Here is a 110,146-nt window from a genome sequence, read left to right on the forward strand (position 1 = left end):
TCGCGGACCTCAACCCGCGAAGACCAGCCCGTCCGGCGCTTCTAGATCGAGCCCACGACCTTGCGGGGAGCGATCCGTACGACCACCCGCTCCGCGTCCTCCGCCGACGCCGGGTTGAAGTCCGTGTAATCCTTCCCGGTGTATTTCCGGGACAGCGTGTTGATCAGCTCCTGGCCGCCCTCGGTGGTGAGCGTCGCGGACCCCCGCACCTCCGCGTAGGTGTAGGGCGCGTTGTGCGGGTTGATCAGCACGGTCACCCGCGGGTCCCGCCGCAGGTTCTGTTCCTTGCGGCGGCCGACGGTCGTGGAGATCAGCAGGTCGTTCCCGTCGCGCGCGATCCAGGTGACGGAGAGCTGGGGGCTGCCGTCGGGCTGGACGGTCGCCACGGCGGCGAAGACGGGGGCGTCGTCGAGGAGCTTCTTCAGGTCGTCGGAGAGTTCGGCTGACACGGTGCGGATCCTTCCCTCGGGTGACGGCTGAGGCGGGCCTCACGCACGGCGACCGCAGGATCACCGTGCGTCGATCCACCGTATGCCCCCGAGGGCGGGTCCGGTCAGACCCTGGGGAAGACCAGCGCCGTGGCGACGGCCGCGAGGCCCTCCGCGCGGCCCGTGAGGCCCAGACCGTCGCTCGTGGTGCCCGAGACCGACACCGGGGCCCCGATCGCCTCGGAGAGGGCCTTCTGGGCCTCCGCGCGCCGCTTGCCGATCTTCGGGCGCACGCCGATCACCTGGACCGAGACATTGCCGATCTCGAAGCCCTCGGAGCGGACGATCCGCGCCGCTTCGGCCAGCAGGGTGACGCCGGAGGCGCCGGACCACTCGGGGCGGTCCGTGCCGAAGTGCTCGCCGAGGTCGCCGACGCCCGCGGCGGAGAACAGCGCGTCGCAGGCCGCGTGCGCGGCGACGTCGCCGTCGGAGTGGCCCGCGAGGCCGTGCGTGGCGTCCTCCCAGAGCAGGCCCGCGCACCACAGCTCGCGGCCCTCCTCGAAGGCGTGCACGTCCGTACCGATGCCCACGAGCGGGATGATCTGGGCGGAGTAGCTAGTACCGATCATTGGCCCTCCTGCGGGCGAGTACGGTCTCGGCCAGGACGAGGTCCAGCGGCCTGGTCACCTTGAACGCCTCTTCGTGGCCGGGCACGACCACGACGGGCCTGCCGAGCCGCTCCACGAGCCCGGCGTCGTCCGTGGCGCCCTCGCCCTCCGTGGCGACCTGCTCGTGCGCCTCGTCGAGGGTGCGCCGGTCGAAGCCCTGCGGGGTCTGCACGGCCCGCAGCAGCGCCCGCTCGGGCGTTCCGACGACACGCTCGGGCTCGCCCGCGGCGTCACCCGTGCGGGGCTCGACCTGCTTGACGGTGTCGGCCAGCGGCAGCGCCGGCACGACGGCGGGGGCGCCGTCGCGTACGGCGGAGATCACGGCGTCGACGGTGTCGACGGGCACCAGGGGGCGCGCGGCGTCGTGCACGAGGACGGTGTCGATGTCGCCGGGGAGGGCCTTGAGGCCGAGGCGGACGGACTCCTGCCGGGTCTCACCGCCGGGGACGACCAGGATCTCGGCCGGGTCGTGGCCGGTCAGCGGATGGGCGTCGAGGAGGTTGCGGACCTCGGGGGCGCCGTCCGGCGGGGCGACCACGACGACGAGACCCACGGCCCGGGAGGCGGCCATCGCGCGTACGGCGTGGACCAGCATCGGGGTGCCGTTGAGCGTGCGCAGGGCCTTGGGGGCACCCGGGCCGAGGCGGACGCCGCGGCCGGCCGCGGGGATCACCGCGGCGGTGCGCGAAGGAGTGACGGCGGGGGCTCGATCAGACATTGCGTTGGCGTTCAGGTTTGCTTCCTCGGCCGAATTGGGTATGGCCTCAGCGTGCCGGGCACGACGCCCCGACCAGCCCCTTCCGTGACACTGGTCGGGTCGACTGCCCGGGCCCGGCACACCAAGCAGAGCGTGAACTTCGGCGCCTGAGCAGAGATGCCGCAGCGCCCGGCGGATGACTGTCGTCATCGCACGGGCACCGCGGCACTTCTTTCGTCCGGCACCTGCTGCGTTGTGCGCAGCGCTGCTGTGCTCCCTCAATGACGAGTGGAGCGCTGCTTCAGGACGCGAGAACCTCGTCGAGCAGGGCCTCGGCCTTGTCCTCGTTGGTGTTCTCCGCGAGGGCGAGCTCACTGACCAGGATCTGGCGCGCCTTCGCGAGCATGCGCTTCTCACCGGCGGAGAGACCGCGCTCGCGCTCACGACGCCACAGGTCGCGCACGACCTCGGCGACCTTGATCACGTCGCCGGACGCGAGCTTCTCGAGATTTGCCTTGTAGCGACGGGACCAGTTCGTCGGCTCTTCCGCATACGGTGCGCGGAGCACCTCGAAGACCCGGTCCAGCCCATCCTGGCCGACCACATCGCGCACACCGACGAACTCCGCATTGTCCGCCGGCACCCGAACCGTCAGGTCACCCTGGGCGACCTTCAGCACCAAGTAGGTCTTGTCCACGCCTTTGATCTGGCGAGTTTCGATGGCCTCGATCAGCGCGGCCCCGTGATGGGGATAGACCACGGTGTCGCCAACCTTGAACGTCATGTGACAGGTACCCCTTCCGTGGCTATCCAGTCTAACACGGGAACTGCCCGTTCTGAATGGCGTTTCCGCAGGTCAGGGCATATCTCGGGGCTTGACAACAGCAACCGGAACGTGCTGCGGGAGGCTTCCGGAAGCGGGTATTCGCAGGTCGGAGCGGTTCTTCGGGCAAGGCGAAACGGGCACGTTACACGCGCACGGAGAGGCTCGCGAGCGGTCGAACGTCCCGTTTTGCCGGGGTCCGGTCGGCGGACTTCCGCTACTCCGTTCGGGGCCGGACTCTCTTCGCCGCCCGGATTCCGGAATTGATCACGACCGCCTTGATCAATTCCCGAACATCTTCCCGGGGCCTCCCGCATTCCCTGCGGATAATCCCCCGCATCACCCGTCACCCGGCCCCATGGGTGTTCGGGGCGGATATTCGGCCATGCCGCCGACAGGGGGCTAGTTGACCATGGGGGCGGGTCGGGTGCGAGGGCCCGTGGGGGGCTCGGTAACCTAAGCGCGCTGACACACCTCTTACTTCGTCCAAGGAGATGCCGCCGCCGTGAGCAGCAGCCTTCGACGCGGCACTCTCGCCGCTTCCGCCCTCGTGCTCTCGATCGCCTCGCTCTCCGCCTGCGCGGCGGGCAACAGCGCGCAGACGCTTGAGGTCAAGCCGGACAACGCCGCCACCTCGGTCGGCGACATCAAGCTCCAGAACATGAACGTGATCACCCAGCCGGACCTGGACGCCAAGGGCCCGGCCGTGATCACCGGCAAGCTCTTCAACAACGGCGACAAGGACCAGACGCTCAAGGCGGTCTCCCTCGTCGGCAAGAACGCGACCGTGAAGATCACCCCTGCGGGTGGTTCGGGCCAGCTCGTCGTGCCCGCGCACGGCTCCCTCGTCCTCGGCGGCAAGGGCAACGCCTCCGCGGTCCTGCCCAACGGCCGTGAGGCGCTCAAGGACGGCGAGCAGCAGAAGCTGATGTTCGACTTCAGCGACACCGGCGAGGTGGGCATCGGCGCCTTCGTCGTGCCCGCGAAGAGCTACTTCAAGGAGTGGGGCCCCTCCGAGGCGCCCTCGGCGCCCTCCTCCTCCCCGTCGCAGTCGGGCAAGCCGGGCGGCCAGGCAGGCAAGCCCGGCGACGAGGCGTCCACGGGCGCCTCGGAGGCCCCGGCGGGCGCCCAGCAGGGCAGCGGCAAGCCGGGCACCGGCGAGCAGTCGCAGGGCGGCCGGCAGCACGCCGGTCACTGAGCCGACGACCTGAACGCCGAGGGGCCCGGAAGCAGTGCTCCCGGGCCCCTCGGCGTGGTTCCGGCGCCGGTACGGCCGCGCACGGCCGTCCGTACGCCCGCCGGTTACGGCTCGAACTTGTAGCCCAGGCCGCGGACCGTCACCAGATAGCGCGGCGCGCCCGGGTCGGGCTCGATTTTGGCGCGCAGCCGCTTGACGTGCACGTCGAGGGTCTTGGTGTCGCCGACGTAGTCCGCGCCCCAGACCCGGTCGATGAGCTGCATCCGGGTGAGCACCCGGCCCGCGTTGCGGAGCAGCATCTCCAGGAGGTCGAACTCCTTCAGCGGCAGGTCGACCTTGCCGCCGGACACGGTGACGACGTGCCGGTCGACGTCCATCCGGACGGGGCCCGCCTCCAGGGCCGCGGGGGTGACCTCCTCCGGCTCGCCGCGGCGGCGCAGGACGGCCCTGATGCGGGCCACCAGCTCCCGGGACGAGAAGGGCTTGGTCACATAGTCGTCGGCTCCTATTTCCAGGCCGACGACCTTGTCGATCTCGCTGTCCTTGGCGGTCACCATGATGACCGGCACATTGGAGCGCCCGCGCAGCTGGCGGCAGACCTCCGTGCCGGGCAGGCCGGGGAGCATCAGGTCGAGCAGGACCAGGTCGGCGCCGTTGCGCTCGAACTCGTCCAGCCCGTCGGGCCCGGTGGCCGCGACGGCGACCTCGAACCCTTCCTTGCGGAGCATGTAGGACAAAGCGTCGCTGAAGGATTCCTCGTCCTCGACGACGAGCACACGGGTCACGGATGGACCTCCGGTCGGGTCTCTGTGGGGGTAACGGGGGTCGTTCCCCGATCGCGGGTCAAGGAAGCACCTCCGGGGTGGGAAGGTGTTCGCTGATGAAGGTGTCGTCGATGCGGCGGGGACCGCGGCGGTCCCGGTCGCGGACCGAGCCCGCCTCCGGGAGCCGCAGGGTGAAGGTGGAGCCCTGGCCTTCGGCGCTCCAGACCGTGACCTCCCCGCCGTGCGAGGCCGCCACGTGCTTGACGATGGCGAGGCCGAGGCCGGTCCCGCCGGTGGCGCGCGAGCGCGCCGGGTCGACGCGGTAGAAGCGCTCGAAGATCCGCTCGCGGTCCTTCTCCGAGATGCCGATGCCCTGGTCGGTGACGGCGATCTCGATGAGGTCGCCGCCGGGTGCGGTGATGTGGCGGGCCGCGATGCCGACCCTCGTACGGGCTGGACTGTAGTTGACCGCGTTCTCCACGAGGTTGCCGAGGGCGGCGGCGAGCTGGCCGCGGTTGCCCCAGACGTGCAGGTCGGCGGTGCCGCCGGCAGCCATGGTGATCTGCTTGGTGCCGGCCTGGTGGCGGCAGCGGTCGATGGCCTCGGCGACCAGCTCGTCGACCCGGACGGGCTCGGAGTCCTCCAGCGGGTCGTCGTTCTGCACGCGGGAGAGGTCGATGAGCTCCTGGACGAGGTTGGTCAGCCGGGTGGCCTCGATCTGCATCCGGCCCGCGAAGCGGTTGACGGCCTCGGGGTCCTCGGCGGCGTCCATGACGGCCTCGGAGAGCAGGGAGAGCGCGCCGACCGGCGTCTTGAGCTCGTGGCTGACGTTGGCGACGAAGTCGCGGCGGACGGCCTCGATGCGGCGGGCCTCGGTGAGGTCCTCGACGAGCAGGAGCACCAGCCGGGAGCCGAGCGGTGCCACTCTGGCCGAAACCGCGAGGGCGTCGCCGCGGCCCGTGCCGCGCCGGGGCAGGTCGAGCTCGACCTGGCGTATCTCGCCGTCGCGGCGGGTGTCGCGGGCCATCTGGAGCATCGGCTCGACGGCCAGCTTCCCGCCGCGGACCAGCCCCAGGGCGTACGCCGCGGAGCTGGCCTTGACCACGGTGTCGGCCTCGTCGAGGACGACCGCGGAGGAGCGCAGCACGGAGAGCACCGTGTCCACACCGGGCGGAAGCACGGCGTCCGTGTGCAGTGAGCTGCGGGTCGGCCGGGCCTGGTCGCGCTCGCTCCAGCGGAACGCCAGCATGGCGATCACGCCGGTGCACAGACCGGCGATCGCTGCCGCTGCGGCGACGGCCGCGTTCACGTTCATGAGTCAAGGTTATGCGGGGGGTACGACACATCCACAGCCAAACGAGTGCCACCTCGAACATACGTTGCCGAGAGTTCACCTTGAGGACGGCGCGGGTTCACTCCGGAGGCTGCGGGCCGTAGCGTTCCGGCCGGAACGTGGGGACCGTGGGCGGCCGAGGCACTCCTCGCCCACCGTTTACTCAGAGAGAAGGTCAGGATGCGGGACGCGTACCACGAGGAGCTCGACTCGATCGGCGAGGGCCTCGTCGAGATGGCCCGGCTCGTGGGCTCCGCGATCGGGCGCGCCACCACGGCGATCCTGGACGCGGACCTCAAGCTGGCGGAGTCCGTGATCGCCGCGGACGCCAAGGTGGACGACCTCCAGCGCGATCTGGAGGCGCGGGCGATCGCCCTGCTGGCCCGCCAGCAGCCGGTCGCCACCGATCTGCGGATCGTGGTCACGTCGCTGCGGATGAGCGCCGACCTGGAGCGCTCCGGCGACCTCGCGCAGCACGTGGCCAAGCTGGCCCGGCTGCGCTTCCCGGACACGGCGGTGCCGCGCGACCTGCACGCCACGATCCTGGAGATGGGCCAGCTGGCGCAGCGCCTGATGGCCAAGGCGGGCGAGGTGATCATCACCAAGGACGTCGACCTGGCGCTCCAGCTGGAGCAGGACGACGACGCGATGGACCTGCTGCACCGCGCGCTCTTCCAGCACCTCATGGACGACCGCTGGCAGCACGGCATCGAGACGGCCGTCGACGTGACGCTGCTGGGCCGCTACTACGAGCGGTTCGCCGATCACGCCGTCTCGGTCGCCAAGCGGGTGGTCTATCTGGTGACGGGTGAGCACGCGGACGAGCTGTCCCAGGGCGAGGGGCGCACGGGAGCAGTCGACGGCGCGTGACCTCGGAGAGTGCGCCCACGCGCCCTCCATGCGCCCGGACATACGTACGCGAGGGGCATTGACGGACGAAGCGGACCGTCCTTGACTGTGGGTCAGGCAGACCACCCTTCGAGGAGGTACCTCAATGACCTACACCCCTCCCACTCCGGCCTCGGGATGCCAGTGCGGTCCCGGCTGCTCCTGCGGCTGCCAGAACGGCGGCTCGTGCCAGTGCGGCGGCGGTTGCGGCTAGCCGACCGCGCACACGTCACTCACGGAAGCGGGCCCCCGGCCGGATGTCCCCGGCCGGGGGCCTCTTTCGCGTCGCGCACGCCCCGCGCTACGGGCGGTAGGGATGGGGCCCGCCTGTCGCCGCCGTGTCCGGCGCTGCGGGCGGCGGGGGCACGGGTGCCGGAGGTGCGGGGGGCGCCGGGGGCGCCGGGGGCGCGGGCGGTGCCGGTGGCGCCGGGGGCACGACCTTCGGCTCCACGCTGCCGGTGAGATAGGCGTAGACCACGATGTTGGCCGTGTAGGTGTGCTTGGCGCGGTCGTAGTCGCCGCCGCAGGTGAGCAGGCGCAGCTCCGGACGGTCCGGGTCGTCCTTGTCGCGCGGTCCGTAGACCTTGTCGTCGTCCCAGTGGTCGTTGGGGACGACGGCGACGTCCTCGACGGTGAACTCCGCGGTGGAGCCGTCCGAGCGGCTGACGTTGATCTTCACGCCGGGCTTGGTGTTGCTCAGTTCGTAGAAGACGGCCGGGGCCTTCTTGGTGTCCACATGGCCGACGAGGACGGCGACGCCCGAGGTGCCGGGCTGCGGGCCGTCCTGGTACCAGGAGACGGCGTTGGCCCGCTCGTAGGGGGGCGCTTCGACGCCGCCCTGCGCGTCGAGGCCGTGGCCTTCGATCGGGGCCTTGACCCCCATGGCCTTGATGACGATTCCTTGGGGGCCCGCCCCCGGCAACGGTTCGTGTACCGGGGGCAGGCCGCGCGCGGGAGGGTGGCTCTTGGCCGCGGTGACGCCGGTCTTACGGGCCTTGACCATCGGCTCGTCGGTGTCACCGCTGCCCACCAGGCACAGGGCGAGCACAACGGCCGCCCAGGCCACCCCTGTCAGCAGGCGCTTGGGGAAGCCGCCTGTGCGCTGTTCTGACATGTTGCCTGTTCGCTTCCCGTCACATCACTGCTTGGCCGAGGCGGCCCGGCGGCGGTACCAGAACATGCCGCCCGCTATGCCGACCGTGGCTCCCGCGGCGAGGATGAGGACGGGGGTGTCGCTGGACGACTCCGTGGAGGAGGCCATCAGTGCGGTGGCTCCACCACCCGCGTGGGCGTGCCCGTGCGGCCGGTGCTCGTCGTGGCGACCCTCGTGACGGCCGTCGTGACGCCCGCCGTCGTGGTCGTGGCGGCCGTCGTGACGCCCGTCGTGGTCCTCACGGCCGTCGTGGCGGCCGTCGTGGTCGTGACGCCCGTCGTGGCGACCGTCGTGGTCCTCACGGCCGTCGTGGTCGTGGCGGCCGTCGTGACGCCCGTCGTGGTCCTCGCGACCGTCGTGGCGGCCGTCGTGGTCGTGACGCCCGTCGCCGTCGTCGTCGCAGTCGTCGTCGTCCCACCGGCCGTCGTGGCGGCCGTCGTGACGCCCGTCGTGGTCGTGACGCCCGTCGTGACGGCCGTCATGGTCCCAACGACCGTCGTGGTCGTCGTCGCAGTCCTCCCGGTCGCGGTCGTGGCCGGTTGTGGGGACCGCGGGCGCGGCCTTCTCGGCCGGAGTCGCCAGGTTGCCCAGGTTGCCGAAGGCGTAGGCGGGAGCTGCGGGAACTGCACAGGCCGCGACGACCGCGGCGCCGCACAGAGCGGTACGGATTGAATCCATGGTGTTACCTCCTTGACAAGAGGCTCACCCCGCTACTCACGTGCCGCATCCGCACCGTGGTTCTCTTGCTCCATTCGGTGACCAACTTGCTCTGCGTCACCACGCGAAGCAGCGCGCAAAGGCCCCCCACCCGCGGTGAAACCGCAGGCAGGGGGCCTTTTCCGAGCGCGTCCCGGGCGCAATCGGCCCGAGGCGGTGTGTGCTACTTCTTCTTGCCCTGGTTCTTCACGGCCTCGATGGCGGCCTTGGCGGCCTCGGGGTCGAGGTAGGTGCCGCCCTTCTTGACCGGGCGGAAGTCGGCGTCGAGCTCGTAGGCGAGCGGGATGCCGGTGGGGATGTTCAGGCCCGCGATGTCGGCGTCGGAGATGCCGTCGAGGTGCTTGACCAGGGCGCGCAGGGAGTTGCCGTGTGCGGCGACCAGGACCGTACGGCCGGCCAGCAGGTCGGGGACGATGCCGTCGTACCAGTACGGCAGCATGCGCGTGACGACGTCCTTGAGACACTCGGTGCGCGGGCGCAGCTCGCTCGGGATCGAGGCGTAGCGCGGGTCGTCGCTCTGCGAGAACTCGGTGCCGTCCTCCAGCGCGGGCGGCGGCGTGTCGTAGGAACGGCGCCAGAGCATGAACTGCTCCTCGCCGAACTCGGCCAGGGTCTGGGCCTTGTCCTTGCCCTGGAGGGCGCCGTAGTGGCGCTCGTTCAGCCGCCAGGAGCGGTGGACGGGGATCCAGTGGCGGTCCGCGGACTCCAGCGCGAGCTGCGCCGTGCGGATGGCGCGCTTCTGGAGGGAGGTGTGGACCACGTCGGGGAGCAGGCCGGCGTCCTTGAGCAGCTCACCGCCCCGGACAGCCTCCTTCTCGCCCTTCTCGTTCAGGTTGACGTCCACCCAGCCGGTGAACAGGTTCTTGGCGTTCCACTCGCTCTCGCCGTGGCGGAGGAGGATCAGCTTGTACGGTGCGTCGGCCATGCCCATGAGCGTAATCGACGGCAGGGGTGGTGCTGAAAGCCCCTGCCGTGGTACGGACGATTGACCGCCGCCGTCAATTGGGTGGCGCCCGGGGAACAGGGCTATGTAAGTTGCGATCTTCGCAGGAGGCACTTACATACCGGGGGTTGGGGAATGTCCGTAGCGAGCGTCGGGCGGGCCGCGAGGGAGAGCGTCTCGGGGTTGCCCCGGGACTTCTGGTGGCTGTGGACCTCGACCCTGGTCAACCGCCTCGGGGCGTTCGTCTCGGTCTTCCTGGCCCTCTATCTCACCGTCGACCAGGGCTACTCCGCCTCGTACGCGGGGCTGGTCGCCGCCCTGCACGGCCTCGGCAGCGTCGTCTCCTCGATCGGCGGCGGCGTGCTGGCCGACCGGCTGGGCCGCAGGCCCACGCTGCTGATCGCCCAGACCTCGACCGCGGTGTCCGTGGCCGTGCTGGGCTTCGTGCGGGGACCGGTGGCCATCGCGGCGGTGGCCTTTGTGGTGGGCATGGCCGTCAACGCCTCGCGCCCGGCGGTGCAGGCGATGATGGCGGACATCGTGGCGCCCGAGGACCGCGTGCGGGCCTTCGCCCTGAACTACTGGGCCATCAACCTCGGCTTCGCGATCTCGTCGGCGGCGGCCGGGTTCATCGCGCAGTACAGCTACCTCATCGGCTTCCTCGGCGAAGCGTCCATGACACTCCTGTGCGCGATCCTCGTGTTCATCAAGCTCCCGGAGTCCCGCCCGGCCGCGCCGGAGGCCACCGGCAAGGACGAGCCCGCGATCAGCGTGGGCACCGTGCTGCGCGACGGGCGCTACATGAGCGTGGTCGGGCTGTCCTTCCTGCTCGCCCTGATCTTCCTGCAGTCCTCGGTGGCGCTGCCCGTCGCGATGGCGAAGGACGGCTTCTCGACCACCGACTACGGCATGGCCATCGCCGTCAACGGCGTGCTGATCGTGGCTCTCCAGATCCCTGTGACCCGCTTCATCGAACACCGCGACCCGGGGCGGCTGCTGGTGATCTCGGCCCTGCTCGGGGGGTACGGCTTCGGGCTCACCGCGTTCGCCGGCGGGTCGCTCGCCGCCTACATGCTGACCGTCTGCGTCTGGTCCCTGGCGGAGATCGTCAACTCCCCCACCCAGATGGGCCTCGTCGTCCGCCTCTCCCCCGTCCACGGCCGCGGCCGCTACCAGGGCGTCTACTCCCTGTCCTGGTCCGGCGCGGCGCTGGTCGCTCCGCTGGCGGGTGGGGCGGTGCTCGATGGGTACGGGGCGGATGTGCTCTGGGGTGGGTGCGCGGTTGTGGGGACGGTCGCGGGGGTGGGGTACTGGCTGTTGATGCGGGGGCTTCCTGCGGGGGGTTCGACGGCGTCGGTGCCCGGTGTTCGGGAAGAAGTCGAGCCGGCGTCGGCCTGACGGGCTGGGGAAAAGCCCGCCGCAGGCGTCAGTCGTCCGCTTTCGATGTCAAGCGGGCGAACGCCTCCAGGTTGCGGGTCGACTCGCCGCGCGACGTGCGCCACGCGTACTCCTTGCGGATCGCGCTCGCGAAGCCCATCTCCAGCAGGGTGTTGAAGCTGCCGTCCGCGTTCTCCAGCACGGTGCCGAGGATGCGGTCGATCTCGTCCGGGGTGACGGCGGCGAGCGGCAGGCGGCCGACGAGGTAGATGTCGCCGAGCCGGTCCATCGCGTAGGCCACGCCGTACAGCCGTGTGTTGCGCTCCAGCAGCCAGCGGTGCACCGCCTCGTGGTTCTCGTCGGGGCGGCGCACGACGAAGGCGTTGACCGACAGCGAGTGCTTGCCGACGATCAGGGAGACGGTCGTCGACAGCTTGCGGGTGCCGGGGAGTTTGACCACATACGTACCGTCGGCGGGGCTCTCCCATTCGAGGCCCGCCTCGTGGAACGTCTGCTCGATGACGGATTTCGCGTCAGACATGCGACGAGCGTAGGCGACGCCGCCGGTCCTGGATCGCCGCGGTGTACACGTCGGCAGTGGCGGCCGCGGCCGTGTCCCAGCCGAAGGACCGCGCGTGCCGGGCCGCCGCCGCGCCCATCGCGTCCGCGAGCGAGGGCTGGTCGGCGAAGCGGCGCAGCACACGCGCGTAGTCGGCGGGGTCGTGGCCGTCGACGAGGAAGCCGCTGACGCCGTCCCGTACGGCCACGGGCAGCCCGCCCACGGCCGCCGCGACGACGGGCGTGCCGCACGCCTGCGCCTCCGCGGCCACCAGGCCGAAGGACTCGCTGTACGACGGCATGACCAGCACGGACGCGGCCCGGTACCAGTCCGCGAGCTGCTCCTGGCCGACCGGCGGGCGGAAGCGTACGACGTCGGTGATGCCCAGCCGGGCGGCCAGCTTGTGCAGCTCCTCGGGCTTGGCCAGGCCGCTGCCGCTGGGCCCGCCGACCACCGGGACGACCAGCCGCGTGCGCAGGCCGGGGTCCTGGTCGAGGAGCTCGGCGACCGCGCGCAGCAGGATGTCGGGCGCCTTCAGCGGCTGGATGCGGCCCGCGAAGAGCGGGATCAGGGCGTCGGCCGGCAGCCCGAGCCGCTCGCGCGCCGCCGCGCGCCCGCCGCTCGGGGTGAAGCGGTCGAGGTTCACCCCGGGGTGGACGACGGCGACCTTGCCGGGCTCGGCGTCGTAGTGCCGTACGAGTTCCTCGGCCTCGCCGTCGGTGTTGGCGATCAGCCGGTCCGCCGCCCGGACGATCTGCGTCTCGCCGATCACCCGCGCGGCGGGCTCGGGGGTGTCGCCCGCGGCGAGCGCGGCGTTCTTGACCTTCGCCATGGTGTGCATGGCGTGCACGAGCGGCACGCCCCAGCGCTCCGCCGCGAGCCAGCCGACGTGGCCGGACAGCCAGTAGTGCGAGTGCACCAGGTCGTAGTGGCCCGGCCGGTGGCCCGCCCACGCCTGCATCACGCCGTGCGTGAACGCGCACAGCTGCGCGGGCAGCTCCTCCTTGGCCAGCCCCTCGTACGGGCCCGCGTCGATGTGCCGCACCAGGACGCCCGGGGCCAGCTCCACGGCGGGCGGGAGCGACCCGGTGGTGGCCCGGGTGAAGATCTCGACCTCGATGTCGAGCGCGGCGAGGCGCTTGGCGAGCTCGACGATGTAGACGTTCATGCCGCCCGCGTCGCCCGTGCCGGGCTGGTGCAGCGGGGAGGTGTGGACGCTCAGCATCGCGATGCGACGGGGGCGACGAGGGGTGCCGATGCGGCGCAGCGGGCTCTGGGCGAAGGTGCCGAGCGCGCGGCCGCGGCGTGCGCCGAGCCTGGATGCGTACTGGCTCACCGGGTGAGTCCTCCGTCCGCTTCTTGGGGGCATTCAGCGCGTTACGAAGGGGGCAACGTCGCGGAGGTCGCCTCCCATTTCCCCTTTACCAAAGTGTGACCCGGGGGCGGCCGGGACGGTACGACGGGGCCCCGCCCGACGGCGGCGGCCGCGCGGGAGCGCTGGCCTAGAGTTGAGCGCATGGCCAGCCGTACCGCCCCCGCCCGCCGCCCCATCGGGACGGCCACCCGGGGGACGACCAACCCCAACCGGCTGCGCCGCATGGACCGCTGGATCGCCCACACCCACGGCCCCGCCCTGCGCCGCAGCGCGGACCCCGTCGCCGTCGACCTCGGCTACGGGGCGGCGCCCTGGACGGCCGTCGAGCTGCTCGCCCGGCTGCGCACCGTGTGCCCGGCGGCGGAGGTCGTCGGCGTGGAGATCGACCCCGCGCGGGTCGCCGCGGCGAAGCCGTACGAGCGCGACGGCCTGTCCTTCGCGCACGGCGGCTTCGAGGTCCCCCTGGGCGGCGGTACGGGCCGGGCGCCCGCGCTGATCCGGGCGGCGAACGTGCTGCGGCAGTACGACGAGGACGAGGTCGCCGCCGTCTGGTCACGGCTGTGCGCGCGCCTCGCGCCGGGCGGTCTGCTGGTGGAGGGCACGTGCGACGAGATCGGGCGCCGGCACGTCTGGGTCGCGCTCGGCCCCGAAGGCCCCCGCACGGTCACCTTCGCGGCCCGTCTCGGCTCGCTCGACACCCCGTCCGACCTGGCGGAACGCCTGCCCAAGGCACTCATCCACCGCAATGTCCCGGGCGAGCCGGTGCACGCGTTCCTGCGCGACTTCGACCGGGCCTGGGCGGCGGCCGCGCCGTATTCGGCGCTCAGTGCGCGGCAGCGGTGGATCCGGACGGCGGCTTCGCTGGGGACGGACTGGCCGCTGACGGACGACGCGCGGCGGTGGCGCCAGGGGGAGCTCACGGTGCGCTGGGACGCGCTCGCGCCGCGCGGCTAGCGGTTTCCCGGGCTCTGCGGCCTGGGCTCCGCCCCGGACCCGTGCTCGGGTGCGGCCCGGCGGTTCTTGTTCCCCAGCCCCGCCCCTTCCCGGCTGTGTCGATTTGCGGCTCCGCCGCGTGGGGGGCTCCGCCCCAGACCCCGAAGCACGCTTCGCGCGCTGTCCTCAAACTCCCCCAGCTACCGCTGGGAGGTGCCCCCACGGGCTGAAATCAGCCCGCCCGGTCACGTCACATGCAGCGCCGACAGCAACGCATCCACCAGCGGACGATCCCGCTCCTGCGTAAGGCGAGCCCGCGCAGCCACCGGCGGAAGCCACAAGAGTGCGTCCACCTCGCGGTTCGGCGCGAACGTGCCCGACGTCGCGCGGGCCGCCCAGTAGCGCACTTCCTTGGGTCGTCCGGCCACCGCGTAGTGGGCCGTCGGCAGGGGCGTTCCCACCTCGCACGCCATGCCCGTCTCCTCCAGGACCTCGCGCACCGCGCCGCTCAGCGCGTCCTCGCCGCGCTTGAGCTTGCCCTTGGGGTGCGACCAGTCGTCGTAGCGCGGCCGGTGGACGAGCGCGATCTCCAGCCCGCCGTCGAGCGGCGAGTGCCGCCACAGCACGCACCCCGCCGCCCTGATGACCTCGTCCCTCACAGCCCCGCCCCCGTCCGCTGCCAGACCCTGCCGAACGCGAAGCGCGCCGCCTCCACCTCGTGCCGCTGGTCGGCGTGGAGCACACCGAGGGCGTACGCCGTGGCCGGGGCGATCCTCGGGGTGCGGGCGGCCGCGGCGGCGGCAGCGGCCGCCTCGGCGGCGTCGCGGTGCCGGTCCAGGGCCTGACCCGCGTTCAGCAGCCGTACGGAGAGGGAGGGTTCGGCCTCGTCCTGCCCGTGCTCGTCCAGCACCTCCTGCGCGTACCGCCGCAGCCGTACGAGCTTGCGCACCTGGTGCCACGGTGCGTCCTGGCGCGCCTCCGCGGGCGGGGCGTCGGAGGACGGGACCGCGGCGAGCCCGTGGGTGAGGGCCTCCGCGTTGTACGGGTGCCCGGCGACGGACAGCGGCAGCAGCTCGACGGCCTCGGCCAGCCGCCGGTGGGTCTGCTCCACGAGCCGGGGCAGCGCCTCGCGGGCGAGCAGGTCGTGCGCGGCCGGGTCGAGCGGCACCTCGGAGGCGAGGACGGCGGCCGCGTCGGCGACGGCGTGGAACCGCGAGGAGCCGAGGGCCTGCAGCGCGGCCGAGTGCGCCCGGGTCCTGGCCAGCGTCAGCTGCCGTTCCAGCAGGGCGCCCGCCCGCGCGGCGCCGACCGTCAGCCCGCTCCAGGCCCGCTCCTCGCAGGGCGCCGACCCGGACAGCCGGTGCAGCGCCCCCCGCAGCCGGGCCAGCCGCGCCGCGTAGGCGTGTTCGCGCCCCAGCGTCTCGGACAGCCACAGCAGCTCGGAGCGGAGGTGGTCCGTCCAGGCCGTGTCGGTGAGCGGCCGGTAGACGTACAGGGCCCCGGAGATGCGGCGGGCCGAGCGGCGCAGCAGCCGGGCGGCCTCGGTCGCGTCCTCGGCGCCCGCGCCGCTGTCGCCGTGCAGCCGCAGGCTGCGCAGGAACTCGGCCGCCTGGCCGTGCAGATAGTCCGCCAGCACCTCACCGGAGGTCGCCGTGTCCACGGCCGGATCCGGCGCGGCCGGCCGCTGTGTCGTCGTCATTTCCCGCCCCCCGGCCACGGTGACCGTAAGCGGCTGGTCATGGGGTCGCTGAGCCACGCCGGCGCCTCCGGGCGTCTATGAGCATCTCCTGTACGTTGCGCAGCGGCTGCCCGTCGGCGTCCGTCGCGTGCCGCCGCCAGCCGCCGTCCGGGCCCAGGTGCCAGGAAGCGGTGGCGTCGGACATCCCGGTCTCCAGCAGCCGGCCGAGCGAGGCCCGGTGTGCCGGGTCGGTGACCCGCACCAGCGCCTCGATGCGCCGGTCGAGGTTGCGGTGCATCATGTCGGCGCTGCCGAGCCACACCTCCGGGTCACCGCCGTTCCCGAAGGCGAATATCCGGGAGTGTTCGAGGAACCGGCCGAGGACGCTGCGCACCCGGATGTTCTCCGAGAGCCCGGCCACCCCGGGCCGCAGCGCGCAGATGCCGCGCACCCAGATGTCCACCGGCACGCCTTCGCGCGCCGCCCGGTAGAGGGCGTCGACGACGGCCTCGTCGACCATCGAGTTGACCTTGATGCGGATGTAGGCGGGCCGCCCGGCGCGGTGGTGCGCGACCTCCTTGGCGATCCGGGCGACGAGCCCGTCGCGCAGCGACCGGGGGGCGACGAGCAGCCGCCGGTAGGTCTCGCGGCGGGAGTAGCCGGACAGCCGGTTGAAGAGGTCGGAGAGGTCCGCGCCGACCTGCGGGTCGGCGGTGAGCAGCCCGAGGTCCTCGTAGAGGCGCGCGGTCTTGGGGTGGTAGTTGCCGGTGCCCACGTGCGAGTAGCGGCGCAGGGTGTCGCCCTCCTGGCGCACCACGAGCGACAGCTTGCAGTGCGTCTTCAGCCCCACCAGGCCGTAGACGACGTGGCAGCCGGCCTCCTCCAGCTTGCGCGCCCACTTGATGTTGGCCTGCTCGTCGAAGCGGGCCTTGATCTCGACGAGGACGAGGACCTGCTTGCCGGATTCCGCGGCGTCTATCAGGGCGTCGACGATCGGTGAGTCGCCGGAGGTGCGGTAGAGCGTCTGCTTGATCGCGAGGACGTCCGGGTCGGCCGCCGCCTGCTCCAGGAACGCCTGCACGGAGGTGGAGAAGGAGTCGTACGGGTGGTGCAGGAGCACGTCCCGCTCGCGCAGGGCGGCGAAGATGTCGGGCGCGGAGGCGGACTCGACCTCGGCGAGGTCCCGGTGGGTGCCGGCCACGAACTTGGGGTACTTCAGCTCGGGCCTCTCCAGGGTCGCTATCCGGAAGAGCGCGGTCAGGTCGAGGGGGCCGGGCAGCGGGTAGACCTCGGCGTCGCTGATCTTCAGCTCGCGGACGAGCAGGTCGAGGACGTACGGGTCGATGGTCTCCTCGACCTCCAGCCGCACGGGCGGGCCGAAGCGGCGCCGCATGAGCTCCTTCTCCAGCGCCTGGAGCAGGTTCTCCGCGTCGTCCTCCTCGACCTCCAGGTCCTCGTTGCGGGTCACCCGGAACATGTGGTGCGCGAGCACCTCCATGCCGGGGAACAGCTCCTCCAGGTGGGCCGCGATCACGTCCTCCAGCGGGACGTACCGCTGCGGGGACGCCTCCAGGAAGCGCGACAGCAGCGGCGGGACCTTCACGCGTGCGAAGTGGTCATGGCCGCTGACGGGGTTGCGCACGACGACGGCGAGGTTGAGGGAGAGCCCGGAGATGTACGGGAAGGGGTGCGCGGGGTCCACGGCCAGCGGCGTCAGGACGGGGAAGATCTGCTGCCGGAAGAGGGTGAAGAGGCGGCCCTGCTCCTTCTCGGTCAGCTCGGGCCAGCGGATCAGGTGGATGCCGTGCTCGGCGAGCTCGGGCGCGATGTCCTGCTGGTAGCAGGCGGCGTGCCGGGCCATGAGCTCGCGGGAGCGGGTCCAGATCTGCTCCAGCACCTCGCGGGGCTGGAGGCCGGAGGCGGAGCGGGTGGCGACGCCGGTGGCGATCCGGCGCTTGAGCCCGGCGACGCGCACCATGAAGAACTCGTCCAGGTTGCTGGCGAAGATCGCGAGGAAGTTCGCCCGCTCCAGCAGCGGGGTCGCCGGGTCCTCGGCGAGCTCCAGCACCCGCTCGTTGAAGGCCAGCCAGCTGCGCTCCCGGTCCAGGAACCGTCCGTGCGGCAGCGGCTCCGCTCCGTACGCGCCCTCCAGGCCCTCGTCGCCGTACGCCGGGTCCCCGTAGGTGCCCAGGTCGGAGGCGTCCAGGTCGGGCTCCAGGCCCGGCGAGTCCGGGGCCATGACCGCGTACGGCCGGTGGGCGGCGATGGAGCCGACGGAAGGCTGCCGATTGTCGAAACCGTCTCCGTGCGGGTGGCCGTGTGCCTGGGCGCTCGACGAGGTCATGTCTTCATTGTTCCGCGTCAGGGGCGGGGCGGGCGCGTCGGAGACGGGCGCCACGGCGGCGAGTAGCCGTCGGTCGGGTGCACGGGGCACGGCGGGCTGCATTCGGCAAGACTGGCAACCGCTGTTGAATCACGGGTAACGCCCACATGGCGCTAAGGAAATCGGAGCCCTTCCGGAAGGGGCTCGCCACCTGCGGCGGGCGGGCTCAGACGCCGTACGGGCCCGAGGCCGCCGGACCCAGCCGGCTTCTGCCCACCGAAGCACCCACGGCCTTGCCCTCCACTCGCGGTTCCGCGCTCGGCGTGAGCAGGGGCGGCGCGTCCGGTGCGCGGAGGTGGGCGAGGAGGAGTTCCTCCAGGGTCGGCTCCGACGCCTGCCACCCGCCGCGCACGGGGCGGCCGTCGGGGCGTATGAGCGCGGTGAGCTGACGGCCCGTCCGGCGCGTCTCCACGACCGTGTGGGCCGCGAACTCCCGCGGCGCGCCCGGCTGCTCGTGCCGGCCGACGAGCAGGGTGTGGGCGGCGAGCAGGTCCTCGACCTCGCCCGCGAGCCGCACCTTGCCGTCGGCCACGAGCAGCAGGTAGTCGCAGATCCCGTCGAGCTCGGCGAGGATGTGCGAGGACATGACGACGGTGACGGCGCGCTCGGCGGCCGCGGTCATGAGGGCGGTCGTCATCTGGTGGCGCGAGAGCGGGTCGAGGTCGGCCATCGGCTCGTCGAGGAGCAGGAGTTCGGGCCGCTTGCCCAGCGCGAGCGCCAGCGCGACGCGGGTGCGCTGCCCGCCGGAGAGGTCGCCGACGCGCGCGCCCGGCGATAGCCCGCCCTCGTCCACGAGCCGCTCGGCGGTGGCCCGGTCCCAGCTCGCGGGGTTGAGCTCGCGGCCCATGCGGAGGGTGTCGGCGATGGTGAACCGGGCGTACAGCGGCTTGTCCTGCGAGAGGTACGCGACGCGGGGCCGCACCTCCGCGCCGCCGGGGCGCCTGCCGAGGACGGTGAGCGAGCCCTCGGTGGGCCTGCGCAGCCCGGCGGCCAGGGACAGCAGCGTGGTCTTGCCCGCGCCGTTGGGCCCGACGAGCGCGCAGACGCGGCCCGCGGGCAGCCGGAAGGAGCAGTCGCGCAGCGCCCAGGCGCGCCGGTGCTTCATGCCGAGCCCGACCGCCTCCAGGGCGGTGTGGCCGGGGCGGAAGGTGAAATCGGTCATCGGACCCCCTTGTTCACACTTTCACATGGCGTCCGGAGCGTGCGGACCGTGGGTCACGCGGGGCCCTCGAAGCGCTCCTCCAGCACGGAGGTGACCAGTGCGGAGACGTCCTCCCTGGCGAGCCCCGCCGCATGGGCGCGCTCCATCCAGTCGGCGAGCTCGGCGCGCAGCGGCGAGTCCGCGCCGGCCTGCGGGCGCGCGAGGGAGCGCCGCACGAACGTCCCCAGCCCGGGGCGCGCCTCGACCAGGCCGTCCCGGGTGAGCTCGCGGTACGCCTTCAGCACGGTGTTGGGATTGATGGCCGTGGCCGCGACGACCTCTTTGGCCGTGGGCAGCTTGTCGCCCGGCGCGAGCAGACCCAGCCGGAGGGCTTGCTCCACCTGATGAACGATCTGCAGATAGGTGGCCACCCCACTGCGCCGGTCGATCCGGAACTCGACCACGATCACCCTTTCACTACTTGACTAGTGAAAGGGTGATGTATGTGATCGGCGGCTGTCAAATGCTGGCGGGCGTCGAGGCGGGATCAGCTCTCGGTGCGGTACATCAGGTCCGTCTCGTGCACCGCGAAGCCCAGCCGCTCGTAGACGGCCACCGCCGGCAGGTTGTCCGCGTCCACGTACAGCATCGCGGTCGGCAGCCCCTTGGCCTCCAGGTGGCGCAGTCCGATCGCCGTCAGGGACTTGCCGAGCCCGCCGCCCTGGGCGCCGGGCCGTACCCCGAGGACGTAGACCTCGCCCAGCTCCTCCTCCGCGTGCACCTTCGTCCAGTGGAAGCCGACGATCTCGCCTTCGCGCTCGGCGAGGAAGAAGCCCTCCGGGTCGAACCAGCTCGCCGCCTTGCGGTCGTCGAGGTCCCGCTGCGTCAGCGAGCCCTGCTCGGGGTGGTGCGCGAAGGCGGCCGCGTTCAGGGCGAGCCACGCCGTGTCGTCCTTGCCGGGGCGGAAGGTGCGTACGGTCACGCCGTCCGGCAGGCGCGCGTCGGGGAGGTCCAGTCCGGCCAGCGGGCGCCGCATCTGGCGGAGCTCGCGGAAGAGGCTCAGCCCGAGCACCTGCGCGAGGTGCCGCGCGGCGGGGTGTCCGCCGTGTGCCCAGATGCGCAGCCGCTTGCCGGACTCCGCGAGCAGCGCGCCGCCCAGCGTCCGCCCGTGCCCGCGGCCACGCCGGTCGGGGTGCACGACGAGTTCGCCCGCGGGCGCCTCCACGGGGTCGCTGTCCTCCAGCTGCCCGTAGCCGATGAGCTCGCCCTCGTCGTCGCGCAGCAGGACGTGCCGTACGCCCGCGCGCCGCCCGCGCAGCTGCAGGCGCCCCTGCTCCGAGACGGCCGGCTGGCCGTCGACGGCGGCGGCTTCCTCCACCAGCCGCAGCACATCCCGCGCCGTCTCGGGCGCGAGCTCCTCCACGACCTCGATCGACCGCTGCCCGCCTGTGTTGTTCGCGACGTCACTACTCATGGGTCGAGCCTACGACCTCGGCCATCAGGAGCTACTGAATCGTCACCTCAACGCTCCTGACGCGCTACGCGCGTTGAACATAAAATTCCGGCGACCACGCAACAACCGCATATGTACAAAGGGGAACAAATGCACGCGACGCCGCCACGGAAGCGCCTCTCCAGACGGCTGAGCACCGCCGTCGCCGTTCTCGCCGCCACCGCCGGTGTCCTCGCCACGGCCGGTCCCGCGAGCGCCCACCACTCCCGTACGGTCGACGTACAGCTGCTCTCCTTCAACGACTTCCACGGCAACCTGGAGCCCCCGCAGGGCTCCTCCGGCACCGTCACCGAGCTGCAGCCGGACGGGAGTAAGAAGGCCATACCCGCGGGCGGCGTGGAGTACCTCGCCAACTCGCTGCGCACGGCGCGCAAGGGGCACCCCTATTCCGTGACCGCCGCGGCCGGTGACCTGATCGGGGCCAGCCCGCTGATGTCGGGGCTCTTCCACGACGAGCCGAGCATCGAGGCGATGAACAAGCTCGGGCTGGACGTCACTTCCGTCGGCAACCACGAGTTCGACGAGGGCCGCGCGGAGCTGACGCGGATGCAGAAGGGCGGCTGCCACCCGACGGACGGCTGCTTCGAGAAGGGCAAGAAGTTCCGGGGGGCCGACTTCCCCTACCTCGCCGCGAACGTCACGGACGAGAAGACCGGCAAGCCCATCCTCAAGCCGTACACGGTCTGGAAGCGCAACGGCGTGAAGATCGGCTTCATCGGCGTCACCCTCAAGGGCACGCCGGACGTCGTCACCGCGGAGGGCGTGAAGGGCCTGAAGTTCGGCGACGAGGTCGAGACGATCAACAAGTACGCCGCGGAGCTCGACCGCCAGGGCGTGAAGTCGATCGTCGCCCTCATCCACGAGGGCGGGCTGCCGGCCTCCGGCGCGTACAACTACAACTGCGACACCCCGGGCGCGGGCGCCGGGATATCCGGCCCCATCGTGGACATCGCCAAGAAGGTCACGCCGAAGGTCGACGCCCTCGTCACCGGGCACACGCACGCGGCGTACACCTGCACCATCCCCGACCCGTCGGGCGCGCCGCGCACGGTCACCTCGGCGGCGTCCTTCGGGCGGCTGTACACCGACACCACGCTGACGTACGACCGGCGGACGAAGGACATCGTCCGCACGGCCGTGAAGAGCCCCCGCACGGGCAACCACGTCGTGGACCGCAACCAGCCGAAGGCGCCCGACATGACGGCCCTCGTCGACCGCTGGCGGAAGCTGGCCGCGCCGGTGGCCGACAGGCCCGTGGGCTACATCTCCGCCGACATCAACGGCCGTGGCGCGGAGGGCTACGAGAAGCCGCTCGGCGACCTCATCGCCGACGCGCAGCTGGAGGCCCTCGCGCCGGCCGACAAGGGCGGCGCCCAGATCGCGTTCATGAACCCCGGCGGCATCCGCTCCGACCTCGCCTACAAGGCGTCCGGCTCGGAAGGGGACGGCGTCGTGACGTACGGCGAGTCGTTCACCGTGCAGCCCTTCACGAACATGATGGCCACGTCCGACCTCTCCGGCGCCCAGCTCATATCCCTGCTCCAGCAGCAGGTCAGCGGCGCCAACGAGGCCCAGCCGATCGTCCTCCAGATCAGCAAGGGCCTGACCTACACGCTCGACCTGACGAAGAAGGGCGCGGCCCGCATCGACGTCTCCTCGGTGAAGCTCGACGGCGCGGCGATCGACCCGGCGAAGACCTACCGCGTCGCGGCGAACGCGTTCCTCGCGGGCGGCGGTGACGGCTTCCCGGCGTTCAAGGACGGCAAGAACAAGCGCATCGGGGCGTCGGACCTGGACGTCTTCAACGCCTACCTGACGGCGCACTCCTCGAAGTCCACCCCGCTGGCCCCGCCGAAGGCGGACCGGATCACGGTGGTGAAGTAGGGGATACGAACGCCGGACGGGCTGGATTTCCAGCCCGTCCGGCGTTCGAGGACCGTGGGGGTCACAGATTCTGGACTTCCGCCCCCGCCTTGACCAAAAGCTGCTGCCCGATGTCGAGCAGCGCCCGCCCGCCCGCGAGCTCCTCGCCGATCCGCCGCTCGTCCGCGTCCCGGGGGTCGCGCGTGGCCTGGCCCCGGCCCCTCAGCTCCGTGCCGTCCCGCAGCCGCAGCAGCGCCGCCGCGCGCGTATGCGTCTCATCCTCGGCGAACTCGACTTCCACGTGCCAGCCCGCAACCTGCTGCATGATCACCCTCTCCACGCCGGACCCCGAGATCTGGCACAAATTAGCCCGTATCGGCGCGCCTCAAACCCCATGCGCCCGAACAGCCGAACCGCCGTCCTTATACCGGGCATACCCGCTTCTGTCGGGCTTCTCAGGGCTCACTCAGACGGTTTTCATATAGCCGGAGGACAGTCATAGCCATGACGGACAACGACCGCCGCAACGGCACCCAGGACCCCGAGTTCCCGCAGCAGCCTTCCGCGTACCCGGCGCAGCCGCCGTACGCCCCGCAGCAGCCGGTCACCACGGCGACGGGCGTCACCGTCTGGCCGGGCGACGGCAGCGGCCCGTACGACGGCGGCACCCCGCACGGCGGTGGCACGGGCGGCCCCGGAGGCGGCGGCTACGTCGGCTTCGACGCCCCCGGCCCCGGCGACGGCGGCAACGGCGGTGGCAGCAGCCACGCCGCGCCCCGCGCCCGCCGCCCCGTCGCCCTCCTCGCCGCCTGCGCGATCGTCGCGGCCGTCGTCGGCGGAGGCTCGGCCGCCCTCGTCGGCGAGCTCACCACGCGCTCCGGCAGCAGCAGCCACTCCACGCCCGTGGAGAACGCCTCCTCCAAGACCAGCGGCGTCTCCGCCGTCGCCAAGGCCGTCAGCCCCAGCATCGTGGAGATCAAGGCGACCACCACCTCCGGCGAGTCCACCGGCTCCGGCGTGATCATCACGAGCAACGGCGAGATCGTCACCAACAACCACGTGGTCTCCGGCGCCGACTCCGTGAAGGTCTCCTTCAGCGACGGCAGCAGCAAGACCGCGAAGGTCGTCGGCACCGACCCCGACAAGGACCTCGCCCTGATCAAGGTGAACGGCGCGAGCGGACTCAAGGCGGCCAGCCTCGGCGACTCCGGCAAGCTCCGGGTCGGTGACGACGTCGTCGCGATCGGCTCCCCCGAGGGCCTCACCGGCACCGTCACCAGCGGCATCGTCTCCGCCCTCAACCGCGACGTGACCGTCGCCAAGGAGCAGGGCCAGGGGCAGGGGCAGCAGCGGCAGGGCCGTGGCCTCCCGCAGTGGCCGTTCGAGTTCGGCGGCAACCAGTACAACGGCGACACCGGCTCCTCCAAGACCACCTACAAGGCCATCCAGACGGACGCCTCCCTCAACCCCGGCAACTCCGGCGGCGCACTGATCAACATGAGCGGCGAGATCATCGGCATCAACTCCGCGATGTACTCGTCCGCTTCCTCGGGCGGCTCCGGTGACTCCGCGGGCAGCGTCGGCCTCGGCTTCGCGATCCCGATCAACACCGTCAAGGCCGACCTGGCGAAGCTCCGGGCGGGCGGCAGCTGACCGGTGGCGGAGGAGCAACCCGCCGCCCTCCGCCGTGCGACGCTGAGAGGGACAGGAGACACCCGTACACCCGTGAGGTAAGCCGATGAGCCCCGCCGAGCACGGCGACCAGCCCGCCCGCGTCCTGATCGTGGACGACGAGCCCGCCGTCCGCGAGGCGCTGCGCCGCAGCCTCGCCTTCGAGGGGTACGGCACCGAGCTGGCCGTCGACGGACTCGACGCGCTGGAGAAGGTCGCCGCGTACGACCCGGAGCTGATCGTCCTCGACGTGCTGATGCCCCGCATGGACGGCCTGACCGCCGCCCGCCGGCTGCGCGCCTCCGGGGTCACCGTGCCCATCCTCATGCTCACCGCCCGCGACACCGTCGGCGACCGCGTCACCGGCCTCGACGCCGGGGCCGACGACTATCTGGTCAAGCCCTTCGAGCTGGACGAGCTGCTGGCCCGCATCCGCGCCCTGCTGCGCCGCAGCTCCTACGCGGCGGCGGCCGCCGAGGCCGTCTCCCACACGCTCTCCTTCGCCGACCTGCGCATGGACCTCACCACGCGCGAGGTGGCGCGCGGCAGCCGGCCGGTCGAGCTGACCCGCACGGAGTTCACGCTGCTGGAGCTTTTCCTCACGCATCCGCGGCAGGTCCTCACCCGGGAGCAGATCCTGAAGTCGGTCTGGGGCTTCGAGTTCGAGCCCTCCTCCAACTCCCTCGACGTGTACGTGATGTATCTGCGCCGCAAGACGGAGGCGGGCGGCGAGCCCCGGCTCGTCCACACCGTCCGCGGGGTCGGCTATGTCCTGCGGGCGGACGGCGGCGGCTCCGAATGACCGGGAGATTCCGGCGGCTGAGCCTGCGCTCCCGGCTCGCGCTCCTGTCGGCGGTGGCGGTCGCCGTCGCCGTCGCGGCGGTCGCGGGCGTGTCCTGGTTCGTCCTCAAGCAGCAGCTCGAACAGCAGCGGGACACCACGCTGACCAATGTGCGCCCGACGGACGAGACCGTCGTCGACCTGCTGCGCTCCTGCGGCGCGGGGATGCGGACCGGCCCCAGCCAGTACACCTTCCAGATCATCACGACGACGGGCGCGATCTGCACCACCCCGGGCAAGTCGCCCGTGGAGGTGGACTCCGAGGACCTGGCCGTCTCCCTGGACCGCGGTCCTGTGCTGCACGACGGCCGGGCGAAGAACGGCCAGGAGATGCGCATCGCCACCTCGGCGAGCAATGTGCAGGGCGTCTACGCGGTCTCCATCGCGCAGCCCCTGAGCGACATCGACAAGCCGCTCAACAAGCTCGCCATCGCCCTCGCGCTGACCGCCGGGATCGGCGTCCTCGGCGCGGCCACCGCGGGCCTGGGCATCGCCCGCGCCGGGCTGCGGCCCGTGGACCGGCTCACCGACACGGTCGAGCACATCGCCCGCACGGAGGACCTCGCCGTGCGCATCCCCGTCGACGGCGAGGACGAGATCGCCCGCCTGTCGCGCTCCTTCAACTCCATGACGGCCGCCCTCGCGTCCTCCCGCGACCGCCAGCAGCAGCTGATCGCCGACGCCGGGCACGAGCTGCGCACGCCACTGACGTCGCTGCGCACCAATATCGACCTGCTCGTGCGGAGCGAGGAGACCGGCCGGGCGATCCCGCCGGAGGACCGCAAGGCGCTGCTCGCCAGCGTCAAGGCGCAGATGACGGAGCTCGCGGCGCTGATCGGCGACCTCCAGGAGCTGTCCCGCCCGGACTCGGCCGCCGACGGCGGCCCGGTGCAGGTGATCGCCCTGCACGAGGCGGCCGGGCGCGCGGTGGAGCGGGCGCGGCTGCGCGGCGCGGGCCTGACGTTCGCGGTGCGGCTGGACCCCTGGTTCGTACGCGCGGAACCGGCCGCCCTGGAGCGCGCCCTGGTCAACCTCCTGGACAACGCGGTGAAGTTCAGCCCGCCCGGCGGCACGGTCGAGGTCACCCTGACCGGCGGCGAGCTGACCGTGCGCGACCACGGCCCCGGCATCCCCGCCGACGAGCTCCCCCACGTCTTCGACCGCTTCTGGCGCTCCCCCTCGGCCCGCAGCCTCCCGGGCAGCGGCCTGGGCCTGTCCATCGTGGCCCGCACGATCCGCCAGGCGGGCGGCGAGGTCTCCCTCGCCCCGGCGGAGCACGGCGGGGCGGTGGCATCCGTACGGCTGCCGGGCGCGGCGACGGCGCCGCCGGTTCTCTAGCGCGGGGTTTGCGCCCGGCGCCCGTTGCCCAGGTATGTGCCATGACCCAGGACAACGTGGCACGTACGTATTACGACACCGGCGATGTCGACGGCTTCTACGCGCAGGCGTGGGGCGGGGAGAACATCCACGTCGGGATCTACGCCGACGCGCGCGAAGCGGTCGGTGCCGCGGCCCGGCGCACCGTCGAGCGGATGGCGGCGAAGGCCGCAGACGCGCTCGGGCCCGGTCGCGCGGTCCTGGACCTGGGGTCCGGGTACGGCGGTGCGGCGCGGCAGTTGGCCGAGTCGTACGGCTGTCGCGTCACCGGCCTGAACATCAGCGAGGTGCAGAACCGCCGGCACCGCGAGATCAACGCCGAGCGCGGCCTCGACGGGCTGATCGACGTGGTGACCGGCTCCTTCCAGGACGTCCCCGCGCCGGACGCCGCGTACGACGTGGTCTGGTCCCAGGACGCGCTGTGCCACAGCCCCGACCGGGCGACGGTCCTGCGGGAGGCGGTGCGCGTGCTCAAGCCCGGCGGGCACCTGGTGTTCACCGACTTCATGGCCGTCGAGGACGCACCCGCCGCCGAACTGCGGCCGCTCACGGACCGGCTGACGGTCACGGGCTTCGCGACGCCCGCCTTCTACGAGGAGCAGCTGCGGTCACTGCCGCTCTCGGACGTGAGCTTCGAGGAGCTCAGCGAACATCTCCAGACCCACTACGAACGCCTCACCGATGAGGTGCGCGACCCGTCCCCGACGCTCGTGGCGTCGGTCAGCGCGGCGTACCTGGAGGGCTTGCGCGAGAGCCTTCCGCAGGTGGCGGCGGCGTGCGCGAAGGGGCTGTTGCAGTGGGGCATCTTCCACGCGCGCAGGGCGTGACGGCCGGAGCGCGGTGATTCCGGGCCCGGGGCAGGCGCCCCGGGCCCCCTGGTGGCCGACAAGAGACCTTCCCCGGGGCGATTTGTTCATATATGCCCCGCTATAGAGCCCCTGCGCATCTGTGAAACTCCGCATCGTGCAGCGCGAAAGAGCCATCGAAGGCTGAATTCCGCCGCGCCGCCGGGACAAGATGCGTGAGCAGGAGCGGACGCCCCCCGAGGCGGGATCCGCCCCGGGCCCGGCAGCCCCCACATCCATTCCGGGCCACTTCCCCGAAGTGCCCCCGAAGGCGTTCACGACCATGCCGTGGCGGGCCATTCCCCGACATCCATCAGGAGACTCGACCCGTGTCAACGGACACTTTGGCGAACCATCTCGCCGACACCCACACCGGGCTGCCGATCCCCGCCGACCGCGAGTTCACGTCGCCGGACGAGGAGCGCAGGCACCGCAAGCAGCGGCTCGCGGCGGCCATGCGGCTCTTCGGCAAGGCGGGCTTCGCGGAGGGCATCTCCGGGCACATCTCCGTGCGCGACCCGGAGGACCTCGACACCTTCTGGGTCAACCCCTTCGGCCTGTCCTTCAACCAGGTGCGGGTGCGCGACCTGATCCGCGTCGACGCCGAGGGCCGGGTCGTCGACGGCACGGGCAAGGTCAACCCCAGCGCCTTCACCATCCACTCCAAGATCCATGAGCGCCCCGGGGCCAACGCCATCGCGCACGGCCACACCGTGCACGCCCGCGCCCTCGGCGCCCTGGAGCGCCTGCTTGAGCCCTACGACCAGGAGTCGGCGGCGTTCTACCAGGACCAGGTCCTCTACGGCGACTACGACGGCCCGGCGATCTCGGTCGAGCACGGGCAGGACATCGCCGACCGGCTCGGCGACCGGCGCGCGATGCTGCTCCGCCACCACGGCCTGATCACCGTCGGCGGCTCGCTGGAGGAGGCGGTGCACTGGTTCTTCACGTACGAGAGCTGCGCCCAGGTCCAGCTCCTCGCCCTCTCCGCGGGCAAGCCCGTGCCGATGACCCACGAGCAGGCCCTGCTGGCCCGCGACGGCTTCGGCGACGAGCAGCTCGGCCGGTTCAGCTTCCAGATCATGTGGGACGAGATCACCGCAGACCAGCCCGACCTGCTCGACGAATAAACCGCCCACGCAAGGAAGTTGGAGGAACCGATGAGTTCATCAGCCGCTCCGCGCGTGGAAGCGCGCAAGATTCTGATCATCGTCGCGATCGTGCAGTTCGTGATCGGCGGCTGGTTCTCGTGGACGGCGTCGCACGCCAAACCGCGCGACCTGCCGGTGCTCGTGGTGTCGGCGAGCGAGGACCTCTCGGACTCGCTGCGCAAGGCCGCGCCCGGCGCGTACGAGATATCCACGGCCGCCGACGCCGACACGGCCGACCGCAAGCTCAAGGACCGCGCGGCGTACGGCGCCTTCATCGCCACGCCCGAGGGCCTCGCACTCCATGTGGCCTCGGCCGCCTCGCCCACGGTGGCGCAGACCCTGACCCAGCAGGCGCAGCAGCTCCAGGGCAAGCCGGTCGCCGTCACCGATGTCGTCCCGGCCGACGCCGACGACAAGCACGGCTCCGGCATGGCCATGGGCTTCCTGCCGCTGCTGATCACCGCTGTCATCGCGGGCCTGCTGTTCGTCCTGAAGGTGCGCGACGCCCGCGCCAAGCTCCTCGGGATCGTCGGCTTCGCCGTGCTGTCCGGCCTGCTCAGCTCGCTGATGCTGACCCACCTCAGCGGCGTGCTGCCCGGCAACTACTTCGTCAACGCCGGTGTCGTGGCGCTGCTGGAGCTGGCCATGGTCGGTGTCATCACCGGCTTCGGCTCGCTGGTGGGCCCGCCGGGGATCGCGGTGGGCGCGGTGCTGATGTTCGTCGTCGGCAATCCGCTGTCCGGCATGGCGTCGGCCCCCGAGATGCTGCCCCAACCGCTGGGCGCCATCGGCCAGTTCCTGCCCGCGGGCGCGGCCGCCACGCTCTTCCGTTCGGCCGGTTCCTTCCACGGCGCGGGCGGCGGCGCACCCCTGCTGGTGCTGGTGGTCTGGTCGCTGATCGGCCTGGGCCTGCTGTTCCTGAGCGCCCGCCGCGCGGCCGGCCGGACGGCCCCCGAGGCGGCCCCGGCCCCCGAGGCCCCGGTCACGGCCTCCGTGGGCTGACGCCCTCCTCAACGCTCTTCCCGTTCCCGAAAGATGACCATGACCATGAACGCAAGTGACCGCCCGCGGATGCGCATCGGCATCGTCGGCGGCGGAGCGGCAGCCGTCTGCCTGCTGGACCGGATATCCCGCACTCCGGGGCGCGGCCCCGGGTCGATCACCGTCTTCGAGCCCTCGGACAATCTGTGGCGGGGCCGCGCCTACCAGCGTGACGTCGACTCCGTGCTGGCCAACATCATCCCCTCGGAGATGTCGGCCACCACGGACGACCCGGAGAGCTTCCTGCGCTGGCTCGGCGAGACGGGCTTCCCCCACGGCGTCGGCGACTACGCCGCCGACGGCCACTTCCCGCCCCGCCACGTCTTCGGCAGCTATCTGGAGCGGACGGCCGAGCAGGCCCGCGCCGAACTCGCCCTCGGCGACTGGCCGGTGACCGTCGTCCGGGACGCCGTCGTCGGGGCCCGGCAGCGGGCGGACGACGTCGTCCTGACCACCGCCGGGGGCCGCGCCGAGACCTTCGACTACGTGATCTGCTCGGTCGGCGCGGGCCGCCCGGCCGACCACTACGACCTGGCGGGCACCCCCGGGTTCCACGGCGACCCGTACCCGCTGACGCGGACGCTGCCCGCGATCCCGGAGACCGCCGACGTCACCGTGCTCGGCACCGGCCTCGCCGCCGTCGACGTCGTCGTCTCCCTGGCCGCGCGCGGCCACCGGGGCCGGATCACCATGGCGTCCCGCAACGGCGCCCTCCCGGCGGTCCGGCAGCGCCCCATCCACCCGGAGCTGCGGCACTTCACCCCCGCCTCCCTGCGGGCGCTGGCGGCCGCGAGCCCCGACGGCCGGATCGGTCTCGCCGAGCTCCTCGGGCTGCTGGAGCGGGAGTTGGCGGAGCACGGCGCGGGCCCCGCCGGGGTGCTGGCCGAGCTGTTCTCCATCGACCGGGAGGAGCCCGTCGCCCGGCTGATCCGGCAGTACGAGAACATCGACTCCACCGACCTGGGCATGCGGATCATGCAGCACGCGATCCCGGAGAGCGGCCCCGACGCCTGGACGCTGCTGCACGCGGAGGACCAGGAGTTCATCCGCGAGAACCACTACCGGGCGATCATGAGCCTGTGCTGCCCGATGCCCCCGGCCAACGCCCGCACGCTGCTCAGGCTGCACGAAGAGGGCCGGCTGCGGGTGACCGGCGGGCTGTGGAACGTCAAGCCGCTTGCCAGTGACGGCTTTTACGTCGCCGTCGGTGACGACAGCTACGAGACGGACGTGGTGGTCAACGCGGTCAGCGCGCCCTCACACCGGGTCCCGGTGGAGGCCCACCCGTTCGTCGAGTCGCTCGTCGAGGAGGAGGCGGCCGAGTACCACCCCTCCGGCGGGCTGCACATCGAGCCGTCCACCAGCCGCATCGCGGGCCACGGCCGGGTGCACCGGCGCATGCACGCGATCGGCGACCTGGGCGCCGGGACGCTGTTCTTCACCTCCGGCATGCCCTCGGTGGCCGAGCGCGCCGACGACATCGTCCGCGCCATCGCCGAGGACATCGAGGCCGTGCACATCGGCACCGCCTGAACCACGCGAACACCATGAGAATCACGGGGGAAACACAAGGATGACCACGGTCACCCGCAGAAATGTGCTCATGACGGCGTTCACCGCCGCCGTCGTCACCGGTACCGGCGCGGCGCTCGCGCCCGTCGTCCTGGCCGACCAGGCCGACGACACAGCCGCGGCCGCCCGGAACGGGGGCCCGGACGTGGTGACGGACTCCTTCGAGGAGACCTACCGGGGCCGCCGCATCCAGGGCAGGACGCTGTCCACCTGCGGCGCGCGGCCCGCCGCCTACCGCAAGGGCGCCGCCGCGGCGCCCGACGTACCCGGCATCGAGATCAGCATCGACGGGCGCCCGCTGCATGTGATGCGCCGTGCGGACGGCACCTATCTGAGCCTGGTGAACCACTACGAGTCGTTCCCCACGCCGCTCGCCGTCGCCCGCGCCGCCGTCGACCGGATCGGCACCGCACAGCTGTCGCTCACCACGACGCACCACCACTGATCCGGAGCACCGGTGTACACACGCAAGAACCAGAAGAATCTCACCAGCGCCGAGAAGAAGAAGTTCGTCGCCGCCCTGCTGGAGCTCAAGCGCCGGGGCCGCTACGACGAATACGTCAAGCTGCACGGCAAGTACTTCGTCTCCGACGGCGAAGCGGGCGTGCGGGTCGGCCACATGTCCCCCTCGTTCTTCCCCTGGCACCGCCGGTTCCTGCTGGAGTTCGAGCGCGACCTGCAGTCCGTCGATGCGGACGTGACCCTGCCGTACTGGGACTGGACCGTCGACCAGTCGCCCACCTCCTCGCTGTGGGCCGACGACTTCCTGGGCGGCACGGGCCGGGCGTCCGACGGGCAGGTCATGACGGGCCCGTTCGCCTACGCGGCCGGCAACTGGCCGATCAACGTGGGCGTGACGGAGGAGAAGTTCCTGATGCGGGACCTCGGCCACTCCGGCGCCCCCGTCGCCCTGCCCACCAGGCAGGAGCTGGCCCACGCCGTCGACGACCCCGTCTACGACACCGCGCCCTGGGACTCCACCGTCACCACGGCCGGTTTCCGCAACAAGATCGAGGGCTGGACCGTCGGCGCCGACCGGGGCTGGACCAACCACAACCGCGTCCACCTGTGGGTCGGCGGCCAGATGACCGGCGGCACCTCGCCCAACGACCCGGTCTTCTGGCTCCACCACACCTTCATCGACCTGATCTGGGCCCGCTGGCAGCGCAAGCACCCCGGCGCGAGCTACGAGCCGCGCAAGAAGGTGCCCGCCGGTGACCCCCAGTTCGGGCGGGTCATCAGCCTCGACGAGCCCATGGACCCGTGGGGCGCGCGGCCGTCCGACCTCCTGGACCACGAGCGCTACTACCGCTACGCGGAATAACACCCTTCATTTCCCACCGAGTCGATAAGAGGAATCACCATGCGCATTCGTCACACGGTCCCGGCTGTCGCGGCAGCCGCCCTGATCGCCCTCGGCGCGGCGGGCACCGCCCAGGCCGCCCCCGCCGACCCGGCCGCCGTGCCCGCCACGTCCGCCGCCGCCGCCGTGCGCAGCACCACGCCCGCCTTCGCCGGGCACACCTACGTGCTGACCCTCGACAACGGCGCCGTCCTGCGCAACTCCTACTCCGCCGACGGCAAGACCCTCGACTGGACCGCCCTCGCCGGCCCCATGGAGGGCAAGAGCGGCCAGGAGAAGCTCACCGTCCGCGAGGTCGGCGACGGCCTGTACTTCGTCAACTGGGTCGAGGCGTCCGGCATGACCGTCAGCCACGTCATGGACCTGCGCACCAAGACGGTGAGCATCTACTGGACGTACGGCACCCCCGACGGCGGCCGCGCCGGCGAGCTGCACACCGCGAAGCTGGAGCGCGTCTCCGCCCAGTAGTGTCCGTGGGCGGGGCCCGATGGGCCCCGCCTGCGCCTTTCTCTCCCCAGGTCTCTCCCCAGGAGCGATATCACCCATGGCCGCTCAAGCGACCAAGGCACCGGCCGAGGCCGGACACCAGCCGACAACCCCGGAGACGGCCGGCCCGAAGGAAGGCGGGGAGCTCGGCAACGGCCTGCGCCCCCGGCACCTGACCATGCTCGCCCTCGGCGGCGTCATCGGCGCCGGGCTGTTCGTGGGCTCCGGCACCGGGCTGCGCGTCGCCGGACCCGCCATCATCGTCTCGTACGCGCTCGCCGCGGGCCTCGCCCTGCTGGTGATGCGGATGCTCGGCGAACTGGCGGCGAACATGCCCGCCAGCGGCTCGTTCTCCGTCTACGCCGAACGCGCCCTGGGCAAGTGGGCCGGTTTCACCGCCGGCTGGCTCTACTGGTGGGTGACCGTCATCGCCATCGCGATCGAGCTGATCGCCGCGTCGAGCATCCTCCACCAGTGGCTGCCCGCCGTCCCGCAGTGGACCTTCGCCCTGGTCGCCCTGGCCGTCTTCACCATCGCGAACATGCTCTCCGTCGCGTCGTTCGGCGAGGCCGAGTTCTGGTTCGCGGGCATCAAGGTCGCCGCGATCATCGCGTTCCTCGCGCTGGGCGTCACCGCGATGTGCGGCGCCCTGCCCGGCGTCCACTCCCCCGGCCTGGACAACATCACCGGCCACGGCGGCTTCGTCCCGCAGGGCTGGAACAGCATCGTCGCCGGGCTGCTCGCCGTCGTCTTCGCCTTCGGCGGCATGGAGGTCATCACCATGGCGGCGGCCGAGTCCGGCGACCCCGCCCGCTCGGTCACCAAGGCCGTCAACAGCGCCATCTGGCGCATCAGCCTCTTCTACCTCGGCTCGATCGCGGTGATCGTCGCCCTGCTCCCCTGGGACTCCGCCGAGCCCGGCCGCAGCCCGTACGTCGCCGTGCTCGACCGGCTCGGCGTCCCCGGCGCGGGCCGGCTCATCGAGGTCGTCGTCCTCATCGCCCTGCTGTCGGCGATGAACGCCAACCTCTACGGCGCCTCGCGCATGGCCCACTCGCTCGCCGCCCGCGGCGACGCCCCCCGGGCGCTGCTGCGCACCTCGCGGCGCGGCGCGCCCCGGCTCGCGGTGGCGGCGTCCGCGGCCTTCGGGTTCTGCTCCATCGCGCTCGACCACGCGTGGCCCGAGCGGATCCTGCCGTTCCTGGCCAAGGCCATGGGCGGGGCGATGCTCTTCATGTGGCTGACGGTGGCGGTGGCCCATTTGGTGCTGCGCCGCCGCCTCGAACGCGACTCGCCCGAGGCGCTGGTGGTGCGGATGCGCGGCTACCCGTATCTGTCCTGGACCGCCGTGGTGGGCATCGTGACGGTGCTGGTGCTGATGGCCCTCGACGTCAAGGCCCGCGGCCAGCTCGGGTGGTCGGCCCTGCTGGTGCTTGTGCTGCTGGGCATCGCGGCGGTACGCAGCATGCCGTTCGGCAGTGCCCCGAAGGGGCGCGGGGAACTGCGCGACCAGCCACGGCCCACCCGCGGCTGACGTACCGGACTTCCGGCGGAACGCTCAGGGACGGGGCCGGGGACGGGTAGGGGCCGGGCGGGTGGCGACCCGCCCGGCCCCGGCTCCGTACGGTCAGGCCGAGAGCTCCTCCTCCGGCTCCTCCGGCAGTCCGTCGTCCATCGGCAGCATCCCCGTCGTCGCGATGAGATACCCCAGCTGCGCCCGGCTGCGGCTGCGCAGCGACGCGGAGATCCGGCTCACCCGCCCGGCCACGGTCCGCCGGCTGATGCCCAGCCGGCGGGCGATCGCGTCGTCGGTGTAACCGGCCACCAGCATCCGCATGATGGCGCGCTGCGTCTCGTCCGTGACGACCGGCTCCAGGGAGCGCGGGGCCGCGGCGACCACGGGGGTGGCCCGCTCCCACGCCTCCTCGAAGACCTGGACGAGGAACGAGACGATGGCGGGGTGCCGGATCTCCAGCGCCGTGGTCCGCCGGGCGTCGTCGCCCGGCACGTACGCCACCGCCCGGTCGATGACCACGAGCCGGTCGAAGACGTGGTCCAGCGTGCGGACTTCGCCGCCCGCCCCCACGATCTCCTCGATGTGCCGCATCGTCGCCGACTGGGTGCGCACCGCGTGCTGGTACAGGCTCCGGTGCCGGGTCCTGCGCCGTACGTGATCCAGCTCCTCCAGGTCGTAGACCAGCCGTTCGCCCCCCGGCTGTACGGTCATCAGCTCGTCCTGGCACGAGCGGACGGCGTGCACCAGCGTGGAGTTGATGACCCGTTCCCCGTGGATCGGCATCGCCCAGCCCTGGTGTTCCCGCTTGGCCGCGGTGTAGATCGCGTGCACCGGGACGAAGGCACCGGCGAGGCTCTGCGCGTCCATCCGCTGCCGCTCCAGCGACTGCTCGATGGGCCGCACGAGCTCAGCGAGCGCCACCTCGGGTGCGACAGGTACCAAGATTTCCGGGTCGTCCGGTGGTGTCACCAGCAACCCCTTCCGCAACAGACACTGCGGAGCCCCCTCCTTCGGCGTACATCCCTTGACCACGGCCTGCCGATAGCGCGTCAGACCCTCGCCGCACAGGGCATCGGCCCCGTCGGCAGGGTGCGACCCGCTGCAGCATTCCCCCAAGTACTGCATTGCGTGATCCTGCATGGCGCAATTATGCACCTTTCAATCAAAGATGTAGGGGTTCAGTGCAACAGATACTGCTGGTTGCACAAACACGTAACCTTCGATACGCAGGAATGAGGAGCGAATGGTCGGCTCTGGTGTATTGGCGGTCCTGCTGGAGAACTGGCGGGCCTCTTTCGACGAACACCGGGTGAAGGACATCGTCGCCCTCTTCACCGAGGACGCCCTTTTCCAGGGCCTCTCCCCCCGGCTCCTGGCGGGCCGCGCCGAGATCACCACGTACTACGAGAACGTCCCGCCCGGCATGACGGCCACCGTGGAACTCCTCCACTCCCGCACACTCGGCGCCGAATCCGTGACCGGCTTCGCGACGGTCACCTTCACGGACGCGTCCGGGGTCAAGCTGCCCGTACGCCTGTCGGTGGTGGCCCAGCACGTGGACGACACCTGGCAGATCCGCCAGTACCACGTGTCGAAGCTCGCCTGACGGCCCTCGACGCCCGACGCATGCCCCTGCCATGCATAACTAAGCTGGCACACAAGGCATTTGCCACAGGCGTCACAACGTCACCGGGCGCGTGAACTCCCCGGGGGCAGGAGAGGGCAAGCGTGAGCGAGCACGGCGGCGCAGGAGCCGATCCCATCGGGGAGTTACCCCGCAGGTGGCCGACCCGCCACCCCGGAGCCCCGGTGAGAAGTCATCCATGGGCCGTCCGGCTGCGCGGTGTCAGCAAGACCCATGGTCGAGGGCGGAACGCGGTGACCGCCCTCGACAACGTCTCCACCGAGTTGCCCTACGGCACCTTCACCGCTGTCATGGGCCCCTCCGGTTCCGGCAAGAGCACGTTCCTGCATTGCGCTTCGGGGCTCGAGAAGCCCGACACCGGCACGGTCGAGATCGGTGACCAGCCGCTGGGCGGTCTCAGCGAGAAAGCCCTCACGCTTCTGCGGCGTGAACGTGTCGGCTTCGTCTTCCAGGGCTTCAACCTCCTCCCCGCGCTGACCGCCGAGCAGAACATCACGCTCCCCGTACGGCTGGCAGGAAGCCGACTGCGGCTGGACCGGGACTGGCTCGACCACCTGATCCAGTACACGGGGCTCATGGAGCGCCGTCGGCACCGCCCCGACGAGCTGTCGGGGGGCCAGCAGCAGAGGGTGGCCATCGCCCGGGCCCTGATCGGCCGACCCGAAGTGGTCTTCGCCGACGAGCCCACCGGCGCGCTGGACACCACCACCGGGCGCGCGGTGTTACAGCTCCTGCGCGGCCTGGTGGACGAGGTCGGCCAGACCGTGGTCATGGTCACCCACGACCCGGTCGCCGCCTCGTACGCGGACGCGGTCCTCCTGCTGGAGGACGGACGGATCACGGAAGCGCTCCGGTCGCCGACGGCCGAGGTGATCGCCGAGCGGCTGGCCCGGCTGGGGGATCGACGATGATCCTCCTTCAGCTGGCCTGGCAGACCGTACGGGCGCGGAAGGTCTCGTTCGCAGGCTCCTTCACCGCCATGGTCTGTGCCCAGGCCCTGATCACCGCGTGCGCGGTGCTGCTGGAGTCGGGAAACCGGACGCCGGCCGGACAGGGCGGCACGGACATGGTGTCCTTCGCGGTGCCGTTCGGCTTCATCTGCCTTTTCGTCGCCGCCTTCGCGGTGTCCGGAACCTTCTCCCTCTCGGTCCAGCAGCGCACCCGGGAGATCGCCCTCCTGCGCGCGGTGGCCGCGACCCCCGGGCAGGTACGCCGCCTGATCGGCCTGGAAGCGCTGGTGGTCACCGTCACGGCCGTCGTCCCCGGCTGCGGCCTGGGAGTTCTGATCGCCGCCGGAATCCGGTCCGTGCTCGTGGACCGTTCGATGGTCCCTGACGCCTTCCGGCTGTCCATCGGTCCGCTGAGCCTGCTGTCCGCCGTGGCGATCTGCTGGGTGACCGCCGAGGTCGCCGTGTGGGGCAGTGGCAGGCGGGCCTCGCGGGTCCGGGCCGTCCAGGCGCTCGGCGAGGCGGCCATGCCCAACCGCCGTGCCGGAGTGGTACGTACGGCCATCGGGCTGGCCGTGCTGGCCGGTGGCATCTGGGGGCTCTCGGCGATCGCGGGCTCCGAGCAGTCCGACGCCGCCAACACGGCCACGGGCATGGTCATGGTCCTGATGGTCGCCGTGGCCCTGCTCGCGCCGTGGATCGGCCGACTGGCCGGCTTCGCCTTCGGGATCCTCTGCCACGTGCTCTTCCCCGGAGTCGGTTTTCTCGTCAGGGCCAACCTGAACCTGGGGCACCGACGGCTGGCCGCCGCCGTGGTGCCGCTCGCACTCACCGTCGCCTTCGCGGCCGTCGCCCTGCTCGTACCGCAGATGAAGTGGCGGGAGTACCAGCGCCAGGACAACGAACGCATGGTGGCCGACCACCTGGTTCAGGCGTCGGGCAAAGGCCTCCCCGTCACCGCGGCCCCGACGGTGAGCCGTCTTCCGGGAACCGTCACCGCCGTCGGCACCACCGCCACGTACGTCGAGATCCTGACGGGTGACGGACCCGACGCGGCGGGCAGCACCGCCACCGCCCAGGCCGTCACGGAGGGCCGACTCGGGCAGGTCCTCGACCTCGGCCCGGCCGAAGGTTCACTCGACGGACTCGGTCTCCACGACATCGCGTTGAGCGAGAGGGTGGCTCACCGCTCCCACGCACGGGTCGGAGACGAACTGCGGGTGCGCATGCCGGACTTCCGTACGGAACGCGTCCGGGTCGCGGCGGTCTACACCCGCAGCCGCGGCTTCGGGGACGCCGTGCTCAGCCAACAGCTCTACGCCGCACACCCGGTGGGCACCCCGCAAGGACCGGACACGGTCTACGTGCGCACCGCCGCCGACAACAGTCTGGCCGCGTTGCGCCGTGACCATCCGACGTGGCGGGTGCTCGACCGCACCGAATACCGGGCCGAGGCCAAGCGCCGGCAGGACGCCTCGATGACCGCGACCTATCTGCTTCTGGTCGTGGTCACCGTCTTCACCTCGATCTCGGTGGTCAACACCTCGGTCATGACCACCATGGAGCGGTCACGCGAGTTCGCTCTCCTCCGCCTCGTGGGCGCCACCCGCGAACAAGTCGTCCGCATGATGCGCCTGGAGAGCGCGGTCACCGTCCTGGCCGCACTGCTGGTCGGCGCCGCCGTGGCCTGGGGGGTCCTGACCACGGTCAGCCGCTCGCTCACGGGCTCCGCGGACCCTCATGTGTCGACGGCGACGACGGCGCTCATCCTGGCCGGATCAGGCGCGCTCGCGCTGGCGACAGGAATCCTGGTCACGCGCATCGCCCTGCGCCAGGGCCCTTCGGCGGCGCTGCGCGGAGCGGAATAGCGGGTGGCGGTGCCTCGCCAGGCCGGTCGCGCGTCACGCGGCCTGACCGGTCGCGGCCAGGACCAGTTCGCGGATGGTGATCCGCTGCGGCTGCTCGTAGACCCAGCGGACCGCCTCCGCGATCTCGTCGGCCGTCGGCAGTTCCACCGTGTCCTTGAATGCCTGGTAATCGGCCTTGGCGGCCTCGTCGGTGGTGTGCGAGAGCAGGTCCGTGCGGACCGCGCCCGGGGCGATGGTCACCACCCGCACTCCGTGCGCGGCGACCTCCTCGCGCAGGCTCTCGGAGATCGCGTGCACCGCGGCTTTGGTGCCGCTGTAGACGGTGTGGTTCGGGTAGCTCTTGAGGCCTGCCACCGAGCCGATGTTGATGACCGTGCCGGTGCCGCGGTCGACCATGCCGGGCAGTACGGCGGCGATGCCGTTGAGCAGGCCGCGCACGTTCACGTCCACCATCTGGTCCCATTCCCCGGCCGGTTGGGCGGCGACCTCGCCGAGCAGCATCGTCCCGGCGTTGTTCACGATCGCGTCGGCGGGGCCGAAGGCGGCCTCGGCCTCGGCGACCGCGGCGGCCACCGCGGCGCGGTCGGTGACGTCCACGGCCCGCGCCATCGCACGGGGCAGGCCAGGGCCGGTGAGCCGGTCGAGGCGGCGGCCGAGCAGCAGGAGCGGGTGACCGCGGTCGGCGAAGGCGCGTGCGGTGGCCGCGCCGATGCCCGAACCGGCGCCGGTGATGACGATGAGCGGCTGTGCCATGGAGTGCTCCGTTCCTCGTGACTTGCGGACGTCATCAACCCTGCTCGCGCGGCGCCTCCCGAACAACGCCCGACCCCGCAACGATCGATAACCTGAGGGTTATGGAAAGCCGTGAGATCGAGATCTTCCTGACGCTCGCCGAGGAACTGCACTTCGCGCGCACAGCCGAGCGGCTGCTCGTCTCGCAGGCCCGGGTCAGCCAGACCATCAAGAAGCTGGAGCGCCGCTTCGGCACCGCGCTGTTCGAGCGGACCAGCCGGCGGGTCGCCCTCACCCCGGTGGGCCGTCGCCTCCGGGACGACATCGGCCCGGCGTTCGTACGCATCCAGGAAGGCATCGCACGCGCGACCGAGGCCGGCCGGGGTGTCACCGGACCACTGCACGTGGGCTTCTCCGGGGCGCTCCAGGGCGACCTGGTGCTCTCCGTCCAGACCGCCTTGCGCGTCGGCAGCCCCGAGTGCGAGGTGCGCCTCCACGAGGTCCCCGAAGCCGATCCGTACGGCCCCCTCCGGTCCGGCGAGGCCGACCTGGCCATCGTCCGATTCCCCGTCGCCGAACCGGACCTGACCGCCGGGCCGGTGCTGATATCCGACGCCGTGATGCTCGCCGTCCCCGCCCGCCACCGGCTGGCCCGCCGCGACGCGGTCAGCGCGGACGACCTCACCGATGAGAACGTACTGCCGGCCGGCTCGCTCCAGGAGACGCTGGCCCGAGTCGGCGCCGGGCACGGCGTCCACCCCGTCCCGAGCCAGACAGCGGTCTACCAGACCCGCCCGACCATCGCCTTCGTCCCCTACCCGGACGCGCCACCCGCCGAGTTCGGTGCGGTGTGGCGGACAGCGGCGGACAACGCCCGCATCCGCGCCTTCGTCGACGCCGCATCCGCCCTGGTCCGCACGGAAGGCGGCCCCGCACAGGTCTGCGGAACCTGCCGGGCCTGAAGGCCATAAGGCCCGCACCCGTCCGCCGAGTGACCCAGATCATGGGAACCCCCATCCTCCGCCGGACATATCAAGACGTGACGTCACTACAAACCCGCATCAGAGACGGCGACCCCGAACCCTTCCGCCGCCTCTTCCGCGCGCATGCCCAGCTCGTCCACCGTTACGCGATCCGCACCACCGGCGACCGGTCCACCGCCGAGGACGTCGTCTCGCTCACCTTTCTTGAGGCCTGGCGGCTGCGCGCCAGGCTTCCCGAGGAGCCCGAGCGAGCAAAGGCGTGGTTGATGGGGATCGCGGTGAACGTCCAGCGCAACACCAGCCGCGCCGCCCGTCGGCATGAGAAGGCCCTGGCCCGCATGCCCGCCAAGGAAGCCGTGCCGGACATCGCGGGCGAGGTGGTGAGCAGGATCGCGGACGCCGAGCGGCTCGCCGCCGCCAAGAGCGCCCTGGGGAAGCTGCGGCGGTCCGAGCGCGAGGTCGTCACCCTCTGCGTCTGGTCCGGGCTGAGCTACGCGGAGGCGGCCGAGGCCCTGGGCATAGCACTCGGCACCGTGCGGTCGCGGCTGTTCCGGGCCCGCGAACGCCTGCGCAAGCTCGCCGAGCACGAGCTCCGGCAGAGCGCCGACGAGGCGGCGACCCGCCTGCACCTGAACCGGCCGACCCAGAAGTGGAACCGATGATGCGTACGTCCCGGCGGCCCCAAGAGCCGCTCGAACTCGGCGACTTCGACCTCCTGCTGCCCCAGCCGGTCGACACCGCCCTGCCGGAGGCCCGGCAGAACCTGCTCGAAGAGAGCCTGATGGCCGAGGCCCGCCGCAGCGCGCCGCGCTCCCGCGCCCGCCGTACGGTCGATGTCGCACTCCCGGTCGCCGCGGCCGTGCTCGCGGCCGCCGCGATCTTCACGACGGACGGCCCGTCGGAGGCCGGCACCACCAACACCCTGACGGCGACCGTGGACCGGATCTCGCTCGCGGCGGCACATCAGCCCGCGCTGGAGCCCCGCCCCGACCAGTACATCTACGTGGAGAGCAAGGTGACGGGCGGGTACGTCGACAGGTCGAGTGGCAAGGAGAGGCTCGTCGTGACCCCGCTGCACTCGCGCCAGGTCTGGCACTCTCCCGACGGCCTCAAGAATTTCATCTATGAGCCCGGCCATAAGTTCATGGACAAGAACGGCGAGGACCTCGACCGCGACCCCGCCCGCGAAGTCACCGACTGGGGCTCCTACAACAGCGTCAAGGCCCTCCCCACTGATCCCGACGCCCTGCTCAAGCGCCTTTACAGAGGCGGCAAGCCGGGCGACGCGCAGGACGACTGGTCGGCGTTCGGGGAAATAGGCCAGCTGCTGGACGAGCAGATCGCGCCACCGGAGATCAGCGCCGCGTTGTTCAAGGCGGCCGCCGAGATCCCGGGCGTCGCCCTCATGGACAAGGCCACCGACGCGACCGGCCGGACCGGCATCGCCATCACGCACACCTATCGCAACAGCCGCCAGGAGTGGATCTTCGACGCGAACACGTACGAGTACCTCGGCCGGCGCGAAGTCCTGGTCGAGCCGTACCGGGGGCTCGAGCCCGGCGCCGTCACCTCCGAGAGCGTGGTCGTCAAGCGGTCCGTGGTGAACGCGAAGAAGGAGCTTCCGGGCGACGGCACGATCAATTCGGGTGGCCGAATGCCCTCTTGATCGCACCGGTCTTCGCCACCTACCGTGCCGGAGTACCCACCGAATGTGATCTTGGAGGATGCGCCGTGCCGAAGCTCAGGGTTCTTGTCATCGGTGACGAATACATCAACGTCGACGTGCCGGACGAAGCGTTCATCACGCTCACGAAGAACCCGAACCTCACGTTCGACGTGTCGGGCGCCTCGAAGGACGCGGGCGCCGCCGCGATCCTGTGGAACCTCCACCGCGGGGCCAATCAGCGCTGGAAGATCCAGGCCGTCAGCGGCTCCCGCTTCCGGATCGTCAGCGTGCACAGCGGGCTTTGCCTGACCCTGGGCGGCGACGGCATGGGACCCGTCACGCAGGCGCCCGCCAAGGACGGCGACTACACCCAGCTCTGGTGGCTGCGCAGCGTCGACGGCGGCTTCGAGATAGCCAATGGGGAATACATCTCCCGGATAGCAGCCGAAACCGCCACCGCCGGCAAGCCGCTGAAGGGCTTCCACGGGGACGACGGCAGCAGGATCTGGACGTTCACCGCGGCCTGATCCCTTCCGGTACGCGCCGATCCGCCCTGCCGGGCTCCCTCCGGCAGGGCGGATCCGCGAGAGCGCCGAACACCCGCGCGAGCCGCCACCAATTCGCGTGCAGTCAGGGGCATTTACCGAGCGCCGTACGTATCCGCCGCCGTACGGCCCCTAGCTTGCCCCCATGCATACGGCACGCAATACCGATGACCATGCGACCTGACCGTCTTCTCATGCCCCGCCGACCAGGGGCGTCACCTTGCGGCGACGGGCGCCCCCGGCGGGCTTCTTCGCGCCGAGCTCGCACCACAGCCACTTGCCGCGGAACCCCGGCCCCGACCAGCCCTCCCCGAAGGAGTGGCTCCCCCAGTTGTCCGCGCAGCGCCGGACGATCAACAGCCCCCGCCCGTACGTTGTTTCCGCCGCCCTCCTGGGTGCGACGGGCCGGATCGCGGGCCGGTCGAACGGCTCGGGGATGTCGGGGTTCGTGTCCCAGACGCTGATGCGTACGCCCTCCTCGGGCAGTTCACGGATCCGCAGCTCGACGGGCCCGTCGGAGTACCGGTACGCGTTGGTGACGAGCTCCGAGGTCAACAGCTCGGCGTCGTCCCGGAGTTCGTTGAGCTCGTGACTGCTGAGCACGCCGCGCAAGGTGATGCGGGCGATCCACGCGGAGCGTGGATCGTTCGGCAGGTTGAGCGTGTACGACCAGGTGTTCTCCGGGGATACGGTTGCCATGACGGCTCCTTGGAGGAGGTGGTTGCGATTGCCGCGCCGGTGTCATTGCCGCCCGCGCCTGGGCAGGACGGTGCGCTTCCGCGTCCGCGGCGGGCCGGGTGAGTGGCCTGAGTCACAAGGTAGAGCAACCTGTGGTAGATCTAATAGTCGATCGATGAGATGGCTCCGAATTACCCCCTGCGGGTGACGGAGTTGCACGATGCGTGACGGGCAGAGGGGCCGATGCCACCAACCAACACTCCGACGCTGAGACAACGCCGACTTGGCGCCGAGCTGCGCAAGCTCCGCGAGCGCGCGGGCCTGTCGTCCACTGCGGCCGCGGCTCGCCTCGGCTTCCAGCAGGCCCGCATGAGCATGATCGAGGCCGGTCGCTACGCGGTGAGCGCGGAACGAGTCCGGGCAATGGCCGTCAACTACACCTGCCCCGATAGAGATCTCATCGAGGCCCTGGCAGGCCTGACCGGCGGGCGTACACGCGGCTGGTGGGAGGAATACCGGGAGATCCTCAGCGCCGGGTTCCTCGACCTTGTCGAACTTGAGCATCACGCCAAAGCAATCCGGGTAGCGGGAATCCTGCACATGCCCGGTCTTCTCCAGACCGCCGACCACGCGCGTGCGCTGTTCCAGTCAACGGTCCCCTCTCTTGAGGCATACGAGATCGAGCACCGGGTTTCGTTCCGCATCAAACGGCAGTCGATCCTGTACGGAGACGCACCGACTCCACTGACCGTGATCCTTCATGAGGCAGCGCTACGGATGGGATTCGGAGGGGCGGACACGGCTCGCGCCCAGCTGAGGCACGTCATCAAGATGAGCGAGCACGAAAACGTCACCGTCCTCGTACTGCCTTTCGGCGGTGGAACCTTCCCTGGCTCCGGCCAGCCTGTGGTCTATGCCTTCGGTCCTGTTCCGCAGCTCGACACCGTGCAGCTGGACACAGATCACGGGTGCGAGTTTCTCGACGCAGAGGTCCAGTTGAACAAGTACAGGGTGATCTTGGACCAGATGGAGACGTGCTCTCTCGACCCTGTCGCGTCGCGCGAACTCATTCACCACATTGCGGAAGAGATTTGAGAGGTTAAGCAATGGCCACTTATGCGTGGCAGAAGTCCTCCTACAGCCACGAGGGAGCGAACTGCCTGAACATAGCCACCGCAGACGGTTCCACACTCCTTCTCTGCGAGAGCGATGACCCCACCTCCGTCCTGACCCCTGCCCCCGCGAAGCTGGGCGCGCTCATCAGCGCCGTCAAGGGCGGACACCTCACCAGGGAGGGGTGCCCATGACACACGCCTGGCAACGGTCCACCTACTGCTCCGAAGGTGACGCCTGCCTGACCATAGCCGCCGCCCCCAACGGCAAACTACAGCTCCGCGAGAGCGACAACCCCCATACCATCCTCACCCTCACCGCCACCCAACTCCGCACACTCATCCGCATGCTCAAGGGAGATATCCGTTGACCGAGTTCCAGATACTCCCCCTGGACATGGCCGACGAGCACACCGCCGTCACAACCCACCGCATCGGCCATCGCGCCTACGCCGTAGAAGCCGAACTCATCGCATTCGACGGCATTCCCGCCCTGCGCGAATCCCTGGAAGAAATGCGCGCCCAGCCACTCCACTGGCTGGGCGCCGTACACGAGAACACCCTCGCCGCCTTCATCGCGTGGCGGGAGGACACCGACCCCGTAGAGATCGACCGGCTCTGCGTGGACCCGGAATGGTTCAGGCAGGGCCTGGCCGCGCAACTGCTGACGCACCTGCTCACCGAGATCGTCCCCGACCGCGACATCGTCGTGACGACGGGCGCCGCGAACGACCCGGCCGTAGCGCTCTACAAGCGCCTCGGCTTCACGCGCGGCGAGGACTTCCAGCCGGTCCCCGGCCTGAACATGGCCCACTTCGAGATGCGCCGCTACCTTCACTGATGCGCGTCGAAGGCCCGTTGTCGGCAGACAACGGGCCGAACGTACTGGTCAGGCGCATTACTGACCTGCCCGATTCAGTGGGCGACAGTGCCTTCCTTCAACCGCTCGATCATGCGCTCGGTTGTTACCTCGGGGGTCTCGCCGACTGGAGCGTCGGCGAGGGCGACGCCGGGCTGATCATTCCAGGTCTCATGACCGGCGAAGGCAATGGTCTCGGCAGGCGAATACCTCGGCAAGTCACGATAGTTGTTGATGCCATCAACGGGCTTGCCGCGTACCAGCACCGGATCCAGGTAGAGTCCTCTGCTCTCGATGCGCGTGGACGTAGCGATGTAGCCGATGTCGAGTCCGCAGCGCCGCCTCGGTGAGGTGTTCGCCTCCGAGCAGTGCAACAGGTGCGGGTGGTGGATCGAAATGTCGCCAGGGTTCAACTCGATGTCGACAATACCCCGCGCCTCGGCCCACTCAAGTACGAGTCCACCGTCGACCTCCGAGAAGAGCATGTTGGGCCGGTCCGTGCATAAATTCGGCTTGTGCAGCGGCAGCTTGTGACTGCCGGGAATCATACGCAGGCAGCCGTTCTCTGTGGTGCTCTCGTCGATTGCCAGCCACACCGTCAAAGCATTCATCGGCGCCAGCTTCCAGTACGCACCGTCCTGATGCCACAGCACCGGCTGGCCGTCGTATGGCGGCTTGCAAATGTAGTGCGCTGTGAAGCAGGCCAGGTCGGGGCCCAGGAAATGTTCGCCGATATCCACAAGGCGCGGGTCCGAAATGAGACGGACCCAGAAGGCGTCGTTGCGGATCAGCGGGTGGTGGAAGTGCTCAGGCCGCAGCTCCGGGTACTTCGCTGCAAGCCACTCGACATGGGAGCGCGCATCTTTAAGCAGATCCTCGGGGATGACGTTGCGGATGATGGCAAATCCATGCTCTTCATAATCGGCAGCGGCCTGTTCCAGATCGCTCATGTACGTCTCCAAGTGAACTGTGCGATGAGGCAAAAGCAATAAGTTCAGAGAGAGCGGGGTTCAAACCTCCCACTCAGCAGGGAGCGTGCGATAGCGGCGTAGCGGAGAAAGCAGCAGCAAGATGAGCGGAACACCCATGGCCAGCCCCCCCACCCAAAGGGCTGTACCGGTGGACCATTGGTTGGCGATCAGACCACCGGCGAGCGCCCCCAGAGGCGTCGCTCCCTGCACGACGACGCTGTACGCCGCTGTGACCCGACCCATGTACTCGTTCGGTGTCACCCGCGCGCGTAGTCCGGCAGTGGACACCGATCTGCCCACGATAGCAATGCCAATGAGAATCTCCGCCAGCGCAATCAGGGGAACAGCAGCACTCCGGAAGACGCCGGCGAGCGGCGCCGCCAAGACTGCGAAGGGAGCTAGAGCAGAGAAGAGCAATGTCATCCGTATTTCACCGAACCGGCGCCGCAATTTGGGAGCCAGCAGGGATGCGGCGAGGCCCGCCAAGGCGCCGAGCGTCGACAGCAGGCCAAACATCCACGGGGCGATGCCGATCTCTTTGAGGAGAAAGACCGGAAGCATCGCCAGGATGATGCCCGCACCTATGTTGTTCAGGGCCGCCTGGTTGAGCAGCAACCGGAGCAGGGGCTGTTTGAAGAGGATGGCGATGCCGTCGGAGATCTCCCGACGGAACTTTCGCCCAGACTCAGCTTTGCCTCTGGCGATGTCCCCGTTCGGGTGGATACGTCGCAGCAACAGGACTGACGTCAGGTGGCAGACCGCGACGAAGCAGTAGAGAACGGGGGCAGCGATGCTCTGAGCCAGGACGCCGGCGACGCTGGGGGAGATCGCCTGGATGGTGGTCTCGGAGGTTTGCAGCCGAGCGTTGCCATCCGCCACGCGCCGCCTTGGCAGCACATAGGGCAGGACGCTGCTATGAGCCACGTCGAAGAAGACGCCTGCCAGGCTCACCACCAATGCCACCAAGGTCAGTTGGGCCACGGTGAGGACGTCCAGGAAGTAGGCGACAGGCACGCTGCCAAAGGCAACGGCATACGCGACATCTGCCCAAATCAACACTGGCTTCTTCCGCCAGCGGTCGATCCAGACGCCGGCCGGGAGACCCATCACCAGGAAGCCGACCCGGCTGCAGACGAAGATCAGGCTCATCACCAACGGTGGAGCGTGAAGAAGAATGAGGGCGGTAACGGGCAGAGCGAATCCGGCGACCTCGGAGGCCGCGTATCGGAATCCGTTCGCCGCCCACAGTCGCCGGAAGTCCGGAACCTTGAGGACCTCGACGCCATCGCCCACGGGGGCGTCTACGGAGGGGAGCGTCACAGTTCTACCTTCCGTCAGCGTAGGACCGTCAAGCCCGGGGCATCACCGAGGGACGGCCGGGCAGCCAGCTCCGTCAGGGCCTTCCGGTCAACCTTGCCGTTGGAGTTTCTGGGTAGCTCATCGGCCACATGGATGATGCGCTGCGGAACCATGTAGTGCGGCAGCCCAGCACGCAGCAAGTCGGGTAGCGCCTTGATGTAATCGAGGTGGTCCGCGGTCACGAAAACGGTGATCAGGTTGGAGAAAACAGCGTCCGGCGTCGCCACGGCAACGCAGTCGTGGACGCTGTCGAGCGCATGAAGGTGCCGTTCGATCTCCCCCAACTCGACGCGAAAGCCCCGCGACTTGATCTGGGTGTCCTCGCGTCCGATGAATTCCAACTCACCTGCCGGGTTCTCTCGTACCAGATCTCCGCTGGCGTACCACTCTCGGTGGTCAGAGGTGCGGACAAGTGACCGGACTGTCTGGTCGGGGTCCAGATAACCCGCCATCAGCATGGTGCCCCGTACCAAGAGCTGACCCGGGCGGCCGACCTCCACCGGCTCCAGCCGCTCATCCACCACGGCGATCTCGGCACCGGGCAACACCCGCCCGATAGGGATGACGACATCGGGCTGCTGCAAGCCGCGGATCTCGTGAAACGTACAGATGTTGCTTTCTGTCGGGCCGTACACATTGAGCAATCGCACCTTGGGGAGAGCCGAGAGCAGCACATTCACGTCATCCGGCTGCAGCGCCTCGCCACCGACCACGGCCGCGCGCAGACCTCGAAGTTCCGGCAGCAGGTCCTTGCCCCAGCGGGTGAGCCAGGCCAGAGTCGAGGTCACGGCGTACCAGACAGTGCCGCCAACCTGGCGGCAGAACTTGATGTAGGCAGCCGGGAAAGGCGCCGCCGACGCCGGCATCAGGGCGACCGCCGCTCCCACTCGCGCGGCACCGAAGAGGTGGAGAGTCGTGGGGTCGAAGTGCAGCGGCGCGGAGTTGATAATGACGTCGTGCTCTGTGAGCCGGAGCTCTTGGACCGACCAGTCGACGAACGCCGAGGCGCTCGCATGGGTGTGTACCACGCCCTTGGGGTGACCGGTGCTACCAGAGGTGTGGAGCACATACGCGAGATCCGCCACAGGCTCGCGTGGTACGCCCTTCGGGATCGCGAACCACAATTTGCCAGCCAGTCCGGGACCGGGCAGTTCCTGCCAGGCGAGCCCAGGCTCGACCGTGCGCCACTGGTCCCGGGCCGCGGTGTCCGCTACCAGCACCCGGGGACGGATACGGCCGACGATGAGCTCGGCGCGGGCGATGGGCGCGTCCGGATCGACCGGCACGTAACCTGCCCCCGACCGAAGAATGCCGTGAACAGCCGCCACAGCGAGAGAGCACTTCGCCCCGTGCCAGACTGCACAGTCTCCAGGGCGGACATCCAGACCGTGCAGGGCCTGTGCGATGTGCTCTGCGATGCTGTCCAGTTCTGCATAGGTGAGCGTGATCGTTCCGTCGATGGTGGCTGTGCGGTCGCCATGGCGCGCGGCGGTCGCCCGAAGATCGTCCACGAGTGAGCGAGCGGAAGCCATCAGCAGCCCTTGGACTTCAAGAATGCGCGGATCGCGACCACGGTCTCGAAGTTGGCCGGGAGGAGCTCCGAGTCCCTGATGGTGACGGGAAGCCGCTCCTCCAGCAGCGAGACCAGACTCAGCAGCGACAGGGAGTCTACGATCCTGCGGGCAATGAGCGGGGTGTCGTCGGATACTTCAACTCCCGGCACCACCTCTTGGACCGCAGCACGCACGGCCTTAAGTACGGAGTCTTCTACCATCACAGACCAAGCCCTTCAGCGATGACCTTCATCTGCATGTCGGATGTCCCGGAGTAGTACCTGCTGGCTACCGCGTCCGCCATCAATGCGGTCGCGCCCGTCTCCGGCATCAGCGCGTAACCGCCGTACAGGTCCGGAAGTTCCTGGGTGAACCGGTTGAATTCCGTACTGACGTGCAACTTCGTCAGGGACGCCCGGCCATGGTCCAGAGAGTTCCCGTCTGCCGCCCGCGCCGTGGCATACAGCAGTTCACGTGCACTAGTCAGGTTGAGATGCATTCGGACTGCCTTCTGTCGGATCGTGTCGTACGAGCTGAGAGGCTGACCGAACTGGCGGCGGGACTTGATGTGTTGGATTGCCAGGCGGAGGGCCCTGGCCATCAACCCCAGCATTGGCGCCAAGATGAAAGCCCGCTCGTAACGCATCGCATGCATCAGCACAGCGAATCCGCCACCGGTGCCTCCGAGCCGATCGGTCTCGTCGATCATGCAGTTATCCAGGAGCAGGGAGCCCAGTTGCGCGCCCCTCAACCCGGTCTTGTCGATCGCCTTACCAATGTGAAGCCCTTGGGTGCCCTGGGGAACAAGGAAGGCCGTGAGCCCCCCGAGAGCGCTTCCCTCCGCCGTACGGGCGAGTATCAGGAAGACGTCCGCGGTCGGCCCATTGGTAATGAAGGTCTTGGAGCCGTTCAACCGCCATTGCCCGTCGTTATCCTGTTCGGCACGGGTCCGGAGGGACAGAAGGTCGGAGCCCGAGTCGTACTCGGTGGCAGCGAAGGCGCCAACCGCTGCGCCTGCCACCAGCGGGTCCAGATACCTGACGTGCTGGGCCTGGCTGCCGAATTCGAGAAGAGGCTCCTGGCATGCCCACATCTGGGCGGCCATAGCGAAGGGTAATCCGCTCAGACCACTCTCCTCGGCGAACGCCTCTAAGGCGAGGCAAGCGGCCTCATAGCCGGCCCCAGCACCGCCCGCGGCCTCGGGGACGGCCAGGGACAGCAGCCCTTGCGCAGCCCCCTCACGCCAAGTGGTGACCTGATCCGAGGCTTTCCCGGCCCAGGACCGCAACCAGTGCAGCCAGTCCGTGAACTCCTGGCTGTGCAAGAAGATCTGACGCTCAGTCATATCCGTATACCTTTGTCCAGAACGGGCCATTTAAAGACTGTGTGGCACTCAGTCAGCCCGAACCGGTCGAAGCTGGAGGGGCGGCGTCCAAGCGGAGCCAGAGCCAGCAGCTCTGTCTCAGTACCCACAGCGAGGTTCGTCGCCAGCCAGCCCAAGATGTCCTCGGTGACGCGCGTGCCCCGGGCGTTCAATCGGAGCCTGATCTCATGGAGTAGCAGCCGGTTCCTACCTCCGGGCCTCAGCCGACCGAGGCCGGTGAGCGCAAACGCCGCAATCACCTGACCTTCCGACTCGGCGACGAAGTGCACCGTGCCGGGCGCCGTATGCCGGTCGGCCAGGCGGGCAGTGAACTCGTCGATATCACCTGCTCCATAGAGCTCGTGGATGACTCCGGCATCGTCGACTGTGGCCTCGCGGATGGTACGCAGCGGTTCCGAACTAGCCACCAGCCACCGCCGACATGATCAACACTGTGCTCCGAGCCTTCACCTGGATGTCCGAAGCCGCCAAGTCGCGGATGTTGTCCTCACCGATAAAGACGCTGATGAACGGAAGCAGTGCTCCGGAATTGTCCGCCAGCCGTAGGCGCAGCGCCGGATGTCGCTCATACACTTTGCCGATGACTTCCTGAAAGGTGCCAGCAGGCACATGGAACCTGGTCTCGCCGTCAGCGAAGCGGGCGAGCGGGGTCGAGAGGATGACCTCTACCTCGGGCACTGCGTACTCCTCACTCTGATCTGGTGCCGTCGTCATCCGGCGGCACTCGCCGCCGTAGTGGCGTGGCGTGCCCGGTATTCCTCCCAGTTGCGGATCGCTTCCGTGAGCTGGGAGTCGTAGTCGGCGTCCTTGACGAATCCGTGGCCCCGTCCGTCCCGGAGCATGACGGCCCGGGCACTCTCATGGCCTCCAAGGCTTCGCATGATCGGGCGAAGGTGGTCCAGGGCGAAGTAGGAGTCCTTCTCCGACATCAGCGCATGCAGATAGCGTCCCGCGCCAGGCGCGGCCCAGCCCTTGATGATGTCGGTTGTCTCCTCCGGCGCGACCATGCCCGGGAGATGGGAGAAGGGCATGGCCTCTCGTTCCCACTGCGGAAGCACGGACGGGTTGTTGTGCGGCGAAATGACGAATGCGAGGTCTTTGCCCCCCGCTCGCATACAGTGCTTGAGCGCCGCGTACCCACCGGACGAGAGACCATGCCAGACGGTTCCCTCAAGCCCGTGTCGCTCCCGAAGAGATGCACACAGTGCGTACATCCGTGGCGCGAACTCCTCTTCACCCAGTAGGAACCAGCCGCAGCAGGAGTCACGGGTGAAGTGGTGAATGGGGTCGGAGAAGGAGAGGCACACCGACTCCGCCGCCCGCTTCCACTGTTTCCGTGCGAAAACCGGCGGAGCGTGCTTCTCAATTCGGCTGAAACCATGGAAGAGGATGTGCAGGTAGGGGCTGGTAACAGCCTTGGGCTCAGTCACCTCGTACTCGAGGACGTAACCCTCCGAGTGCTGGAACCTGTCCCGGCGAATCTTCAATGGAGAACCTCGCATCACTGATCCTGTGCTTCAGAAGCCATGGCGGTCAGGGGGAGAGCGTGCGTCCCTCCGCATAAGTGAGCCCCGGGCAAACCACCCGTACAACGCTGAACGGATCGGACTGCTCAGACAGCCGCACTGCGAGAGGGCTATGGCCTGTGGCGTCCAGGAGCCGTCGTGTAACCATGGCCAGTTCCTGTTCCATGTCGTCGAGGCTGCCCCCGTGGCCGCGCAAGGCGTCGTCGATGTGCAACCCCTCGACATGGGCGTGGAAGCCGGGTTCCGAGCCCGCGTCCCGCGCGGTGTCCTGGTCCGACGGGATGTCGTCCCGCGTTGCGCTGATCTCGGTCAGTCGACTTTGCACTGCCTCGGTCAGTGCACGGGACAGTGCGACGTCGGGGTCCATATGGGTGCCCGAGCCGGCGCACACGATAGGAAAGAGGGGAGACCAGACATATGCCGAGAATGTCGGCATTCCGAACCTATTCGGGATGCACATGATCTCGAACTCAACGTTCGCAGCAGTGATTTGGTCGATCAGTGAGCGCAAGTGTTCGTTGCGGATCGTGGCTGGGTTCACACGCAAGCGCCCGGGGTCATCGCGGGAAGGGTGAGCTGCCAGCACATCGCGTTCGACCGCCTCGCAGATCCCGTGGAGACACGCCTCGGTGAAGGTGTTACCGGAGGCGAGTCCGGTGCTGCTGGTGACAAATGGACGAGGACGCCAGAAGTGTTCCCCGCTGTAGGAGAGCCGGACGAGGTCAAGCGGAACAGGCACGGACCGATGGTCGGCCAGTGACTGCGCCCAAACCCAGGGCAGTTCAAGTTCCTCGATCCAGTCGGCCATCTCACGAAGGTTCAAGTCGGCAAGGGTGTACGGGAGACTAAGGCTCCCGGCCGCGGCGACGAAGGTGTCGAGCACCGGCCGCTCCGCGTACCACAGCTCGACGGCCTCCATGACGGCAGAGAGCTTCGCGAGGATCGGTGTGGCGCCCTTGCCTTGGGAGACGGCGAGGGTCTCCGACTCTGGCCGTACGGTGAGGAAGACGGGGATGCCGATGTTGTCGAGGCGGGTAACCTCGGCGACCCGAGTGATCCCATAGTCACGCAGCCGGGGTGCGAGCCGCGTCCAAGTGGTCTCCGGTGTCACTGCGCGGTGCGTTCCGGGCAGCCTGACCTTAGGCATGGTCAGGCCCCCCGCTCATCGCCGAGGCTCTGGCGCCGGACAGATAGCCAATGGCGAGAGGCCGAAAGGCTATAGCTGCCTGACGCACCGAAGGAAAGCCCCTCCTGCCGCACTCTGCGGCCAGCTCGCGGCCAATGCCAACACCCCAAATCTGGGCGAGCAGTCGTGCGCAAAGATTTTCCCTGATTTGGAGAAGGCTACGTCCGGGGTGATTGTCCAGGTGGTGACGTGTCTGTCCTAGCCAGTCGGTTACCCGGACCCGGTCCTGTATCGACTCGCGCCGCAACAGCAGCCCGGACTCGTGCAGGTCTGCCAGGTCGGGAAGGGGGCACATCACCGCAGTGATGCGCACCCTCAGCTCCGGTTCGTCAAGCCACTGGGCGGCCGTCGGCCCCAGCTGACGCAGCACGTGGCCCCGGAAACCATCGGAAGCACCTGAGCATGCGGGATCAGACGAACTGTGCAGGAAGTCCCACCAGACGTCGGGGAACCCGGGGTCGAAGATCTGCTGGTAGGCGAGTCGGTGGTGCAGTGCCGGATCGGCCGTCGCGAACCGGTTGCGCCAGCGGCGCTGGTATTCGGTACGCCAGTCCCGTTCGACACCCCTCGCCTGAGGGCGCACAACGGCACATGGCAGAACATTGAGCTTCTCGGCGAGCGCGAAGGCTTCCAGCGCGTCGGCCTGCTTCTGATCGAAGACACCAGGGTTGGCGCCCGTTTGCTCGCGGTACCAGGGGCCGAATGCGGACTCACCGCATTCCTCAGCGATGGCAAGGACGCGTTCCGGTGTGCGCAGCGGGTAATATTCACGCTCCAGACACGCCATCAGACTCCGGGCCGCTTCCTGCCGCAGGACTCCAGAGTCGCAGGCAGCGAGGATCGCGGCATAGAGGTTGACCAAGGGGACGTTGATGCTGGCCAGCGAGCCCGTCTCACGGTGAGCCACGCTCACGGCGTCATCCCCTTCGAAGACACCATCGCGATACCAGCGGTAGACATTGCCGACGCCGATCATGCCGAGCGTATCGAGTTCGGCCGCGCGCAGGGCACCGATGCTGGCCGCTCCAAGGACCGTGACCCCCCGCGCCAGAGCGTCGAGGATCTCTTTGTGCCGCAGGGCCAGCCTATGGTGGTAGACCCCGTCCACGATGACGATGACATCCTCCGCGGTGAGGGCAGCCGAGAAGAGGTCACCATGTTTGACGGGCTCGTGCAGCAGGAATTCTGGGTAGTCCTTCAGCATGAGAGAGGAAGGGCACGACGGCCCGACGAACACGTGAACCGCCATGACCTTCCCCTCTTTCAATGGTTTACCGGGGGCACCAGCTATGGCAGTTCACTCAGCATGACCTGCCTGGCAAGGTACGTCAGTTCTGAACTTCACTGTCAGTGATGATCAGCGGAGCGTCCGCAAACAGGCCCTCAAAATCCTCACCGGTGAGTTCCTCGATGTCGCTGACCGCTTCTTGAGTTACCTCAGCCACGTTTTTCTCCCAATCTTCAATTGAGGGAAATCTCGGCGCCCTATTGCGCCGATCGCACGCTACGTCGATGTTCGATCACTGTCCAGGCAGTTTGAGCTTCAAGCAACACGGAATCGGTCATTCCGTAGTCAGCTAAGCAGGGCAGAAGCCGAATGGCGCTTCAAACACCACAGGTCAGAAGGGAGAGAGTCAGCCTCTGGGGTGCTCCACCGATGACATCCAGCCATAGTCAACCATCAGGGGGACCGACCACCATTGACATCAACTCGGCCAGTTGGAGCATCATGAGCTCAGGAAAGCTGGCCACCGATCGCCGGAATCGCCGATACACATACGACCTCGAGATGATCAACCAACGACCCTGAAGTGGGAAATAACCCTTGGGGAGCTGAATGGAAATTCAGATCACACCTACGGCTCTCATCATAGGTGGCCTCCTTTTCCACCAGGTTAACAGGCACTGGGAATACGGTTTCTCGAGCCTTGGGCACCACTATGCACCAGTTTTCGGCATCAGACTTCCTCGTGCAGCAGCGGCTTCAGGGCAGGTGGTAGCCCTCCCTCTGGCCCTCCTCGCCTCGCTGACTACTCATTCTCCAGGTGGACGCACCATCACCGTTGTACTCGTCGTCTATTGGATGCTGGCAACTCACCGGCGACTCTCCGATCACTGCTGGCTCGGGGCAGTGGCAGCAGTGGCCATGGCGTTCGCTCCTGCAAGCATCCACCCTGTCGTGGCACGGGATCTTCTGGTGGGCGTCTACCTAACAGCGGCACTGCTAAAGATCAATGACGAGTACCTACTCACTGAGCGGAGTGCCGGCCGAGTCGTCACCGCGCATTACCTCCAGTTGCTCGGGCTACGGCCGTATCCTCGCCAGCTCAAGCTGGTCCCAGCCCTGGTCGTCCTTACCGAGCTGACTGTCGGCACTCTTATGTGGGTACCGGGTGGCGGGCACTATGACTTGTGGCTTGCAATCCTGATGCACTTGGTGTTCGGCGTCTCTGGCAACTTCCCCTTTTCCGTTATCGCAATGGCGCTCTGGGTGGTAGCCCTGACCCCGCTGAACGGCCAATTCGCGCTCCCGGTCGCCTCCGTCTCTGCGCTTTTTCCTACTCTTCTCACAGCCCTGCTCGCTCTGGCTGCCAGGCGAACCGCCCGTGGGCGGCGCTCGAAAAGCTGGCTCCTCAAGGACTTTTGCGAAGGGGCTACCTATGGGTACCTGTGCGCAGTTGCGGCGGCTGCAGCATCCGAGCCGACGCAGTCGAGCCAAGCATTGCCTACAAACGGACAGGTGGCGCTGACCCACTGGCTGATTGCAGCAGGGTTCTCGGTGAATCTTCTCCTAGTGGTGACGCGTGTGAAGCTTGAGTGGAGCTTCGCGATGTTCTCCAGCCTCCGGCCCTTCGGTCACTCCTGGCTCGAGCGGACCCGGCTCAAGGGCTGGCCCCGCTACTACGCTCTGACGCTCCCAAAACGCATACCTATGACCCTGCTGCGCGAGGTCGATCCAGAGTTCATCTACCAGGCAACCCGGGCGGAATCCGCGGTACATGAGAACGTCGCTTACCATCTCGAGAACACTGCGCGGAAGTACAACATTTCCTTCGCTCCCCAGACACTGTCCTTCGATGCTGACAGGAGCGAGCTCGTGCCCATGGGCGAGCCCGGACAGTCGGTCCCGCGCATGCGCTTCCTCAACTACCCGGCTCTTGTGCCCAGAAGGCTGGACCGGCGCTATCTTGCATGACCATCCGATGCGCTACTGAAAACGTTCTCATGACGGAGGTGAACCATGGCCTGCCCGAACGCCACCCGCGACCGGACCGTGATCGGAGATGCATTCGGCCTCGCCGTGACGCAGGCATGGCGAGCAGGAGGCGCACCTGGCCTGGCCCATGAAATCATCGAGCGGGATGACGGCTTGCTCACCATCAACGATGTCAGCAAGTACTTCGAGCCGTTTTCCAAGTGGGGTGTGCTCGAACAGCGTTCCTGCGACAGGGCATCGGGGCGGGTCCTGGATGTCGGATGCGGCCCGGGCAGGCATGCCCTACAGCTGCATCAGCAGGGGTTGGAGGTGCTCGGCGTCGAGCCGTCTCCCGGAGTAGCGGCAGTGGCAAGAGAGCGAGGGGTAGATGTTCTCGGCCTTTCCGCTGACGATGTCAGTCCAAGTTTAGGAATGTTCGATACCGTACTACTAGGCGGACAGAACATCGGATTGCTGGAGAGCCGGGAAAAGGGTCCAGATGTCCTCAACCGACTTGCTGAAGTAACGCGCCCGGGAGGGGCATTACTCGGCGTCGGGATAGATCCATACCTGTTTTCCAATCCAGCGCATCTTGCCTACTTGGAGGAGAACCGGGCGTTGGGCAGGATGGCCGGGCAGCAGCGTTTTCGGATTCGGCATGGCCTTATCACTTCTCCATGGAACGATTTCCTGTTCGCCTCCGTGTCTGAACTGGAGGAGCTGGCGGCCGGCACGCCCTGGCAGCTCGTCGACACCCTTACGGAGGGACTTCAATATCTGGCCCACTTCGTCAAGCAGGGCGTTTGAACCATCCACATCGTCAGGCGCAGGATCTCCGTCACTCCACTGGCTGGGCACCGTACACGAGAACACCCTCGCCGCCTTCATCGCCTGGCGGGAGGACACCGACCCCGTAGAGATCGACCGGCTCTGCGTGGACCCGGAATGGTTCAGGCAGGGCCTGGCCTCGCGACTGCTGACGCACCTGCTCACCGAGATCGTTCCCGACCGCGACATCGTCGTGACGACCGGCGCCGCGAACGACCCGGCCGTCGCGCTCTACAAGCGCCTCGGCTTCACGCGCGGCGAGGACTTCCAGCCGGTCCCCGGCCTGAACATGGCCCACTTCGAACTGCGCCGCCACTGAGCAGGCGTGAGGCACCGCGCCCGTGTCATCGAACCTGACAAACGTCATCTCTTCTTGTGAGCAAGGTCGTTCCGAGGATGGATGGACGGACGATGCGGCGCGCGGAGGATGGAGATACCTGCCACGCACACCTGATGAAAGGGGATCCGCCCATGCGTAACAGCCACCCGAGCCCACGGCCCGACCGTCGCAAAGCGCGCCTGGCCGCCGTGACTTCGGCGGCCCTGCTGTCGCTCGCGGTCGGTGCGCTTCCGGCCGGGGCCGCCGCCCCGCCATCGGCCTCCGTCTCCGCATCCGCCGTCTCCACCACGTCCGACCTCGACCGGAAGGCACTGCGCGCCTCGCTTGAGGCGTTCCACCAGGCGGGGATGTACGGGGCCTATTCATCGGTCAGGGACGGCTCCGAGCGGTGGCAGGGAGCGGCAGGCGTCGCCGACATCGACACCGGACGGCCGATGCGCCCCGACTACGAACACCGGATCGGCAGCATTACCAAGACCTTCACCTCGGTGGCTGTCCTCCAGCAAGTGGCCAAGGGCCGGATCGACCTGGACGCCCCGATCGGCGACTACCTTCCGGATCTGGTGCCGGGAGAGCGGGGGCGGAAGGTGACGGTGCGTATGCTGCTCAACCACACGAGCGGCATCGCGGACTACATACTGCCCGCCTTCCCCAAGCTGGTGAAGGACCCGGGACAGGCCCTGGACGAAGGCCAGTTCCGCAAGCTGGCCCCCGAGGAGCTGGTCCGCCTCGGCCTGGCGGCCAAGCCGCTTGCGCCGCGCGGCAAGTACTCGTACGCGAACACCAACTACATCATCGCCGGGCTGCTGTTGAAGAAGGTCACGGGCCAGGACCCGGAGTCGTACATCACCGAAAACGTCATCCACAAGGCCGGACTGCGGCACACGTACTTCCCGCGCTCCGCCGGCATCCCAGGTCCGCACGCCAAAATGTACGAGTCGTTCTACGGCGCCATCGCACCGGCACGCGACTACAGCGTCTACGACATGTCCTGGGCCGGTACGGCCGGTGCGATCGTCTCCACGATGAACGACCTCAACGACTTCTACCGCCGGCTCCTGAGCGGGAAGCTGCTCGGCGCGGCGGAGCTGCGGGAGATGAAAACGACGGTTCCCGCGTACGAGCCGACTGCGGGACATGAGGTCGTGATGCGGTACGGCCTCGGTCTGTTCACCCTCAAGATGCCCAGCGGGGGCTGGTACTGGGGCCACGACGGTGGCGTGTTCGGGGCGGGGACCTGGGCGATGTCCACGGAGGACGGGCGTCGCCAGGTCGCGATCGGCTACAACCTGATGAAGTACGAGCGGTTCGGCGATGACGGCAAGCCGCTGCCGAACCCGATCGGCGACGCACTGCTCGGATACATGGACCAAGCGCTGAGCGGCACCCCGGCCAAACGGGTCCCCGGCGCATCGCCGATGCCCCAGCGGCTGCTCACCCCCGGGCCGCTGCGCCCTGGTCCTGCCGGGGCAGGTCGGTGACGTAGATCATCTCTGAGGCCGACACACGCCGGTCACCAGCCACGTCAGACGATGGGGCTGAGGGGGTTCAGGGTGTTGAGGATGGTGGCGCCCCCGAGCTGAAGGATCTCCGAGCCGTTCGCGTGCTCCGTGAGCAGATTCCCGAGAAGATTGGCGTCGACCTCGGCGTGAGCCGGTGCGGCCAGGGCGGCGGCGCCGATGGTGAGCAGGAGGCCGGCGGCGAAGGCGGTCGCGGCGCGCTTGACGGTTCGCATGGTTCTCCCCTTGTCGATCACGCGTGGCGGGCGCGGGAGTTCTTTCCACGGGGTTGTCCGACAAACGGCGCCCGCCGGGGGCGCGGCAGCGCGAGCACTCGCGCGAGCCGATGTGCGCGCCCACGCGCCGTGGCGCCTGCGGCGGGCTTTCCCCCACCCCGCCCCTTCCCGAAACTGGGGGCAAGCCCCCAGACCCCCGAAGCACGCTTCGCGCGCTGTCCTCAAACGCCGGACGGGCTGGTTGTGGCGGGAGGGGGCGGGACGCGCAGGGGGAGTGCGGGACGTAAAGCGAAGCAGTCCCGTACTCCCCCGGAGCGGCACGGCCCCGCACCGTGACAACGGCGACGAGCCCAAAACCCAGCCCGGCCGGCGATTGAGGCCGCGCCCGCAGGGCGCTCCCGCCGCAGGCGCCGACAAGCCGCACCCGGCAACGGACCCGCACCCAGCGGAAAGCGCAGGCGGCAACAGACCTCAACCACTACGGCCGCGGAGCCTCCCACGCAGGCCCGACCGACAAATACGTGGTCCGCATGAGCAGATCCCCCGCCCGAAGCTCCCGCTTGCCCCACTTCAAGCCGTCGTTGCGCGCCGTGTTGACGAGCTCCAGCGCGTGGAACGTACCGGTGTCGACGATCAGTCGCTCGCGCCAGGTGCCGGCGTCCAGGTCGACGGCCGTGCCCTCGCGCCCGGTGCTGTCCTTGACGTGTTCTGTCACCCGCGCCCCGGGAATCCGCTTGAGGACCTCGAACAGCGCGGCCCGCAGCGGTGGTTCGGCCGGGGAACCGGCGAGCAGCTCCTCGATGCCCAGGAAGAGTCCCTCCTCGGCCTCCTCCCCGGTCTCCTTCCCGACGAGGCGGGCCCGCAGCTCCTCCGGGTCGGTGGGCAGCTTGCCCAGCTGGTCCCAATAGATCCGGTTGCCGCAGATCGTGTAGGGCACCCCTGCCACGTCCTGGGTGTAGTACTGGACCGGGCCGTCACCGGACTGCCCGCGTGTGTCGCTCCGGCTCCGCCAGACGGTCTCGTACGACTCGTCCTTCTGCCGGGATTCACTGCTCCGGCTCCACTGGCGGGTCCGCACCTTCCAGTACGGCGCCGTCCCCGTACCCGTCCGCTCCTCCGCCGCCGTCCGCTGTGCCGCCGGGGAAGAGCCTTGCGCGTCCCCGGAGTCCGACCAGGGCCCGAACGCGACACCCAGCACGACCGCCACGACCGCCGCCGCCGAGGCGAGCACGGGAAGGCGCCGCCGCCACGTCCGCAGGGGGACGACCGCGGCCACCGGCTCCCGTTCGAGCTCGTACTCGACGGCCGCACCGCCCCCCTCCGCGGCGCCGGCCGCCGCCGACCGCACCGCGGCCAGCGCCGCGGCGACGGCGTCGGCCGAGGGCGGCGCGACCTTGCCCGCGGCCTTCAGCCGCCGGGCACCGGGGAAGTCGAGGAGGTCCTTGTCGTTCATGTCCTGCTGCCCGGTCATACGAGGTCTCCTGTCAGGGAAAGCGGGGCGGAGGGGCCGAGCGCCTCGCGCAGCCGGGTGCGCGCCCGGTGCAGCCGGGACCTGGCCGTGCCCGCGGGGACGCCGACGACGGCCGCGGCCTCGGTGGGGCTGAGCTGCTCCCACGCGATCAGGAGCAGCAACTCCCGCTCCACGGCGGGCAGTTCCGCCAGAGTCCGGCGCAGCTGCGGGGCAACCGCCGCCGCGTCCAGCCTCCGGTCGACGGCGTGCCATGGGTCGCTGCTCGCCTCACCGGCGAGCGCGGCGGCGGCCCCGGGCCGTTCCTGCCCGCGCCAGTGCGCGGCCAGCACGTTGCGGGCCACGCCGAAGAGCCATGCCTTCACCGGCCCGCGGGTCGCGTCGTAGGTGCCGCGCCCCGCGTAGGCCCGCAGCCACGCCTCCGACAGCAGATCGTCCGCCGCGCCGGGCGCCCGGCGCGCGAAGTAGCCGTGCAGCGCCCTCGAATGGCGCTCCACGAGCGGTTCAAAGGCCGACGCGTCGGTTCCCGAGCGCGCCAGCAGTTCCTCGTCCGTCGCCACGGACCTCCCCTTCCACAGGCCGCGCCCTCCGCGGCCCCCACCCCCTACTTGCGTCCGCCCCGCAAAAGCGTTCGCGCGCAGGAAACAGGTGGAAGGAGGTCAGCCGCCGCAGCCGCAGGAGCGGCGGATCACCAGGGCCGAGGGGAACTGCTTCAGGCGCTCGCGGCGCGACCCGGCGATCCGGAGGCCGTCGTCCAGGACGAGGTCCACCGCCGAGCGGGCCATTGCGATGCGGTCGGAGGCGACCGTCGTCAGGGGCGGGTCCGTGAGGGCCGCTTCCTTGACGTCGTCGAAACCGGCCACGGCCAGGTCGCGCGGCACGTCGATGCGGAGCTCGCGCGCGGCGCGCAGGACGCCGATGGCCTGGTCGTCGGTGGCGCACAGGAGCGCGGGCGGCCGGTCGGGGCCGGCGAGGAGCTTGAGGGCGACCTGGTAGGCGTCGTAGCGGTTGTAGGGGGCCTGGAAGAGCCGCCCCTCCAGGGACTTCCCTGCCTCGCGCATGGCCCGGCGCCAGCCCTCGACGTGGTCGGTGACGGGGTCGCCGACGGTCGGGGTCTCCTCCGTGCCGCCGAGGCAGGCGACGTACGGGTGGCCGTGCTCCAGCAGGTGGCGGGTGGCGAGCTGGGCGCCGCCCACGTCGTCGGTGACCACGGCGACGTCGTCGATCGCGTCGGGGCGCCGGTGCATCAGCACGACGCGGGCGTCCCAGGCGTCGATCTCCGTGGCGGCGTGCTCGCTGGGGCCCTGGCTGATCAGGATCAGGCCGGAGACCCGCATGCCCAGGAATGCGCGCAGATAGTGCACTTCGCGCTCGTCGAGATAGTCGGAGTTCCCGACGAGGACCATCTTCCCGCGCTCGGCCGCCGCCTGTTCGACGGCGTGTGCCATCTCGGCGAAGAACGGCTGCCGCGCGTCCGGGACGATCAGGCCTATGAGGTCCGTCCTGCGGGAGGCCATCGCCTGGGCGACCCGGTCGGGGCGGTAGCCCAGCTCCTTGATCGCGGCCAGGACACGCTCGCGCGTGGCCGGGGCCACCGGCCTCGGACCGTTGTTGATGACATAGCTGACCACCGCGGTCGACGTCCCCGCCAGTCTCGCCACATCGTCCCGCGTCACCTTGGCCACGCGCGGCAGTCTACGCGGGTCCACCTAGCGTTTGGCCGGTCGAGCGCCATTGGTTTCCGGGGCCGCGGGCTCACCCGTCCGGGCCTTCGGGGAGGGCTCCTCGGGCTTGCGCTCCTCGGAGCGGTCGGCGGCCTTCTCGGGCTTCTCGGGGATCACAAATCGATAGCCGACATTCCGGACAGTGCCGATCAAGGACTCGTGCTCGGGACCCAGCTTGGCCCGCAGCCGCCGCACATGGACGTCCACGGTCCGGGTGCCGCCGAAGTAGTCGTAGCCCCACACCTCCTGCAACAGCTGCGCCCGGGTGAAGACCCGGCCGGGATGCTGCGCGAGGTACTTCAGCAGCTCGAACTCCTTGAAGGTCAGATCCAGCACCCGCCCCTTGAGCTTGGCGCTGTACGTCGCCTCGTCCACGGAGAGGTCGCCCGTGCGGATCTCCATCGGGCTGTCGTCCATCGAGATCTGCTGGCGGCCCATCGCGAGCCGCAGCCGCGCCTCGACCTCCGCCGGGCCCGCGGTGTCCAGCAGGACGTCGTCGACGCCCCAGTCCGCGGTGACGGCGGCCAGCCCGCCCTCGGTGACCACCAGGATCAGCGGGCAGCCGGGGCCGGTGGAGCGCAGCAGCTGGCAGAGGCTGCGCACGTGCGGGAGGTCGCGGCGGCCGTCGATCAGTATGACGTCGGCCCCGGGGGTGTCCACCAGCGCCGGCCCCTCGGCGGGGGCCACCCGCACGCTGTGCAGCAGCAGGCCCAGCGCGGGCAGGACCTCCGTCGACGGCTGCAGTGCGTTGGTCAGGAGCAGCAGGGAGCTCATCGGCCGCCCCCTGCCAGGGTCGTCGTGCGTTTCCGGCACATCTGCGACGCGCTTCGCTCGCCCATGACGTCGGTCCTCCTCGGTCCCTGCGAAGGGGGTACCACCCAGGCTGAGGCACTGGGGGAGTGTGCGGCTCTGCTTCGTACGGTTTTGGGCTGCGCGCCCTGGAGCACGCATGCGCTCATTCGCGCGGGCGCGCGTCTGAATGCACAAAAGGACCCGGGGGCTGCTCTGCCCGGATCCTCTCTGCCCAGCAGGATAGCCCACGGGGCTTTCCCCGGCCGGGGCGATTTTGCACGAGCTTGTGTTTCGTCGATCACTTCGGGTGGTCATCGGCTGTTGGGCTTGACGTTACCGAGTGGAGGCACGAGGGGGCGCACGGAGGCATGGGCTGGGCGCCGTTGCCGGGTGCGGGTCCGTTGCCGCCTGCGGCGGAGCGCCCTGCGGGCGCGTCCTCAAACGCCGGACGGGCTGAGTTTCGCGAACCGTAGCCCGCGAAATCAGCCCGCCCGGCGTTCAAGGGCTCAGGCCCCTGCGACCGGCTCGGCGAACTGGGACGCGTACAGCCGCGCGTACGCGCCCTCCGCCGCGAGCAGCGCGTCGTGCGTTCCCTGTTCCACGATTCGGCCGGATTCCATCACCAGGATCACGTCCGCGTCGCGGATCGTGGACAGGCGGTGGGCGATGACGAAGCTCGTGCGGCCCGTGCGCAGCTGGGCCATCGCGTGCTGGATCAGCACCTCCGTGCGGGTGTCGACGGAGCTGGTCGCCTCGTCGAGTACGAGGATCTCCGGCTCGGCCAGGAACGCGCGGGCGATGGTGATCAGCTGCTTCTCGCCGACGCTGACGTTGGAGCCCTCGTCGTCGATGACGGTGTCGTAGCCGTCGGGGAGGGTGCGGACGAAGCGGTCGACGTGGGTCGCCTTCGCGGCCTCGACGATCTTGTCCATGGACACTCCCTCCCGCCACCCGCCGCCACCCTTGTCGGAGTCGCTTCGCGACGCCCCCCAATTCGCGCCGTAGGCGATGTTCTCGGCGATGGTGCCGCCGAACAGCCACGTGTCCTGGAGGACCATGCCGATGTGGGAGCGCAGCTCCTCGCGGGACATCCGCGCGATGTCGGTGCCGTCGAGGGTGATGCGGCCGTCGTTCACCTCGTAGAACCGCATCAGGAGGTTCACCAGGGTGGTCTTGCCCGCGCCGGTGGGGCCGACGATGGCGACGGTCTGGCCGGGGCTCACGGTGAGGGAGAGCCCGTCGATGAGCGGCTTGTCGGCCTCGTAGCGGAAGGAGACCTCCTCGAAGGCGACCTCTCCGCGCACGTGCTGCGGCTGTGCCGGGGCGGCGGCGTCGGCCGACTGCTCCTCCGCGTCCAGCAGCTCGAAGACGCGCTCCGCGGAGGCGACGCCGGACTGGACGAGGTTGGCCATGGAGGCGACCTGGGTGAGCGGCTGGCTGAACTGCCGCGAGTACTGCACGAACGCCTGGACGTCACCGATGGACAGCGAGCCGGAGGCGACGCGCAGGCCGCCGACGACGGCGACGAGGACGTAGTTGAGGTTGCCGATGAACATCATCGCGGGCTGGATGATCCCGGAGATGAACTGCGCCTTGAAGCCGGCGGCGTAGAGGTCCTCGTTCTCCTTGCGGAAGGTCTCGGCGGACTCCTTCTGCCGGCCGAAGACCTTCACCAGGGAGTGGCCGGTGTACATCTCCTCGATGTGGGCGTTGAGCTTGCCCGTGGTCTTCCACTGCGCGACGAACTGCGGCTGCGCCCGCTTGCCGATGCGGGCGGCGATGACGATCGACACCGGGACGGTCACCAGCGCGATCAGGGCCAGCAGCCAGGAGATCCAGAACATCATCGCGAGCACGCCGACGATGGTGAGGAGCGAGGTGACTATCTGGCTCAGGGTCTGCTGGAGGGCCTGCTGGATGTTGTCGATGTCGTTGGTGGCGCGGGAGAGGACCTCGCCGCGCTGCTGCTTGTCGAAGTAGCTCAGGGGCAGCCGGCCCAGCTTGTCCTCGACGTCCTGGCGCAGCCGGAAGGAGGCGCGCTGGACGACGGTCGTCGCGATGCGGGCCTGGACCAGCTGGAAGAGGGAGGCGCCGACGTAGATCAGCAGCACCCAGAACAGGACGACCCCGACCTTGTCGAAGTCGATGCCGTGGCCGGGGGTGAAGTGGACCGAGGCGAGCAGGTCGGCGGCCTTGCCGTCGCCCTTCTGCCGCATGGCCTCGATGGCCTGCGCCTTGGTCACGCCCTCGGGGAAGCCCCGGCCGACGACTCCGGCGAAGATCAGGTCGGTGGCCCGGCCGAGGATCTTGGGGCCGAGCACCGACAGGGCCACGCTGGCCACGGTCAGCAGCAGGACCACGGTGATCAGGGCCCGCTCGGGGCGGAGTATGCCCAGCATCCGCTTGGCGGAGCCGGCGAAGTCCATGGACTTCTCGGTGGGCTGGCCGCCCATGAGGCGGCCTATACCGGCCGCGGGGGCGGGGCCTCTGCGCGGCGTCCCGTCCGACGGCTCGCCGGACTGTCCGCCCTTCCCGCCCGGCTGTGCGGGCTTTTCCGGGGACGTCACGCGGCCTCCTCCTCGGTGAGCTGGGAGAGCACGATCTCCCGGTAGGTCTCGTTCGTCGCCATGAGTTCGGGGTGGGTGCCGGTGCCGACGACCCGGCCCTCGTCGAGGACGACGATGCGGTCGGCGTCGCGGATGGTGGACACCCGCTGGGCGACGATGACGACCGTCGCGTCCCCGGTCTCCTGGGCCAGGGCGGCGCGCAGCCGCGCGTCGGTGGCGTAGTCGAGCGCGGAGAAGGAGTCGTCGAAGAGGTAGATCTCGGGGCGGCGGACCAGGGCCCGGGCGATGGCCAGGCGCTGGCGCTGGCCGCCGGAGACGTTGGTGCCGCCCTGGGCTATCGGCGCCGCCAGGCCCAGCTCCATGCCCTCGACGAAGTCGCGGGCCTGCGCGGTCTCCAGCGCCTGCCACAGCTCCTCGTCAGTCGCGTCGGGCTTGCCGTAGCGGAGGTTGGAGGCGACGGTCCCGGAGAAGAGATAGGGCTTCTGGGGGACGAGTCCGACGGTTTCGGACATCAGGACGGGGTCGAGTTCGCGTACGTCCACGCCGTCGACCAGCACCGTTCCGCCGGTGGCGTCGAAGAGCCGGGGCACGAGGCCCAGCAGGGTCGACTTGCCGCTTCCGGTGGAGCCGATCACCGCGGTGATCTCGCCGGGGCGGGCGACGAGCGAGACGTCCTTGAGGACGGGCTCCTCGGCGCCGGGGTAGCGGAACTCCACGCCGGTGAGCTCCAGATGGCCCGAGCGGCGCAGCTGCGTGACCGGCACGGCCGGGGGCACGACGCTGGAGTCGGTGCCGAGGACCTCCTGGACGCGCTCGGCGCAGACCTCGGCGCGCGGCACCATCATGAACATGAAGGTGGCCATCATGACGGCCATGAGGATCTGCATGAGGTAGCTGAGGAAGGCCGTCAGCGCGCCGATCTCCATGTGGCCGCCGTCGATGCGGTGGCCGCCGAACCACAGGACGGCGATCGACGAGAGGTTCACGACGAGCATCACCGACGGGAACATCAGCGACATCAGCCGGCCGGCCTTGAGCGAGACGTCCATCAGCTCGGTGTTGGCGCTGCGGAAGCGCCCCCGCTCATGGGTGTCGCGGACGAAGGCGCGGATCACGCGGATGCCGGTGATCTGCTCGCGCAGCACGCGGTTGACGGTGTCGATGCGCTCCTGGACGCCCCGGAAGACCGGGCGCATCCGCCAGATGATGAGCGACACGATGATGCCGAGGATCGGCACGATCACCAGGAGCAGCGCGGACAGCGGCACGTCCTGATTGAGTGCCATCACGATGCCGCCGACGCACATGATCGGGGCGGACACCATCAGCGTGAACGCCATCAGGACCAGCATCTGGACCTGTTGGACGTCGTTGGTGGTCCGGGTGATCAGCGAGGGCGCGCCGAACTGGCCCACCTCACGCGCGGAGAAGGACTGCACCCGGTCGAAGACGGCGGCGCGCAGGTCTCGCCCGAGCGCCATGGACGTACGCGCGCCGTAGTACACGGCGCCGACGGCGCACACGACTTGGACGAGCGTCACCCCGAGCATCCAGCCCCCGTAGCGGAGAATGTATCCCGTATCACCCTTGACGACGCCGCCGTCGATGATGTCCGCGTTGAGGGTGGGTAGGTAGAGCGTGGCGAGCGTCTGTACGAGCTGCAAGAGCACGATCAGCGCGATGGATTTGGAGTAGGGCCTCAGATACGCCCGCGTAAGTCGTACCAACACACACGCAGCCTATGTGAGGGCTCCCCCGCGTGGGCTCCTGAATTACGGGCGGGCGCCGTGACTCCGCATACACCCGTCATCATGGGAGGCGCACAAGAAGGAAAGGGGTCGCCGTGGCGACGACACAACCGGCGCGGCCGGTGGAGCCCGGTGGCGCGGCCGCGCCGGCCGGGCTGCCGAGGCAGCCGGGACCGGCGGGCGTGATCCGCTACTGGGCCGCGGCCAAGGCCGCCGCGGGCACGGCGGAGGAGCCGTACGCTGCGGTGACGCTGGCGGACGCGCTCGACGCGGCCCGGCGACGCCATGCCGCGCGCCCCGAATTCGCCCGGGTGCTGCTGCGCTGCTCGTTCCTCGTGGACGGCGACCCGGTCGGCACACGCGACCACACGACGGTCCAACTGGCCGAGGGCGGCACCGTCGAGGTGCTCCCGCCCTTCGCAGGAGGGTGACCCCGGCACGATGACCAATCAGCCGCACAACGGATACGGGCCGCGAGAGCCGTACGAACCGTACGAACCTCGTGATCCTTACGGTTCCTACGACCAGCAGGGCGTACAGCCCCCGGCGCAGCCCGGCTACGACGCCTATCAGCCGTACGACCCGTACGCGCAGGCGCAGCCCCAGCAGGCTCAACCCCAGCAGCCACAGCACCCGCAGAACCCCGCGGCGTGGCCGACGGCGCAGGGCGGTCAGCAGGGCTATGCGCAGCAGGAGCCCGTGACGCAGACCTGGCAGACCCCGACCTGGGACACGCAGACGTGGCAGCAGCCGGTCGCGCCCGCACCCGCCGGGGACCATTCCTACGGCTCGCCGTGGCCGGGCGAGCCCGAGCCGGGCCCGCAGGCGCACGACTTCGGGCACGCGCCGGGGGCACAGCCGCCCTCCCCTGTGGCCGAGCCGGTCGCGCCCGCGGCGCCGGAGCGGCCGATGACCGCCGCCGAGAAGGCCAAGGCGGAGGGCCGCCCGCAGATCCTCGCGCCGGGCTTCCGGCCGGCCGTGCTGACGACCGTGCTCGCGGTGCTGCTGGCGGCGGCCGCGCCGCTGGGGCAGTTCGCGCTGGTCGTCCCGGTGGCGCTGCTCCAGGCGGTGACGGCGGCGGGCTGGTTCCGGCTGAACGGCATGTGGCCGGCCCGGCAGGGCATCGCCCTGGCGTTCCTCGGCGGCATCGCCGCCGACATCGGGCTGCTGGCCACGGACGCCGACCAGGCGCCGACCGTCCTCATGGGCACGCTCGGCGTGTGGGTCCTGCTGACGCTGGTGCTCCAGCTGCGCAGCAACGCGGCGCCCGACGAGCGGCTGTACGGGCTGATGGTCGCCGGCGCGTCGGCCGCCCTCACGGTCGTCGCGGCCGGGCACCTGGCCGCCACGTCCTCCGACGCCGTGGTGATCGGCGCGGTCGGTGTCGCGGTGACGGCCCTGGCCCGCGCGCTGCCGCTGCCGAAGATCGCCTCGCCCGTCGTCGCCCTGGTCGCGGCCGCGGGCTCGGGCGTCGCGACCGGCTCGCTGACCGGCTTCGGGACGTCGGCGGCGCTGCTCGCCCTGGCGGCGGGCTGCTGCGCGCTGGCCGGCCTGCGCGCGGCGAGCTACGACTACCCGTCCCGCTTCGTGCACATGACGGCGGGCGTCGCGCTCCCGCTGATGGCGGCCGCCCCGGCCGTCTATGTGCTGGGCAGGGCCCTCGGCTGATCGTCCCCCGATCACGGCTGATCACCGTTTTTGTCGGTTTTCCGTACGGTCCGGTTAGGCTCCCTGCACAGGCAGGGGGCCTGACCTTGACCCGGGGGAGCGAGAGATACCGATGCGCGCTATACGGATAACCCTGATCATCGCCGTGGTGCTGGGGGCCCTCTTCGTCGGCGCGGACCGCGTCGCGGTGTACTTCGCCGAGGACCAGGCCGCCGAGAAGATACGCAGCTCACAGAACCTGTCGGGCACGCCAGATGTGTCGATCAAGGGCTTTCCCTTCCTGACCCAGGTCGCCAACTCCAGCCTCGACGAGGTCGAGGTCAAGCTCGACGGCGTGACCGCCGGGGCGGGCGACCGGTCGATCCAGATCACGGGCTTCAACGCCAAGCTCCAGGACGTCCGGATCAACAGCAGCTTCACCTCCGCCGTCGCCGACCGCGCGACGGGCACCGCCCACATCTCGTACGCCGACCTCACCAAGGCCGCGAACGACCCGGCCGTGACGGTCGGCTACGGCGGCACGAACGCGGCGGGCAAGAGCCAGGTCAAGGTCACCGGCAAGATCTCGGCGATGGGCCAGAGCATCGAGCGCAGCGTCAACTCCACGGTGACGGTCGTGGACGGCGACACCATCCGCGTGCGGGCCGACGAGATCCCGGCGCAGGGCTTCCCGGGCCTGGAGCAGATGATCCGGGAGAAGATCGACTTCGACCGGAAGATCAGCGGCCTGCCGCGGGGCATCAAGGTGGACAAGGTCGTCACCACGCAGGACGGTGTCGACATCACGCTGACGGGCTCGCACGTCAACCTGGCGGGCTGAGGCCGTACCAACCGGCGAGACGCCGCCGTCCGCACGCCAGACCCATGACGGACGGACGGCCCGGAACTCGCCCCTCCACGGGCCCGCCCGGCGCCGCGTATCCCACATTCCGGAATATTCCGTCTCACCATTCAACACACCGGTGACACCCCGCCCGTCCGTCCCTACGATCGGACGCATGAAGCGACAGGCGGACCTCACGAAGCGGCGGGCAGTCGACCTGTGCCGCGTCGCCGCCATGCTCTGTCGTCATGCCTGACGGGGGCGCGCACCCCTTGGCGGACTTACCGCCGGCCGCCCGCCCCGCGCTCGTTCCCCCTCGGCCCGTCGAGGCCACCGCACGAACCGCTGCGCGGCAGCGCGCGCTCCCCCTTCGAGAGCCGGAGCGCACCGCGCACACCCCGCAACTGCCCCGGAGGAGAACAGCATGAGCCGCAATGACGTCCTGGTGGACGCCGACTGGGTACAGGCCCGGATCGACGACCCGAAGACCGTCATCGTCGAGGTCGACGAGGACACCTCGGCCTACGACAAGAACCACATCAAGAACGCCGTCCGCATCGACTGGCGGACCGACCTCCAGGACCCGGTGCGCCGCGACTTCGTCGACCAGGCCGGCTTCGAGAAGCTGCTGTCGGAGAAGGGCATCGCGGGCGACGACACCGTCGTCCTCTACGGCGGCAACAACAACTGGTTCGCGGCGTACGCCTATTGGTACTTCAAGCTCTACGGCCACCGGGACGTGAAGCTCCTCGACGGCGGCCGCAAGAAGTGGGAGCTCGACTCCCGCGACCTGGTGGCCGAGGTGCCGCAGCGGGAGCGCACCGCGTACCGCGCGCAGCCCCAGGACACCTCGATCCGCGCGTTCCGCGACGACGCGGTGGCGGCCATCGGCACGCTCAACCTCGTCGACGTCCGCTCCCCCGACGAGTTCAGCGGCAAGCTGCTCGCCCCGGCGCACCTCCCCCAGGAGCAGTCGCAGCGCCCCGGCCACATCCCGACCGCGCGCAACATCCCGTGGTCGAAGTCGGCCAACGACGACGGCACCTTCAAGTCGGACGCCGAGCTGAAGGCGATCTACGAGGCCGCGGGCGTGGACCTGGCCAAGGACACCATCGCCTACTGCCGCATCGGCGAGCGCTCCGCCCACACGTGGTTCGTCCTCCACGAGCTGCTCGGCCAGGCCAACGTCCGCAACTACGACGGCTCCTGGACCGAGTACGGCTCCCTCGTCGGCGTGCCGATCGAGCTCGGCGCCAACTGACCCCTCCCTCTCATCCCTCAAGGAACGCTTATGTGTGGAGCAAAGGCCGGCGGCCCCGACGCCTCGACCGCCAAGCCCGGTGAGACGACCATCCAGGGCTCCGTGACCCGCGACGGCGAGCCCGTCACCGGCTACGTCCGACTCCTGGACAGCACCGGCGAGTTCACCGCCGAGGTGCCGACGTCCGCGACCGGCCAGTTCCGGTTCTACGCCGCCGAGGGCACGTGGACGCTGCGCGCGCTGGTGTCCGGGGCGACCGCCGACCGCACGGTCGTCGTCGCCGAGAAGGGCGCCCTCGCCGAGGTCGCCATCGCCGTCTGACGGCACTCATGAACGGCCGGAGGGCCGCACCCCGGGGTTGGACGCCATGATGGGGGTGCGGCCCTTCGCGCCGCGCAGGGTCCGGTCGTACGGTGGAAGCGTGTACGCACGGCGCCGCCACTGGTACTTCGCCATGATGGGCACCTGCATCGGGCTCTTCGTCCTGGCGTGGGCCGTCGTACGCCTCTTTTCCGTCCCGGCGGCCGTCGCGATGTGCCTCGTCGCGATGGTGATCCCCCCGGTCGCGGCGATCGTCGCAAACCGCCACGGCCCGGACGACCGCTGGTGGGACGACCCGTCGGGCGACCCGAAGTCGGACGAGTGGTGGGACGAACTCGACGGCAAACGGCGGCGGTAGCAACCAGCCCGTCCGGCGTTTGAGGACCGGGGTCTGGGGCGGAGCCCCAGTTTCGGGAAGGGGCGGGGTGGGGAACAAAGCCCGCCGCAGGCGCCGACGGGCGGCCCCGTGCAAACGGTCAGTACACCAGCGCCTGCACGCCGTCCCCCATCGCCTCCGCCACAAACACCTGCGCCCCAGCGATGCGCGCGCCCTCGATCAGGTCCTTCTCCTCCATGTCGCGCCGCGCCGCGCACTGCGTGCACACCGTGATCATGCCCCCGCCCACCCGGATGCCCTCGATCAGATCCGGCAGCGGCGCCGCGTGCGGCAGGGAGAACTCCGCCGCCCGCCCCGGCAGCGCGAACCACGACGCCTCGCCGGTCAGCCACAGCGACACCTCGACACCGCTCGCCACGGCGACAGCGGCCACCGTGAACGCCTGCGAGCACCTCTCGGGCGCGTCCGCGCCCGCCGTGACCTTGAGGACAAGCTTCTTCTTCGCCATGCGATCACTGTAGGCCGGACCCCACCGACCTCACACAGCCTCTCCCGACGCGTCCGACTAGACTCGGCAGCGGTCCGTACCCCCTCTCTCCGACCGAGGAGCACGCTCGTGCTTGAGGCAGTCTTCACCACCCTGCTCGTGCTGGTCGCCGTCGGCGTGCTCGCCTTCGCCGGGCTGACCTGGAAGAAGCTGTACCAGGGCCAGCGCTGACCCAAGGCAGCTGACCGTTCTCCCTCACCGTCTCCTACAGATCGTCTGAGCCCATGATCGAGATTCCGTCCGACCTCCACCCGGACCTCGTGCCCCTCGTCTTCCTCCTCGGCAAGTGGGAGGGGGCCGGCGTCGCCGACTTCCCCGGCTCCGAGAAGTGCAACTTCGGGCAGGAAGTCACCTTCACGCACGACGGCCGTGACTTCCTGGAGTACACGTCGCACAGCTGGGTGCTGGACGCCGAGGGCAAGATGGTCCGCCCGCTGGAGACCGAGAGCGGCTACTGGCGCATCGACAAGGACCGCAAGGTCGAGATCGTCATGATCCGCGACCAGGGCGTCGCCGAGGTCTGGTACGGCGAGCTGGCCGACCAGAAGCCGCAGATCGACCTGGCGACGGACGCCGTCGCCCGCACCGCGGCCGCCGGTCCGTACACGGGCGGCAAGCGCCTCTACGGCTACGTCAAGGGCGACCTGATGTGGGTCGGCGAGAAGGCCACCCCCGAGGTGCCGCTGCGCCCCTACATGTCGGCGCACCTGAAGAAGATCGCCGACCTCCAGGAGTGGGCCGCGAGCCTGCCCGACGACATGCCGGACGGCGTCGCCTTCTTCAACCAGGACGGCACGCCCTACACCGGCTGAGCACGCCGCACGACAACGCACGACAACGCAGAACGCGCCCCGCGGGGGAAGTCCGGTCGAAGTCCGGCGCTGACCCGCAACGGTAGGCGGAAGGTCCCCTCGGGGCCTTCCGCGAGCCCGATCACCCGCGGTGGCGTCCGCTCCTGACAACTCGCCGTGGACTGCGAGGGGACGCCCGGGCCGCACCCTTGTCGCCTCCGGGCCGCTCCTTGGTACGTACGAAGCGGCCCGAGGCGAAGGCGTACCGCTCGTGGCGACCCTCCTCAAGGCCCCCGTATCCCGTGCGCCGGGCGGGCCGCCGCCTCCCCGGCGGCTGCCGCTGCCACCGCTGCTGGGCGGGCTGGGCGCGGCCCTGCTCGTCTCCCTCGTGTGCGCGGTCGGCCTCGGCTCGGCCGGGGTGACCTGGGGCGAGACGCTCCGCTTCCTGCGGGCCGGGCTGACCGGCGGGACCATCGCGCCGGACGAGGTCTCCGCCTACGCCATCGTGTGGGAGCTGCGCTTCCCGCGCGCCCTGCTGGCCGCGGTCGTCGGCGCGGGGCTGTCCGCCATCGGCGTGGCCGTGCAGGCCATGGTCCGCAACGCGCTCGCCGACCCCTTCGTCCTCGGCATCTCCTCGGGCGCGGCCGTCGGCGCCAACGCCGTGCTGCTCTTCGGGGCGCTGGGCTCGCTCGGCGTCTGGGCGCTCTCCGGCGCCGCCTTCGCCTCGGCCCTCGCCGCGATGCTGCTCGTCTATCTCGCCGCGCGCACCCCGCAGGGGCTGACGCCGCTGCGGCTGGTGCTGACGGGCTCCGCGATGTACTACGGCTTCTCTGCCGTGACCACCCTGATGGTCTTCAGCGCCGACCGCGGCGAGGCCGCCCGCTCGGCCATGATGTGGCTGCTCGGCAGCCTCGGCGGCGCCACCTGGGCGTCCGTGCCCATCGCGGCCGCCGCCGTCCTCGCCGGGCTCGGGTATCTGCTGTGGTCGGCGCGCGGCCTCAACGCCCTGGCCATGGGCGACGAGACGGCCGCCGCGCTCGGCGTGGACCCCGACCGGCTGCGGCGCAGGCTGTTCGTCGTCGCGGCCGCCGTCACCGGTGCCGTCGTCGCCGTCAGCGGCGCGATCGGATTCGTCGGCCTGATGGTCCCGCACATCACCCGCATGCTCGTCGGCGCCGACCACCGCCGGGTGCTGGCCGTGGCCCCGCTGCTGGGCGCCGTGCTGCTGGTGTGGGTCGACATCGTCTCCCGGCTGCTGCTGGCGCCCGTCGAGCTGCCGGTCGGCGTCATCACCGCGATCATCGGCGTGCCCTGCTTCGTGCTGCTGATGCGCCGCCGCGGCTACAGCTTCGGAGGGTCATAGGAATGCGCGTCGACATCGAGGGCCTGTCGGTCGAGGTCGGGGGCGCACGGCTGGTGGAGGACATCGCGCTGCGGGCGGGGTCCGGGCAGTTCGTGGGCCTGGTCGGCCCCAACGGCAGCGGCAAGTCCACCCTGCTGCGCTGCGTCTACCGCGCGCTGCGCCCGGCCGCCGGCACCGTACGGCTGGACGGCGACGACCTGCACGCGCTGACCGCCCGCGAGGGCGCACGGCGGCTGGCGGCGCTGCCGCAGGAGTCGGCGAGCGAGTTCGACTTCACCGTCGGCGAGATCGTCGCGATGGGCCGGCTGCCGCACCAGGGCGCCGCCGCGCGGGCGAGCGCGCGGGACGGCGAGGTGTGCGCGGCCGCCCTGGAGCAGGTCGGCGCGGCCCACCTCGCGGACCGCGCCTTCCCGACCCTGTCGGGCGGCGAGAAGCAGCGCGTGCTGATCGCCCGCGCCCTGGCCCAGCAGCCGAAGGTGCTGGTCCTGGACGAGCCCACCAACCACCTGGACATCGCCCAGCAGCTGGAGGTCCTCTCGCTCGTGCGCGGCGCGGGGCTGACGGTCCTGGCCGCGCTGCACGACCTGAACCTCGCCGCCACGCACTGCGACGCGCTGTACGTCATCGCGGGCGGCCGCATCGTCGCGTCCGGCCCGCCGGACGCGGTCCTGACCGCCGGCCTGCTGGCCGAGGTCTTCGGCGTACGGGCCCACCGGGTGCCGCACCCCGAGTCCGGCGCCACCCGCCTGCTCTTCGACCGCCTCCCCACCCCGTAAGGACCGCACCCCATGCGCGCTCTCCGCACCGCCGTCGCCCTGCTCGCCGCCCTGGCCCTGGCGGGCTGCGGGGCGAGCGTGTCGGAATCCCCGGCCGAGGCCCCCAAGGGCAGGGCTTCCGGGCACTACCCCGTGACCGTGAAGAACTGCGGGGTGAAGACGACGTACGACAAGGCCCCGCAGCGGGTGGTCACCAATGACGTCGGCATCGCGGAGATCATGTTCGCGCTCGGCCTGGAGGACCACATGGCCGGTTATGTGGCGCCCGATTACAAGGGCGACCGCGAGTCGGTGCCGTGGGCGGACGGCTACAAGAAGGTGAAGTGGCTGTCCAAGAAGGAGATCACCAAGGAGATCGTCCTCGACGCGAAGGCCGACCTGGTCTTCGCGGGCTGGAACTACGGCTTCGGCGAGGGCAACGGCTTCACACCCGCCGCCCTGAAGAAGCTGGGCATCGGCTCGTACGTCCTGACCGAGTCCTGCCACAACGGCACGGGCGCCTCGCGCGGCGTGATGCCGCCGCTGGAGGCGCTCTACGCCGACCTGGAGACGCTCGGCAAGGTCTTCGACGTGGAGGACCGGGCGCGCGCGCTGACCGACCGCTTCAAGAAGCAGGTCGCCGACGCGCAGGCGCAGGTCCCGGCGGACGGCCCGAAGCCCAAGGTCTTCCTCTACGACAGCGGCCAGGACAAGCCCACCACCGCGGGCGCCTACGCGGGGCCGCACGACATCATCACCAAGGCCGGCGGCGACCACGTGATGAAGGACCTCAAGGACTCCTGGACCCAGGTCGGCTGGGAGACGGTCGTGGAGCGCGACCCCGACGTCATCGTGATCAACAACTACGGGGACGTGTCCGCCGAGCAGAAGAAGAAGTTCCTGAAGTCCTACGGCCCGCTCGCGAACGTCTCCGCCGTGAAGAACGACCGCATCTTCGTCCTCGACTACGTCGACCTCGTCGAGAGCCCCCGCAACCCCGCGGCCATCGCGGCGCTCGCCGGCTTCCTCAAGGGGGTCCGCAACGCCTGACGCTGCCTAGACTGGTGGCGTGGTGGACACCGACTGGCAGAGCAACCTCCGTAAGCGCGGCTACCGGCTGACGCCGCAGCGCCAGCTCGTCCTGGAGGCGGTCGACCGGCTGGAGCACGCGACCCCGGACGACATCCTCACCGAGGTCCGGCGCACGGCGGGCGGGGTCAACATCTCCACGGTCTACCGGACCCTGGAGCTGCTGGAGGAGCTGGGCCTGGTCAGCCACGCCCACCTCGGGCACGGCGCCCCCACCTACCACCTCGCCGACCGGCATCACCACATACACCTCGTCTGCCGCGACTGCACGACCGTGATCGAGGCCGACCTGTCGGTGGCCGGGCCGTTCACCGAGCGGCTGCGCGAGTCCTTCGGCTTCGACACCGACATGAAGCACTTCGCGATCTTCGGCCGGTGCGCCGACTGCTCCTCGAAGGCGACCGCCGACGGGTCGTAGGCTTGTGCGCATGCTGCGTCATTCGAAAGCCAGCCCGCTGCTCTCGCTGCCCGGCGCCGTCGCCGCCGAGGCCCCCGACGAGGGCGTCGCCGCGCACTACGGCGACCTCTTCCGCGAGCAGCGCACGCTCGCCGGAGGGTCCGGTCTCGTCGACCTCTCGCACCGCGGCGTCGTCACCGTCACCGGGTCCGACCGGCTGAGCTGGCTGCACCTGCTGATCACCCAGCACGTGAGCGAGCTCCCGGCCGGGCAGGCCACGGAGGCGCTGGTCCTCTCCGCCAACGGCCACATCGAGCACGCGCTCTATCTCGTGGACGACGGGGAGACGACCTGGGCCCACGTCGAACCCGGCACCCAGGACGGCCTGATCGCCTACCTGGAGAGCATGAAGTTCTTCTACCGCGTCGAGGTCGCCGACCGCACGGACGAATTCGCCGTGGTCCACCTCCCCGCGGGCTCGATCACCGAGGTCCCCGAGGGTGTGCCGGTGCGCGAGACGGCGCACGGGCGCGATCTGTTCCTCCCGCGCGCACGCCTGGCGGAATTCGCCGCCGCGCACGGCCCGGCGGTGGGCGTGCTCGCCTACGAGGCGCTGCGCGTCGAGGGCCACCGCCCCCGCGTGGGCCTGGAGACCGACCACCGCACCATCCCCCACGAGCTGGGCTGGATCGGCACGGCCGTCCACCTCCAGAAGGGCTGCTACCGCGGCCAGGAGACCGTCGCCCGCGTCCACAACCTGGGGAAACCGCCGCGCCGCCTGGTCTTCCTGCACCTCGACGGCAGCGAGGTCTCCCTCCCGGGCCACGGCACCCCGGTCCGCCTCGCGTCGGACGGCCCGGAGGGGCGCGCACTGGGCTTCATCACCACGGCGGCGCGCCACCACGAACTCGGCCCGATCGCGCTGGCGCTGGTGAAGCGGAACGTCGCGGTCGATGCACCGCTCCTTGTAGGAGAGGCGACTGCGGCGTCGCAGGAGGTCGTGGTCGAGCCGTAGGGCGCGGGGGCGAAGCCCCCGCGCCCTACACCTCCACCAGCACCGTGAACGGGCCGTTGTTCGTCAGGGACACCTTCATGTCCGCGCCGAAGCGGCCCGTCTCCACGTGCGCGCCCAGCGCGCGGAGCTGAGAGACGACCGCGTCGACCAAAGGCTCCGCGACATCACCTCGCGCAGCCGCATTCCACGTGGGCCGCCGCCCCTTCCGCGCGTCACCGTAGAGAGTGAACTGGGAGATCACCAGCAGCGGCGCCCCCACGTCCGAACAAGACCTCTCGTCCTCCAGGATCCGCAGCGACCACAGCTTGCGGGCGAGCTGCCCGGCCTTCTCCGCCGTGTCCTCGTGCGTCACTCCGACGAGCACGCACAGGCCCTGTCCGATGATCTCGCCGACGGTCTCGCCGCCCACGACGACGCTCGCCCCGTCCACTCTCTGCACCACTGCACGCATACGGACCATGATGCCCTGCGTCCATCCAGGGCCGTTCGGGTGGAGAGACCCTGCGCCCGGGCATCACACAGTGGCACGATGCGTGCAGGCGGTGCTCGTACGGGCAACGTGACCCGGACGCACGCCGCCCGAGGGGAACGGAAGCGCATGACCACACCCATTGAGGACGGTCCCATGCTCAAGACAGCGGACAGCCTGCACCCCAGGCCGCCGAGCCAGCGCACCGGACGGCTGGCGGACGTCCCCGCGCGGGAGCTGGGGGACCTGAGCCTGGCGGAGCTGCGCGTGCTGCGCAGGGACGCGCAGCGGGACGAGGCGGATCTCAGCTATGTGCGGCGCCTGCTCCAGGGCCGCATCGACATCCTGCGCGCCGAGCTGGCGCGGCGCTCCGCCCCGGGCGCCCCGGTCATGGCCCGGCTCGTCGTGGAGCGCCTGTCGGAGATCCTCGCGGACGGACCCTCCACCCAGCGCTCCTCCGCCCGCCACGTGACGCTGGGGACCCCGCACAGCGAGGAGTCCCGGCGGCTGGTCGAGGACATGCTCGCCGAGGTGGAGCTCTCCGACCTGGGCGCCCGCACCGACCCCGAGCTGCTGAGCGGCATGCGCCGCCTGGAGGCGTACGAGCGCCAGGTGTCGGTGCGCCGCCAGGGCCTGCAGCGCACGGCCGACGATTGCAGTGCCGAAATCGCCCGAAGGTACCGTGAAGGGGAAGCGCAAGTAGACGACCTCCTCTCGTGACCCACCGGGGGCGGTCCGCACCACCTCCCCCGGAAGGCCGACGATGACCTCCTCGACCCCTGACTCCTCCGCCACCGCCCCGGCCGGCATACCGCCGGTCCTCGCCGAGGTCGTACGTTCCGGCTTCGTCGAGGGCCACCACCGCGGTTCGCTGGTGGTGCTGGCCGCGGACGGCAGTGTCGAGCTGGCCCTGGGCGACACCTCCGCGCCCGTCTTCCCGCGCTCCGCGAACAAGCCGATGCAGGCGGCCGCCGTGCTGCGGGCCGGTCTGGAGCTCTCCGGGGAGCGGCTGGCGCTGGCCGCGGCGAGTCACTCCGGAGAAACGTTCCATCGGGAGCTGGTGCGGACGATGCTCTCGGAGTTCCGGATCCCCGAGGACGCGCTGCAGACCCCGCCGGACCTGCCCCTGGACCCGGTGGAGGCGGAGGCGTGCCTCGCGGCCGGGCTCGGCCGTGACCGCGTCACCATGAACTGCTCCGGCAAGCACGCCGCCATGATCGCGGCGTGCGCGGTCAACGGCTGGGACACGGACTCCTACCTCGCCGCCGACCACCCGCTCCAGCGGCTCGCCCTCCAGGTCGTCGAGGAGACGAGCGGCGAGAGCGTCGCCCACGTCGGTACCGACGGCTGCGGCGCGCCCCTGATGGCGATCTCCCTCACCGGCCTGGCCCGCGCCTTCCGCGGCTTCGTCCTGGCCGAGCCGGGCACGCCGGAGCGCCGGGTCGCGGACGCGATGCGCGCGCACCCGGAGTACGTGGCCGGTACGCGCCGTGCCGACACGTGGCTGATGCGGGAGGTGCCCGGGGCGCTGTCCAAGATGGGCGCCGAGGCGGTCCAGGCGGTGGCCCTCCCGGACGGCCGGTCCCTCGCCTTCAAGATCGACGACGGCGCGCTCCGCGCGACGGGTCCAGTGCTGGCCCGGGCCCTCTCCCTTCTGGGCGTGGACGTCCCCGCCGTGGCACGCATGGCCGAGGCGCCGCTCCTTGGCGGAGGGCGTCAGGTGGGCGAGATCCGCGCGACGTTCTGAGCGGGTGCGTCTGCGGGCCCGGTTCGCCGCCTGCGGCGGGCTTGTTCCCCACCCCGCCCCTTCCCGAACTGGGGCTCCGCCCCAGACCCCGAAGCACGCTTCGCGCGCTGTCCTCAAACGCCGGACGGGCTGAATTGCGCACCCCCGGGGGTCTGGGGGCGGAGCCCCCAGTTTCGGGAAGGGGCGTGGCTGGGGAAAAAGCCCGCCGCAGGCGCCACGGACCCGCACCCGGCAGCGCGCCCACCCAAAAAGCACATGCCCCCGCACCACCCACCCCCCTACCGTCCCCCCATGACGCCAGACATCCGCCCCGTCACCGAAGCCGACCTCCCCGAATGGTCAAAGGCCCTGCGCACCGGCTTCCTCCGGCCCCCCACCCCCAGCAAGGAAGAGGTCGAGTTCCGCGCCCCGACCCACGCCACCCCACGGACGCAGGGCGCGTTCGACGGGGACCGCTGCGTCGCCACCTTCCGCAGCTTCACGCAGCGGCTCAGCATGCCCGGCGGCGCGGACGTCACGACGGACGCGGTCAGCAACGTGGCGGTGTCCCCCACCCACCGCAGGCGCGGCCTGCTGAGCCGCATGATGGCGGAGGACCTGCGCGCGGCCAGGGAGCGCGGGGACGCGGCGGCGACGCTGATCGCGGCGGAGTACCCGATCTACGGCCGCTACGGCTTCGGTCCGGCCTCCTGGGTGACGGAGTGGGAGGTCGAGGTGGCGCGCACGGGTCTCGACCGGCGCTACGGCGGCCCCGAGGACGGCGGACGGGTCGACTTCGCGGACCCCGCCGACGTCCGTGAGCAGGGCCCCGGCCTGCACGAGCGCATGCGCGCCGTACGGCACGGAGCCGTCGACCGCTCGGAGCGCTGGTGGCTGACGAACACGGGCGCGCTCCCGAACGGCAAGCCATGGCAGGAGCCGTTCGCCGTGCTGTACCGCTCGCCGGAGGGCACCGTCGACGGCTTCCTCGCGTACACCGCGGACGACACCTGGGAGACGAAGCTCCCCCAGTGCTCGGCCACCGTCCTCGACCTCATCGCGGTGACCCCGGCCGCCGAACGGGCGCTGTGGCGCTTCCTGTTGTCGGTCGACTGGATCACCCGGGTCCGCACCGGGTTCCGCGCCCCCGACGACGTCCTTCCGCTGCTGCTGCCCGACCCGCGCGCGGCGCGCGTCCTCACCCACGCCGACCATCTGTGGGTGCGGCCCCTCGACGTACCGGCGCTGCTGGAGGCCCGTACGTACGCCTCGTCCGGCGCGCTCGTCCTGGAGGTGACCGACCCGGACGGCCTGGCGGGCGGGCGGTTCCTGCTGGACGCAGGGCCGGACGGCACGCGGTGTGCGCCCACGGGCCGGGCGGCCGATCTCACGCTGAGCGTGGGCGAGTTGGGCACGCTCGTCCTCGGAGACGAGTCGGCGGTGCGCCTCGCCGCGCTGGGGCGGATCGACGAGGAGCGGGCGGGCGCGGTGGCCCGTGCGGACGTGCTGCTGCGCACGGCGCGCAGGCCCTGGTGCCCCGACATCTTCTGACGGCCCCGGGAAGCCCGCGCTTGACCTCAAGTGAGCTTGAGGTAGCAGGCTTCTTCTCAAGAGCCCGCCGGACCCGCGCCGGCCCGACCCAGGGGGACCACCATGTCCGAGGACACCTACCGCCTTGCCGTCGTCATCGCCTCCACCCGTGAGGGCCGCTTCGCGACCACGGTCGCCAAGTGGTTCGCCGCGCAGGTCGCGGAGCGCGGCGACGTCGAGGTCGACGTCATCGACCTCGCCGAGCACCCGCTGTCGATGCACCTCTCCCACGAGCCGAGCCCCGAGGACGCCGCGGTGCTGGCCGTGGTGGCCCCGCGGCTGGAGCGGGCCGACGCCTTCGTGGTCCTGACGCCGGAGTACAACCACAGCTACCCCGCGCCGCTGAAGAACCTCATCGACCGGCACTACACGCAGTGGCGGGCCAAGCCGGTCGCGTTCGTCTCGTACGGCGGGCTCTCCGGCGGCCTGCGCGCGGTCGAGCACCTGCGCCCCGTCTTCGCGGAGCTGCACGCGGTGACCATCCGCGAGGTGGTCAGCATCCACAGCCCCTGGGGCAAGTTCGACGAGGACGGCGGCCACCTGGACGAGGCGGCCGGGCAGGCGGCGGCCGGCGCGGCGAAGGTCATGCTCGACCAGCTCGCGTGGTGGGCGCTGTCCCTGCGCGAGGCCCGCGCGGCGCGCCCGTACGGCTCCTGACCCCGCCGCCCGCTACGCCGCCGGGGCGTCGCCCTCGCGCAGCATGGCGATCCGCTCGTCGCCCCACTCGGCGAGCGGGGCGAGCGCGGCGTTCAGGCGCAGTCCGCGCTCGGTGAGGGAGTACTCCACCCTCGGCGGCACCTGTTCGTAGACCTCCCGGTGCACGATGCCGTCCGCCTCCAGCTCCCTCAGCTGCTGGGTCAGCACCTTCTCGCTGATCCCCGGCAGCAGGCGCCTGGTCTCCCCGAAACGACGCGTCGCGTCGTTCAGGACCCACAGGATGTGCACCTTCCATTTGCCGTCGACGACATCGATGGCGGCGTCGACACCGCACTGATAAGGCTGCTGCTGCTTCACGGACATCCCCCTGCCCCCGGCCTCTCTCGACTTCCCCACCCTAACGGGGCGGGCAGCCGCGAAAACCGGCCGTCTCTCCGGGTCCGATCGCCCTCCCCGCCCCGGGTATTTTGGCGGGGAGCCCGATCCATCAGGAGAAACGATGTCTTCCGAGCAGCGCCGCAGCCGCATTCTGTTTGTCACCGACCTGGCCTACGAGGCCCGGGGGCGGCGGTACTGCGACGAGGACATCTTTCTCTCCTCCCGGCTGCGCGCGGAATTCGACATCGCGCTGTGCCATCCGCTGGACGCGGCCGCGCTGATGGCGGACTTCGACGCGGTCGTGGTCCGCAACAGCGGGCCGGTGCTGAACTACCAGGCCGAGTACGACGATTTCCGCGCGCTCGCGGAGAAGCAGGGTGTACGGGTCTACAACCAGCTGTCCGGCAAGGCCGACATGGTCGGCAAGCGATATCTCCTCGACCTGACCGCCGCGGGATATCCCGTCATACCGACCATCGACGACCCGCAGGACCTCGGCCGGCTGCCGGAAACGGACGAATACGTGGTCAAGCCGAAGCTCGGCGCGGATTCCATAGGGCTGGAATTCGTCCCCCGGGACCGGCTCGCCGAACTCCCTTACGGCGACATCCTCGTGCAGCCCCGCATACCCTTCGCCTACGAGGTCTCGTTCTACTTCGTCGACCGGTCCTTCCAGTACGCGCTCTACGCGCCCCGGCCCGAGCAGCGCTGGGCCCTGGAGACGTACGAGCCCACCGCCGCCGACCTCGCCTTCGCGCAGCGCTTCGTCGACTGGAACGACGTCGAATACGGCATCCAGCGCGTGGACGCCTGCCGCGCGCCGGGCGGCGAACTCCTCCTGGTGGAACTGGAAGACCTCAATCCGTATCTGTCCCTGGACCTGCTGGAGCCCGCCGCCCGGGACGCCTTCGCCAAGAGCATGGCCGCGTCGGTCCACCGGCTGATCGCCGACGGGCGCCCGTCCGGAACCATCGGGTAATGTGGGCGGTTCAGGCAGTGCGCGAATCGAGGAGGTGAGACCCATTACCGCTGTTCAGGTCGGGTGCTCTCTCCTCGTGGCCGTACGGTCCACCCCGCGCGGGTGAACCGCGAGAGCGCCCTTCGGCTTCCCGAAAGGCTCTCATGTCCGCTCTTGCGTCCCCCTTTTCCCCCTCCGCCATCGTCACCCGACTGCGCGCCGCCGGCTGCGTCTTCGCCGAGGACGAGGCACAGCTGATCCTCTCCACCGCGCCCACACCGGACGACGTCGCCCGCATGGTCGAACAGCGGGTCGTCGGCCTTCCCCTGGAACACGTCCTGGGCTGGGCCGAGTTCTGCGGCCTGCGCATAGCCGTGGACCCGGGCGTCTTCGTGCCCCGGCGGCGCACGGAACACCTCGTCCGGCAGGCCGCCGCCCTGGCCACCGGCCCCTCCCCCGTGATCGTCGACCTGTGCTGCGGCTCCGGCGCGGTCGGCGCCGCGCTCCTCGCGGCCCTGCCCGGCGCGGAGTTGCACGCCGCCGACATCGACCCGGCCGCAGTGCGCTGCGCCCGCCGCAACATCGCGGCGGGCGGCCGCGTCCACGAGGGCGACCTCTACGCCCCGCTGCCCGCCACGCTGCGGGGCCGCGTCGACGTCCTGGTGGCCAACGCGCCGTACGTCCCCACCGAGCAGATAGGGCTGCTCCCGCCCGAAGCGCGCATCCACGAGCCCCAAGTGGCCCTCGACGGCGGCTCCGACGGGCTCGACGTCCAGCGCCGCGTGGCCGCGGCGGCCCGCACCTGGCTCGCGCCCGGCGGCCACCTCCTGGTCGAGACCAGCGAACGCCAATCCGCCGCCACGGCCGAGTGGTTCGCCCGCGCGGGCCTGGTCCCCGAGGTGACCCACGACGAGGACCTCCACGCCACGGTGGTCACGGGCACGCTCCGGTGACCGCTCAGACCACCCACTCACCACCGCGCATCAGGTGCCGCCCCTGAAGCTCGTGCTCCTCGTGCCACGCCTGCACGGCTTCCGGGGTCACCCGGAAGTACGCGTACCCCTTGCTGCTCCTGCGCGGGTCCCACCCCGTGCGCCGCGCGAACGCGTCCGCCGCCGCGGCCGGCACCGCGTCCGCGGCGAAGGTCTCCACCGCACCGTCGACGAGCACGACGTCCCGCGTGTGCCCGAGCGCGAGCCGGGCGCGACCGCTGTCCCGGAGGTTGCGCCCGGTGGGGTTGGTGGCGCGGGTGGAGAGCCAGAACGCCTCGCCGTCCCACACGAACCACAGCGGAACCAGGCACGGAGCCCCGTCCGCACCGGCCGAGGCGACCCAGATGTCCAGCTCGCTCCCCCACCGCTCCAGCACGTCGCTCTTGCGCTGCCCCGGGCTGCGGGGCACTTCCCTGACCTTCATGTCCGGTGACGTTACCGACGCGTTCGCCACCGCGCCTCGGGCCGAGGTCGTAGGAAATGAGACCGATCCCGGCCTGCGGAATCAAAGAGCGGAGCCTCCCGTAGCGTCGATCACCTTGCCCGTGATCCAGCGCGCGTCGTCCGAGGCGAGGAAGGACACGATGTCGGCCACGTCCTCGGGGCGGCCGATGCGGCCCAGCGCGGAGATCGACGCCGCGCGGGCCGCGGCGTCCGCGTTGCCGCGCAGCCAGCCCGCGTTGGCATCGGTGTCGATGATCCCGGGGGCGACGGAGTTCGCCGTGATGCCCCGGGGGCCCAGCTCCTTGGCCAGGTTGAGGGAGAAGTTGTCCAGGGCGCCCTTGGTGGCGCCGTACGCGATGGCCTCCGGCATGGCGAGGCCCGCCGCGCCGCTGGACATGTTGATGATCCGGCCCCCGTCGCGCAGCCGCCCCAGGCCCTCCCGCACGATGAAGAACGGCGCCCGCACATTGATCGCGAAGACCTCGTCGAAGCCGTCCTCGGTCAGCTCGGCCAGGTTCGCGATGTGGGCGATTCCGGCGTTGTTGACGATGATGTCGACGCCACCGGCGGGGTCGTACGGCGCGATTCCCGCGTCGAAGGCGGACCACAGGGCGGCGGCGTCGCCTCGGCGGCCCAGTTCCGCGTGGAGCGCGAACGCCCGGCCGCCGTCCTTCCGGATGACCTCGACGACCTCGTCCGCCGCGGCCGCTTCGCGCGCGTACGTCAGCGCGACGACGGCGCCGTCCCGGCCGAGCCGCTCCGCGACGGCCCGCCCGATGCCCCGGCTGCCGCCGGTGACCAGTGCGACCTTGCCCTCAAGTGACCGTGCGCCCATGCTCGTCGACCGCCTCTCATTTGTTGATCAAGCACTTCACTGCGCTAACGCACCCGCTCCGCGAGAAAGTCCTCCCAGGTCCGCTCGCCCACGGCGGCCCCTTCCAGGGTCAGGTTCTCGCCCGCGCGGTACGCACGGCCCACCTTCCCCGGCATCCGGACCGGCAGCGTCAACCGGCTCCTGCCGTGCGCGCGCAGGTATCCGCGGGTCAGCTCGGCCAGCTCGTACACCTTCGGACCGGCCAGGTCGGGCACCAGGCCGGCCGGTTCGCCGAGGGCCAGTTGAACGAGCCGGGCCGCCACCTCGCGCGCGTCGACCGGCTGCCAGCGGAGCCCGCCCGGGGCGGGCAGCACCGGCATCTTCGCCATCTTCCCCGCCACGGTCAGGGCCAGGTCGTGGAACTGGGCGGCGCGCAGCGTGGTCCAGGGCAGACCCGAGTCGGCCACGGCCCGCTCCGCGCCGAGCTTGGACCTGAAGTAGCCCAGCGGGATCCTGTCGGCCCCGATGACCGAGATGTACACCAGGTGCCGCACCCCGGCGCCCGAGGCGGCCCGCACGAGATTCCGGGTGGCCTCATCGTCGCCCTTCGGACCGCCCGCGAGGTGCAGGACGGTCCCGGCCCCGGCCACCGCGTCCTCGATCCCCTCGCCCTTGAGCAGGTCACCGGTCACGTACTCGATGCCGTCCGCGCACTCGCGTTCGCGCCGGCTGAGGACCCGCACGTCACGGCCGGCCGCCCGCAGCAGGGGCACGACATGGCCGCCCAGCGTGCCCGTACCGCCGGTGACCAGGATGGTCGACGTCATGGCTGCTCCAGAACTCGTTCGGTGTCGGGGGCCGGTCCCCCGATGGTTCTGCTGCTATGACCCCTGGCGACGAAGGAATGTGACCGGTTTCCCGGAACGTGATCAGGAACCCACCGGATCACCGCGCCGTTTCGAGGGCGGCGCGCCACACCGGGCTGTCCACGTAGTGGTTGTCGAAGCGCTCGGAGGACTCCTTGATCTCCTGCGGGCTCGCCTCGCCGCGCATCACCCGGCCGAGCAACCGGAGATAGTCGAAGCGCGGCATGCCGGGGGTGAAGACGAACAGCACGTCGGCCTCGGCGCCGGGAGCCGCCGCGAAAGCGTGCGGGGTGTGCGGCGGTACGAGCAGGAGGTCGCCCTCGCCCAGGGTCTTGACCTCGTCACCGACGAGCACCCGGAGGGAGCCGCCGATGACGAAGAAGAGCTCCGAGGCCCGGGTGTGGAAGTGGGCCGGGGCGCCCACCGCCCCCTCGGCGAAGTGCGAGCGGTAGCTGGTGAGCGGGCTGCCGTCGGTGCCGCAGTCGGCGAGCAGGGTCATGACGCTGCTCGGGTCGCTGGTGGTCTCGGCGTCGGCGGCCCGGGTCAGAACCGGCTTGAGTGCGGTGGCGTCCATGGTGGTGCTCCCTGGTCCCGATCTGTGGCCACGGGCTTCCGCCGCGGCTTCGTGATCATGACTCTAGATGGCCAATAGCCCAGCGACCTGGTGCAATTCCTCACCATAATCGTGGGCCAATCAACCCGCGTCGATCGGCGCTCAGCGCGCCCCGTGCCCGATCGGCTGCCGGGTCAGCGCGGTGTCGGCCGCGTCGAGGATGTTGCGGAAGGTGCCGGTGATGATCGGCCGCGCGAAGCGTCGGGTGAGGAAGCCGCCGAGCAGCGGGACGGGGAGCTCGGCGCGGGTCGTCCAGCACACTCGCGTGCCGCCGTCGACCTCGGTGAACGTCATGCGGCCGAGCTCGTGCCGCGACGGCGGCAGGCTGCGCTCGACGACGTACTCGGTGGCGTGCGGCGCGTCGTAGTGGGTGATGCGCTCCCGGAACCGGCCGATCAGCCAGAGGTGATCGCGCACCGCGCCGACGCCGTAGGGCGCGGTCTCGCCGCGCCGGGTCAGCCGGCAGCGCAGCACCAGGGGCGAGCGCGTGTAGTTGGTGGTCGTGGTGAGCCAGGCGAACACCTCGTCGATCGGGGCGTGGACGGTGCGCTCGACAATCATGGTTTCCACGGCTGGTGTTCTCCTCTGTCGAGTGGCAGCACCGTGTCGGCACGGTGCAGCTTGTCCGGGTTGCGAATGCCGTAGAGGCCGGTGATCCGCCCGTCGTGGATCTCGAACGCGACCAGCCAGTCGAGCGCCCCGCCGGTGACGAACCGCGCCGCGGGCATGCCGTTGCAGGTGGCGTACTCGACGTGGGTCGTCGCGGCGCTGGTACGGATCACCCTGAGGACGAACCGGGCGACGTCGTCGCGGCCGGTGATCGGGCGGCGGGCGGCCACCACCTTCCCCCCGCCGTCGGAGATCTGCACGACGTCGGGCGCCAACAGCTCCATCAGCTCCTGGACTTCACCGGTCGACGCCGCGAGCAGGAACCGCCTCACGATCTCCCGGCCCGCGGCGGAGTCGGGCTCGAAGCGGCGCCGCCGCGCGTGGACGTGCCGGCGCGCACGGTGGGCGATCTGCCGTACGGTGACCTCGGTCTTCCCGACCGAGGCGGCGATCTCACCATGGGTGTAGCCGAACACGTCGTGCAGCACGAACACCGCGCGCTCGGTCGGGTTCAGCGTCTCCAGGACGAGCATCATGGCCATCGACACCGACTCGGCCAGGATCGCGTCCTCGCTCACCTCGGGCCCGGTGCGGATCGGCTCGGGCAGCCACGCACCGACGTACTCCTCGCGCCGCGCCTTGACCGCGCGCAGGTGGTTGAGCGCCTGCCGGGTCACCACGCGGACCAGATAGGCGCGCGGATGCTCCACCGCGGCCCGATCGACCGCGCTCCACCGCAGATAGCTCTCCTGCAGCACGTCCTCGGCATCGACCGCGCTGCCCAGCATCTCGTAGGCGATGGTGAACAACAGCGGCCTGTGCTCACTGAAAACGTCATCGGCCATGCCCGGCTCCTCTCCTCGGCCGCCCATCGAGACACGCGGCACCGGAGAACCGTGACAGGCCGTCAGTGTGATTCGCTTCACAGCGCGGTGAGGCAAGCACCCAAGCTGCCCGCACGGCGGTGTGATTGGCTACGCCGCATGGGTCTCAGGCGAGTGTTCCCCGGGCGCGTGCCCCCCATCGACCCCGAACTGGGCGTCGCGCTGGCGGCCTTGGGCCCGGAGTCGAGGGAGCCGGTCACCCCGGAGAATCTTCGGGCCCGGCAGGAGCGGGATGCCGCGGCCCGGCCCAGGCCGACGGCCGAGGACCTGCGCGCCGACGGCCGGTTCGAGGTGGCGGAGCTGCGCGTTCCGGGGCCGCCGGGCGCGCCGGACGTCACGCTCGTGAGCGCGCGGCCCGCCGGGCTCACCGGGCCGCTGCCTCTGCTGTATTACCTGCACGGAGGCGCCATGATCATGGGCAACGCGTGGTCCGTGCTGCCACGCATCCTCCGCGAGTGGGCCCTGCCGCTGGAACTGGCCGTCATCTCGGTCGAGTACCGGCTGGCGCCGGCGGCGCGGTACCCGGGACCGCTGGAGGACTGCTACGCCGGGCTCGTCTGGGCGGCCGGGCACGCGGCCGAACTGGGCATCGACCCCGGCCGCATCATCATCGGCGGGAAGAGCGCCGGCGGCGGGCTCGCCGCGGCCCTCGCCCTGCTGACCCGCGACCGCGGCGGCCCCGGGCCGCTGGGGCAACTGCTGCTGTGCCCGATGCTCGACGACCGCGACGCCACCTTCTCCAGCCGGCAGATGTCGGGCCGCGGCATCTGGGACCTCACCTCCAACGCGACCGCGTGGAAGGCACTGCTGGGTGACCGCTACGGTGCCGCGGACCTGCCGCCCTACGCGGCCCCCGCCCGCGCCACGGACCTCTCCGGACTCCCCCCGGCCTATATCGAGGTCGGGTCGGCCGAGATGTTCCGGGACGAGGACGTAGCCTACGCGAACGCGATCTGGCAGGCCGGTGGCCAGGCCGAACTTCACGTCTGGCCCGGCGCGTACCACGGCTTCGACGGCCTGGCACCGAAGGCCGCCCTCAGCCAGGACGCGCGCGACGCCCGCACCCGCTGGCTCCGGCGCCTCCTCGCGCAGTCGGGCACGAGGAGGCGGCCTGCCGGGTGAGGGCGGCTGCGGCAATGTCCGGTCAGGACTGGACGTCCGCCTGCTCCATGGAGCTGATCGCGTCGTTGATGTTGTTCTCGTACAGGCCCAGCTTCGGGTTGAGCACCCGTGCGTTGGAGCCGAGCGGGAAGTTGAGCGTCTCGGCGTTGGGCATGTCGCTGTGGGCCAGGACGTTCAGCTCGGTGCCCTGGGGGACCGTGGGCCCGGCCTTGCCGGTGGGGTCGAGGTCGATGACCGCGTAGGCGGCCTGCCCGGCGTGGAGCGGGTACGCGGGCGCACCGCCGAGGCCGCCGGGGACCAGGGGCTTGATGTCGTGGCTGTGGTCCGCGGCGTTCGGGTCGCCGATGCTGACCAGCGGGTAGTAGGAGAGGCCGCAGGCGTTCCCACCGAGGTTGCGCACCTCGATCACCCGCTGGCCGGAGTCCTCCGAGTGCCGGATCACCTGCACCGAAAGCTGGTTGGAAGTGCAGGCGTGGGAGTAGGCGTAGCTGTCGCTGTCGGAGTTGCCGGACGCGGCCGAGGACGTGCCGGCGCCGCCGATGATCGCGGTGGCGCCGAGGGCGAGGGCGGCGAACGAGAAGAGGGTGCGGGTGCGGGTCTTGGACATGGGTCTTCCTCCGTCGAGTGGGTCGAGTGGTTCGCGCAGGGCCGGGAATCCGGTCGGATCCGGAGCGGACCCCGGCTGGCCGGGCCAACTTTGGGCCCTTTTTCGTCCCAGTCGCCCTTCCTGCCGGGAAGTGGGAACCATGGAACGGTTCCACCCCCTCTCACCTGGGGAAACTGCCGGGCCTGGAACGGCGTTCCGGGACGAGGGTGAGGGTGGGGATGGGTACGGAGACCGAGCGGTTCGCGGAGCTGATGCGTGAACTGAAGGAACGTTCCGGGCGGAGCTACGGCACCCTCGCCAAGCGGCTGCACTCCAGCACCTCGACCCTGCACCGCTACTGCAACGGCCGGACGGTGCCCACGGACTACGCGCCCGTGGAGCGCTTCGCCAGGGTCTGCGGCGCGTCCGCCGACGAGTTGGTGACCCTGCACCGGCAGTGGATCGTGGCCCTGGCCGAACGCCGCCGGGAGTCGGCGGGCGGCGGCGCGCCCGCCGGAGGACCGGCCCGTACGGAGATCCAGCGCGAGGACGCGGACGAGGCCGTCACGGCTCCCACCCCTCCGACAGCCGAGGCGGAAGCGGAACTCGCCCCCGCACCCACCGGACCCGGCGGACGGCGCCGTCGGCTGGTCGCGCTCGCGGCGGGCGTCGCCGTGGCCATGGCGGCCGGCACGACCGTGGCCGTGGCGGCGCTCGGCGGTGGCGGGCACACCACCGGACCGTCCGGCGCACGGCACGGAACGGCGTCGGCGAAGGCGCAGTCGGCCACGTCGCAGCAGCCCCTCTCCGCGAACGCGGCCGCCGGCGCCATCGCCCCTCAATCGCCGTCCCCCTCGGGCTCCCTCCGCGCCTCCACGTCCCCCGGCGCCACACCCTCCTCGGCCACCGAGCAGGACGGCGCCCCCGGCGACTCCTCCGGCGCCCCGCCGAACGGCTCCGCCTCCGTCCCTTTCACCGTCAGCGTCATGACCAACAACTGGGGCAGCCCCTGCGGCCAGTGGTTCGCCCTGGACCAGGAGCCGGGCAAGGTCCCGCCGCCCCCGGCCCGGGGCGCCACCGACGGCTGGGCGGCCGCGCTGCACGCCGTGCCCGCAGGGAACCTGCGGATGGAGGTGACCGTGCAGGGCACCGGCAACACCCCCGTGGTCCTGCACGGCCTGTACGTCCACGTGGTCGACAGCGGCAAGGCGCCCGCGCGGAACGGCTACACCATGGGCGCGGGCTGCGGCGGCGAGCTGACGCCCGCCGCGTTCGCCATCGACCTCGACGACGCCTCACCGCGCCCCCGCCCGGTCCCCGGCAAAGAGGGCGAGCGGCCGACGTCGACCACCGACTTCCCCTACAAGGTGTCCGCCACCGACCCCCAGGTGCTCGACATCGACGCCTCCACGCTCGGCCATGACGTCCGCTGGTATCTGGAACTGGCCTGGAGCAGCGGCGGCCGCCAGCAGACCACGACCATCGACGACCACGGCCGCCCGTTCCGCACCACGGCACTCGGCGACGACCACCGCTACTGGTACAACGCGGCGGGCCCCAACGCCTGGGTGCCCGCCGGCCCGTCGTGACCGATCCGGCTCCGCCGCCCGGTTCCCGCCGGGGCGCTACAGCTTGCCCGCCTCCCGGACGGTGTGGAGGTGGACCAGGACGTCGTAGGCCCTGCCGATGGCGATCTCGGGTGTCTTGTCGTTCGGGTACTGCGTGCCGACGTTGTATGTCGGGCGCGGGGTGTCCAGCCAGCTGCGGGCGGTGGCAGGGGCCTTGCGCAGGTCGGCGTAGTAGTCGCGGTACCGGACCTGGTCGAGCGTGTACTCGTTGGTGCCGGGACCGGCCGGGCCGACGGTGAACTTCTTCCACTCGCCGTCGAGCGGCTGGTCCTTGGAGAGGAAGGAGCCCTGGTCGAAGGTGGTGCCGATGGCGAGGTAGCCCGCGCCCAGGGTGTCGCGGAGGAACGAGCCCTGGGTCTTTGGATACGTCTTGGGGTCGGAGGCCACATAGCCGGCGTGGTCGTTGTGGGCCGACATCAGGATCCTGCCGCCGGTGCGCCGCTGCCACCATGCCGTGGTCTCGGCCATCACCTGGTCGCGGTAGCGCTCCATGGCGGTCAACGATTCCTGGTCGCGGGGGTTGACGGTCAAGAAGGTGTAGGTCTGGGCGATGTTGCGGGCGTTCTGGAGAGCGAACTCGAAGTCCTCGCCGCTCCCGGATCCCTGACGCTGTACAAGTTCCAGTACTTGCCGTGCCTTGGCCGCGTTCTGCTGCCGCTCGGCGAGCGGCCGGTCCAGGAGGTAGGCGATGGCGTCGTCGAGCGGGCGCAGGCCGGTGAGGAGCTCGTTCAGGCGCGGCAGGGATTCCGGACGGGTCCGCCGGACGTAGTCGGTGACGCTGTCGAAGACCCGCTCGTCGAGTTTGGGCGCGCCGATGTCGTCGCCCAGGAAGTGGACCGGGCGGTCGGGGTGCCGGAGGTTGTGGTCGCGCATCCATTGGACGAGGGTCACGAACTCCTCGCGGTCCCAGGGAGATCCGGCCATCACCTCGTGCACGACCTGCCGCGCGTCGCGGTCACCGTCGCCGCGCTGGAGGTAGTCGTCGATCCGCAGCCCCGCCGACCAGCTGATCTCCAGAGCGAAGGTGGTGAATCCCTTCTGCTCGACGAGGTGGCGGAAGAGCCGGTCCTTCAGGGCGAAGAACTCGTGCGAGCCGTGCGTGGCCTCGCCCACGCCGACCACCTTGGCGTCGCCGACCATCACCCCCAGGGCCTGCAGATCGGCCGTGCCGGTGCCCGGCTCCGTCGACCGCAGCGGATGGGCGATCCGGTCCAGCGCGCGGACGGGGGCCGACGCGCCGGCCGGCGCGGACGCCGCCGGTGCCGCGTACGCGGCCGCCGCGGGGGCCAGCGTCGCGGCCAGGGCGAGAGCCACCGCCGCAAGCCTCTTCCCGTTGCCGATCATGTGTAACCACTCCCCAACGTGCTTGGTGTCGAGCTCTGCCGAGAAGATCGTCACGCACGCGGCGGCCCGGGCGCGCTGGGGCCGGCCCGCCACCTTCCCGGGGGCTAGCCCCATGACTGAGCCTGGGCACGTCAGTTGGAACCAGTGAGGGTCGGTGAGCTGTGCTTTCTGGTCCGTGGGACACGCTTGTCGGCACCAAGCGGTCACGCTTCTTGCAACCAACCGTGAGTTGTCAGCCTTCTTGGCACCCGTCACCGCCGCACAGCCGGTGCAGGGCCGCGCGGCTCTCGTCGTCCGCGGCGCGGTAGACCAGAAGCCGCAGCTCCGGGTCCTCCAGCGGGAGCAGGACCTCGAAGTCGACGGCGATCGTCCCGACGGCCGGGTGCCGCAGCAGCTTGCGGCCGCGGCCGTTGACGCGGACCTCCCGCTCGGCCCAGAACCGGGCGAAGTCCTCGTCCTGCGCGGTGAATTCGGCGATCAGCCCGGCCAGTGCCCGGTCCTCCGGGTGGGCGGCCCAGGCCGCGCGCAGATGGGCGACGCCGTCCCGCAGCACCCTCTCGCGGTCGGCGTAGAAGCCGCGCATCGGCGGGTGCAGCAGGCAGAGCCACATCGCGTTCCGCCGCTCCGGCGGAACGGCGTCGAACTCCGGTAGCAGCCGGGCCATTTCGGGGTTCCAGGCCAGCAGGTCGTAGCGGTGGTCAAGCAGCGCGGCGGGCAGCGGGGAGAGTTCGTCGACCAGGTGGGCCAGCGACGGCGCCGGACCGGTGGCTGCCCCGCCGCGGGTGCCGCCGGGGCGGCGCCGTCGGGCCAGGTCGAAGAGGTAGTCGCGTTCGCCGGGTGCCAGCCGCAGGGCCCGGGCCAGCGCCGCCAGCACCTCCGCGGAGGGCCGAAGCCCCCGGCCCTGCTCCAGCCGGACCACGTAGTCGGTGCTGACCCCGGCCAGCTCAGCGACCTCCTCGCGGCGCAGTCCGGGCGTCCGCCGGGCCCGCCGGTGCGCGGGCAGGCCCAGCCGGTCGGGGTCCAGCCGTTCGCGCCTGCTGCGCAGGAAGGCGGCCAGTTCCTCGGTGGTGTCAACGGTTCGTGTCGTCATGACCGGTCCAACCGCCAGGGTGGGACCGGCCTTCCCAGGAAAGTCCCTCCCTTATCCGGGGCCCGCCGCCGCCGCAGACTCGGTCCCGGCAACGGAACACGAACACACGCGAGCACAGGAGAACCTGATGGCACTGGCCCTCGACGACTACCGGCTGCTGGGCCGCTCGGGACTGCGGGTCTCACCGCTGGCCCTGGGCACCGCAACCTTCGGCACCGAATGGGGGTGGGGCGCAGAACGGGCCGAGGCCCGCAAGCTGTTCGACCGCTACGTCGGGCTCGGCGGCAACCTCCTCGACACCGCCGACACCTACACCGACGGCAGCTCCGAGCGCCTGCTGGGCGAGTTCGCCCACGAGGAGCGCGAACGCCTGGTGCTGGCGACCAAGTACTCGACCCTGCGCCGCCCCGGCGACCCGAACTCCGGGGGCGGGCACCGCAAGGCGCTGTTCGGCTCGGTGGAGAGCAGCCTGCGGCGGCTCGGCACCGACTACCTCGACCTGCTGTACCTGCACGTCTGGGACTTCCGGACCTCGGTGGAGGAGGTGCTGCGCGGCCTGGACGACCTGGTCCGGCAGGGCAAGGTGCTGTACGTGGCGATCTCCAACACCCCGGCCTGGCAGGTGTCCCGGATGCAGGCGATCGCGGACCTGCGCGGCTGGTCGCCGCTGGTCGCGCTGCAGCTCGAGTACAGCCTGATCGAACGCACCGCAGAGCGCGACCTGATCCCGATGGCCCGGGAACTGGGCCTGGGCGTGGTCCCGTACTCGCCGCTCGGCGGCGGGGTGCTCAGCGGCAAGTACGGCCGGGACGACGTGGGCGCAACGGGCGCCGGCCCCGACGGGAGCACCCGCCGGAGCCACAACCTCGCCCTGGGCACCCTCACCGAACGCAGCCTCGGCGTGGCCGGGGTGGTCCGGGAGGTGGCCGGCGAACTGGGGTACACCCCGGCCCAGGTGGCGCTGGCCTGGACACTGCGGAAGCCGGGCGTGACGAGCACGCTGCTCGGCGCCCGCACCCCCGCCCAATTGGAGGACAACCTGGGCGCCCTGGCGGTCGAGCTGACGGACGCCCAGCTGGCCCGGCTCGACGCGGCGGGCGCGATCGCCCTCGGCCAGCCGCACGAGCTGCTTGCGAGCGAGCCCATCCGCCAGGTGACCACGGGCGACCTGCGAATTGAGACCCGCCACTGACTGTGACTGAGCGCTTCACTTGGCCAGTTGAGCGTTAGCCGGGCAGGGTACCGGTGGTTCTTGGTCATTGATTCCGGTTTCGGTATTTCTGCGGTGCACGGCTCGTACGGGCGGTGTGCTGCTGCTATGGCCGAAGTGAGGGGTGCTGACGTTCCGGCCAAGCCGGTGTGGTCCCACGTCAGTCAGTTGAACGATCTCGCGCTGCCGTACGCGCTTCCCGTACGGGCTGCCGCGGCCCTGGACGTGGGCCCGGGGTGGTCGCGTACATGGACGGTGACGTGGAAGGCCGGGAAGAGTGACGTGATCACCCCGGTGAGGGACTTGTCGGTCGGGCCGGCGATGGCGTCGGTGCCGGTTCGGCGGTTCGCCTGGCGGGCCGGTCAGCGTCACCGTCCCGGCCTGGAATGCCTGGTGTCGACCGGGCGCCAGCACGGCTTCGAGAGTCTGGCCGAGCGCTGGTTGCTGCTGGTCCTGGACTTCGTCGGAGGGTTCGACGAGGTGCTGGCTCAGCCGTTCCGGCTGCGGTTCTCCTCCTTGGAGGGGAAGGGCTCGCACATTCCGGACTTCCTCGTGCTCGCTGCGGGCGCTTCCTGGCTGGTGGACGTGCGCCCCGGGGGCCTGATCGGCGAGGAGGACGAAGTGCGGTTCGCGGCGGCCGCTCAGGTGGCGGCCGTTGCGGGCTGGCGCTACCTGGTGGTGACGGGTTGGCGGGGGCAGGTGCTGGCGGGGATCGACGCTCTTTCCGCACGGCGTCGGCCGATGCTCGACCAGCTGGGGCTGGAGCGTCAGTTGCTGGCCGCGGTTCGTCGTCACCCGTGGCAGTTCGGGCAGCTGGTGGACCAGTCACGGCTTCCGGCGGTGGCCCGCACGCACGCGGTCCACCTGCTCTGGCACCGGCGGATGGCGATCGATTTGGCCCAGCCATTCGGAGATGAGACCTGGGTCTATCCGGTGGGGAGTACGTGATGGGCGACCGGCAGCAGGCGACGCGGTTCGAGGACCTGGACCGTGACGGTCAAAAGCGGCTCCGGCTGCGGCTGGCTCATTTCCTGGAGGCCGAGAGTGGGTTCCGCAGCGGCAGTCGGCACTGGGCCCGCGAGGGCGAGCCCCGGCCTGAGTACGACCCGGACCGGACTACGCTGACCGAGCGCCGGCTGGCCAAGGTGGCCGAGCTGAAGGCTCTGAATCCGGACGATGCACGCCAGTTGGGTCTGGGGAGGGTGAGCGATCGCACGCTCCGGCGGTGGGCTGCTGCCTGGCCCGAGCGGGGAATCATGGGGCTGGCGGACGGCCGCCTGGCGCCGGTGCTGCGGGGGCACCGTTCGATCACCTCGGAGATCTCGGAGGCGATTCACGCGGTCCACGCGGAGTGCCTGCACCGTTCCCGGGTCGGCATGAAGACCAAGGAACGGATGATCCACCAGTTCGTGCGGGAGAAGTACGGTCCGGCGGCGGAGGAGACGATCCCGCACTACACGACGCTGTCGAAGGTCTGGAAGGAGTGGTTCGGCCCAGAAGGCGGCCGTCAGCGCTACCTTCGCTCCGCGGCGGCGGTCGAGACCGGCGGCTTGGCCGTGACGATCACTCGCCCCGGCCAGGTGGTGGTGCTGGACACCACGCCGTTCCCGGTGAAGCTGCTCGACGACGTGTTCGGCGAACCGCTCACCGCGGACCTCACCATCGCGCTCGATGCGTTCACGCACTCGCTGGTCGCCTTCCGGCTCACGCCGGGGTCGGACTCCTCCATCGAGGTGGCCATGCTGCTGCGGGATGTGATGCTGCCGCTTCCGATGCGGCCGGGCTGGACGCCGGACATGGAATGGCACTACCCCGGTGTCCCGTCCGCGCTGGTCGCCGAGTTCGCCGGTCACCCGGTGGCGGGGCGGCCGTTCTTTGCGCCGGAGACGATGACCAGCGATCACGGCAGTGTCTACAAGAACCACCATCTGGTGCAGGCCGCCCGCACGCTGGGGACGGTGGTGCTGCCGGCACGGGCGATGCGTCCCCAGGACAAGGCGGCCTGCGAGCGCGCGTTCTCAGGGATTCAGTCGCTGCTGCTGGAGATGCTGCTCGGCTATCGGGGCGTCGATGTCGCGGACCGGGGCGCCGATCCGGAAGGCGATGCGGTCTGGACGGTGGACGAGATGGAGCATCTGCTGGCCACCTGGATCGTGAAGATCTGGCAGAACCGCAGGCTGGACCAGTCCGCGCCCGCATGGGACCCCGGTGGCCGGCACAGCCCCAACACCTTGTTCGCGACCGCGGCCGCACGCGACGGGATCGCCCTGCAGATCCCCGATCCAACTCTCTACCACCAGTTGTTGCCCGCTCACTTCGTGAAGATCCACCGGCAGCGCGGGGTCAAGATCGGCGGACTTTGGTACGGCGGCCGCGATGCCGTCCTCGCCCCGCTACGGGGACAGCCATCCTCGCACGGAGGCCGGAATCGAGGCCGCTGGGTCGTCCACCGGGACCCGCGTGACTGCCGTGAAGTGTTCTTCGAACTCGAAGGCCAGTGGCATGCCCTGCGATGGAACGGCCTCCCGGACGGGCAGGACATCCCCGCGTTCTCCGACGCACGCATGCGGCAGGTCCTGCGCGAAGCGGCCCGCGCAGGCATGAAGCCGAAGGATGATGTCGAACTGCTGCCGGTTCTCCTGGACTTGGTGGCCGCTCACACGCCGGTGGCCGACTGGCCCAGCCAGATGACCAAGGCGGACAGGGTCGAGCGGGCACGGGAGCTTGACCGGTCGCGGGCGGCAGCCCGCGACCGGCACCGCCAGAGCGTTCCGCAGCCGGTCCCCGCGGCACTCGGCCGTGACGAGGCCAGCCGGCAAGGCCAGCAGGCCGTTGCGGCCGAGCGGCGCCGCCGCCGCGAGGCCGCCGTCCCCACCGTGATCACTCCGCCGCGACGGCTCGGTGAAGATCTCAGCCGCCGGAGCCTGTTCGCCCTCCCGGCCTCGGACGCGGAAGCCTCGCCGGAGCCGACCGAGGAAGGACCGTGCTGATGGGGGACGACAAGCTCGCCTCGTTCGTACTTCCTGCTGCGGCGGTGGCCCGCGACGACCTGGTCGGCTGGCAGGAGTGGTGCCGAACCCGCCTCGCCTTCGTTCCCGCCCCCAGTCTCGATCGGGCCGCCTGGCGGAGGCTGAGTCCCCGCGAGCGGATGATCCACGACCTGCACCGGACCGCCACCCACGCGAACCTGCCGCTGCTGCAGACCCCGATGAGCCGGCTGGTGGAGAAAGTGCTGATCAGCCGGATCGAGACGAACGCACTGAAGTTCAAGCCCACCACCCGGGCCGGGGTGATGGTCACCGGAGGCGGCTACCAGGGCAAGACCGAATGCGTCTGCGAGATCGCTGCCGCCTTCGAAGAGCGCTGGCTGGCCCTGCACAACTACCTCAACCCCACGGCCCGGCCCGGGTTTCGGGATCTTCACGCGCCTGTCGCTTACGTCCAGACGCCAGTGACCGCGAAACCCAAGAGCACGTGCAAGGCGATCCTGAACTTCTACGACGCTCCCTTGAACCCCCGCATGGACCTGCCGGACCTCATCCACCAGGTCGCCGTCTCCCTCCGTGACCACGGCACCAAGGTGTTGATCCTGGACGACATCACCCGGCTCCGCATGCACCGCGTCGATGACCAGGACACCCTCGACCTGATCCGCGCCTTCATGAGCATGAACGTCACGCTCGTACTGATCGGAGTCGACATCCCCCGCTCCGGGCTCCTGAGGGAAGGCCGCTACGACCTCACCAGCGGCCAATGGCACCTGCCGTCCAAGCGCCTCAAGGTCAACGGCCTGGAGCCCACCCAGACCGAGCGTCGCTTCGACCTGGTCGAACTCGACCGCTTCCACTACGACAACGACGTCCAGATCGCCTCCTGGATCCGGCATCTCCAGGGCATCGAGGACAGCCTCCGGCTCCTGGACGCCCGCCCCGGCATGCTGACCGAGGACAGCACGATGCCCGAATACCTCTTCCACCGCACCGACGGCGTTGTCGGCCTGCTGGAGCGACTGATCGAGGACGGCTGCCGCGAGGCGATGGAATCGGGCCGTGAATGTCTGACCGAGGACCTCCTCGATGACATCACCATCGAGTTGACCGACACACCTCAGCGCGATCCCGAAGCCGGCGAGATCCCCGACGTCCCCGCACCGCAACGGCCTCCACGGGCCGGGCGCCCCCGCAACACCGTCTTCGACGACCGCGGCCCCGCTGAGAGCCTGGGGTGACGCCCGTGATCAGACCACTGCCCCGCAGCCTGGACCCCCTCCCCGGGGAATCGCTGGCCGGGTTCATCCTGCGACTGAGCTACCGACTCGGGCTTCCTCCAACGGCAGTGAATCGCCGAACGGGCCTGATGGACATCATGAACAACGGCCAAGCATGGGCGAAGACCGCCTGGTCAACCGGGCTCCCGCCCGTCCTTGCCGCAGCCTTCGCCGCAGCCACCCGTCTGTCCCCCCAAGAGGTCACCGCACTGACCCTGGAACCCCTCGTCCGGCACTACCCGGCCATCGGGAAAGTACTGCGGGCCGAGCACGAACGTCGGCCCCGTGCTCTGCTCTGGCTCTACTCCTCCACCTCCCGCTACTGCCCGCAGTGCCTCCGCGGTGACGGCTCGTTCGTGCAGCGAGAACTGGGCGGCCCCTGGCACGTCCTCTGGCGGCTGCCGGTGGTCTTCGCCTGCACACGGCACCGGTGTTTCCTCAATCACCTCTGCCCCGGCTGCAGTCAGGCGATCGGGGCCAAGCACTACAGCCACCTCATCGCTCGCAGCAGCGTTCCTGGACTCCACCCCGCTCAGTGCCGAACCCCTTCTCCCACGAGGCGCACGCCGCACACGAGGGACCTCTGCGGAACCCGACTCGACCAGGCCCCGGCCTTGATGCCGTTGTCCCCGCCCCAGACCTATCTGGATCTCCAACAGCGGATTCTCCAGAAGCTGGACCCCCTCCAGCCTCCGGAGACCTCGGCTCGGTACTTCGCCGAACTCCAGCTGACCTGCATGCTCGTCACCCTGACCTGGCCAGCGGCACACACAGCGGCCAATGATCCCTTGGCCCAAGAGGCCAGCAGGTTCCTCGCCGCACGACGGTCCACCAACAACAGCGAGGGAAGGCCCACCATCGCGCATGCTCCGCCGATCGACGCAGCTGCTTGCGCCGCATTACTGCACGCAGCAGACGCGATCATCACCGCACCAGATCTCCGCGCAGCCTTCACCCCGCTGGAAGCCCCTCGCGATCCCCTCGGGCCGAGCATGGCCCTCCCACCCAAGTACTTTCTCTGGAAACACCACTGCGCAGGCCGCAAGGCGGAGTGTTCCCCGGCCTTCCAGCAGGTCGTGACCGCCCTGACATCCCGGCTTCGACGCACCAACAAGGGTGAGCAACACTCAAGTGGCCAACTCGAACGCTCACTGGCCAAATGAAGCACTCAGTCACAACAGTCACACCAATACTTTTGCAAGCAGGTCGCTTGCAAAAGTTAGCAACGTGGGGCAGCATCGAGCGCATGGGATCACTCAACGTCGGCAATCTCGGTGAGTATCTGCGGGAGCAGCGGCGCAACGCGCAGCTCACGCTGCGGCAGCTCGCCGATGCCGCGGGGGTGTCCAATCCGTATCTCAGCCAGATCGAGCGCGGCCTGCGCAAGCCGAGTGCCGAGATCCTCCAGCAGCTCGCGAGGGCGCTGCGGATCTCCGCCGAGACCTTGTACGTACAGGCCGGGATTCTCGACGAGCGGGACCGGGACGAGGCGGAGGTCCGCAGTGTGATCCTCGCCGACCCCTCGATCAACGAGCAGCAGAAGCAGGTGCTGCTCCAGATCTACGAGTCCTTCCGTAAGGAGAACGGGCTCGCGACGGACGACGACAGCAAATCTTCTAGCTGACCGGGAGACCATCGCCATGGCCACCACCCAGGACCTCCGCAAGGCCGCCACCGACACCGCGTACGCCGCGGCGGGCCTCGCCGACTTCACCGCCGAGAAGATCGGGCAGGCCGTCGCCGAGGCGCCCGAGCGGTTCGAGCAGCTGCGCAACACCGACCCCAAGGCCCTTCAGGAGAAGGTGACCCAGCGGGCCAAGGAGACGCAGGCGACGGTGACCGCGAAGTTCACCGAGATCGTCAGCACCTTCGACAACGACGCGAAGAAGCTCGGCCAGTCCGCCCAGGACCTGCTGCTCCAGGGCGTCGGCCAGGCCGTGGGCTACGCGGCGAAGGCCGGCGAGCAGTACGAGAAGTTCGCCGAGCGCGGCCGGGTCGCCGTGAAGACCTGGCGCGGCGAGGCCGCCGAGGAGGTCGCGGACATCGCCGTGGCCATCGAGCCGGAAAGCACGGACAGCGCGGACAGCACGGGCAGCGAGGCCAAGCCCGCGGACGGGGCCGCCGCAGACGCGCAGGGCGACGACGCCAAGCCCGCCGCCGCGCGCAAGCCCGCCGCCCGCAAGCCCGCGGCGGCCAAGAAGTCGGACGCCAAGGCCGACGACCAGTAAGCAGGCGGGACCGGGGAGCGGTCCGGGGCGTGCATCACGTGCCCGGACCGTTCTCCCGGTACCGTGGCGGGCGCAAGCGCCCGTAACGGAACGACCTTGAGGTGAGCCACGTGTTGGTTGACGGGTTCGGCAGCGCCATCGGCTGGCTCGCGGACTGGCTGCCCAGGGTGCTGTGCCTGTTCGCGCTCGCGGCGGTCGTCGACGCCGCGACCACCCGCGAGGACGCCTTCCGCGCGACCGACAAGCAGACGAAGCGCTTCTGGATCACCGTCATGGCCCTGGCGGCGCTCGTCTCGGGGCTGCCGTCGGCGCGCTATCTGGGCGGCGGATGGGCCGCGCTCGCGGGGATCTTCGGCGGCCTCGGCTTCCTCCTGATCCTCGCCGCGCTCATCGCCACGATCGTCTACTACGTGGAAGTGCGGGCCACGCTCAAGCGGATCAACGGCCGCCGGAGCTGGCCGAAGCGGCGGGGCCCGGGCCGGGGGTTCTGACCGGCCGGGCCACAAGGCATGCCCTGACCCCAGCCCTAGCCCCGGTCCAGCAGGAGCACCGCCAGGTCGTCCGTCAACTCGCCGCCGTTGAGCGCGCGTACCTCCGTCACCGCGGCGTCGAGCAGCTCCTCGCCGCTCAGGCCCTCCTTGACCTGACGGGTGACCAGCTCGACGATGCCCTCCTGGCCGAGGCGCTGCGTGCCCGCACCGATCCTGCCCTCGATCAGGCCGTCGGTGTACATCATCAGGCTCCAGCGGCCGCCCAGTTCGATCTGCCTGCGCGGCCAGCGGGCGCGCCGGAGCAGCCCGAGCGCCGGGCCGCCGCTGTCCTGCGGCAGCAGGCTCGGGGCCTGTCCGGGGCGTACGAGCAGGGGCGCCGGGTGGCCCGCCAGGCTCAGGCCCGCGCGGCGCCCGTCGGGCGATATGTCGACGGCACACAGCGTCGCGAACGTCTCCTCGTCCGCGCGCTCGTGCTCCAGCACCTGCTGGAGGGTGGAGAGCAGCTCGTCGCCGCACAGCCCGGCGAGCGTCAAGGCCCGCCACGCTATGCGGAGTTCGACGCCGAGCGCGGCCTCGTCCGGGCCGTGGCCGCTGACGTCGCCGATCATCGCGTGCACGGTGCCGTCGGGCGTCCGTACGGTGTCGTAGAAGTCGCCGCCGAGCAGCGCGCGGCTGCGCCCCGGCCGGTAGCGGGCGGCGAAGCGCAGGTCCGAGCCGGCCAGCAGCGGGGTCGGCAGCAGGCCGCGCTCCAGCCGGGCGTTCTCCTGGGCGCGCAGCCGGGACTCGGTGAGCTGGCGCTGGGCGAGGTCCGCGCGCTTTCGCTCGACGGCGTAGCGGATGGCGCGGCTGAGCACCCGCCCGTCGAGCTCGTCGCGGAAGAGGTAGTCCTGCGCCCCCACGCGTACGGCCTCGGCGGCGCGCTCGGCGTCCGTCTCCGCGGTGAGCGCGAGGACGGCGTGCCGGGGGGCGAGGCGCAGCACCTGGCGCAGGGTGTCCAGCTCGTCCCGGGCCTCCGCCGGGTGCGGCTCGCCGCCGCCGGCGCAGCCGACGGTGACGCAGGCCGGTTCGCAGGCCCGGTCGGGGGCGGGGAGGGCGAGGTCGAGAAGGATGCAGTGCACGTCGTCGGTGAGCAGCCGCTCGGCCTCGGTGAGGTTGCGGGCGGTACGGATCCGGACGGGCTTGCCCGCCGGACCCGACATCTCGGCCATCTCGGGCATGGACAGCGAGCCGCCGGGGTCGCTCTCGATCACCAGCAGAGTCAGCCCGGCGTCGAGCGGGGGCGCCTCCGCGGGCCTCGGCGCGGGTACGGACATGGTGACGGCTTCCTTCCGTTCCCCCCGAGAACACGGCGCCCACCGATCGGTGAGCGCCGAACGCGACCCTAGCGGCCGACACGTTCGAACGGAATGGAACGGAGCCACTCGCCGCTGTCATATGCGCTTGCCCGGGCGGCATTTGGCGCGTGAGGGGAGAAACACGCAATGAGAAACATCACCCCAGCGAGTGGCCCGGGTCACACCGGTCATATGTGCGGCGTTCGCCTGCGGCGGGCTTTCCCCAGGGGTGCGCAATTCAGCCCGTCCGGCGTTTGAGGACGCGCCCGCAGGGCGCTCCCGCCGCAGGCGGCAACGGACCCGCACCCAAGAGCGGTCACCCAGGCCGCACAACCCCAAGAATCGGCATGGACCCCGCCCCAGCCAGAGTCACCTGCCTCCCCGGCCGCGGCGCATGCACAATCGTGCCGTCCCCCACGTACATCCCCACATGGCTCGCGTCCGCGAAGTAGATGACCAGATCCCCCGGCCGCATGTCCTTGACGTCGACCTTGGGAAGCTGACGCCACTGCTCCTGCGAGGTCCGCGGGATCGGCCGCCCCGCCGCGGACCACGCCTTGAGCGTCAGGCCGGAGCAGTCGTAGGTGTCCGGCCCCTCCGCGCCCCATACGTAGTTCTTGCCTATCTGGGCCGTCGCGAAGGCGACCGCCCGCTTGCCCTCGTCGGTCGCCGCGGCGCCCGAGTCCTGGAGGGCCTCCTTGACGGTGACGCCCTTGGCCGGCTCGGAGGCGAGCCACTTCTGCTGCTCCTGGCGGGCGCGGTCCTCCTCCAGTTTCCGCAGGCGTTCCTTCTCCTTCTCCTCCAGCCGTGACTCCAGCTCCTTGGCCGCGGCCAGCTTCGCCTCGATCTCCTTCTTCGCCGACTCCTTCTTCCTGCGCTCGCCGTCCAGCGCCTTCCAGCGCTCGCCCGCGGCCTTGGCGTAGCCGTCGAGGGCCTTCTGCGTGGCGGCGACCTGCGCGATCACGCCGCGGGTGGCCGCCTCACCCTTGTGGGCGAGCGCGATCCCGTCGAGGAAGGTCTGCGGGGAGGCGGAGAGGAAGAGCCGGGCCTGGGGCGGCATGCTGCCGTCGCGGTACTGGGCGCGGGCCAGGGCGCCCGCCTGGTCCTTGAGCCGGTTCATCCGCTCCTGCGCGGCGGCCGCGGACCGGGCGAGGTCGGCGATCGACTTCTCCTGGAGGCGCTGTTCCTCACCGGCCGCGTTGTACGCGTCCGTGGCGGCCTCCGCCTGCCGGTAGAGGCCCTCCACCTCCTTGTGGACGTCCTCCAGGCTGCGCGGCGGGGGCTTCGGGTCCGCGTACGCCGCACCGGACAGCACCGTCACCCCCGCCACGGCCGCCACACAGACCAGGGCGGTCGTCGCGATGAGGCGACCGCCGCCCGGTGTCCCCGTATCCCCGTCCCCGCCGCTCGCACCCCTGCCGTGCCACCTCACAGGCCACCTCCGCGGCTTCCGCCCTCAGGTCTGACATGCCGTCACGCGAGAAACGGATGCTGCCACGGCCGCCCGCAAACGGACAGAGATCTGCGTCACACTGTGGAGAAACAAGCCGTGCGCCCGGCTACCACCCTGACCGCCGAGGTTCACCCTCCGTTCACTCTCACCCATCGACCGCTTCACCTGTTCTGCCTAATTTCGGTCGTAGAGGGTGCGGGGTCCCGGAAATCCGGGGCCGCGGCGAACGGCCGAACCGCACCAACCACCTCTCGCACGCCGCCCCAGCGGCGGCTCCCGGAAGGAACTCCCGAAAAGTGAAGCTTCAGCGCAAGAACCGGCTCCGCGCCGTCGCCTTCGGCGCCATCGCCGTCTCCGGCGCCCTGGTCCTCACGGCGTGCGGTTCTGACAACAACAGCGGCAGCGACACCACCAGCGGTGGCGCCACCAAGGCCGCCGGCAACATCAAGTGCGACGGCAAGGGCCAGCTGCTGGCCTCGGGCTCGTCCGCGCAGAAGAACGCCATGGACCTCTGGGTCAAGAACTTCATGGCGGCCTGCAAGGACATCCAGATCAACTACAAGCCCACCGGCTCCGGCGCGGGCATCCAGGAGTTCCTCCAGGGCAAGACCGCCTTCGCGGGCTCCGACTCGGCGCTGAAGCCGGAGGAGGTCGCCAAGTCCAAGGACGTCGTCAAGGGCGGCCAGGGCATCAACCTCCCGATGGTCGGCGGCCCCATCGCGATCGGCTACCACCTCTCGGGCGTGGACAACCTGGTCCTGGACGCGGACACCCTCGCCAAGATCTTCGACGGCAAGATCGAGAAGTGGGACGACCCGGCGATCGCCAAGCTCAACAAGGACGCCAAGCTCCCCAGCACCAAGATCCAGGCGTTCCACCGCTCGGACGAGTCCGGCACCACCGAGAACTTCACGAAGTACCTCAAGGCCACCGCCGACAAGTCGTGGCCCTACGCGCCCGCCAAGGCCTGGGCCGCCAAGAGCGGTCAGGCCGCCGACGGCTCCGCCGGCGTCTCCTCGCAGGTCAAGCAGACCGAGGGCGCCATCTCGTACTTCGAGCTGTCCTACGCCACCGCCAACTCGATCAAGACGGTGAAGCTCGACACCGGCGCCGCCGCCCCGGTCGAGGCCACCTCGGACAACGCCTCCAAGGCCATCGCCGAGGCGAAGATCGTCGGCACCGGCCAGGACCTCGCCCTGAAGCTCAACTACAACACCAAGGCCGAGGGCGCCTACCCGATCACCCTGGTGACGTACGAGATCGTCGGGGACAAGGGCAACAAGGCCGACACCCTGGCCGCCACCAAGTCCTTCCTGACCTACATCGCCAGTGAGGACGGCCAGTCCGTCCTCAAGGGCCTCGGCTACGCCCCGCTGCCCGCCGAGATCGCGAAGAAGGTCCGCGAGAACGTCGCCGCCATCTCGTAACCCCGTGTGCGGCCGGACCCCCAGCGGGCGTCCGGCCGCACCGTCCGGTGCACCGCCGCGCCAGGAGTGCGGGCCGATCTCCGGCCGCCTCCGCAGACCGGAGAAACCCCATGGACATAACCAGCACGACCGCAGCAGGCCCACCGGGCCCCGCCGCCCCCGCCGGGCAGCCGAAGGCGGCCACCCGCGCCGGTGACCGCGTCTTCCTCGCCCTCTCCCGGGGCTCCGGCATCCTGCTGCTGGTGATCATGGCCGCCATCGCGGTCTTCCTCACCGTCCGGGCCGCCAACGCCCTCTCGCACGACCACGGCAACTTCTTCACCACCTTCGAGTGGAACGCCAACGCCACCCCGCCGGTCTTCGGCATCGCGGTCCTGGCGTTCGGCACGATCGTCAGCTCGCTGATCGCGATGCTCATCGCGGTCCCCGTCGCGATCGGCGTCGCGCTCTTCATCTCCCACTACGCGCCGCGCCGGATCGCCACCCCGGTCGCGTACGTGATCGACCTGCTCGCCGCCGTCCCGTCCATCGTGTACGGCCTGTGGGGCGCCCTCTTCCTGGTGCCGCACCTCGGCGGGCTCTACAGCTGGCTCGACGACTACTTCGGCTGGACCGGCGTCCTCGCCTACCACGACGGCGCCGCCCGCTCGCTCTTCACCATCGGCATCCTGCTGGCGATCATGATCCTGCCGATCGTCACCAGCGTCAGCCGCGAGGTCTTCCTCCAGGCCCCGAAGATGCACGAGGAGGCCGCGCTCGCGCTCGGCGCCACCCGCTGGGAAGTCATCCGGATGTCGGTCCTCCCCTTCGGCCGGTCCGGGGTCATCAGCGCCTCGATGCTCGGCCTGGGGCGCGCGCTCGGCGAGACCATGGCCGTCGCGACCGTCCTGTCCCCCAGCTTCGTCATCAACAAGAGCCTGCTCGACCCGGGCGGCGGCACGTTCGCGCAGAACATCGCGAGCAGCTTCAAGGAGTCCGGTGACATCGGCAAGGACGCCCTGATCGCCTCCGGCCTCGTCCTGTTCGTGCTGACCCTGCTGGTCAACGGCGCGGCCCGGCTGATCATCGCGCGTCGCAAGGAGTACTCGGAGTGAGCGACGTGACCACAGAGCAGCAGCTGGTGGCCGACAGCGCCCCACGGCCGGGCAGCAGCCTGCGCCAGCCGCGCCTGCCCCGCTGGGCCCCGCCCGCTGTCGCGGTCACCGCGGCCGCCGTCGGCGTCGCGATCGGCCTGGGCGCCGGCCTCAGCAGCCACATCCAGTGGGGCCTGATCGCCGCGATCCTCTTCGTCCTCGGGATGTACGGCCTCGCCGCCCGGGTCGAGGGCCGCCGCCAGGCCAAGGACCGCCTGGCCACCAGCCTGGTGTGGGTCTGCTTCCTGATCGCCGTCGTCCCGCTGCTCTCCCTGGCCTGGGAGACGATCGGGCGCGGCTCGAAGGTCCTCGACGGCTCCTTCCTCACCCACTCGATGTCCGGCGTGCTGACGATCCAGCCCGGCGGCGGCGTCTACCACGCGATCATCGGCACCCTGGAGCAGGTGGGCATCGCCACCGCCATCGCCGCGCCGGTCGGCCTGCTGACCGCGATCTACCTCGTGGAGTACGGGCGCGGACGGCTCGCCAAGGTCGTCACCTTCTTCGTGGACGTGATGACGGGCGTCCCGTCGATCGTCGCGGGCCTGTTCGTCCTGAGCTTCTGGATCCTCATGCTGGACTTCGGCTACTCCGGCTTCGCCGGGTCGATGGCCCTGGCGATCCTGATGATGCCCGTGGTGGTCCGCTCCACCGAGGAGATGCTCAAGCTCGTGCCGAACGAGCTCCGCGAGGCCTCGCTCGCCCTCGGCGTGCCGAAGTGGCGCACGATCCTCAAGGTCGTCCTGCCCACGGCCATCGGCGGCATCGCCACCGGCGTGACCCTGGCCGTCGCCCGCATCGCCGGTGAGACCGCCCCCATCGTCCTCCTGGTCTTCGGCTCCCAGGTGATCAACAACAACCCCTTCGACGGCGCCCAGTCGTCCCTGCCGTACTACATCTACGAGCAGTGGGCGGCCGGCAACGAGGCCAGCTACGACCGCGCCTGGGCGGCAGCACTGGTCCTCATCGCCTTCGTCATGATCCTCAACCTGGTGGCCCGCGGCATCGCCCGCTGGAAGGCCCCCAAGCACGGTCGCTGAAGCGACTCACGAAAGTAGTGATTCCCATGGCCAAGCGCATCGACGTCGGCGGCCTCAACGCCTACTACGGCAACCACAAGGCCATCGAGGACATCTCGATGACCGTCGAGCCCCGCTCCGTGACCGCCTTCATCGGCCCCTCCGGCTGCGGCAAGTCCACCTTCCTCCGCACCCTCAACCGGATGCACGAGGTCACCCCGGGCGGCCGCGTCGAGGGCAAGGTGATGCTCGACGACGAGAACCTCTACGGGCCCGGCGTGGACCCCGTCTCCGTGCGCCGCACGGTCGGCATGGTCTTCCAGCGGCCGAACCCCTTCCCGACCATGTCGATCTACGAGAACGTGGCCGCGGGCATCCGCCTCAACGGCGGCCGCGTCCGCAAGGCCGACATGGACGCGATCGTGGAGAAGTCCCTCAAGGGCGCCAACCTCTGGAAGGAGGTCAAGGACCGGCTGAACAAGCCGGGAGCGGGCCTCTCCGGCGGCCAGCAGCAGCGCCTGTGCATCGCGCGGGCGATCGCCGTCGAGCCGCAGGTGCTCCTGATGGACGAGCCCTGCTCGGCGCTCGACCCGATCTCCACGCTCGCCATCGAGGACCTGATCGGCGAGCTGAAGGAACAGTTCACGATCGTCATCGTCACCCACAACATGCAGCAGGCGGCACGCGTCTCGGACCGCACCGCCTTCTTCAACCTGGCCGGCGTCGGCCAACCGGGCAA

115 protein-coding genes (1 of these 115 running past the window's edge) are annotated in these 110,146 nt (G+C 70.3%); 63 read left to right on the plus strand and 52 right to left on the minus strand.

The annotated features are described in order from the left end of the window. Positions 1 to 41 precede the first annotated feature (41 nt). The 4 genes from ABD269_RS03125 to ABD269_RS03140 all read right to left on the minus strand — a co-directional run bounded on the left by ABD269_RS03125 (position 42) and on the right by ABD269_RS03140 (position 2,577). Entirely contained in the window at positions 42 to 449 is a 408-nt protein-coding gene (locus ABD269_RS03125; RefSeq protein WP_301893163.1) for a PPOX class F420-dependent oxidoreductase, read from the minus strand. Positions 450 to 553: 104 nt separating this feature from the next. Further along, positions 554 to 1,057, minus strand: coding sequence for a 2-C-methyl-D-erythritol 2,4-cyclodiphosphate synthase (gene ispF, locus ABD269_RS03130; RefSeq protein ID WP_301893165.1), 504 nt, complete (start codon positions 1,055 to 1,057; stop codon positions 554 to 556). Then, positions 1,044 to 1,814 carry a 2-C-methyl-D-erythritol 4-phosphate cytidylyltransferase gene (gene ispD / locus ABD269_RS03135; protein ID WP_344115772.1) on the minus strand — a complete coding sequence of 257 codons (771 nt, stop codon included), beginning with the start codon at positions 1,812 to 1,814 and terminating at the stop codon, positions 1,044 to 1,046. Before ispD ends, ispF begins: the two co-directional genes overlap by 14 nt. A 280-nt stretch (positions 1,815 to 2,094) precedes the next feature. Further along, positions 2,095 to 2,577: a CarD family transcriptional regulator gene (locus ABD269_RS03140; protein ID WP_003953493.1), complete on the minus strand. Its 483-nt coding sequence runs from the start codon at positions 2,575 to 2,577 to the stop codon at positions 2,095 to 2,097. Between the two features lie 544 nt (positions 2,578 to 3,121). On the opposite strand from ABD269_RS03140, the gene ABD269_RS03145 reads away from it, so the two are divergent. Further along, positions 3,122 to 3,814, plus strand: coding sequence for a copper chaperone PCu(A)C domain-containing protein (locus ABD269_RS03145; RefSeq protein ID WP_344115774.1), 693 nt, complete (start codon positions 3,122 to 3,124; stop codon positions 3,812 to 3,814). Between the two features lie 104 nt (positions 3,815 to 3,918). Here the strand turns inward: ABD269_RS03145 and phoP are convergent, their stop codons facing one another. Then, positions 3,919 to 4,590 carry a two-component system response regulator PhoP gene (phoP, locus tag ABD269_RS03150; RefSeq protein ID WP_465270246.1) on the minus strand — a complete coding sequence of 224 codons (672 nt, stop codon included), beginning with the start codon at positions 4,588 to 4,590 and terminating at the stop codon, positions 3,919 to 3,921. A 67-nt stretch (positions 4,591 to 4,657) separates the two neighbouring features. Then, complete coding sequence (gene phoR / locus ABD269_RS03155; RefSeq protein WP_344115776.1) at positions 4,658 to 5,893, minus strand: two-component system sensor histidine kinase PhoR; 1,236 nt, start codon at positions 5,891 to 5,893, stop codon at positions 4,658 to 4,660. Positions 5,894 to 6,091: 198 nt separating this feature from the next. Here phoR and phoU point away from each other — a divergent pair, with 198 nt between their 5' ends. Further along, entirely contained in the window at positions 6,092 to 6,781 is a 690-nt protein-coding gene (phoU, locus tag ABD269_RS03160) for a phosphate signaling complex protein PhoU (protein ID WP_116213331.1), read from the plus strand. Between the two features lie 319 nt (positions 6,782 to 7,100). Here the strand turns inward: phoU and ABD269_RS03165 are convergent, their stop codons facing one another. The 3 genes from ABD269_RS03165 to ABD269_RS03175 form a co-directional block, all read right to left on the minus strand. Further along, complete coding sequence (locus ABD269_RS03165) at positions 7,101 to 7,913, minus strand: class F sortase (RefSeq protein WP_344115779.1); 813 nt, start codon at positions 7,911 to 7,913, stop codon at positions 7,101 to 7,103. A gap of 24 nt (positions 7,914 to 7,937) precedes the next feature. Further along, positions 7,938 to 8,630 (minus strand): hypothetical protein, encoded by a 693-nt coding sequence (locus ABD269_RS03170; protein WP_301893171.1) that lies wholly within the window; start codon positions 8,628 to 8,630, stop codon positions 7,938 to 7,940. A 202-nt stretch (positions 8,631 to 8,832) separates the two neighbouring features. Then, positions 8,833 to 9,594, minus strand: coding sequence for a phosphoglyceromutase (locus tag ABD269_RS03175; protein ID WP_116215842.1), 762 nt, complete (start codon positions 9,592 to 9,594; stop codon positions 8,833 to 8,835). Positions 9,595 to 9,747: 153 nt separating this feature from the next. Here ABD269_RS03175 and ABD269_RS03180 point away from each other — a divergent pair, with 153 nt between their 5' ends. Further along, positions 9,748 to 11,010: an MDR family MFS transporter gene (locus tag ABD269_RS03180; RefSeq protein ID WP_344115783.1), complete on the plus strand. Its 1,263-nt coding sequence runs from the start codon at positions 9,748 to 9,750 to the stop codon at positions 11,008 to 11,010. A gap of 28 nt (positions 11,011 to 11,038) precedes the next feature. Here ABD269_RS03180 and ABD269_RS03185 read toward each other — a convergent pair whose 3' ends face one another. Both ABD269_RS03185 and mshA read right to left on the minus strand, forming a co-directional pair. Beyond that, positions 11,039 to 11,530: a type III secretion system chaperone family protein gene (locus ABD269_RS03185; RefSeq protein WP_116213328.1), complete on the minus strand. Its 492-nt coding sequence runs from the start codon at positions 11,528 to 11,530 to the stop codon at positions 11,039 to 11,041. Next, positions 11,523 to 12,884, minus strand: coding sequence for a D-inositol-3-phosphate glycosyltransferase (gene mshA / locus ABD269_RS03190; RefSeq protein ID WP_425572816.1), 1,362 nt, complete (start codon positions 12,882 to 12,884; stop codon positions 11,523 to 11,525). Before mshA ends, ABD269_RS03185 begins: the two co-directional genes overlap by 8 nt. 180 nt (positions 12,885 to 13,064) lie before the next feature. Between mshA and ABD269_RS03195 the strand changes: the two genes are divergently transcribed. Continuing rightward, on the plus strand, positions 13,065 to 13,877 hold the full coding sequence (locus ABD269_RS03195; RefSeq protein ID WP_344115786.1) for a class I SAM-dependent methyltransferase: 813 nt from the start codon (positions 13,065 to 13,067) through the stop codon (positions 13,875 to 13,877). A 224-nt stretch (positions 13,878 to 14,101) separates the two neighbouring features. On the opposite strand, the gene ABD269_RS03200 is transcribed toward ABD269_RS03195, so the two are convergent. From ABD269_RS03200 to mshD, 6 genes are all read right to left on the minus strand, one after another. After that, positions 14,102 to 14,515 (minus strand): NUDIX hydrolase, encoded by a 414-nt coding sequence (locus tag ABD269_RS03200; protein WP_344115789.1) that lies wholly within the window; start codon positions 14,513 to 14,515, stop codon positions 14,102 to 14,104. Then, positions 14,512 to 15,555 (minus strand): CHAD domain-containing protein, encoded by a 1,044-nt coding sequence (locus ABD269_RS03205; RefSeq protein ID WP_301893257.1) that lies wholly within the window; start codon positions 15,553 to 15,555, stop codon positions 14,512 to 14,514. Before ABD269_RS03205 ends, ABD269_RS03200 begins: the two co-directional genes overlap by 4 nt. 37 nt (positions 15,556 to 15,592) lie before the next feature. Next, positions 15,593 to 17,878 (minus strand): RNA degradosome polyphosphate kinase, encoded by a 2,286-nt coding sequence (locus tag ABD269_RS03210; protein ID WP_301893258.1) that lies wholly within the window; start codon positions 17,876 to 17,878, stop codon positions 15,593 to 15,595. Positions 17,879 to 18,083: 205 nt separating this feature from the next. Then, a complete protein-coding gene (locus ABD269_RS03215; protein WP_344115794.1) occupies positions 18,084 to 19,079 on the minus strand; it encodes an ABC transporter ATP-binding protein in 996 nt (331 codons plus the stop codon). 53 nt (positions 19,080 to 19,132) lie between these two features. Further along, a complete protein-coding gene (locus ABD269_RS03220; RefSeq protein ID WP_116215840.1) occupies positions 19,133 to 19,522 on the minus strand; it encodes a GntR family transcriptional regulator in 390 nt (129 codons plus the stop codon). Between the two features lie 83 nt (positions 19,523 to 19,605). Beyond that, entirely contained in the window at positions 19,606 to 20,532 is a 927-nt protein-coding gene (mshD, locus tag ABD269_RS03225) for a mycothiol synthase (RefSeq protein WP_344115797.1), read from the minus strand. Between the two features lie 129 nt (positions 20,533 to 20,661). Between mshD and ABD269_RS03230 the strand changes: the two genes are divergently transcribed. After that, positions 20,662 to 22,455, plus strand: coding sequence for a bifunctional metallophosphatase/5'-nucleotidase (locus ABD269_RS03230; RefSeq protein ID WP_344115799.1), 1,794 nt, complete (start codon positions 20,662 to 20,664; stop codon positions 22,453 to 22,455). 61 nt (positions 22,456 to 22,516) lie between these two features. On the opposite strand, the gene ABD269_RS03235 is transcribed toward ABD269_RS03230, so the two are convergent. Next, positions 22,517 to 22,759 (minus strand): DUF1876 domain-containing protein, encoded by a 243-nt coding sequence (locus ABD269_RS03235; protein WP_301893262.1) that lies wholly within the window; start codon positions 22,757 to 22,759, stop codon positions 22,517 to 22,519. A gap of 179 nt (positions 22,760 to 22,938) precedes the next feature. On the opposite strand from ABD269_RS03235, the gene ABD269_RS03240 reads away from it, so the two are divergent. The 11 genes from ABD269_RS03240 to ABD269_RS03290 all read left to right on the plus strand — a co-directional run bounded on the left by ABD269_RS03240 (position 22,939) and on the right by ABD269_RS03290 (position 34,314). Further along, positions 22,939 to 24,087: a S1C family serine protease gene (locus ABD269_RS03240; protein ID WP_344115802.1), complete on the plus strand. Its 1,149-nt coding sequence runs from the start codon at positions 22,939 to 22,941 to the stop codon at positions 24,085 to 24,087. 85 nt (positions 24,088 to 24,172) lie between these two features. Next, positions 24,173 to 24,907 (plus strand): response regulator transcription factor, encoded by a 735-nt coding sequence (locus ABD269_RS03245; RefSeq protein WP_116213319.1) that lies wholly within the window; start codon positions 24,173 to 24,175, stop codon positions 24,905 to 24,907. After that, positions 24,904 to 26,283, plus strand: coding sequence for a sensor histidine kinase (locus ABD269_RS03250; protein ID WP_344115805.1), 1,380 nt, complete (start codon positions 24,904 to 24,906; stop codon positions 26,281 to 26,283). Before ABD269_RS03245 ends, ABD269_RS03250 begins: the two co-directional genes overlap by 4 nt. A gap of 41 nt (positions 26,284 to 26,324) precedes the next feature. Next, positions 26,325 to 27,149 (plus strand): SAM-dependent methyltransferase, encoded by an 825-nt coding sequence (locus ABD269_RS03255; protein ID WP_344115807.1) that lies wholly within the window; start codon positions 26,325 to 26,327, stop codon positions 27,147 to 27,149. 347 nt (positions 27,150 to 27,496) lie between these two features. Further along, positions 27,497 to 28,297: a class II aldolase/adducin family protein gene (locus tag ABD269_RS03260; RefSeq protein WP_301893267.1), complete on the plus strand. Its 801-nt coding sequence runs from the start codon at positions 27,497 to 27,499 to the stop codon at positions 28,295 to 28,297. Between the two features lie 30 nt (positions 28,298 to 28,327). Next, a complete protein-coding gene (locus tag ABD269_RS03265) occupies positions 28,328 to 29,320 on the plus strand; it encodes an ABC transporter permease (RefSeq protein WP_344115810.1) in 993 nt (330 codons plus the stop codon). A 45-nt stretch (positions 29,321 to 29,365) separates the two neighbouring features. Then, positions 29,366 to 30,892: an FAD/NAD(P)-binding protein gene (locus tag ABD269_RS03270; protein WP_344115812.1), complete on the plus strand. Its 1,527-nt coding sequence runs from the start codon at positions 29,366 to 29,368 to the stop codon at positions 30,890 to 30,892. A 40-nt stretch (positions 30,893 to 30,932) separates the two neighbouring features. Then, a complete protein-coding gene (locus ABD269_RS03275) occupies positions 30,933 to 31,376 on the plus strand; it encodes a tyrosinase family oxidase copper chaperone (protein WP_344115815.1) in 444 nt (147 codons plus the stop codon). Positions 31,377 to 31,388: 12 nt separating this feature from the next. After that, positions 31,389 to 32,255, plus strand: coding sequence for a tyrosinase family protein (locus ABD269_RS03280; protein ID WP_344115817.1), 867 nt, complete (start codon positions 31,389 to 31,391; stop codon positions 32,253 to 32,255). 39 nt (positions 32,256 to 32,294) lie between these two features. After that, positions 32,295 to 32,762 carry a MoaF-related domain-containing protein gene (locus ABD269_RS03285; RefSeq protein WP_344115819.1) on the plus strand — a complete coding sequence of 156 codons (468 nt, stop codon included), beginning with the start codon at positions 32,295 to 32,297 and terminating at the stop codon, positions 32,760 to 32,762. Between the two features lie 76 nt (positions 32,763 to 32,838). Further along, complete coding sequence (locus ABD269_RS03290) at positions 32,839 to 34,314, plus strand: amino acid permease (RefSeq protein ID WP_344115821.1); 1,476 nt, start codon at positions 32,839 to 32,841, stop codon at positions 34,312 to 34,314. 93 nt (positions 34,315 to 34,407) lie between these two features. Here ABD269_RS03290 and ABD269_RS03295 read toward each other — a convergent pair whose 3' ends face one another. Continuing rightward, positions 34,408 to 35,217, minus strand: a complete 810-nt coding sequence (locus tag ABD269_RS03295; RefSeq protein WP_301893274.1) for a helix-turn-helix transcriptional regulator — start codon at positions 35,215 to 35,217, stop codon at positions 34,408 to 34,410. Between the two features lie 322 nt (positions 35,218 to 35,539). Here ABD269_RS03295 and ABD269_RS03300 point away from each other — a divergent pair, with 322 nt between their 5' ends. From ABD269_RS03300 to ABD269_RS03310, 3 genes are all read left to right on the plus strand, one after another. Then, positions 35,540 to 35,902, plus strand: a complete 363-nt coding sequence (locus ABD269_RS03300) for a YybH family protein (protein WP_344115825.1) — start codon at positions 35,540 to 35,542, stop codon at positions 35,900 to 35,902. Between the two features lie 203 nt (positions 35,903 to 36,105). Further along, positions 36,106 to 36,852 (plus strand): ABC transporter ATP-binding protein, encoded by a 747-nt coding sequence (locus tag ABD269_RS03305; RefSeq protein ID WP_344115827.1) that lies wholly within the window; start codon positions 36,106 to 36,108, stop codon positions 36,850 to 36,852. Then, complete coding sequence (locus tag ABD269_RS03310) at positions 36,849 to 38,756, plus strand: FtsX-like permease family protein (RefSeq protein ID WP_344115829.1); 1,908 nt, start codon at positions 36,849 to 36,851, stop codon at positions 38,754 to 38,756. Before ABD269_RS03305 ends, ABD269_RS03310 begins: the two co-directional genes overlap by 4 nt. Positions 38,757 to 38,789: 33 nt before the next feature. Here the strand turns inward: ABD269_RS03310 and ABD269_RS03315 are convergent, their stop codons facing one another. Beyond that, on the minus strand, positions 38,790 to 39,509 hold the full coding sequence (locus tag ABD269_RS03315) for an SDR family oxidoreductase (RefSeq protein WP_344115832.1): 720 nt from the start codon (positions 39,507 to 39,509) through the stop codon (positions 38,790 to 38,792). Between the two features lie 101 nt (positions 39,510 to 39,610). Here ABD269_RS03315 and ABD269_RS03320 point away from each other — a divergent pair, with 101 nt between their 5' ends. The 4 genes from ABD269_RS03320 (at position 39,611) to ABD269_RS03335 (ending at position 42,664) form a co-directional block, all read left to right on the plus strand. Beyond that, positions 39,611 to 40,450, plus strand: coding sequence for a LysR family transcriptional regulator (locus tag ABD269_RS03320; protein WP_344115834.1), 840 nt, complete (start codon positions 39,611 to 39,613; stop codon positions 40,448 to 40,450). A 41-nt stretch (positions 40,451 to 40,491) separates the two neighbouring features. After that, positions 40,492 to 41,133, plus strand: coding sequence for an RNA polymerase sigma factor (locus ABD269_RS03325; RefSeq protein WP_425572817.1), 642 nt, complete (start codon positions 40,492 to 40,494; stop codon positions 41,131 to 41,133). Next, entirely contained in the window at positions 41,130 to 42,137 is a 1,008-nt protein-coding gene (locus tag ABD269_RS03330) for a CU044_5270 family protein (RefSeq protein WP_344115839.1), read from the plus strand. The genes ABD269_RS03325 and ABD269_RS03330 overlap by 4 nt, the downstream gene beginning before the upstream one ends. A 65-nt stretch (positions 42,138 to 42,202) precedes the next feature. Continuing rightward, complete coding sequence (locus ABD269_RS03335; protein ID WP_344115841.1) at positions 42,203 to 42,664, plus strand: RICIN domain-containing protein; 462 nt, start codon at positions 42,203 to 42,205, stop codon at positions 42,662 to 42,664. A 210-nt stretch (positions 42,665 to 42,874) separates the two neighbouring features. On the opposite strand, the gene ABD269_RS03340 is transcribed toward ABD269_RS03335, so the two are convergent. Beyond that, complete coding sequence (locus tag ABD269_RS03340) at positions 42,875 to 43,381, minus strand: ATP-binding protein (protein WP_344115844.1); 507 nt, start codon at positions 43,379 to 43,381, stop codon at positions 42,875 to 42,877. 222 nt (positions 43,382 to 43,603) lie between these two features. On the opposite strand from ABD269_RS03340, the gene ABD269_RS03345 reads away from it, so the two are divergent. The 4 genes from ABD269_RS03345 to ABD269_RS03360 are packed head-to-tail and all read left to right on the plus strand — an operon-like array spanning position 43,604 to position 45,313. Beyond that, entirely contained in the window at positions 43,604 to 44,455 is an 852-nt protein-coding gene (locus tag ABD269_RS03345) for a helix-turn-helix domain-containing protein (protein WP_344115846.1), read from the plus strand. 11 nt (positions 44,456 to 44,466) lie between these two features. Then, a complete protein-coding gene (locus ABD269_RS03350) occupies positions 44,467 to 44,667 on the plus strand; it encodes a DUF397 domain-containing protein (protein WP_344115848.1) in 201 nt (66 codons plus the stop codon). Beyond that, entirely contained in the window at positions 44,664 to 44,843 is a 180-nt protein-coding gene (locus tag ABD269_RS03355) for a DUF397 domain-containing protein (RefSeq protein ID WP_344115850.1), read from the plus strand. The genes ABD269_RS03350 and ABD269_RS03355 overlap by 4 nt, the downstream gene beginning before the upstream one ends. After that, positions 44,840 to 45,313, plus strand: a complete 474-nt coding sequence (locus tag ABD269_RS03360) for a GNAT family N-acetyltransferase (protein WP_344115852.1) — start codon at positions 44,840 to 44,842, stop codon at positions 45,311 to 45,313. The genes ABD269_RS03355 and ABD269_RS03360 overlap by 4 nt, the downstream gene beginning before the upstream one ends. Before the next feature lie 74 nt (positions 45,314 to 45,387). On the opposite strand, the gene ABD269_RS03365 is transcribed toward ABD269_RS03360, so the two are convergent. The 10 genes from ABD269_RS03365 to ABD269_RS03410 are packed head-to-tail and all read right to left on the minus strand — an operon-like array spanning position 45,388 to position 54,559. Next, positions 45,388 to 46,281, minus strand: coding sequence for a phytanoyl-CoA dioxygenase family protein (locus ABD269_RS03365; protein ID WP_344115854.1), 894 nt, complete (start codon positions 46,279 to 46,281; stop codon positions 45,388 to 45,390). Positions 46,282 to 46,341: 60 nt separating this feature from the next. Continuing rightward, entirely contained in the window at positions 46,342 to 47,622 is a 1,281-nt protein-coding gene (locus ABD269_RS03370) for an MFS transporter (protein WP_344115856.1), read from the minus strand. A gap of 14 nt (positions 47,623 to 47,636) precedes the next feature. Further along, complete coding sequence (locus ABD269_RS03375; RefSeq protein WP_344115858.1) at positions 47,637 to 49,172, minus strand: amino acid adenylation domain-containing protein; 1,536 nt, start codon at positions 49,170 to 49,172, stop codon at positions 47,637 to 47,639. Between the two features lie 20 nt (positions 49,173 to 49,192). Beyond that, a complete protein-coding gene (locus ABD269_RS03380; RefSeq protein WP_344116035.1) occupies positions 49,193 to 49,435 on the minus strand; it encodes a phosphopantetheine-binding protein in 243 nt (80 codons plus the stop codon). Then, a complete protein-coding gene (locus tag ABD269_RS03385; RefSeq protein ID WP_344115860.1) occupies positions 49,435 to 50,559 on the minus strand; it encodes an acyl-CoA dehydrogenase family protein in 1,125 nt (374 codons plus the stop codon). The genes ABD269_RS03380 and ABD269_RS03385 overlap by 1 nt, the downstream gene beginning before the upstream one ends. After that, positions 50,556 to 51,005, minus strand: a complete 450-nt coding sequence (locus ABD269_RS03390) for a GNAT family N-acetyltransferase (RefSeq protein ID WP_344115862.1) — start codon at positions 51,003 to 51,005, stop codon at positions 50,556 to 50,558. Before ABD269_RS03390 ends, ABD269_RS03385 begins: the two co-directional genes overlap by 4 nt. Further along, positions 50,998 to 51,276, minus strand: a complete 279-nt coding sequence (locus tag ABD269_RS03395; RefSeq protein WP_344115865.1) for a ubiquitin family protein — start codon at positions 51,274 to 51,276, stop codon at positions 50,998 to 51,000. Before ABD269_RS03395 ends, ABD269_RS03390 begins: the two co-directional genes overlap by 8 nt. A 32-nt stretch (positions 51,277 to 51,308) precedes the next feature. Then, on the minus strand, positions 51,309 to 52,085 hold the full coding sequence (locus ABD269_RS03400) for a hypothetical protein (RefSeq protein WP_344115867.1): 777 nt from the start codon (positions 52,083 to 52,085) through the stop codon (positions 51,309 to 51,311). 46 nt (positions 52,086 to 52,131) lie between these two features. Continuing rightward, positions 52,132 to 53,235 (minus strand): YcaO-like family protein, encoded by a 1,104-nt coding sequence (locus tag ABD269_RS03405; protein WP_344115869.1) that lies wholly within the window; start codon positions 53,233 to 53,235, stop codon positions 52,132 to 52,134. A 28-nt stretch (positions 53,236 to 53,263) separates the two neighbouring features. Beyond that, positions 53,264 to 54,559 carry a TfuA-like protein gene (locus tag ABD269_RS03410; RefSeq protein ID WP_344115871.1) on the minus strand — a complete coding sequence of 432 codons (1,296 nt, stop codon included), beginning with the start codon at positions 54,557 to 54,559 and terminating at the stop codon, positions 53,264 to 53,266. 588 nt (positions 54,560 to 55,147) lie between these two features. Here ABD269_RS03410 and ABD269_RS03415 point away from each other — a divergent pair. The 4 genes from ABD269_RS03415 (at position 55,148) to ABD269_RS03430 (ending at position 59,155) form a co-directional block, all read left to right on the plus strand. Next, positions 55,148 to 56,506, plus strand: coding sequence for a hypothetical protein (locus tag ABD269_RS03415; RefSeq protein ID WP_344115873.1), 1,359 nt, complete (start codon positions 55,148 to 55,150; stop codon positions 56,504 to 56,506). Between the two features lie 45 nt (positions 56,507 to 56,551). Continuing rightward, complete coding sequence (locus ABD269_RS03420; protein ID WP_344115875.1) at positions 56,552 to 57,313, plus strand: class I SAM-dependent methyltransferase; 762 nt, start codon at positions 56,552 to 56,554, stop codon at positions 57,311 to 57,313. Then, on the plus strand, positions 57,282 to 57,653 hold the full coding sequence (locus tag ABD269_RS03425) for a GNAT family N-acetyltransferase (RefSeq protein WP_344116037.1): 372 nt from the start codon (positions 57,282 to 57,284) through the stop codon (positions 57,651 to 57,653). Before ABD269_RS03420 ends, ABD269_RS03425 begins: the two co-directional genes overlap by 32 nt. A 152-nt stretch (positions 57,654 to 57,805) precedes the next feature. Further along, positions 57,806 to 59,155: a serine hydrolase domain-containing protein gene (locus ABD269_RS03430; RefSeq protein ID WP_344115877.1), complete on the plus strand. Its 1,350-nt coding sequence runs from the start codon at positions 57,806 to 57,808 to the stop codon at positions 59,153 to 59,155. 44 nt (positions 59,156 to 59,199) lie between these two features. On the opposite strand, the gene ABD269_RS03435 is transcribed toward ABD269_RS03430, so the two are convergent. The 7 genes from ABD269_RS03435 to ABD269_RS03465 all read right to left on the minus strand — a co-directional run bounded on the left by ABD269_RS03435 (position 59,200) and on the right by ABD269_RS03465 (position 67,690). Further along, positions 59,200 to 59,409: a hypothetical protein gene (locus ABD269_RS03435; RefSeq protein ID WP_344115880.1), complete on the minus strand. Its 210-nt coding sequence runs from the start codon at positions 59,407 to 59,409 to the stop codon at positions 59,200 to 59,202. Positions 59,410 to 59,887: 478 nt separating this feature from the next. Continuing rightward, positions 59,888 to 60,880, minus strand: a complete 993-nt coding sequence (locus ABD269_RS03440) for a hypothetical protein (protein ID WP_344115882.1) — start codon at positions 60,878 to 60,880, stop codon at positions 59,888 to 59,890. Further along, entirely contained in the window at positions 60,877 to 61,437 is a 561-nt protein-coding gene (locus ABD269_RS03445) for an RNA polymerase sigma factor (RefSeq protein WP_344115884.1), read from the minus strand. The genes ABD269_RS03440 and ABD269_RS03445 overlap by 4 nt, the downstream gene beginning before the upstream one ends. 99 nt (positions 61,438 to 61,536) lie before the next feature. Next, positions 61,537 to 62,562, minus strand: coding sequence for a LacI family DNA-binding transcriptional regulator (locus tag ABD269_RS03450; RefSeq protein WP_301893304.1), 1,026 nt, complete (start codon positions 62,560 to 62,562; stop codon positions 61,537 to 61,539). Positions 62,563 to 62,586: 24 nt separating this feature from the next. Continuing rightward, positions 62,587 to 63,375 (minus strand): response regulator transcription factor, encoded by a 789-nt coding sequence (locus ABD269_RS03455; RefSeq protein WP_301893305.1) that lies wholly within the window; start codon positions 63,373 to 63,375, stop codon positions 62,587 to 62,589. 524 nt (positions 63,376 to 63,899) lie between these two features. Then, positions 63,900 to 65,846: an ABC transporter ATP-binding protein gene (locus tag ABD269_RS03460; protein ID WP_344116039.1), complete on the minus strand. Its 1,947-nt coding sequence runs from the start codon at positions 65,844 to 65,846 to the stop codon at positions 63,900 to 63,902. Between the two features lie 110 nt (positions 65,847 to 65,956). Further along, complete coding sequence (locus ABD269_RS03465; protein WP_344115887.1) at positions 65,957 to 67,690, minus strand: ABC transporter ATP-binding protein; 1,734 nt, start codon at positions 67,688 to 67,690, stop codon at positions 65,957 to 65,959. Positions 67,691 to 67,863: 173 nt separating this feature from the next. On the opposite strand from ABD269_RS03465, the gene ABD269_RS03470 reads away from it, so the two are divergent. From ABD269_RS03470 to ABD269_RS03495, 6 genes are all read left to right on the plus strand, one after another. Beyond that, positions 67,864 to 68,139, plus strand: a complete 276-nt coding sequence (locus tag ABD269_RS03470; RefSeq protein ID WP_116215833.1) for a MoaD/ThiS family protein — start codon at positions 67,864 to 67,866, stop codon at positions 68,137 to 68,139. 10 nt (positions 68,140 to 68,149) lie between these two features. Beyond that, positions 68,150 to 69,376 (plus strand): hypothetical protein, encoded by a 1,227-nt coding sequence (locus ABD269_RS03475; protein WP_344115889.1) that lies wholly within the window; start codon positions 68,150 to 68,152, stop codon positions 69,374 to 69,376. Positions 69,377 to 69,488: 112 nt separating this feature from the next. Further along, positions 69,489 to 70,196, plus strand: a complete 708-nt coding sequence (locus ABD269_RS03480) for an LmeA family phospholipid-binding protein (RefSeq protein WP_301893309.1) — start codon at positions 69,489 to 69,491, stop codon at positions 70,194 to 70,196. Positions 70,197 to 70,623: 427 nt separating this feature from the next. Further along, positions 70,624 to 71,460: a sulfurtransferase gene (locus tag ABD269_RS03485; protein ID WP_344115892.1), complete on the plus strand. Its 837-nt coding sequence runs from the start codon at positions 70,624 to 70,626 to the stop codon at positions 71,458 to 71,460. A 30-nt stretch (positions 71,461 to 71,490) separates the two neighbouring features. Next, a complete protein-coding gene (locus ABD269_RS03490) occupies positions 71,491 to 71,781 on the plus strand; it encodes a DUF1416 domain-containing protein (protein WP_301893311.1) in 291 nt (96 codons plus the stop codon). Positions 71,782 to 71,830: 49 nt separating this feature from the next. Next, positions 71,831 to 72,139 carry a DUF3099 domain-containing protein gene (locus ABD269_RS03495; RefSeq protein WP_301894378.1) on the plus strand — a complete coding sequence of 103 codons (309 nt, stop codon included), beginning with the start codon at positions 71,831 to 71,833 and terminating at the stop codon, positions 72,137 to 72,139. A 118-nt stretch (positions 72,140 to 72,257) separates the two neighbouring features. Here the strand turns inward: ABD269_RS03495 and ABD269_RS03500 are convergent, their stop codons facing one another. Beyond that, positions 72,258 to 72,626 carry a DsrE family protein gene (locus ABD269_RS03500; RefSeq protein ID WP_344115896.1) on the minus strand — a complete coding sequence of 123 codons (369 nt, stop codon included), beginning with the start codon at positions 72,624 to 72,626 and terminating at the stop codon, positions 72,258 to 72,260. 263 nt (positions 72,627 to 72,889) lie between these two features. On the opposite strand from ABD269_RS03500, the gene ABD269_RS03505 reads away from it, so the two are divergent. The 6 genes from ABD269_RS03505 (at position 72,890) to ygfZ (ending at position 78,075) form a co-directional block, all read left to right on the plus strand. Then, positions 72,890 to 73,477: a heme-binding beta-barrel domain-containing protein gene (locus ABD269_RS03505; RefSeq protein WP_301893313.1), complete on the plus strand. Its 588-nt coding sequence runs from the start codon at positions 72,890 to 72,892 to the stop codon at positions 73,475 to 73,477. 250 nt (positions 73,478 to 73,727) lie between these two features. Beyond that, a complete protein-coding gene (locus ABD269_RS03510) occupies positions 73,728 to 74,819 on the plus strand; it encodes a FecCD family ABC transporter permease (RefSeq protein ID WP_344115899.1) in 1,092 nt (363 codons plus the stop codon). 2 nt (positions 74,820 to 74,821) lie between these two features. Beyond that, positions 74,822 to 75,595 (plus strand): ABC transporter ATP-binding protein, encoded by a 774-nt coding sequence (locus tag ABD269_RS03515; RefSeq protein WP_344115901.1) that lies wholly within the window; start codon positions 74,822 to 74,824, stop codon positions 75,593 to 75,595. A 12-nt stretch (positions 75,596 to 75,607) separates the two neighbouring features. Then, entirely contained in the window at positions 75,608 to 76,624 is a 1,017-nt protein-coding gene (locus ABD269_RS03520) for an ABC transporter substrate-binding protein (RefSeq protein WP_344115903.1), read from the plus strand. Between the two features lie 19 nt (positions 76,625 to 76,643). Then, the gene (locus tag ABD269_RS03525; protein ID WP_344115905.1) at positions 76,644 to 77,081 is read left to right on the plus strand and encodes a Fur family transcriptional regulator; all 438 of its coding nucleotides are present in this window, start codon (positions 76,644 to 76,646) and stop codon (positions 77,079 to 77,081) included. A 10-nt stretch (positions 77,082 to 77,091) separates the two neighbouring features. After that, on the plus strand, positions 77,092 to 78,075 hold the full coding sequence (gene ygfZ, locus ABD269_RS03530) for a CAF17-like 4Fe-4S cluster assembly/insertion protein YgfZ (protein ID WP_344115907.1): 984 nt from the start codon (positions 77,092 to 77,094) through the stop codon (positions 78,073 to 78,075). A gap of 25 nt (positions 78,076 to 78,100) precedes the next feature. Here the strand turns inward: ygfZ and dtd are convergent, their stop codons facing one another. Continuing rightward, positions 78,101 to 78,526: a D-aminoacyl-tRNA deacylase gene (dtd, locus tag ABD269_RS03535; protein WP_344115909.1), complete on the minus strand. Its 426-nt coding sequence runs from the start codon at positions 78,524 to 78,526 to the stop codon at positions 78,101 to 78,103. A gap of 147 nt (positions 78,527 to 78,673) precedes the next feature. Between dtd and ABD269_RS03540 the strand changes: the two genes are divergently transcribed. The 4 genes from ABD269_RS03540 (at position 78,674) to ABD269_RS03555 (ending at position 82,517) form a co-directional block, all read left to right on the plus strand. Next, positions 78,674 to 79,264, plus strand: a complete 591-nt coding sequence (locus tag ABD269_RS03540) for an RsiG family protein (RefSeq protein ID WP_240351479.1) — start codon at positions 78,674 to 78,676, stop codon at positions 79,262 to 79,264. Between the two features lie 43 nt (positions 79,265 to 79,307). Then, a complete protein-coding gene (locus ABD269_RS03545) occupies positions 79,308 to 80,291 on the plus strand; it encodes an asparaginase (protein WP_344115913.1) in 984 nt (327 codons plus the stop codon). Positions 80,292 to 80,582: 291 nt separating this feature from the next. Further along, on the plus strand, positions 80,583 to 81,821 hold the full coding sequence (locus ABD269_RS03550) for a GNAT family N-acetyltransferase (protein ID WP_344115915.1): 1,239 nt from the start codon (positions 80,583 to 80,585) through the stop codon (positions 81,819 to 81,821). 102 nt (positions 81,822 to 81,923) lie between these two features. Beyond that, positions 81,924 to 82,517 carry an NADPH-dependent FMN reductase gene (locus ABD269_RS03555; RefSeq protein ID WP_344115917.1) on the plus strand — a complete coding sequence of 198 codons (594 nt, stop codon included), beginning with the start codon at positions 81,924 to 81,926 and terminating at the stop codon, positions 82,515 to 82,517. 12 nt (positions 82,518 to 82,529) lie between these two features. Here the strand turns inward: ABD269_RS03555 and ABD269_RS03560 are convergent, their stop codons facing one another. Further along, entirely contained in the window at positions 82,530 to 82,880 is a 351-nt protein-coding gene (locus tag ABD269_RS03560; RefSeq protein WP_344115919.1) for a winged helix-turn-helix transcriptional regulator, read from the minus strand. 136 nt (positions 82,881 to 83,016) lie between these two features. Between ABD269_RS03560 and ABD269_RS03565 the strand changes: the two genes are divergently transcribed. Together ABD269_RS03565 and ABD269_RS03570 are read left to right on the plus strand one after the other, a co-directional pair. Next, positions 83,017 to 83,874 carry an ATP-grasp domain-containing protein gene (locus tag ABD269_RS03565; RefSeq protein WP_344115921.1) on the plus strand — a complete coding sequence of 286 codons (858 nt, stop codon included), beginning with the start codon at positions 83,017 to 83,019 and terminating at the stop codon, positions 83,872 to 83,874. A 143-nt stretch (positions 83,875 to 84,017) separates the two neighbouring features. Beyond that, positions 84,018 to 84,806 (plus strand): putative protein N(5)-glutamine methyltransferase, encoded by a 789-nt coding sequence (locus ABD269_RS03570; protein ID WP_344115923.1) that lies wholly within the window; start codon positions 84,018 to 84,020, stop codon positions 84,804 to 84,806. A gap of 4 nt (positions 84,807 to 84,810) precedes the next feature. Here the strand turns inward: ABD269_RS03570 and ABD269_RS03575 are convergent, their stop codons facing one another. The 6 genes from ABD269_RS03575 to ABD269_RS03600 form a co-directional block, all read right to left on the minus strand. Further along, entirely contained in the window at positions 84,811 to 85,269 is a 459-nt protein-coding gene (locus ABD269_RS03575; RefSeq protein ID WP_344115925.1) for a pyridoxamine 5'-phosphate oxidase family protein, read from the minus strand. Positions 85,270 to 85,350: 81 nt separating this feature from the next. Next, positions 85,351 to 86,124, minus strand: a complete 774-nt coding sequence (locus ABD269_RS03580; RefSeq protein WP_344115927.1) for an SDR family oxidoreductase — start codon at positions 86,122 to 86,124, stop codon at positions 85,351 to 85,353. Positions 86,125 to 86,168: 44 nt separating this feature from the next. Then, positions 86,169 to 86,930 (minus strand): SDR family oxidoreductase, encoded by a 762-nt coding sequence (locus tag ABD269_RS03585; RefSeq protein ID WP_344115929.1) that lies wholly within the window; start codon positions 86,928 to 86,930, stop codon positions 86,169 to 86,171. A gap of 118 nt (positions 86,931 to 87,048) precedes the next feature. Then, the gene (locus tag ABD269_RS03590) at positions 87,049 to 87,543 is read right to left on the minus strand and encodes a cupin domain-containing protein (RefSeq protein ID WP_344115931.1); all 495 of its coding nucleotides are present in this window, start codon (positions 87,541 to 87,543) and stop codon (positions 87,049 to 87,051) included. 141 nt (positions 87,544 to 87,684) lie between these two features. Continuing rightward, positions 87,685 to 88,152, minus strand: a complete 468-nt coding sequence (locus ABD269_RS03595) for an SRPBCC family protein (protein WP_344115933.1) — start codon at positions 88,150 to 88,152, stop codon at positions 87,685 to 87,687. Continuing rightward, entirely contained in the window at positions 88,140 to 89,036 is an 897-nt protein-coding gene (locus tag ABD269_RS03600) for an RNA polymerase sigma-70 factor (RefSeq protein ID WP_344115935.1), read from the minus strand. The genes ABD269_RS03595 and ABD269_RS03600 overlap by 13 nt, the downstream gene beginning before the upstream one ends. 306 nt (positions 89,037 to 89,342) lie before the next feature. Here ABD269_RS03600 and ABD269_RS03605 point away from each other — a divergent pair, with 306 nt between their 5' ends. Further along, positions 89,343 to 90,197, plus strand: coding sequence for an alpha/beta hydrolase (locus ABD269_RS03605; protein ID WP_425572822.1), 855 nt, complete (start codon positions 89,343 to 89,345; stop codon positions 90,195 to 90,197). 22 nt (positions 90,198 to 90,219) lie between these two features. On the opposite strand, the gene ABD269_RS03610 is transcribed toward ABD269_RS03605, so the two are convergent. Next, positions 90,220 to 90,804, minus strand: a complete 585-nt coding sequence (locus tag ABD269_RS03610) for a DUF4232 domain-containing protein (protein WP_344115939.1) — start codon at positions 90,802 to 90,804, stop codon at positions 90,220 to 90,222. A 218-nt stretch (positions 90,805 to 91,022) separates the two neighbouring features. Between ABD269_RS03610 and ABD269_RS03615 the strand changes: the two genes are divergently transcribed. After that, a complete protein-coding gene (locus tag ABD269_RS03615) occupies positions 91,023 to 92,372 on the plus strand; it encodes a helix-turn-helix domain-containing protein (protein WP_344115941.1) in 1,350 nt (449 codons plus the stop codon). 36 nt (positions 92,373 to 92,408) lie between these two features. Here ABD269_RS03615 and ABD269_RS03620 read toward each other — a convergent pair whose 3' ends face one another. Together ABD269_RS03620 and ABD269_RS03625 are read right to left on the minus strand one after the other, a co-directional pair. Further along, complete coding sequence (locus ABD269_RS03620; protein ID WP_344115943.1) at positions 92,409 to 93,755, minus strand: erythromycin esterase family protein; 1,347 nt, start codon at positions 93,753 to 93,755, stop codon at positions 92,409 to 92,411. Between the two features lie 232 nt (positions 93,756 to 93,987). After that, positions 93,988 to 94,845: a helix-turn-helix domain-containing protein gene (locus ABD269_RS03625; protein WP_344115945.1), complete on the minus strand. Its 858-nt coding sequence runs from the start codon at positions 94,843 to 94,845 to the stop codon at positions 93,988 to 93,990. A gap of 127 nt (positions 94,846 to 94,972) precedes the next feature. On the opposite strand from ABD269_RS03625, the gene ABD269_RS03630 reads away from it, so the two are divergent. From ABD269_RS03630 to ABD269_RS03665, 8 genes are all read left to right on the plus strand, one after another. Then, entirely contained in the window at positions 94,973 to 96,037 is a 1,065-nt protein-coding gene (locus ABD269_RS03630) for an aldo/keto reductase (protein ID WP_344115947.1), read from the plus strand. A 126-nt stretch (positions 96,038 to 96,163) separates the two neighbouring features. Next, a complete protein-coding gene (locus ABD269_RS03635) occupies positions 96,164 to 97,003 on the plus strand; it encodes a TnsA-like heteromeric transposase endonuclease subunit (protein ID WP_344115949.1) in 840 nt (279 codons plus the stop codon). Continuing rightward, positions 97,003 to 99,045, plus strand: coding sequence for a transposase (locus tag ABD269_RS03640; protein ID WP_344115952.1), 2,043 nt, complete (start codon positions 97,003 to 97,005; stop codon positions 99,043 to 99,045). Before ABD269_RS03635 ends, ABD269_RS03640 begins: the two co-directional genes overlap by 1 nt. Further along, positions 99,045 to 100,283 (plus strand): AAA family ATPase, encoded by a 1,239-nt coding sequence (locus ABD269_RS03645; protein ID WP_344115954.1) that lies wholly within the window; start codon positions 99,045 to 99,047, stop codon positions 100,281 to 100,283. The genes ABD269_RS03640 and ABD269_RS03645 overlap by 1 nt, the downstream gene beginning before the upstream one ends. Positions 100,284 to 100,288: 5 nt before the next feature. Then, positions 100,289 to 101,485: a TniQ family protein gene (locus tag ABD269_RS03650; protein ID WP_344115956.1), complete on the plus strand. Its 1,197-nt coding sequence runs from the start codon at positions 100,289 to 100,291 to the stop codon at positions 101,483 to 101,485. A gap of 83 nt (positions 101,486 to 101,568) precedes the next feature. Then, the gene (locus ABD269_RS03655; RefSeq protein ID WP_116213263.1) at positions 101,569 to 101,946 is read left to right on the plus strand and encodes a helix-turn-helix domain-containing protein; all 378 of its coding nucleotides are present in this window, start codon (positions 101,569 to 101,571) and stop codon (positions 101,944 to 101,946) included. A gap of 16 nt (positions 101,947 to 101,962) precedes the next feature. Then, positions 101,963 to 102,550 (plus strand): hypothetical protein, encoded by a 588-nt coding sequence (locus ABD269_RS03660; RefSeq protein WP_344115960.1) that lies wholly within the window; start codon positions 101,963 to 101,965, stop codon positions 102,548 to 102,550. Positions 102,551 to 102,660: 110 nt separating this feature from the next. Further along, positions 102,661 to 103,041, plus strand: a complete 381-nt coding sequence (locus ABD269_RS03665) for a DUF2516 family protein (RefSeq protein WP_344115962.1) — start codon at positions 102,661 to 102,663, stop codon at positions 103,039 to 103,041. A 35-nt stretch (positions 103,042 to 103,076) separates the two neighbouring features. Here ABD269_RS03665 and ABD269_RS03670 read toward each other — a convergent pair whose 3' ends face one another. Together ABD269_RS03670 and ABD269_RS03675 are read right to left on the minus strand one after the other, a co-directional pair. After that, positions 103,077 to 104,354, minus strand: a complete 1,278-nt coding sequence (locus tag ABD269_RS03670) for a response regulator (RefSeq protein ID WP_301893347.1) — start codon at positions 104,352 to 104,354, stop codon at positions 103,077 to 103,079. 337 nt (positions 104,355 to 104,691) lie between these two features. Next, complete coding sequence (locus ABD269_RS03675; protein WP_344115965.1) at positions 104,692 to 105,807, minus strand: C40 family peptidase; 1,116 nt, start codon at positions 105,805 to 105,807, stop codon at positions 104,692 to 104,694. Between the two features lie 317 nt (positions 105,808 to 106,124). Between ABD269_RS03675 and pstS the strand changes: the two genes are divergently transcribed. The 4 genes from pstS to pstB form a co-directional block, all read left to right on the plus strand. Beyond that, positions 106,125 to 107,255 carry a phosphate ABC transporter substrate-binding protein PstS gene (gene pstS, locus ABD269_RS03680; protein WP_344115967.1) on the plus strand — a complete coding sequence of 377 codons (1,131 nt, stop codon included), beginning with the start codon at positions 106,125 to 106,127 and terminating at the stop codon, positions 107,253 to 107,255. 110 nt (positions 107,256 to 107,365) lie between these two features. After that, positions 107,366 to 108,349 (plus strand): phosphate ABC transporter permease subunit PstC, encoded by a 984-nt coding sequence (gene pstC / locus ABD269_RS03685; RefSeq protein WP_344115969.1) that lies wholly within the window; start codon positions 107,366 to 107,368, stop codon positions 108,347 to 108,349. Then, positions 108,346 to 109,428, plus strand: a complete 1,083-nt coding sequence (pstA, locus tag ABD269_RS03690; protein WP_344115971.1) for a phosphate ABC transporter permease PstA — start codon at positions 108,346 to 108,348, stop codon at positions 109,426 to 109,428. Before pstC ends, pstA begins: the two co-directional genes overlap by 4 nt. A 26-nt stretch (positions 109,429 to 109,454) precedes the next feature. Further along, on the plus strand, positions 109,455 to 110,146 hold the 5' portion of the coding sequence (gene pstB, locus ABD269_RS03695) for a phosphate ABC transporter ATP-binding protein PstB (protein WP_116213257.1). The gene runs 88 nt beyond the window's last position; the window shows 692 of its 780 coding nt (coding positions 1-692); it begins with the start codon at positions 109,455 to 109,457; the stop codon falls past the right edge of the window.

This window comes from Streptomyces blastmyceticus, from assembly GCF_039521185.1.
Lineage (GTDB): Bacteria > Actinomycetota > Actinomycetes > Streptomycetales > Streptomycetaceae > Streptomyces > Streptomyces blastmyceticus.

Excerpts from the sequence above, each read along its gene's own strand:
- ispF (WP_301893165.1), bottom strand. The coding sequence starts at position 1,057 with ATGATCGGTACTAGCTACTCCGCCCAGATCATCCCGCTCGTGGGCATC.
- ispD (WP_344115772.1), bottom strand. The coding sequence starts at position 1,814 with ATGTCTGATCGAGCCCCCGCCGTCACTCCTTCGCGCACCGCCGCGGTG.
- ABD269_RS03140 (WP_003953493.1), bottom strand. The coding sequence starts at position 2,577 with ATGACGTTCAAGGTTGGCGACACCGTGGTCTATCCCCATCACGGGGCC.
- phoR (WP_344115776.1), bottom strand. The coding sequence starts at position 5,893 with ATGAACGTGAACGCGGCCGTCGCCGCAGCGGCAGCGATCGCCGGTCTG.
- phoU (WP_116213331.1), top strand. The coding sequence starts at position 6,092 with ATGCGGGACGCGTACCACGAGGAGCTCGACTCGATCGGCGAGGGCCTC.
- ABD269_RS03165 (WP_344115779.1), bottom strand. The coding sequence starts at position 7,913 with ATGTCAGAACAGCGCACAGGCGGCTTCCCCAAGCGCCTGCTGACAGGG.
- ABD269_RS03170 (WP_301893171.1), bottom strand. The coding sequence starts at position 8,630 with ATGGATTCAATCCGTACCGCTCTGTGCGGCGCCGCGGTCGTCGCGGCC.
- ABD269_RS03175 (WP_116215842.1), bottom strand. The coding sequence starts at position 9,594 with ATGGCCGACGCACCGTACAAGCTGATCCTCCTCCGCCACGGCGAGAGC.
- ABD269_RS03180 (WP_344115783.1), top strand. The coding sequence starts at position 9,748 with ATGTCCGTAGCGAGCGTCGGGCGGGCCGCGAGGGAGAGCGTCTCGGGG.
- ABD269_RS03185 (WP_116213328.1), bottom strand. The coding sequence starts at position 11,530 with ATGTCTGACGCGAAATCCGTCATCGAGCAGACGTTCCACGAGGCGGGC.
- ABD269_RS03195 (WP_344115786.1), top strand. The coding sequence starts at position 13,065 with ATGGCCAGCCGTACCGCCCCCGCCCGCCGCCCCATCGGGACGGCCACC.
- ABD269_RS03205 (WP_301893257.1), bottom strand. The coding sequence starts at position 15,555 with ATGACGACGACACAGCGGCCGGCCGCGCCGGATCCGGCCGTGGACACG.
- ABD269_RS03210 (WP_301893258.1), bottom strand. The coding sequence starts at position 17,878 with ATGACCTCGTCGAGCGCCCAGGCACACGGCCACCCGCACGGAGACGGT.
- ABD269_RS03215 (WP_344115794.1), bottom strand. The coding sequence starts at position 19,079 with ATGACCGATTTCACCTTCCGCCCCGGCCACACCGCCCTGGAGGCGGTC.
- mshD (WP_344115797.1), bottom strand. The coding sequence starts at position 20,532 with ATGAGTAGTGACGTCGCGAACAACACAGGCGGGCAGCGGTCGATCGAG.
- ABD269_RS03230 (WP_344115799.1), top strand. The coding sequence starts at position 20,662 with ATGCACGCGACGCCGCCACGGAAGCGCCTCTCCAGACGGCTGAGCACC.
- ABD269_RS03235 (WP_301893262.1), bottom strand. The coding sequence starts at position 22,759 with ATGCAGCAGGTTGCGGGCTGGCACGTGGAAGTCGAGTTCGCCGAGGAT.
- ABD269_RS03240 (WP_344115802.1), top strand. The coding sequence starts at position 22,939 with ATGACGGACAACGACCGCCGCAACGGCACCCAGGACCCCGAGTTCCCG.
- ABD269_RS03245 (WP_116213319.1), top strand. The coding sequence starts at position 24,173 with ATGAGCCCCGCCGAGCACGGCGACCAGCCCGCCCGCGTCCTGATCGTG.
- ABD269_RS03250 (WP_344115805.1), top strand. The coding sequence starts at position 24,904 with ATGACCGGGAGATTCCGGCGGCTGAGCCTGCGCTCCCGGCTCGCGCTC.
- ABD269_RS03255 (WP_344115807.1), top strand. The coding sequence starts at position 26,325 with ATGACCCAGGACAACGTGGCACGTACGTATTACGACACCGGCGATGTC.
- ABD269_RS03265 (WP_344115810.1), top strand. The coding sequence starts at position 28,328 with ATGAGTTCATCAGCCGCTCCGCGCGTGGAAGCGCGCAAGATTCTGATC.
- ABD269_RS03270 (WP_344115812.1), top strand. The coding sequence starts at position 29,366 with ATGAACGCAAGTGACCGCCCGCGGATGCGCATCGGCATCGTCGGCGGC.
- ABD269_RS03275 (WP_344115815.1), top strand. The coding sequence starts at position 30,933 with ATGACCACGGTCACCCGCAGAAATGTGCTCATGACGGCGTTCACCGCC.
- ABD269_RS03285 (WP_344115819.1), top strand. The coding sequence starts at position 32,295 with ATGCGCATTCGTCACACGGTCCCGGCTGTCGCGGCAGCCGCCCTGATC.
- ABD269_RS03290 (WP_344115821.1), top strand. The coding sequence starts at position 32,839 with ATGGCCGCTCAAGCGACCAAGGCACCGGCCGAGGCCGGACACCAGCCG.
- ABD269_RS03300 (WP_344115825.1), top strand. The coding sequence starts at position 35,540 with ATGGTCGGCTCTGGTGTATTGGCGGTCCTGCTGGAGAACTGGCGGGCC.
- ABD269_RS03310 (WP_344115829.1), top strand. The coding sequence starts at position 36,849 with ATGATCCTCCTTCAGCTGGCCTGGCAGACCGTACGGGCGCGGAAGGTC.
- ABD269_RS03315 (WP_344115832.1), bottom strand. The coding sequence starts at position 39,509 with ATGGCACAGCCGCTCATCGTCATCACCGGCGCCGGTTCGGGCATCGGC.
- ABD269_RS03320 (WP_344115834.1), top strand. The coding sequence starts at position 39,611 with ATGGAAAGCCGTGAGATCGAGATCTTCCTGACGCTCGCCGAGGAACTG.
- ABD269_RS03325 (WP_425572817.1), top strand. The coding sequence starts at position 40,492 with ATGGGAACCCCCATCCTCCGCCGGACATATCAAGACGTGACGTCACTA.
- ABD269_RS03330 (WP_344115839.1), top strand. The coding sequence starts at position 41,130 with ATGATGCGTACGTCCCGGCGGCCCCAAGAGCCGCTCGAACTCGGCGAC.
- ABD269_RS03340 (WP_344115844.1), bottom strand. The coding sequence starts at position 43,381 with ATGGCAACCGTATCCCCGGAGAACACCTGGTCGTACACGCTCAACCTG.
- ABD269_RS03345 (WP_344115846.1), top strand. The coding sequence starts at position 43,604 with ATGCCACCAACCAACACTCCGACGCTGAGACAACGCCGACTTGGCGCC.
- ABD269_RS03350 (WP_344115848.1), top strand. The coding sequence starts at position 44,467 with ATGGCCACTTATGCGTGGCAGAAGTCCTCCTACAGCCACGAGGGAGCG.
- ABD269_RS03355 (WP_344115850.1), top strand. The coding sequence starts at position 44,664 with ATGACACACGCCTGGCAACGGTCCACCTACTGCTCCGAAGGTGACGCC.
- ABD269_RS03365 (WP_344115854.1), bottom strand. The coding sequence starts at position 46,281 with ATGAGCGATCTGGAACAGGCCGCTGCCGATTATGAAGAGCATGGATTT.
- ABD269_RS03380 (WP_344116035.1), bottom strand. The coding sequence starts at position 49,435 with ATGGTAGAAGACTCCGTACTTAAGGCCGTGCGTGCTGCGGTCCAAGAG.
- ABD269_RS03385 (WP_344115860.1), bottom strand. The coding sequence starts at position 50,559 with ATGACTGAGCGTCAGATCTTCTTGCACAGCCAGGAGTTCACGGACTGG.
- ABD269_RS03410 (WP_344115871.1), bottom strand. The coding sequence starts at position 54,559 with ATGGCGGTTCACGTGTTCGTCGGGCCGTCGTGCCCTTCCTCTCTCATG.
- ABD269_RS03415 (WP_344115873.1), top strand. The coding sequence starts at position 55,148 with ATGGAAATTCAGATCACACCTACGGCTCTCATCATAGGTGGCCTCCTT.
- ABD269_RS03420 (WP_344115875.1), top strand. The coding sequence starts at position 56,552 with ATGGCCTGCCCGAACGCCACCCGCGACCGGACCGTGATCGGAGATGCA.
- ABD269_RS03430 (WP_344115877.1), top strand. The coding sequence starts at position 57,806 with ATGCGTAACAGCCACCCGAGCCCACGGCCCGACCGTCGCAAAGCGCGC.
- ABD269_RS03435 (WP_344115880.1), bottom strand. The coding sequence starts at position 59,409 with ATGCGAACCGTCAAGCGCGCCGCGACCGCCTTCGCCGCCGGCCTCCTG.
- ABD269_RS03440 (WP_344115882.1), bottom strand. The coding sequence starts at position 60,880 with ATGACCGGGCAGCAGGACATGAACGACAAGGACCTCCTCGACTTCCCC.
- ABD269_RS03455 (WP_301893305.1), bottom strand. The coding sequence starts at position 63,375 with ATGAGCTCCCTGCTGCTCCTGACCAACGCACTGCAGCCGTCGACGGAG.
- ABD269_RS03460 (WP_344116039.1), bottom strand. The coding sequence starts at position 65,846 with ATGGGCGGCCAGCCCACCGAGAAGTCCATGGACTTCGCCGGCTCCGCC.
- ABD269_RS03475 (WP_344115889.1), top strand. The coding sequence starts at position 68,150 with ATGACCAATCAGCCGCACAACGGATACGGGCCGCGAGAGCCGTACGAA.
- ABD269_RS03480 (WP_301893309.1), top strand. The coding sequence starts at position 69,489 with ATGCGCGCTATACGGATAACCCTGATCATCGCCGTGGTGCTGGGGGCC.
- ABD269_RS03485 (WP_344115892.1), top strand. The coding sequence starts at position 70,624 with ATGAGCCGCAATGACGTCCTGGTGGACGCCGACTGGGTACAGGCCCGG.
- ABD269_RS03490 (WP_301893311.1), top strand. The coding sequence starts at position 71,491 with ATGTGTGGAGCAAAGGCCGGCGGCCCCGACGCCTCGACCGCCAAGCCC.
- ABD269_RS03495 (WP_301894378.1), top strand. The coding sequence starts at position 71,831 with ATGGGGGTGCGGCCCTTCGCGCCGCGCAGGGTCCGGTCGTACGGTGGA.
- ABD269_RS03500 (WP_344115896.1), bottom strand. The coding sequence starts at position 72,626 with ATGGCGAAGAAGAAGCTTGTCCTCAAGGTCACGGCGGGCGCGGACGCG.
- ABD269_RS03505 (WP_301893313.1), top strand. The coding sequence starts at position 72,890 with ATGATCGAGATTCCGTCCGACCTCCACCCGGACCTCGTGCCCCTCGTC.
- ABD269_RS03515 (WP_344115901.1), top strand. The coding sequence starts at position 74,822 with ATGCGCGTCGACATCGAGGGCCTGTCGGTCGAGGTCGGGGGCGCACGG.
- ABD269_RS03520 (WP_344115903.1), top strand. The coding sequence starts at position 75,608 with ATGCGCGCTCTCCGCACCGCCGTCGCCCTGCTCGCCGCCCTGGCCCTG.
- ygfZ (WP_344115907.1), top strand. The coding sequence starts at position 77,092 with ATGCTGCGTCATTCGAAAGCCAGCCCGCTGCTCTCGCTGCCCGGCGCC.
- dtd (WP_344115909.1), bottom strand. The coding sequence starts at position 78,526 with ATGCGTGCAGTGGTGCAGAGAGTGGACGGGGCGAGCGTCGTCGTGGGC.
- ABD269_RS03540 (WP_240351479.1), top strand. The coding sequence starts at position 78,674 with ATGACCACACCCATTGAGGACGGTCCCATGCTCAAGACAGCGGACAGC.
- ABD269_RS03545 (WP_344115913.1), top strand. The coding sequence starts at position 79,308 with ATGACCTCCTCGACCCCTGACTCCTCCGCCACCGCCCCGGCCGGCATA.
- ABD269_RS03550 (WP_344115915.1), top strand. The coding sequence starts at position 80,583 with ATGACGCCAGACATCCGCCCCGTCACCGAAGCCGACCTCCCCGAATGG.
- ABD269_RS03555 (WP_344115917.1), top strand. The coding sequence starts at position 81,924 with ATGTCCGAGGACACCTACCGCCTTGCCGTCGTCATCGCCTCCACCCGT.
- ABD269_RS03560 (WP_344115919.1), bottom strand. The coding sequence starts at position 82,880 with ATGTCCGTGAAGCAGCAGCAGCCTTATCAGTGCGGTGTCGACGCCGCC.
- ABD269_RS03565 (WP_344115921.1), top strand. The coding sequence starts at position 83,017 with ATGTCTTCCGAGCAGCGCCGCAGCCGCATTCTGTTTGTCACCGACCTG.
- ABD269_RS03570 (WP_344115923.1), top strand. The coding sequence starts at position 84,018 with ATGTCCGCTCTTGCGTCCCCCTTTTCCCCCTCCGCCATCGTCACCCGA.
- ABD269_RS03575 (WP_344115925.1), bottom strand. The coding sequence starts at position 85,269 with ATGAAGGTCAGGGAAGTGCCCCGCAGCCCGGGGCAGCGCAAGAGCGAC.
- ABD269_RS03580 (WP_344115927.1), bottom strand. The coding sequence starts at position 86,124 with ATGGGCGCACGGTCACTTGAGGGCAAGGTCGCACTGGTCACCGGCGGC.
- ABD269_RS03585 (WP_344115929.1), bottom strand. The coding sequence starts at position 86,930 with ATGACGTCGACCATCCTGGTCACCGGCGGTACGGGCACGCTGGGCGGC.
- ABD269_RS03590 (WP_344115931.1), bottom strand. The coding sequence starts at position 87,543 with ATGGACGCCACCGCACTCAAGCCGGTTCTGACCCGGGCCGCCGACGCC.
- ABD269_RS03600 (WP_344115935.1), bottom strand. The coding sequence starts at position 89,036 with ATGGCCGATGACGTTTTCAGTGAGCACAGGCCGCTGTTGTTCACCATC.
- ABD269_RS03610 (WP_344115939.1), bottom strand. The coding sequence starts at position 90,804 with ATGTCCAAGACCCGCACCCGCACCCTCTTCTCGTTCGCCGCCCTCGCC.
- ABD269_RS03615 (WP_344115941.1), top strand. The coding sequence starts at position 91,023 with ATGGGTACGGAGACCGAGCGGTTCGCGGAGCTGATGCGTGAACTGAAG.
- ABD269_RS03620 (WP_344115943.1), bottom strand. The coding sequence starts at position 93,755 with ATGATCGGCAACGGGAAGAGGCTTGCGGCGGTGGCTCTCGCCCTGGCC.
- ABD269_RS03625 (WP_344115945.1), bottom strand. The coding sequence starts at position 94,845 with ATGACGACACGAACCGTTGACACCACCGAGGAACTGGCCGCCTTCCTG.
- ABD269_RS03630 (WP_344115947.1), top strand. The coding sequence starts at position 94,973 with ATGGCACTGGCCCTCGACGACTACCGGCTGCTGGGCCGCTCGGGACTG.
- ABD269_RS03635 (WP_344115949.1), top strand. The coding sequence starts at position 96,164 with ATGGCCGAAGTGAGGGGTGCTGACGTTCCGGCCAAGCCGGTGTGGTCC.
- ABD269_RS03640 (WP_344115952.1), top strand. The coding sequence starts at position 97,003 with ATGGGCGACCGGCAGCAGGCGACGCGGTTCGAGGACCTGGACCGTGAC.
- ABD269_RS03645 (WP_344115954.1), top strand. The coding sequence starts at position 99,045 with ATGGGGGACGACAAGCTCGCCTCGTTCGTACTTCCTGCTGCGGCGGTG.
- ABD269_RS03655 (WP_116213263.1), top strand. The coding sequence starts at position 101,569 with ATGGGATCACTCAACGTCGGCAATCTCGGTGAGTATCTGCGGGAGCAG.
- ABD269_RS03660 (WP_344115960.1), top strand. The coding sequence starts at position 101,963 with ATGGCCACCACCCAGGACCTCCGCAAGGCCGCCACCGACACCGCGTAC.
- ABD269_RS03670 (WP_301893347.1), bottom strand. The coding sequence starts at position 104,354 with ATGTCCGTACCCGCGCCGAGGCCCGCGGAGGCGCCCCCGCTCGACGCC.
- pstC (WP_344115969.1), top strand. The coding sequence starts at position 107,366 with ATGGACATAACCAGCACGACCGCAGCAGGCCCACCGGGCCCCGCCGCC.